Origin of the sequence: Mesorhizobium sp. AA23 (assembly GCF_001672435.1) — a bacterium.
In the GTDB taxonomy this organism is placed as follows: Bacteria; Pseudomonadota; Alphaproteobacteria; order Rhizobiales; family Rhizobiaceae; genus Mesorhizobium.
The window spans coordinates 219,913-330,666 of record NZ_LYTP01000012.1 but is presented as its reverse complement, the minus strand read 5'-3'; the positions used below and the strand labels follow the sequence as shown (position 1 = coordinate 330,666).

Below are 110,754 nucleotides of genomic sequence, written 5' to 3'. Positions count from 1 at the left end.
CCCGGCCAGACGCCGCGCGTGCTGATGAACTCGCCGCGCCTGGTGCTCGGTCCGCCGGTGCGCGACGGCAAGCCTTACGCCGTGATCGCTCACACCGCACAATCGGTCACCGCCTTCGTCGCCATCGACCGCGCGCTTCTCGCCGCCGGCGTCAGCGTGCCGCTTATCCATGCGCAGGACCTCGACCAGGGCTTTCTGCTGCTCGAACATCTCGGCTCGGAAGGATTTTTGGGCGGCGACGGCCAGCCGATCGCCGAGCGCTATAAGGCAGCGGCGGAGCTGCTCGCCATGATGCATGGCAAGGCCTGGCCTGACCGCATGGAGGCCGCGCCGGGCGTATACCACGACGTTCCGCCCTTTGACCGCGAGGCGATGCTGATCGAAGCGGACCTTCTGGTCGATTGGTATGTGCCGATGGTCACCGGCGAGCCGGCAAGCGATGCATTGCGGGCCGGCTATCATAACGCATGGATTGCGGTGCTCGACCGGCTCGAGGGCCAGGAATACAAGCTGATGCTGCGCGACTTCCATTCGCCCAACATCATCTGGCGGGCGGAGCGTTCCGGCCTCGATCGGCTCGGCATCGTCGACGTGCAGGACGCGCTGATTGGCCCGGCGGCTTACGACGTCGCCTCTTTGGCCATGGATGCGCGTGTCACCGTCTCGACCGAGATCGAGCGGCGGACGGTCGAAGCCTATGTCGCGGCGCGGCGTTCGGCCGGCGCCTTCGACGAAGCCGGCTTCGCCGAGGCCTATGCGATCATGGCGGCGCAGCGCAATTCGAAGATCCTCGGCATCTTCGTGCGGCTCGAAAAGCGCGACGGCAAGCCCTACTATCTGAAGCACCTGCCGCGCATTCGCGACTATCTGAGGCGGGCGCTGGCGCACCCGGCGCTTGCCGGCCTGAAGGAATTTTACATGGCCCACGGCCTGCTCGAGGAGCGCTCGCCATGAAGCCGAAGACCGCGATGGTGCTTGCGGCCGGTCTCGGCAAGCGCATGCGGCCGATCACCGACACGATGCCGAAGCCGCTGGTGAGAATCGCCGGCAAGACCTTGCTCGACTGGGGGTTGGACAGCCTGGAAGCCGCCGGCGTCGCCAGCGCCGTCGTCAACGTTCACTACCTGCCGGAGCAGATCATCGCCCATGTCGCTGGCCGCCAGGCGCCGAAGATCGTCATTTCCGACGAGCGCGCGGGCCTGCTGGACTCGGCCGGCGGCATCGTCAAGGCGCTGCCGCTCCTGGGGAGCGAGCCCTTCTACATCATCAATGCCGATACGTTCTGGATCGACAGCGGCGAGCCCAGCCTCGAGCGCCTTGCCCTTGCATGGGACGCCGCCAGAATGGATATTCTGCTAATGCTCACCGATCTCGACTCAGCGATCGGACACTGCGTCGGCACCGATTTCCTCGTGGCGCCGGACGGCGCGCTGCACCGGTCCAAAGGCGACCCTGCCGGCTTGATCTATGCCGGTGCCGCGATCATCGATCCGCGCATCTTCAAGGATGCGCCCGAAGGCCCGCATTCGATCAACGCCTATTTCGACAAGGCAATCGCCGCCGGCCGCCTGTTCGGCATGAAGATGAGAGGCCGCTGGATCACCGTCGGGACGCCGGACGCCATTCCGGCGGCCGAAGCGGCGGTCACCGGCGCGCCCGCGACCGCATCGGCCCAAAAATCGGGTCCGATTTTTGGAAAGCACGATGCGTAGACTCAAAGAGTTAGATCGTCGTTTGTGCGCCCAAACGGGCGCACAAAGATCTAATGCGGTATGAGCGGCTCGCGCCGCGTCTTTTCCATCCCGTCCGGAGCGCCGTTCCTGCCGACGCTGGCGGAGGCGTTGCTCGAAGGCCGCCTGATCCCAACCTTCCGCTTCGACGGCGAGCCGCTGGCGCTGGCTGACGCGATCATCTATGTGCCGACGCGGCGCGCGGCGCGCGCCCTGCGCGGCGCCTTCGTCGACATGCTCGGCAGACGCTCGGCCATCTTGCCGACGGTGCGGCCGCTCGGCGAGTTCGACGAGGACGAGGCCGCCTTTGACGCCGAGGCGGCACCGGCAATAGACCTCGCACCGCCGATCGCCGCGCAGGAAAGGCTGCTGTTGCTGGCGCCGCTGGTGCGTGCCTGGAAGGAAAGCCTGCCGGCGCACGTCAGGGCGCGCTTCAACGAGAAGTTCGTTGTGCCGACCTCGGCCGCCGACGCCATTTGGCTTTCGCGCGACCTTGCCCGGCTGATGGACGAGATCGAGACCGAGGGGACGGATTGGGCGAAGCTCGCCACGCTGGTCACCGGCAACCTTGCGGGCTGGTGGCAGGTGACGCTCGATTTCCTCGGCATCGTCACCGACAACTGGCCGGAGTTGCTCAAAGAGCGTGACCGCTCCAATCCGGCCGCGCACCGCAGCGCGCTGATCCGGCTGGAAGCGGCGCGGCTGAAGCGCAGTCCGCCGACCGGACCGGTGATCGCCGCCGGTTCGACCGGCTCCATTCCAGCCACGGCCGAGTTGCTTGCCGTGATCGCCGGCTTGCCGAACGGCGCCGTCGTGCTGCCCGGGCTCGACCGTGAGCTCGACGACGCGTCCTTCGCGGCGATAACCGAGCCCGGCGCGCGGCCGGCAACACTTGGTCACCCACAATACGGCCTCGCCAAGCTGATCGGCAGCATTGGCATTGAGCGCCGCGATGTCGAGGAGATCGGCGCTGCGTCAAGACCGCTTGCATTACGCGCCGCCCTTGTCGGCGAGGCGCTGCGGCCGGCCGAGACCACCGAGCTTTGGACGAAGTCGCGGCCGCGTTTCCCGGTCAGCGATGTCGAGCAGGCGCTGGCCGGCGTGACGCTGGTCGAGGCTGCCAATGAGCGCGACGAGGCGGCGACGATCGCCATTGCGCTAAAGCGCGCTGTGGAACTGCCGGGCAAGCGCGCGGCACTCGTCACCGGCGACCGCGCCCTGGCGCGACGCGTCTCGGCCGAGCTGCTGCGCTTCGGTGTCGTCGCTGACGATTCCGGCGGCACGCCGCTAGCCAACACGCCGGCCGCCAGCCTGCTCAGGCTGGCGCTAGGCTCAGCGTTCCGGCCAGGCGATCCGGTGGGTCTATTGTCGTTGCTCAAGCATCCGCTGCTTGGCCTCGGTCTCGAACGCCAGAGCGTGCGCAAGGCTGCCGAGCTGATCGAGCTGGTGGCGCTGCGTGGCGGCACCGGCCGGCCGGACGTCGCTTCCCTCGACGCGCTTTTCGAGACGCGGCTCGCGGGCCTTGGCGGCGACAGCCGTCAGCCCTTCTGGTTCCAGCGCCTCACGGTACGCGGTATCGAAGAGGCGCGGGCCATGCTCAATCGCCTCACCGATGCGCTGTCCCCGCTCACGGCGATGCGCGGCGAGAAGGATGCCGATATCGCGACATTGACGCGGGCGAGCGTCGTGGCGCTAGAAGGTCTCGGCCGCGCTGCCGATGGCAGCCTGACCGGCCTCTACGCCGGCGACGCCGGCGAGAAGCTCGCCGAGCTTCTGCGCGGGCTGGTTGCCGTGTCATCGCCGTTTATGATCGGTGCGGGCGAATGGCCCGACGTGATGGAGGCGCTGATCGCGCCGGAAACGGTCAAGCCGGCGCAAGGCACCGACCGCAACATCGCCATCTGGGGCGCGCTGGAAGCTCGCCTGCAAAGCGTCGACACGCTGATCATCGGCGGCCTCAATGAAGGGGTCTGGCCGCGCAAGCCCGAGAGCGACCGGTTCATGTCGCGGCTGATGAAGACCGGCATCGATCTCGAGCCGCCGGAGCGGCGCATCGGCCTGGCCGCGCATGATTTCCAGATTGCTATGGGTACTGAAACGGTGGTGCTGACGCGCTCGGCCCGATCCGGCGACGCGCCCGCGGTGCCGTCGCGCTGGCTGCAGCGCATCCTCACCTTCATCGGCAAGGACCAGGCGACGGCAGTTCGCCGGCGCGGCGACGCGCTGCTTGCCTGGGCGCGCGCGCTCGATGCCGGCGACAGGAAGGATTTCGCGTCCCGCCCACAGCCGAAACCGCCGCTGCACCTGCGGCCACAGCATTTCTCGGTCACCGAGATCGAGACGCTGCGCCGCGACCCCTATGCGATCTATGCCAGGCGGATTCTCGGCCTGATGCCGCTCGACCCGGTGATCCGCGACCCCGGCGCTGCCGAACGCGGCACGCTGTTCCACGAAATCCTGCATTTGTTCTCGCGAAGGATGGAGGATCCGAGGGCGCCGGGCGCGCTGGCAGCCCTCATCGAGGCCGGTCGCGCGTGCTTTGCCGACGCGGCACTTCCGCCCGATATCGAGGCGGTGTGGTGGCCGCGCTTCGAAAAGCTCGCGGAAAACATCATCGAATGGGAGCATACCCGCGCCGACGCCGTCGCCCGGCGCTATGCCGAGGAACGCGCCGAAAAGACCGTTATCGGCCGCACCGGCATCACGCTTTCGGGCTATGCCGACCGGGTCGACCTTCTCGCCGGCGGCATGGCCGACATCCTCGACTACAAGACCGGTTCCTCGCCTTCGAAGGCGCAGGCGCATACGCTTCTGTCGCCGCAGCTGGCACTCGAGGGCGCACTGCTTCGGCGGGGCGCCTTCAAGGAGCTCGGCATCTGCGAGCCCTCGCAGCTTGCCTTCGTGCGGCTGAAGCCGAACGGCGAGGTGTTCGAGGAATCGATCCTCGAATACAACCGCAAGCCGAAGACCGCCAACGAGCTTGCCGAGGAAGCGTGGGCGCGGCTGGAAAGGCTGCTGTTCCACTATGCTGACCCGACCACCGGCTATCTGTCACGCGCGCTGCCGTTCCGCGAAGGCGAGGCCGATGGCGACTACGACCATCTGGCGCGCGTGCTGGAATGGTCGGCCGGCGGCGCAAGCGAGGACGAGGCGGAAGGATGAGATATCCGATCCCCTCCGACACCGCCGCCAGCCAGGCGCGCGCTTCCGATCCGCAAAATTCCGCCTGGGTCTCGGCCAATGCCGGCTCGGGCAAGACCCATGTGCTGGCGCAACGCGTCATCCGGCTTCTGCTCAACGGCACCGATCCGTCGAAGATCCTGTGCCTGACCTACACGCGCGCCGCCGCCGCCAACATGTCGAACCGCGTGTTCTCGACGCTGTCGGAATGGACGGCGCTTCCCGACGCCGAGCTCGCGACACGCATAGCCGCGCTCGACGGGCGGTCGGCCGACCGCGATACGATGCGGCGCGCGCGCCGATTGTTTGCCGAGGCGCTGGAAACGCCGGGCGGCCTGAAAATTCAGACCATCCACGCCTTCTGCGAATCGGTGCTGCATCAGTTCCCGCTGGAAGCCAACATCCCGGCGCATTTCGAGATGCTCGACCCGCAGATGGAGGCCTCGCTTTTCGCGGATGCGCGACGCGACATGATCTCGGGTGCCGGCACCGGTGTCGAAGGCCTGGCGGAAGCCTTTGCCACGGTGCTGGAGCGCGGCGGCGAGTTCGGGCTCGACATGCTGCTCTCCGAGATCGTCGGCAAGCGCGACGAACTGCGCGCCTTTATCGAAAAGCTGGGCAAGGACCGGGACTTCCGGCTGCTGTTCGCCGAATTCGGCTTCAACCCCGGCCAGACGGCAGCCGGCATTGCCGCTTCGGTCTGGCCGCTGCCGGGCTTTGCGCCGAGCCAGTTCGCTGAATTCGGGCGCGCCGCCGAAGCCGCCGACGCGCGGCAGGTGCTGAACAACGTGCTGCCCTATGCGCAGACCGCTTTTGCCGAAGCCGATCCGATCAGGCGACTGCGACTGCTCGCCAAGGCATTTCTGCGCTCCGATGGCGACCCTTACGATCCACCGAAGATCTTCAAGAAAGCGCTGATCGACAGGCTGCCCGACCTGCCCGAGCGCTATCTCGCGGCGGCCAGGGCGATCCTCGATGTATCGGACCGGCTGGCGCTGTTCCGCATGCTCGAAGGTACGGCCGCCGCGCTCACCGTCGCCGGCTGGCTGATCGCCCGCTACGAGCAGCTGAAGCGAAGCCGCGGTTTCCTCGACTTCAACGATTTGATCACCCGCACGGTCAGCCTGCTGTCGCGGCCCGATGCCGGGCCGTGGGTGCAGTTCAAGCTCGACCAGGGCATCGACCATATCCTGCTCGACGAGGCGCAGGACACCAGTCCCGACCAGTGGGAAGTGGTGAAGAAGCTGACGGAAGAATTCTTCGCCGGGCTCGGCCAGCGCGAGACGGTGCGGCGCACGGTGTTCGCCGTCGGCGACGAGAAACAGTCGATCTACTCCTTCCAAGGCGCGGCGCCCGATTCCTTTGCCGAAAGCCGGCTTTTGTTTGCCGGGCGGGTGCGCGACGCGCAGGCTTCGTTTGCCGACCTGAAGCTCACCTGGTCCTTCCGCTCGAGCGACGACGTGCTCGCCGCCGTCGACCGCGTCTTCGCCGAGCCAGGCGTGCGACGCGGCATCAGCCACGATCCCGATCCGCTCAGCCACAAGGCGATCCGCACCGATGCGCCGGGCTATGTCGAGGTGTGGCCTTCGATCGGCGCCGAAATGGTCGAGGAGCCCGATGACTGGACCTTGCCGGTCAACCACGCCAGCGCGCCCGCCGTGCGCGTGGCCGAACATGTGGCAACGACGATCCAGAACTGGCTGCGCAACGGCGAGGCCATCGAAGGCAAAGGCCGCAAGCTGACCGCCGGCGACATCCTGGTGCTGGTGCGCAAGCGCGATCGCTTCGTGCACGCGCTGTCGCGCAGCCTCAAGAACCGGCAGATCCCGGTTGCCGGCGCGGACAGGCTGAGCCTTCCCGGCCATATCGCCGTGCAGGACCTGATCGCGCTCGGCCATTTTTTGATTCAGCCGGAGGACGACTTGTCCCTGGCCGCCGTGCTGCGCAGCCCGATCTTCGAGGTTTCCGAGGAGACGTTGCTCACGCTCGCCGGCGAGCGGCCAAAGGGCCAGTCGCTGATCGCCTCGCTCCGGCAGCATGCCGGCGGAGACGAGGTCTTGGCCGCCGTTGTTAGCCGGCTCGATGGCTGGGCGACTGAGGTGGCGTTCAAGCCGGTGTTTGAATTCTATGCCGCCGCGCTTTCGCGTGACGGCCTGCGCCGCAAGATGACGGCCCGGCTCGGGCCGGAAGCCGGCGACATCCTCGACGAGTTCCTGAGTTTCTGCCTGGCTGAGGAACGTACCGGCCTGCCGGGGCTGGAATCCTTCCTCTCGACGCTGGAAAACAGCGGGCCGGAGATCAAGCGCGAGATGGACCAGACCCGCAACGAGGTGCGCGTCATGACCGTGCACGCCGCCAAGGGCCTGGAGGCGCCGGTCGTCTTCCTGGTCGACGGCGGCTCGGCGCCGTTCAGCGACCAGCACCTGCCGCGGCTGATGGCCTTCGAAAGCTCGGGCGCTGATTGGAAGGGCAAGGGCTATCTCTGGCGCTCGGCGAGTGACGTCGTCAACGGCGTTTCGAAAGCGGCCTCGGCGCGGGCGCGCGCGCTTGCCGACGACGAATACCGGCGGCTGCTCTATGTCGGCATGACGCGCGCCGAGGACCGGCTGATCGTCTGCGGCTATCACGGCAAGCGCGCGCCGAGCACCGGCACCTGGCATTCGATTGTCAGCCGGGCACTGCTGGGTGCGCCGGAAAGCGCTGAGCGGCGGCATCCGGCGACACCCGACGTGGCGGTGCATCGCTTCCATATGACCAAGCTGCCGCCGATGGCGCTCAATCAGGCTGAGGAGACGATACTGTTCGATCATGCCGCGCCGCTGCCGGACGGCCTGTTCCGGCCGCTGCCACCCTATGAGGACTTGCCGCGGCCGCTCTCGCCTTCAGGCGCCTCGGCGCTGATCGACGAAGCGACGGAAAGCTTGCCCGACACGCGCTCGCCGGTGCTCGACGCGGAAACCGAACCCGGCTTTGCGGTGATGCGCGGGCTGGCACTGCACAAATTGCTGCAGATGCTGCCCGGCATCGCGGAGGACGAGAGCCGGAGCGCGGCCGAACGCTATCTGGCGCGCGCCGGCGCCGACTGGCCGGCCGAAGAGCGCGACACCGCGCTGGAAGCCGTGCTTTCCATCCTGTTCGACAGAAGCTTCGGGGCGCTGTTCTCTCCGTCCTCGCGGGCGGAAGTCGCCGTCATGGGCAGCCTGGAGGTGAAGGGCAAGCTGCGCTCCATCTCCGGCAAGATCGACCGGCTGGCCGTCACTGCGGAAACGGTCTCGATCGTCGACTACAAGACCAACCGGCCGGCGCCGGCCAGCCTGGCCGAAGTGCCGCCGGCCTATGTCCTGCAGCTTGCGCTCTACCGCGCGCTGCTTCAGCCGCTCTATCCGGGCCGCACGGTGACGGCCGCGCTGCTGTTCACCGAGGCGCCGCGCCTGATCGAGCTGCCGGCAGCGGCCATGGACGGTGCCGTTGCCCGACTCACGGGAGCGTGACACAAGAATTGCTTGAACATCGCCACCACAGCCACCACATTTGGTGCAACCCGAGTTTTCGAAAGGATTTCAGCATGGCCACCGTCAAGGTCGACAAGGGCAATTTCCAGGCCGATGTGCTCAATGCCAAGGAGCCGGTCGTGGTGGATTTCTGGGCCGAGTGGTGCGGTCCGTGCAAGATGATCGCCCCGGCTTTGGAAGACATCGCCAAGGAGCTCGGCTCGAAGGTGAAGGTCGCCAAGCTCAACATCGACGAGAATCCCGAGTTGGCCGCCCAGTACGGCGTGCGCTCGATCCCGACGCTGATGATCTTCAAGGGCGGCGAAGTGGCCGACATGAAGGTGGGTGCGGCGCCGAAGACGGCGCTGTCGCACTGGATCAATGGCAGCCTCGCCTGAGCCAATCCGAATATCAGAAAGATCGAGCCCGGCCATCGCGCCGGGCTTTTTCCTTGGCGCCATCGCTGACGGCGCTCTGGCCCTGACGCTTCGGGCAGCCATCTCCTTTCCTTAAGAAAAGGAGAGTCCCATGACCGGAACAGCCAAGGCCACAGTTCACGTCGACAATGAGCGCGTGATCGTCACCGAATACCGCTTCGCCCCGGGCGCCAACACCGGCTGGCACCGCCATGGCCACGACTATGTCATCGTGCCGCTGATGGACGGCAAGGTGAAGCTGGTGACCAAGGACGGCGAATCCTTCGCGGAGATGAAGCAAGGCGCGCCCTATTTCCGCCGGGAAGGCGTCGAGCACGATGTCATCAACGCCAATGACGGCGAATACGCCTTTATCGAGATCGAGCTGAAATAACCTTCGAGGCAGGCGCCGCTACCAATCGGCGACGCGATCGCCGCCGATGAATTGCGCGCTTTTGTCCGTGTATTCGACCAGCTCGATCTTCACGCCGTTGGGGTCTTTGATCCAGGCCTGCCAGGTGCCGTCGCAAGCAAGCTTCTTCGCCGTGACCTCGACCGCTTGCGACCGGATATGGGTGATCGCGGCGTCCATGTCTTCCACCTCCAGGCAGAAGTGGTTGATCTGGTTCGCCTCGTTGTAGCGGGCTTCGGCCTTCTCGAACACCTCGACATGGCTGCGGCCGCCGCAATCGAGATAGAAACCGAAGATCTTGCCGTCGCGCAGGAAGTTGAACCGCGTGTCCATGCCGAGCACATCCCGGTAGAAGCCGCGCGTCGCCTCAAGGTCATGCGCGAAGATGCAGACGTGGGCCAGCTGGTTCACCTTGATCACGATTGCTCCTCGCGACTGCCTCGGCGCTATCAGGTCGGCGGCGTGCCGTTCTCGTCCAGCACGGCGCCGGCGAAATATAGCGAGCCGCCGATGAGGATGCGCGGCGCCGGACCGTCCCAGCTGTCGCGCAACAGCATAAGCGCATCGGCGACGGAGTTGACCGGCTCGGCCGACAGGCCGGCCTCGGTGGCGCACAGCGCGAGCTCGTCATTGGGCACCCCGGCATCGCTCTTGCTCACCGGCACCGTGTAGACATGGCGGGCAAGCCCCTTGAAGGCGCTGAAATAGCCGGTCTGGTCCTTGGTGTTGATCATGCCGGCGATGAGGATCAGCGGGCGCGGGTTCTTTTCCTCCTGCTCGGCCAGCGCTTCGGCGATGACGACGCCGGCGCCCGGATTGTGGCCGCCGTCGAGCCAGATCTCGGCGCCCTTTGGGGCAAGCTCAACCAGCCTGCCCTGCGTCAGCTTTTGCATCCGGGCCGGCCACGTGGTGCTGGTCATCGCTTTTTCGGCAGCCCGATGGCTTATCTCGAAGCCGGCGGCCTTGACCGCGGCGATCGCCGCGGCGGCATTGGCGAACTGATGCCGACCGGGCAGGCGCGGCAGCGGCAGGTCCATCAGACCGTCCTCGTCCTGATAGACCATGCGGCCGTTCTCCTCGAAGGCCAGGAAATCCTGACCGTAGACAACGGTCGGGCAATCCAGCCGCTCGGCGGTCTCGATCAGCACCTCCAGCGCGGTCTCGCTTTCCTGCGCGCCGATCACCACCGGGCAGCCGCGCTTCATGATGCCGGCCTTTTCGGCCGCGATCAGCTCAACGCGGTCGCCGAGATAGGCTTCGTGATCCATCGACACCGGCATGATCACCGAGACGGCAGGCCGCGAAATGACATTGGTGGCATCGAAGCGGCCGCCGAGCCCGACCTCGATGATCGCCGCCTCGGCCGGATGCTCGGAAAACAGGATGAAGGTGACGGCGGTGAGGATCTCGAAAACGGTGATCTTCTGGCCTTGATTGGCCTTGGCGACGCGCGCGATGGCCTCGGCAAAGACATCGTCGTCGACCAGCTTGCCGCCGCCCTCGGCGGCCAGCCGGTAGCGCTCGTGCCAGTTTACCAGGTGCGGCGAGGTGTGGACATGGACGAGATGACCGGCCGCCTCCAGCAGCGCCCGCGAGAAGGCGGCGCAGGAGCCCTTGCCGTTGGTGCCGGCGATGTGGATGACCGGCGGCAGCCGGTCCTGCGGGTTGCCGAGACGCTCGAGCAGGCGGGCGATGCGGTCCAGCGAAAGGTCGAAACCTTTCGGATGAAGCGTCATCAGATGTTCGATTTCACGATCGGCGGCGAGCGTTGTCATGGCGGAATCCTAGAGCATTTGCGGCGAAAGAACAGGATCGCCTTCAATGCCTTTCGTTCGTGTGCAATTCCGGACGCAAAACCGCTACGCACTCTTGCTGGAATTGCTCTGGCGCATGAGCCCGAACCGGGATCGGTTTTGGAAAGGGATCATGCGCAAACAGCTACTGCGCAGCCCAGCTGGCGCAATCGCGGTGGGCGGCAAACGGTGTCGCGTCAGGCCTGCGGCCGGGCTTCGGCGTTGACGACCGCCGGCGGCAGGATCTCAGGCTCCAATGGCTTCTCGGCCACTGGGGTCTTGAGCAGCATCTTCAACAATCGTGCGATGGTCGGGCGCATCTCCAGACGCGAGACCACCATGTCGACCATGCCGTGTTCCATCAGATATTCGGCGCGCTGGAAGCCGTCGGGGAGCTTCTCGCGGATCGTCTGCTCGATGACGCGCGGGCCGGCGAAGCCGATCAGCGCGCCGGGCTCGGCGATGTGAATGTCGCCCAGCATGGCATAGGACGCGGTCACGCCGCCGGTGGTGGGGTTGGTCAGCACCACGATATAGGGCAGGCCGGCTTCCTTCAGCCGGTCGACGCCGACCGTGGTGCGCGGCAATTGCATCAGCGAGAGGATGCCCTCCTGCATGCGGGCGCCGCCCGAGGCGGCGAACAGGATCAGCGGCCGCCTGCGCTGCAAAGCGACCTCGAAGGCATGGACGATGGCCTCGCCCGCGGCCATGCCGAGCGAGCCGCCCATGAAGGCGAAGTCCTGCACGGTAACCACCACCGGCAGATCTTCGATGGTGCCGACTGCGTTAAGAATCGCGTCCTCGAGGCTTGTCTTGGCTTTCGCCTCTTTCAGCCGATCGGTGTAGCGCTTCTCATCGCGGAACTTCAGCGGATCCTGCACGACCTTGGGGTTTTCCAGCGTCTCGTATCTGCCGTCGTCGAAGAAGTATTTCAGCCGCTCCTTGGCCGAGATCTTCATATGGTGGCCGGAAGACGGGATGACGAACTGGTTGGATTCGAGGTCCTTGTGGAAGATCATCTCGCCGGTCTCGGGATCCTTGATCCAGAGATTTTCCGGCATGTCGGTGCGCCGGCCGAGCATCGAATTGATCTTCGGTCGAACGTAGTTGGTGATCCAGTTCATCGCTTCGGCTCCTGTCCCGACGAAGAGACGTCCAGCAATTCCAGGAAAAGTGTGCGGCGGTTTTCCGTCCGGAATTGCGTAAAAACAAATAGTCAGACTATTCGGCGGCAGCAAGGCGGGCCGAGCGGACGCCCTGGGCAAGCCCGCTGACCAGCGTGGCGACCGCTTCGGCCGGATCGGCGGTCTTCTCGCCCTTGGGCCCGAGCACATTGGCGACCGCGTTGACAATCGCCGTGCCGACGACGACGCCGTCGGCGGAGGCGCCGATGGTACGCGCCTGCTCGGCGGTCTTGACGCCGAAGCCGACGCAGACCGGCAGCGCGGTGTGACCCTTGATGCGTTTGACCGCCGCCGACACCTTGGCAGTGTCGGCCAAGGCCGAGCCGGTGATGCCCGTCATCGACACGTAGTAGACGAAGCCGGAGGTGTTCTCGAGCACCTTCGGCAGGCGCTTGTCGTCGGTGGTCGGCGTCGCCAGGCGGATGAAATTGATGCCCGCCTTCAGCGCCGGAACGCAGAGCTCCTCGTCCATTTCCGGCGGCAGGTCGACAACGATCAGGCCGTCGATGCCGCTCACCTTGGCGTCGGCCAGGAAGCGATCGACGCCGTAAATGTAGATCGGGTTGTAGTAGCCCATCAGCACGATCGGCGTTTCGTCGTCCCCGGCGCGGAATTCGGACGCCATCTTCAGCGTCTTGACCAGCGTCTGGCCGCCTTTCAGCGCCCTGAGACCCGCCGCCTGAATGGCCGGGCCGTCGGCCATCGGATCGGAGAACGGCATGCCGAGCTCGATGACATCGCTGCCGGCGCCGGGAAGCGCCTTCATGATAGCGAGCGAAGTGTCGTAATCCGGATCGCCGCCCATGAAATAGGTGACCAAAGCCGGACGGCCCTCGGATTTGAGCTTCGCCATGCGGCGGTCGATGCGGGTCGTCATTGTCAGATCTCCATGCCCAGCATCTTGGCCACCGTGTGCACGTCCTTGTCGCCGCGGCCGGACAGGTTGACGATGACGATCTGGTCCTTGTCCATTTTCGGCACGATCTTCATCGCATGCGCGATGGCGTGCGCCGATTCCAGCGCCGGGATGATGCCTTCGACGCGGGTCGTCAGTTGGAAGGCCTCCAGCGCCTCGTCGTCGAGGATCGGCTGATATTCGACGCGGCCCGAATCGCGCAGCCAAGCATGCTCGGGCCCGACGCCCGGATAATCGAGACCGGCCGAGATCGAATGGCCGTCGAGAATCTGGCCGTCCGCATTCTGCAAGAGATAGGTGCGATTGCCGTGCAGCACGCCCGGCGCGCCGGCATTCATCGAGGCGCAGTGCTCGACGCCGTCGAGGCCGCGACCGCCGGCCTCGATGCCGATGATGCGCACATCCTTGTCGTCGAGGAACGGGTGGAACAGGCCAATGGCGTTGGAGCCGCCGCCGACGGCGGCGATGATGACGTCGGGCAGCCGGCCTTCCTGCTCCAGCATCTGGGCGCGCGCTTCCGTGCCGATCACCGACTGGAAGTCGCGCACCAGCTCCGGATAGGGATGCGGGCCGGCGGCGGTGCCGATCAGGTAATAGGTGTCCTCGACATTGGTGACCCAGTCACGCAGCGCTTCGTTCATGGCGTCCTTCAGCGTGCCGTGGCCGGCGGTGACCGGGCGCACCTCGGCGCCGAGCAGTTTCATGCGAAAGACGTTCGGGCTCTGGCGGGCGACGTCGGTGGCACCCATGTAAACCACGCAAGGATAGCCGAAGCGCGCAGCGACCGTGGCGGAAGCGACGCCATGCTGGCCGGCACCGGTCTCGGCGATGATGCGCTTCTTGCCCATGCGCTTGGCGAGCAGGATCTGGCCGAGGCAATTGTTGATCTTGTGCGAGCCGGTGTGGTTCAGGTCCTCGCGCTTGAAATAGACCTTGGCGCCGCCCCCGAGGCCCTTCGCCGAGGAAACCTCCCGAAGATGCCTCGTCAGGCCTTCGGCGAAATAGAGCTTGGACGGTCTACCGGCATAATGGGTCGAAAGGTTCTCCAGCTCCGCCTTGAACTCCGGATCATTCTTGGCCTTGTTCCACTGCTCTTCGAGATCGAGGATCAGCGGCATCAGCGTCTCGGCGACGAAGCGGCCGCCGAAAATGCCGAACATGCCCTGCTCGTCGGGCCCGGTGCGGAAGGAATTGGGCATAGCCGGCCTGTTCATCGCCGATCTCCTGAGTCTTTGCTTCTGAGCACGTCCTTATCGGAAAACCGGTTCCCACTTTTCCGGGACATGCTCGGGTTTGAAAACTTCCTCAGGCGGCGCGGTCGTCGCGCGCGGCCCTGACGGCCCGGAAAAACTGCTCGATCAGCGCCGGATCCTTGACGCCCGGAGCACTCTCCACGCCGGAGGAGATGTCTATCCCGGGCGGATTGGCCAGTCTGAGGGCATCGCCGACATTGGCGGCGTTGAGCCCTCCGGAAAGCATGTAATCGAGGCCGGCGTCAAGGCCGGCAAGGATGCGCCAGTCGAAGGCGACGCCATTGCCGCCAGGCAATTGCGATCCCTTGGGCGGCTTGGCGTCGAACATCAAGCGGTCGGCAACGCCGACATAGGGCTTTATCCGCTCGAGATCCGCGGCTTCGCTGACCGACAGCACCTTCATCACCGGCAGGCCGTAGCGGGTCTTGAGCTCGGCCACCTGCACCGGCGTTTCGGAACCATGCAGTTGCAGCATATCCGGCTGCATCCTCGCGACAATATCGTCGAGAAAGTCATCATCCGCATCCACGGTGACGGCAACCGCCTTGGCCTTGCCGATGGCCGCCTGGCGCAGACGGCCAGCCTCGGCCGGATCGACGAAGCGCGGGCTTTTGGCAAAGAAGATGAAGCCGACATGGCTGGCCCCGCCGGCAAGCGCGGCGGCCATCGCGGTGTCGGTCTTCAATCCGCAGATCTTGATGTCGAGCGTCATGGCGCGGGATTGGCACGAAAAGCCGCAAGAGTCGAGAAAAAGCATGCCGTTGCCGGGCCGGCGGAAAGCGCTACCTTTTCGAATAGGGACACAGGCGGGAGCAGGAAGATCATGACCGACAAGACCGTCGCCGAACTCAGACAGAAGATCGCGCAGGCGCGCGAGGTGATCGCGCATCTGATGGACAAGTCCGCTTTCAACGGCGCCGAGGCGCACCGGGCGCTCGACTATTTCGGCAGCGACGCGTTCGACCGGAATTTTCTGCCGTGGCCGCATGCAAGTGAGGAAGGGCTGCGGCCGGAGGAACTCAACGCGGCGAATGACGATTGAGCGGCTGCGCTGGGCCGCCAGCTATACGGGTGCCAGGGCGACGCCTACTCAAACACGATCGCCTGCAGCGCGCCGCCGTTGCGCTTCAGCCAGTCCTTGCAGCGATCGGTGTCGGGGCAGAGCTTTTCGCACAGCTTCCAGAATTTCGGTCCGTGGTTCATCTCTTTCAGATGCGCGACCTCATGCGCCACCAGGTAATTGATGACCGGCGGCGGCGCCATCATGATGCGCCACGAGAAGGACAGATTGCCCTCCGAGGTGCATGACCCCCAGCGGCTGGAGGTATCCTTGTAGCGGATCGCCTTGGCGCGCTTGCCGATCGCCTCGGTGTGCTTGACCACCAGCTTCTCGATCTCGCGCTTGGCCTCGCGTTTCAGATAATCGGCGATGCGGCGCGGCAGGTGGACACGCTCGCCATGGATGATGAGCAGCGGGCCGCGCTCGTCGCGCGCGATGGTGACGGTGCCGCGTTTCGCCGGCTCATGGACGATGCGGTGCGGCACGCCGCGGATCGGGATCTTGATGCCGGGCCGCACCTGCGGACGCATCGGCACCTTGGCCAGGCGCTGCTCCAGCCAGTCCTGATGGCGTTCGAGGAACTTCTCCACCTCGCCGCGGCGCAAGCCGGGCGGCACGGTTATGCGCAGCCCCTGGCCGCCGGAATCGATACGCAGCGTCAATCGCCGGGCCCTCGCGCTCTCGACGATTTTGAGCGGCAGGGTGCGGCCGGCGACGCAATGCTCGCGCTCCACGACGGGCTTGGGTTCTGGCTTGGTCAGATTGCGAAAGAAGCCGAGGGTCATGGCCGGACGATACGCGATTCGAGAAAAACGACCAGTAGAGTGAGGCTACATGGAGAACAAACAAGAAACGGCGCCGCTCGCGCGACGCCGCATGTCGGCCGAGCCTTATGATTGAGGCTCAGTCGTCAAGGAGGTTCGACCCCTTGCCGCGCTTCGGCCCCGTCGCTCCGGTCGGACCACTCGTCGTGGTCGGCGCGGTCCGCTTGTTACGCTCGGTCATGAAGCGGTCGAACTCTTCCTGGTCCTTGGCACGGCGCAGCTCGCGGGCATACTCGTCGAATTCGTTCAGCATCTCGTCGAGCTTGCGGCGCTCCTCGGCGAGGCGCTCAAGTTCCTTCTCGCGCCAGTCGTCGAAAGCGACGTTGCCGGTGCGGGACGAGCCATGGCCCCAGCGGGCGGCCTTTTCCGAGCCGCGGCGGCAGCCGGCGAAGATGCCGTCGGTGGCGCGGTTGACATCGCGCTTGAAGCCTTCGAGCCGGTCGCCCCAGATGATGTAGGCGAGCATGGCGAAGCCGAGCGGCCAGAACACCATGAAGCCGATGACCATCAGCGCGATGGTCGCCGGCGTCCAGGCCGGACGGATCAATGCACTTGTGTTCATTTTCTCCCAATCCTTCCGTTGGAGACAGCCAAACCGGCTGCGTGGAATCGAAATGGGAAGGCGAAATCGGCGATTCAAGGCAAGTCCGGCCAAAACCGGCGAAAGGCCTGAAATGATTATCGCTTTTTGAATTTCTCGAGGAAAAGCACTGCCATTCCGGCGACCAGCCCCCAAAAAGCCGCGCCGACGCCGAACAAGGTGAGCCCCGAGGCCGTCACCGCAAAGGTGATCGTGGCCGGCATGCGCTCGCCCGCATCATGGAGCGCGATCGAGAGCGCGTTGGCTAAAGGCGCCATCAGCGCCAGGCCGGCGACCAGCACGATCAGGCTCTGCGGCAGGACGGCGAAGATCGCCACCAGCGAAGCGCCGAAGATGGCGAAGACCAGATAGGCGAGCGCATAGAACGGCCCCGTCTTCCAGCGCTCGGCGGGATCCGGATGGACATCCGGGCCGGTGCAGATCGCCGCGGAGATCGCCGCCAGATTGGTCGTCGAGGCGCCGAACGGCGCCGAGAGCAGCGAGAACAGCCCGGTGACGCCGATCAGCGGGCCAGGTTCCGGGTGGTAGCCGGCGGCTTTCAGCACCGCGAGACCGGAGAGGTTCTGGGAGGCCATGGTGACGAGGTAGAGCGGCAAGGCCAGGCCAATGATCGCCGAAACGGTGAACTGCGGAGCGATCAGCGTCAGTGTCGACAATTCCGGCGCCGGCAGGCCGCCGACGCGGCCGGTGAGGAAGGCGGCAAGGCCGCCGCCGATCAGCACGACAAGGACCGAAACCGCCGGGTTGAACAGCCGGATGACGAAGAAGGCGGCGATCAGCGGCAGGATCAGCCACGGATCGGCGGGAATGGCCTTGACCGCACTGATGGCGAAGCCGACCAGGATGCCGGCCAGCATGCCGGACGCCACCGAGGCCGGAATCTGCGCGATCAGCCGGGTCAGCGGCTTGAACAGGCCGGTGGCGATCAAGAGGATGCCGGTGACGATGAAAGCGCCGACGGCTTGCGCCATGGTGAAGCCGCTGGAGGCCGCGATCAGCGCCAGGCCCGGGGTCGACCAGGCGGTGATGACCGGCATTTTCGTGCGCCAGGACAGCCACAGGCATTCTAGGGCCATGGCCAGGCAGATCGCCGTCACCCCGCTCGCGGTCTCGATCTGAGTGGCGCCGATCGCCTTGGCGGCGGCAATGACGATGGCTAAAGTGCCGCCAAAGCCGACGATGGCCGCAACGAAGGCGGATATCGGGATTGAAATGCGCATGCTCATGAAACCCGCTGGACCAGGTCGCCGACGGCGCGGTTGAGCATGTCGAGATCCTCCGGGCGGGAGAGGCGATGATCGCCGTCGGGGATAAGCGACAGCGTGACGTCATCGGCCGGCAGCAGTGCGGCGAGCTTCAGCGCATGGCCGGAAGGCACGTCGGGATCGGCGAGACCCTGCAGGATATGCACCGGGCAATGAGTGTCGATCGGCCTGGTCATCACCCGGTTCGCGCGGCCGTCCTCGATCAGCGCGCGCGTGTAGATATAGGGCTCGGCGGAATAGTCGGACGGTTCCTCGAAAAATCCCTTTTTCGAAAGGTCGCGCTTCTGCGCCCTGGTCAGCACCGGCTCGATCAGCTCGACGGTAAAGTCGGGCGCCGGCGCAAGCAGCACCAGGCCGGCGATGCGGTCGTCGCCGGCCTTGCGCAATTCCTGCACCATGCGCAGCGCAATCCACGCCCCCATCGAGGAGCCGACCAGGATCTGCTTGCCCTTGCTGAAGCGGCGAAAGACAGCGAGGCTCTCGGCCAGCCATTTCGAGATCGTGCCCTCGGCGAATTCGCCGCCCGATTCGCCGTGGCCGGAATAGTCGTGGCGCAGATAGGCGCGGCCTTCGCGGCTCGCCCAGGCCGACAGCGCCTCGGCCTTGGTGCCCAGCATGTCGGACTTGTAGCCGCCCAGCCAGACGATGCCCGGCGCTGAGCCCGGCGCCTGCCTGACAGCGATCTGCGTTCCGTTCACGTCGATGAAAACTGGTGCGCTGGCGTCCATGACCTCGTCCTTCCGGCCGGTCTTTTGGCACATCCGGCGGTTCGCGGAAAAGTGCTCGCACCTTTTCTTTGCTTGGTGCAGGCAATGGCAAGCTTTGAGGTGATTTCCTGGCGAGGCTGTGCTATTGACTCCGGCCGCGCGCTCACCACATAGGCGCGTCCAAGCGATTGAACTCAAAGAAACCCTGAACGAAACGGCCGAGGAGACCACGACCATTCGCAGACCTTTCAAAGCAGCGGCCCCGACCAAGGACGGTCCGCGCTCCAATCGAGACATCCGGGTGCCCCGGGTCCAGCTCATCGACGCAGAAGGCCACAACCGTGGCGAAGTTTCCATCAACGACGCGCTGCTGCTGGCCGAAGAGGCCGGGCTGGATCTCGTCGAGATATCGCCCAACGCGCAGCCGCCCGTCGTCAAGATCCTCGATCTCGGCAAGCTGAAATACGCCAACCAGAAGAAGGCGGCCGAGGCGCGCAAGAACCAGAAGGTCATCGAGATCAAGGAGATCAAGATGCGCCCGAACATCGACAGCCATGACTACGAGACCAAGATGAAGGCCGTGCGGCGCTTCTTCGAGGACGGCGACAAGGTCAAGCTGACGCTGCGTTTCCGCGGCCGCGAAATGGCGCATATGGAACTCGGCATGCAGCTCCTGAACAAGGTGCGCGAGGAAGTCGCGCCGATCGCCAAGGTCGAGGCCGAGCCGAAGCTCGAAGGCCGACAGATGATGATGGTGCTGGCGCCCCGCTGACGGTGCGCCTCACGTTTCCTTTCCGTCCTGGAGCCATTCCGGCGCGATCGCCGCAAACTGTCGCGCCGATCACGGTTTCGCGAAGGAGAATTGACCGGCCGGCGCTGCTTGGTGCTCCAAAATCCGCCTGAATTGCCGCGCAGGGCGACCCGACGATCGGCGGGGCGCCTGTTTTTCTATCCGATCGCCGGCTTCTCGACGATCGAGCTCCTCGATCGCGAGCAAATCGACGATCGGATTTTCCCGATCGCGACCAAATCGACGATCGGATTTTCCCGATCGCGATCAAATCGACGATCGGATTTTCCCGATCGCGATCAAAACACGACGATCGGATTGGCCATGGTCGATGAAACAAAGATCCCGACCGACAACCAGATAGAAGGGTTGGGCGGCTACCAGTATATGCGCCGCATCGTGCTGGCGGTGCTCATCGTGGTGCTGTTTGCGGCACTCCTGTTCGGCCAGTCGACGTTCCCTCCCGAGACGCCCGTGCACGAGACGATCGAGATGTTCGGCGTGCTCCTGATCTTCCTGGGCATCGTCGGGCGCTTGTGGTCGACGCTCTACATCGGCGGCCGCAAATCCTCCGAAGTGGTCACCGGCGGGCCCTATTCGATCACCCGCAACCCGCTCTATCTGTTCTCGACCGTGGCGGCAGCCGGCGTTGGCGCGCAGATCGGCTCGTTTTCCGGCATCATCCTCTTCGCGGTCCTTTGCGCCGGCGCGTTCCACATCGTCATCCTGCGCGAGGAGCGCTATCTCAAGGAAGTCCTCGGCGCTCCCTACAAAGCCTATCTGGCGCGCGTGCCGCGCTTCTTTCCAAAGCTTTCGCTCTACCAGGAAGGCGACACCGGCAGCTTCAAGCCGCGCCTGCTGTTAAACACGCTGCTCGACGGGCTGGTATTCCTGGTGGCGCTGCCGGCCTTCGAACTGATCGACGGCGCGCAGCAGTCGGGGGTGCTGCCGGTGTGGTTCACGCTGCCCTGAACGGGACAGCGCGCCGCAGGGCGTGAGGTGTTGCGCACGAGCCCTGTTTGATCTATAGGACCGCCGTTCTGCGTATCGGGTCGGAAATCATCTCTGATTTACGGAAAGCACGATACGCAGAGCAAAAACAAAAACCGCCCGGCAGGGCATGCCGTGGCGGTTTCATTTGCTTTTCGGGCTCTGGTCGGCCCGAAGCGAGAAAAGAAGCGCGATGGTGCGCCACATTACGGAGTAGCAAAATGCCCAAGATGAAGACCAAATCGGCCGCCAAGAAGCGGTTCAAGATTACCGCCACCGGCAAGGTGCTGTCGGCTGCCGCCGGCAAGCGCCACGGCATGATCAAACGTTCCAACAAGTTCATTCGCGATGCCCGCGGCACGATGGTTCTGGCTGAACCGGACGGCAAGAAGGTCATCAAGAATTTTCTGCCGAACGGCCTTTAAGCATTCGGTCCGGAACAGCGTTTTAAGGAGATCATGACATGGCACGCGTAAAGAGAGGCGTCACCGCCCACGCCAAGCACAAGAAGGTCCTGAAAGCCGCCAAGGGCTTCTACGGCCGTCGCAAGAACACCATCCGCATCGCCAAGCAGGCGGTGGAAAAGTCGCTGCAGTACGCCTATCGCGACCGCAAGAACCGCAAGCGCTCGTTCCGCGCGCTGTGGATCCAGCGCATCAATGCAGCGGTGCACGAGCACGGCCTGACCTATGGCCGCTTCATCGACGGCCTCAACAAGGCCGGCATCGAGATCGACCGCAAGGTTCTTTCGGACATGGCCATCCACGAGCCGCAGGCTTTCGCAGCCCTTGTGGCCAAGGCCAAGGTGGCGCTCGAATATCTGAAGAACACCACGCCGAATGCTTTTGAGAGCGCTGTCGCCTAAGCCAGCGCTTCCCAAGCATTCGCTATTCTGATTTGGGGAACCCGCGCTGGCACGGCTGGCGCGGGTTTTTCTTATGCCTGATGCAACCAAATTGGTGACGCACCGGACCCCGGTGGTTGCCCGATCGAGAGAGTTTCGCCGTGAACGCCACCGCTGGAAATCTTGAAACCCTTGAAGCTTCTTTGATGGCCGACATCGCGGCCGCGGCCGACGAGCAGGCGATCGAGGCTGTGCGCGTCTCGGCGCTGGGCAAGAAGGGCTCGGTCTCCGAGATGCTGAAAACGCTCGGCGCGATGAGCGCCGAGGAGCGGCAGGTCAAGGGCCCGGCGATCAATGGGCTGAAGAACCGCGTCACCGAGGCGCTGACGGCGCGCAAGTCGGAGCTGAAGGACGTGGCGATCGCGGCGCGGCTCGCCGCCGAAACGGTCGACGTCACGCTGCCGGTGCGCCAGTCGCCGGCCGAGCGCGGCCGCATCCATCCGATCAGCCAGGTGATCGACGAGATCGCCGCGATCTTCGGCGACCTCGGTTTCGCGATCGCGGAAGGTCCGGACATCGAGACCGACTACTACAATTTCACCGCGCTCAATTTCCCCGAAGGCCACCCGGCGCGCGAGATGCACGACACCTTCTTTTTCCAGCCGGACGAGAACGGCGAACGCAAGCTTTTGCGCACGCACACCTCGCCCGTGCAGATCCGCACCATGGAGCAGCAGAAGCCGCCGATCCGCATCGTCATCCCCGGCAAGACCTACCGGCAGGATTCGGACGCCACGCACTCGCCGATGTTCCATCAGGTCGAGGGGCTGGTGATCGACAAGACCGCCAACATCGCCAACATGAAGTGGGTGCTGGAGGAATTCTGCAAGGCCTTCTTCGAAGTGCCGAGCGTCAAGATGCGCTTTCGGCCGTCCTTCTTTCCGTTCACCGAGCCCAGCCTCGAGGTCGACATCCAGTGCGACCGCTCGCGGCCGGGCGAAGTACGCTTCGGCGAAGGCTCCGACTGGATGGAGATCCTGGGCTGCGGCATGGTGCATCCCAACGTATTGCGTTACGGCGGGCTCGATCCCGACGAATACCAGGGCTTTGCCTGGGGCATGGGCATCGACCGCATCGCCATGCTGAAATACGGCATGCCGGACCTGCGCGCCTTCTTCGACGCCGACGTGCGCTGGCTCACGCATTACGGCTTCCGGCCGCTCGACATGCCGACGCTGTTCGGGGGCCTTTCCACATGACTGCTCCCCACACCGGGGGCTGCCGCTGCGGTGCCGTGCGGTTCGAGGCCTCGGCCGAGCCGCACCACATCAGCTATTGCCATTGCGGCGATTGCCGGCGCGCCAGCGGCGCGCCGGTGTCGGCCTTTATCGGCTTCGCGGCCGACCAGATCGCGCTCGAAGGCAAGTCGCTGAAGAGCTACCGGAACGGCCCGGTGGCGCGCTCGTTCTGCGGCATTTGCGGCTCGCCGATCGCCTATAGCGACGAGCGGCTCGCCGGCCATATTTACTTCACGCTCGGCGCCATGGACATGCCTGCCTATTTCAGGCCGACGCTGCATGCGCATGTGCGCGAGCAGCTGCCCTTCCTGCATATGCCCGATTCACTGCCGCGGCACCTCAAGACGAGCGTGGCTAGACCTGACGCGCAAAGCCCTTCCTACGGAACACAGTCATGAAATTCACCCTCTCCTGGCTCAAGGACCATCTCGAGACCGACGCTTCGCTTGCCGAAATCGTCGAGCGGCTGACGGCGATCGGCCTCGAAGTCGAACATGTCGACGACAAGGCGGGCCTAAAACCCTTTGTCATAGCCAAGGTGCTGACTGCCGTGCAGCATCCCGACGCCGACCGGCTGCGGGTGCTTACGGTCGATACCGGCGACGGCAAGCCGCCGGTGCAGGTGGTGTGCGGGGCGCCCAATGCCCGCGCCGGCCTTGTCGGCGCTTTTGCTGCGCCCGGCACCTATATTCCCGGCATCGACGTCACGCTTTCGGTCGGCAAGATCCGCGGCGTCGAGAGCCATGGCATGATGTGCTCCGAACGCGAGCTGCAGCTTTCGGACGAGCATACCGGCATCATCGACCTGCCCGAAGACGCACCGGTCGGCACCAGCTTCGCCGCCTACGCCCATCTCGACGATCCGGTGATCGAGATCAACCTGACGCCGAACCGCCCCGATGCGACCAGCGTCTACGGCATCGCCCGCGATCTCGCGGCGAGCGGCCTCGGCCGGCTGACCGGGGGCGCGATCATGCCGCATGCCGGCGACGGCATGTGCCCGGTCAAGGTCAAGATCGAGGCACCGGAACTCTGCCCCGGCTTCGCGCTGACTCTGGTGAAGGGCGTGAAGAACGGCCCGTCGCCGAAATGGCTGCAGCAGCGGCTGATCGCCATCGGGCTTCGGCCGATCAGCGCGCTGGTCGACATCACCAACTACGTCACCTTCGACCGCGGCCGGCCGCTGCATGTGTTCGACGCGAAGAAGGTCGCCGGCAACCTTGTGGTGCGCCGCGCCAGGGACGGTGAAAAGGTGCTGGCGCTCGACGGACGCGAATACTCGCTGACGCCCGAGATGTGCGTGATCGCCGACGACAACGGCATCGAATCGATTGCCGGCATCATGGGCGGCGAGCATTCGGGCTGCGACGAGAACACCACCGACGTGCTGATCGAATCGGCGCTCTGGGACCCGATCACGACGGCCCGCACCGGTCGCACGCTCGGCATCATCAGCGATGCGCGCTACCGCTTCGAGCGCGGCGTCGACCCTGAGTTCATGGTGCCCGGCGTCGAGCTCGCGACCAAGCTGGTGCTGGAATTGTGCGGCGGTACGCCGACCGAAATCGAGGTGGCGGGCTATGCCGGCCACAAGCCGAAGATCATTTCCTTCCCGCTGTCGGAAGTGAAGCGGCTGACCGGCATCGAGGTGCCGAGAGAAGAAGCGCTCACTATACTGACCCGTCTCGGCTTCGAGCCGCGCAGCTCAGGTGACGCCGTCGAGGTGAAGGTCCCCTCCTGGCGTCCGGATGTCGACGGCAAGGCCGATCTCGTCGAGGAAGTGATGCGCATCCACGGCGTCGACAACTTAGCGCCGCAGCCGCTCACCTCGTATGACGCGGTCAACGGCAGGATCCTGACCATGCTGCAGGTGCGCACCCGGGCCGCCAAGCGCGCGCTCGCCGTGCGCGGCATGATGGAGGCGGTCACCTGGTCGTTCATTCCGGCGAAACACGCCGAGCTGTTCGGCGGCGGCCAGAACCGGCTGAAGCTCGCCAACCCGATCGCCGCCGACATGTCCGACATGCGGCCGTCGCTGCTGCCCGGGCTGATCAGCGCCGCCCAGCGCAATGCCGATCGGGGCATCGGCGACGTGGCGCTGTTCGAGGTCTCCGGCACCTATGAAGGCGACTTGGCCGATCAGCAGCGGCGCGTCACCGCCGGCGTGCGGCGGGGCACCGCCAAGCTCGAAGGCTCGAGCCGCAGCTGGGCCGGCAATGCCGGGCCGGTCGGGGTGTTCGACGCCAAGGCCGATGCGATCGCGGCGCTCGAAGCCTGCGGCGCGCCGGTCGACAGGCTGCAGATCGAGCCCGGCGGCCCGGCCTGGTACCATCCCGGACGCTCAGGCACGATCAAGCTCGGGCCGAAGACCGTGCTCGGCACCTTCGGCGAGTTCCATCCAAAGACGCTCGAAGTGCTCGACGCCTCCGGGCCGCTCTGCGGCTTCGAGGTCTTTGTCGATGCCGTGCCGGAGCCGAAGGCCAAGCCGACGCGCACCAAGCCGAAGCTGGAGCTTTCACCCTTCCAGGCGGTGAAGCGCGATTTTGCTTTCGTCGTCGACCGGGCGGTCGAGGCCGGCACGCTGGTGCGGGCAGCTTTGGCCGCCGACAAGAAGCTCGTCACCGGCGTTTCGGTGTTCGACGTCTTCGAGGGCGCTGCGCTCGGCGCCGCCAAGAAGTCGATCGCCATCGAAGTCTCGATCCAGCCGGTCGAAAAGACGCTGACCGACGAGGATTTCGAGGCGCTGGCCAAGCGCATCGTCGAGAACGTCAACAAGCAGACGGGCGGCGTGCTCAGAACATGAGGCATTGCGGGGCGATGGCGAATCGCCCTCCAAAGGGCGATGCACCATCTCCGCTATTCCGGCCTGCCTTTCGAGGAGCAACGCGCGGCGTTCCTCGAAATCGTGGCGGCGGACCCGCTGCTGGCCAAAACGCTGGCGCGAGTGCGTGAACTGGCGTTGCCGGACTGGCTGGTGGTCTCCGGCGCGCTCTACAACAGCGTCTGGAACCATCTCACCGGCAAGCCGCCGGGCTACGGCATCAAGGATGTCGATCTGTTCTATTTCGACGGCACCGATCTCTCCTACGAAGCCGAGGATGCGGTGATCCGTCGGGCGGCGCACCATTTCGAAGGACTGACGCTGCCGGTGGAGGTGCGCAACCAGGCACGCGTGCATCTGTGGTATCCGGCCAAGTTCGGGCAGGCATGCCCGCGCTACACGAGCGCGAGTGAATCGGTCGGCTATTTCGCATCGAAGACGCATGCGGTCGGGTTGCGGTTCGACGCAGACGAGGCGTTGGAGCTGGTGGCGCCGTTCGGGCTCGACGACATTTTTTCGTTCCGCATCACCCCGAACCGGGCGCTGGACAATCAGCGGACACATGAGGCGAAGGGGAAGAGGGCGCGAGAGAACTGGCCGGAGATCAGCGTGGTGCCTTGGTAGGCGCCAATCCCGGTGCACAAAGGGACAAATAGCCCTATGTCGGCGGGACAGCACCGGACATCTCCCCCGCAAGGGGGGAGATCAGCAGTTTTGGCGCTACGCCCTTCCTTCAACATTGGTAACTGGCGAAAGCAGGGATGACAGCCAATCTCCCCCTTGTGGGGAGATGTCCGGCAGGACAGAGGGGGGCGCTGTCCCGCCAGCGTCTCAAAGCAAGCTGAAATGTCTAACCATTCACCAGCGCCAGCAGCTCTTCGGTGTAGCGCTTGCCGACGACCTTCTCGGGCGACAGCGCGTCGCCGATGGCCGCGACCTCGGCGGCGCTCAGCTTGATCCCGGCGGCTGCCGAGTTCTGCTCCAAATGGCGGACTTTGCGCGCGCCGGGGATCGGCACGATGAAATCGCCCTGGTGCAGCACCCAGGCGAGCGCCAGTTGCGCCGATGTCACGCCCTTCTCCGCCGCCATCTTCTCCAGCACAGCGATGACGGCGTTGTTGGCTTCCATCGCCTCGGCCTGGAAGCGCGGCAGGGTGAGGCGCCAGTCGCCGGCGCCGAGCGCGTCGGGCTTGGCGATGGTGCCGGTGAGCAGGCCGCGGCCGAGCGGGCTGTAGGGCACGAAGCCGATGCCGAGCTCGCGGCAGACCGCAAAGACCTCGTCCTCGGGGTCGCGGCTCCACAGCGAATACTCGCTCTGCACGGCGGCGATCGGGTGCACGGCATGCGCCCGGCGCAGCGTCGCGCCGCTCACTTCCGACAGGCCGAGCGCCCGCACCTTACCCTCGCGCACCAGTTCGGCCATGGCGCCGACCGTGTCCTCGATCGGCACGTTCGGGTCAACGCGATGCTGGTAGTAGAGGTCGATGACGTCGGTATCGAGCCGCTTCAGCGAGGCCTCCGCCACCGCCTTGACGTGCTCAGGGCGGCTGTCGACGCCGATCATGCGGTCGATGCCCGAACCGTGCTCGGATATCTTGAAGCCGAATTTGGTGGCGATGGTGACCTTCTCGCGTACCGGCTTCAGCGCCTTGCCGAGCAGGATCTCGTTCTCGTAAGGGCCATAGACTTCGGCGGTATCGAAGAAGGTGACGCCGATCTCGACGGCGCGGCGCAGCGTGGCGATCGCCTCGGCCTCCGGCTGTCCGCCATAGACAAAGCTCATGCCCATGCAGCCGAGGCCGACGGGGAAGACTTCGAGTTCAGTTCCTAATTTGCGGGTTTGCATGGCGCATCTCCTTGTTGCGATGGAGATGAAATAGCGCCTAGGCATCCGTTCGATAATCATGTCTCTTTCGCACAGCTCGCTCTATAAGATAGATCAATGAACCGGACGAACCTTTCCCAGCTGGCCGTTCTCGCCGCGGTCGCGCAATGCGCCAGCTTCCGCGGCGCGGCCCGCGAGCTCGGCATCGCGCCGTCGGCGGTCAGCCATGCGGTGGCGAGCCTGGAGGCGCGGCTCGGCGTGCGGCTTCTGGCGCGCAGCACGCGCAGTGTCGCCCCGACCGAGGAAGGCGCGCGGCTGTTGGAGCGCCTGCGGCCGGCACTGTCCGAGATCGACCTGGCGCTGGAAACGGCGGTCGAGACGCGCGACCGGCCGGCTGGCAATCTCAGGCTTAGCGTGCCGCGCACCGCCGCGCATCTGGTGCTGACGCCGCGGCTCGCTGCCTTCACGGCCGCCTATCCCGAGATCATGCTGGAGATCGTGATCGAGGACCGCTTCACGGATGTGGTGGAGGGTGGGTTCGACGCCGGCGTCAGGCTGGGCGAAAGCCTGCAGCGCGACATGATCGCGGCGCGCATCGGGCCGAACATCCGCGGCGCGTTGGTCGGCGCGCCCTCCTACTTCGCGACCATGCCCAAACCGCGTCATCCGCGCGATCTCGCCGATCACCGCTGCATCCGCTTCCGCTTCTCCAGCGGCATCCTCTACCGCTGGGAGTTCGAGAAGGACGGCGAGGAAATCGAGATCGCCGCGCCAGGGCCGCTGATCCTCGACGAGGACCATCTGATCGCCCAGGCCGCGATCGACGGCGCCGGGCTCGCCTTCGTCTTCGAGGACTATGTGAAGGCGCCGCTCGCCGATGGCCGGCTGATCCGCGTGCTGGAGGACTGGTGCCCCGCCTTCGACGGCTTCTTCGTCTACTACCCAAGCCGCCGCCAGATGCGGCCGGCGTTGCGGGCCTTCGTCGATTTCTTCAAGGTGAGCGGGTAAAACTCCATCCTCCCCCTTGCGGGGAGGGCTGGAAGAAAGGTGATTTCAGCGACGTTTTTCGACCATGCAATCGTCCATCACCAACACCGCCACCCGCTATGGCTGGGCGATGATCATCCTTCACTGGCTGATCGGCCTCATCTTCATCGGCCAGTTCGTGCTCGGCTTCGTGATGATGCGGATCGACAGCCAGCGGACATCCTTCGAGCTGATCCAGCTGCATAAGTCCTTCGGCTTCCTGCTGCTTGGGCTGGTCATCCTGCGCATCGCCTGGCGTGTCGGCAATGCGGCGCCAGCACTCCCGCCTTCGGTCGGAACATTGGAGCGCAAGGCAGCGCCGCTGGCGCATTTGGCGCTTTACGCCTTCCAGGTTGCCCTGCCGCTCTCCGGCTGGGCGCTGGTCTCGGTCTCGACGCTGGAAATCCCGACGATGCCCTTCAACCAGTTCGTCATGCCCGACCTGCCGCTCGCCGAATCCGACGCCGCGGAAAGCTTCTGGTCGGCCGCGCATTGGTATCTTGCCTATGCCGGCATCGCGCTGGTCGCGTTGCATATCCTTGCTGCGATGCGCCACCATTTCCTGCTGCGCGACAGCGTGCTCACGCGCATAATCACGCCTTCGTCTGCCCGGGAATAGAGCGGGCCGCCCGTTCGTTGGTGGCGGGAAGACAGCAATGCGCTGGTTCAGGATAGGAAGATGTCGATGCATGCGCGCATCCTCGGATTGGCGGCCTTTGCCGCTTGCCTTGCCGCGCCGGTTTGCGCCGCGGTGGCGCTCAGTGACGCCGCCGGCAGCTACACGATCAGCCCGGCGGGCTCCTCGATCCGCTTCACCATCGGCAAGGCCGGCGGTGGCGGCTTCGGCGGCGCCTTCGGCCGCTTCAAGGGCACGATCCGCATCGACAATGCCGATGTCGGGCGCTCGAAGGTCAACCTCACCATCTTTCCGGAAAGCGTCGGCACCGGCCAGGGCCGCATCGATGCTTTCCTGCGTTCCGACGCCGTCTTCGACAGCGCCAACAATCCGGAGATCCAATTCCGCTCGACAAACGTGACCCGCACCGGCGAGACCACCGCCGTGGTCACCGGCCGGCTGACGGCGCGCGGCAAGACGTTTTCGGAAAAGTTCACGGCCGAGCTCGATGGGCTGAAGTCAGGAACCATCAAGTTCCATGTCACCGGCAAGGTGCTCAGATCGCGCTACGGCATGGATGTCGGCACGCCGATCTATTCCAACGTCGTCGACTTCGACATGACCCTGACGGGGAGAAGGGGTTAGCTCTGGTCGCGCATCCTCGGGTTCGTCATCCTAGGGCGGAGCAAGGAGCGAAGCGACGCGCGCAGACCCTAGGATCCATGGCGTGACGCTAAGGCGTTGCAACGGTTACAGATCTCTGCATCCCTGCACTTTACGTCATAGGTCACGGAATGGATCCTCGGGTCAAGCCCGAGAATGACGAAGGCGCTTTGTGGCCCGCGTCTGCGATTGGCTTTTCTCCGGAATTGGGGCACACCTCCATCGACATAACCGACATGGAGAAGCATGATGTTCCGATGGGGTGTTCTGTCGACGGCCAAGATCGGCCGCGAGCAGCTTTTGCCGGCGATCGTAGATTCGGAGAATGGCGTGCTGTCGGCGATCGCCAGCCGCGACCTGTCGAAGGCCAAGGCACTGGGCGAGCGTTTCGGCGCGCCGCATGCCTTCGGCTCCTATGAGGAACTGCTCGCTTCCAAGGAGGTCGATGGCGTCTATATCCCGCTGCCGACCTCGCAGCATGTCGAATGGACGGCAAAGGCAATCGAGGCCGGAAAACATGTGCTGGTCGAGAAGCCTCTTGCGCTCGACGCCAAGGACATCCCGCAGCTGATCAAGCTGCGCGACGAGAAGAAGGTGCTGGTCTGCGAGGCCTTCATGGTCGTCTACCACCCGCAGTGGATCAAGGTGCGCGACCTGATCGCCAGCGGCGCGATCGGCCGGCTGCGCCACGTGCAGGGCGCGTTTTCCTATTACAATGTCGATCCCACCAACATGCGCAACCAGCTGGATCTTGGCGGCGGCGCGCTGCCCGACATCGGCGTCTATCCGACCGTGTCGACGCGCTTCTCGACCGGCAAGGAACCGGTCCGCGTGCAAGCCACCATCGAGCGCGACAAGACCTTCGGCACCGACATCTATTCCTCGATCCGCGCCGATTTCGGCGACTTCGAACTGTCCTTCTACCTGTCGACGCAGATGGCGGCGCGGCAGGTGATGGTGTTCCACGGCGAGAAGGGTTTCATCGAGGTCTTTGGCCCGTTCAATGCCGGGCTCTACGACCACCACCGCATCGAATTGCACAATCAGAACCACACGGAAGCGCAGGTGTTCCGCTTCCCGGGCACCCAGCAGTACCGGCTGGAATGCGAGGCCTTCGTACGCGCGGCCCAGGGCGGCAAGGACCGTGTCTTCACGCTGGAGGAATCGGTCCTCAACCAGAAGGTCATCGACGCCATCTTCCGCGCCGGCGACAAGGACGGCTGGGAGCCCGTCTGACAGGCCGTCGGAAGGCGCTGGGGGGAACGAAGATGGCTGACGACGCGGATGTCATCATTGTCGGCGCGGGGCTGGCAGGCCTCGTCGCCGCGGCAGAACTTGCCGATGCCGGCAAGAAAATCATCATCGTCGACCAGGAGCCCGAGCAATCGCTGGGCGGCCAGGCCTTCTGGTCGTTCGGCGGGCTTTTCCTGGTCGACTCGCCCGAGCAGCGGCGCATGCGCATCCGCGATTCCCACGACCTCGCGCTCGCAGACTGGATGGGCACCGCCGCCTTCGACCGCCCTGAGGATTTTTGGCCGCGCAAATGGGCTGAAGCCTATCTCGGCTTCGCCGCCGGCGAGAAGCGCTCCTGGCTGATCGAGCGCGGGTTGAAATTCTTCCCCGTCGTCGGCTGGGCCGAGCGCGGCGGCGGCTATGCCTGCGGCCACGGCAATTCGGTGCCGCGCTTCCACATCACCTGGGGCACCGGGCCCGGCGTGCTGGAGCCCTTCGTGCTGCGCGTGCGCGAGGCGCAGAAGCGTGGGCTCGTCGAGTTCAAGTTCCGCTACCGGGTCAATGAGATCACGCGGACCGGGAAGACGGTGACCGGGGTGCGCGGCGACGTGCTGGAGCCAAGCACGGTCGAGCGTGGACGCAAGAGCTCGCGCAACGTGGCCGGGGATTTCGAGCTCCACGCCCAGGTCATGATCGTCGCTTCCGGCGGCATCGGCGGCAACCACGAGCTGGTGCGTAACAACTGGCCGCAGCGTCTCGGCGCGACGCCGAAGCGCATGATCACCGGCGTGCCGGACCATGTCGACGGCCGCATGCTGGCAATCGCCGAAGCAGCGGGCGGGAGGGTCATCAACCACGACCGCATGTGGCACTATGTCGAGGGCATCAAGAATTGGGCGCCGGTCTGGACCGATCACGCCATACGTATTCTGCCGGGCCCCTCTTCGCTATGGCTCGACGCGCGCGGCAGACGGCTGCCGGTGCCGCTTTTCCCAGGGTTCGACACACTTGCCACGCTCAGCCATATCATGAGCACCGGCTTCGATTATTCCTGGTTCATCCTGACGAAGAAGATCATCCAGAAGGAGTTTGCGCTGTCGGGCTCGGAGCAGAATCCGGACCTCACGGGCAAGAGCTGGCGGCAGGTGCTCGGCCGCGCCACGTCGGGCATCCCCGGGCCGGTGAAAGCCTTCATGGAAAAGGGCGAGGATTTCATCGTCGAGGCCAACCTTTCGAAGCTGGTGGCGCGCATGAACGGGCTGGCCGGCGAGCCGCTGCTCGATGTGGCGCAGGTCGAACGCGAGATCCGCGCCCGCGACATGCAGCTCGACAACCCGTTCTCCAAGGATGCGCAGGTCACCGCGCTGCGCGGCGCGCGCGCCTATCTCGGCGACAGGCTGATCCGCACCGCAAGGCCGCACAAGATGCTCGATCCGGCGAACGGTCCGTTGATTGCGGTCCGCCTCAACATCCTCACCCGCAAGACGCTGGGCGGCCTGCAGACCGATCTCGACAGCCGCGTGCTCGACGCGGAGGGCGAGCCGGTGCCTGGTCTCTATGCGGTGGGCGAGGTCGCCGGCTTCGGCGGCGGCGGCGTGCACGGCTATGCGGCTCTCGAAGGCACCTTCCTCGGCGGCTGCATCTTTTCCGGACGCAGCGCCGGAAGGGCGGCGACGAAGGCGGTCGGCTGAGCGATCGAACGGTGTTGCCAAAAGCTCGTGAGCTCGGCCCACCTTGTATGCTGCGGCCTCATTCGGGGGTTTGATGTTGCTTGAAGTCGATGCCGGAAAGGGCGTTGACGATGCACGGAGACCTCATACCAAGCGGCCTCCGGCAAGTTTGGCCCCTTCCCCAAGCAAGATGGCCCTTACAACGGGTACCCACGCGCTTTAACGGATGCTAATATTCTCCGTTACTCGGGAAGGTCGCAATGTACAAGGTTTGTTTGTTGTGCGCGTGCCTTCTTTTGCTGGCCGGCTTGTCGACACCGGCCTCCTCTGAGACCCAGATCGGTCAACGCAGCCATAGATATGCGCTCGTAATCGGTAACTCGGCCTACCGTTTTGCGTCATCGCTTCCCAACGGGGTAAATGATGCGAATGCCATCTCCCGAGTTTTGCAAGAGACGGGCTTCGACGTCACCCTTGGATTGGATACCGACGCATCAACGTTCAGGGAACTCATCGGAAAATTCAGGCGAAACTTGCGGCCGGGTGACGTCTCGCTTTTTTACTTCGCCGGACACGGGCTCCAAGCGAACGGGGAGAACTACCTATTGCCGGTTGACGCCGCCCTTCAACGTCCGGCCGACTTGGCTCTGGAGGCTGAGCGCCTGCAAGACATCATCGCCGCCATGACGGCCGAGGAAAATATCGCAATCGTCCTTCTCGATGCCTGTCGGGACAATCCTTTCGTTAAGCAATTGAGTGGACCGGGTCAAAGTCGCGGCCTTGCCATAGGAAAGGGGCTGGGAGCCTTGGATGCTGGCAGGGGAGTCTTTATCGGCTTTGCAACACAACCCGGCAACGTGGCTCTCGATGGAGCCGTCAATCATAGTCCGTTTGCAGACTCTCTTGTGAAGCGGATAAAGACTCCTTCGATCGACATTGAAATTCTCATGCGTCGCGTCCGGTTGGACGTCATGAACGCGACTTCTGGGAAGCAGGTTCCCTGGAGCAACTCGTCCCTGGTGGAGCCGGGATTCTCATTCAACCCGGATGCCGCGTCTAGTCCGTCTTCGGCAGACGCCTATCAGCCAGACATCAACGCGGCGGCAGAGCTCGAATTCTGGAAATCAATCAAGGATACATCCGATGTCTCGATGTATCGTGCTTATCTAGCGGCATTTCCGAATGGTGCATTCGTCGAAATTGCAAGGAGCCGAATTGCCAAGTTCCAAGCACCTACGCTGCCACGCAAAAAGATCCTGCCAAAGAAAGTCAGTCGCAAGCCGCAAGTGTCGTTGCCTGTCGATGAACCTTCCAATCGTTCGACAAAAACGAGCGCACCAGCTAAACCAGAATCCGTGGGGCGATGCAGGGATGGCAACAAGGAGAGGTGTCGCCAGAGATGCCGTGAAGGCGCAAGGCGTGCCTGTCGCAAGCTGCAACAGCTAGGGGGTTAGTAACGCCGATGACTGCCTTGCGCGCGGTGGGACTTAGGCCGCGCCGCCGACTGCGGCTGGAGACGAGCAAGGGTGCATGAAAAAAAGCAGAACTCAAGAACGCTCCGGGCACCACTGCCGACCCGATCGGGATCGTGGATTAATACGCCACGTGAACGTCGCCGCGTGAGCGTAGGCAGCCAGCGACTGCTTCGGCCGGCGAGGCAAATGCGCGGGAGTTCAGTTTGATTAATTGGCGCGCCCGAAGAGATTCGAACTCCTGACCCCCAGATTCGTAGTCTGGTGCTCTATCCAGCTGAGCTACGGGCGCGCATCAGGCCGTGTGAGACACAAGCCCCGCGATCCGGTCGAGACGCCGGCCGCGATGTGGAGTGTTCCCTAACGACTGAATTTCGGAAAAGCAAGCCGGCCCGGCAAAAGTTTTGTCGCAGGCGTTTACAGGATCACATTCCGACCGGGGTCTTTGCTTCGCGGAACTCCGAAGCGGGAACGTCTTCCCTGGCCTGCCACGGTCAAGCCGGGCGGCGCAGGCCGTTGCGGGCCTGATCGAGCCGCACCGGCTGGTCGGGGATGGTGACGGCGAAGACCGTGCGGCCGCCGATCGATTCGACCAGCTCCACCGTGCCGCCATGGGCGCGGATCAGCTCATGGGCGATCGCCAGGCCAAGGCCGGTGCCGCCGCTGCGCGCCGAGCCGCGGAAGGCGGCGAACAGGTTTTCGCGCGCCTTGGGCGGGAGGCCGGGGCCGGTGTCGCTGACGGTGATGCGGCTGACGCTGCCCAAGCGCTCGGCCGAGACGGCGAGCCGGCGCACCACCGCGCTCTCCGTGTCCGCCGCCATTGCCTGCACCGAGTTGCGGCACAGATTGGTGAGCACGCGGAAGAGCTGGTCGGAATCGGCGTCGACTTCGAAGGTGAGCTCGACGGCATTGATGAATTCGATGCCCTCCTCGATGTCGAGCAGGCCGTGCACGTCGTCGACCAGCTGGCGCAGCCGCAAGCGGCGGCGCGACGGCGCCGGCTCCTGTGTGCGGCCATAGGCAAGCACGCCCTCCGAATAGGCGACGGCGCGGTCGAGCGCGCGCAGGAGCTTCGGCGCGAAGGACTGCACGGTCGGATCCTTCACCTGGCGCAACCGGTCCGACATGAGCTGCGCGGAAGCCAGGATGTTGCGCATGTCGTGGTTGATCTTGGACACGGCAAGCCCGAGATTGGCGAGGTGCTTCTGCTCGGCGAGCATTTTTTGCAGCCGATCCTGCATCTGCGACAACTCGCGCTCGGCGACGCCGATCTCGTCGGCACGCTCCGTCGGGCAAATTATGCGGCCGGGATCGTCCGGCGCCTCGGAGAAGGACAGGATCGAGCGCGTCATGGTGCGGATCGGGCCGATCATGATCAGATCGATCGCCGCATAGACGAGCATGGCGGTGAACAGCGAGATCAGCAGCGAGACGACGGCGACGTTGCGCGAATATCTGAGCATGGCGTTGCGCAGACTGTAGTCCGGCATGATCAGCTCGAATTCCTTGTCGCTGTCGCCGACTGGGCCGAAGACGCGCAGCATCCGGTTTCCGCCGGCGAACAACGTTTCCAGCGCGCCTGTCATGCCGTTGACCAGGCCGACATTGGCAATGTCGATATGCTCGTCGACCTTCGGCGGCATGTCGGCCACGACCAGCAGCCGCGAGACGCCGCCGTCGCGCACCGCGATCGCCTTGGCGCCGATCGCCATCAGCACGTCGTTCTGGGCGGTGTGCGACAGGGAGTTGGGCTCGCCCTGCAGCAACACGATCGACACGGCGGCGGAGGTGCTCAGCCGCTCCTTCAGCCAGTTCACCCGGTAGCTGGCGATCCAGGGCAGGAAGATCAGGATTTCGGCGAGCAGCACGAAGACGATGGTGAGAAGCAGAAGCTTGGTCGACAGACCGCGCGACAGCGGCACCCGGCGCGGCGAGCTTGCCGCCGCGGGGCGTGGCTTTTCATCCGTTGACAGGACTTCACTTGTCATGACGCGGTTTTTTCACGAAGGCTTGATCGAGCAAGATTATGCGATTTGCGGCTTTTTTGCCAATTTCGCCGCCGGCCAGTGAAAAAATGCCGTTGGGCGGGCTGGATTGACTTCCAAAATCCTTCTTCCTATAAGCCCGCTCACGCTCGGGCCTTCCGTCCCGGCGCGGTTTCGATCGCGCCTATAACCGGCCCGGCAAAGCTCCTGTTACAGAGTGACAGAATCAAGAAGGGCCGCACGCCGCGGTATTAAAACAAATGAAGCGTACCTACCAACCGTCCAAACTCGTCCGCAAGCGCCGGCACGGTTTCCGTGCCCGCATGGCCACCAAGGGTGGCCGCGGCGTCGTCGCAGCCCGCCGCAACCGCGGCCGCAAGCGGCTCAGCGCCTGAACGAAAGACGAGATCGTTGCCCGCAACCGGCAAGCCAAAGGGGAAAACTCCCGGGCGGCTTCTGAAACGCGCGGATTTCATGGCTGTGCGCGGCGGCGAGAAGCGCCGCGGGCGGCTTTTTCTCGTCGAGGTTCTCGACCGGGGCGACGATTGTGCGCCACGCGTCGGCTACACCGTGACCAAGAAGGTCGGCAACGCCGTGGTGCGCAACCGCGTCCGGCGGCGGCTGAGAGAAGCCGTGCGAACGCATGCCGCCGATGACATGGCGCCCGGCAGTGACTATGTCATCGTCGGGCGCGAAGACGTGCTTGCCATTCCGTTCGGCCAGTTGAAGGCCGAGCTTTCCCGCCGGCTGCGCGGAACACGATAGGCCAAGGGCTTTCGATGGAAAACAACCGCAATTTCTTCATCACCATCGCGCTGTCGGTGCTGATCCTGACGCTCTGGCAGGTGTTCTACATGAACCCCAAGATGGAGCAGCAACGCGAGCAGGCCCGCATCGAGCAGCAGCGCGTCGAGGCGCAGAAGAAGGAAGCGCAGGGGACCAATCCGGGCGCGGCCGGGACGCCGGCGCCGGCTCCGGGCGCCATCCCGACCGCACCTGGCGGCGAGACAGTCACTGTAGAGAGCCGTGACCAGGCTGTTGCCGCGACCAAGCGCATCAAGATCGACACGCCGAGCCTCGAGGGCTCGATCAATCTCACCGGCGCTCGCCTGGACGACCTCAAGCTCAAGCACTACACCGAGACGGTCGACAAGAATTCGCCCGAGATCCAACTCCTCAATCCGCAGGCGCTACCGACCGGCTATTTCGCCGAGATCGGGTTCGTCGGCACCGACAAGACCGGCGCGGTGCCGAGTTCCGACACGGTGTGGAGCGTTGAGGGCAATCCGACGCTGACCCCGTCGACGCCGGTGACGCTGACCTACACCAACGACAAGGGCCTGACCTTCAAGCGCACCATCTCGGTCGACAACGATTATATGTTCACCGTTTCGGACACCGTGCAGAATTCGGGAAGCGCTGCCGTCAGCCTGTTCAACTACGGTCGCGTCACGCGCTACGACAAGCCGGCGGTCGCCAGCACTTATGTGCTGCATGAAGGCCTGATCGGGGTTACTGGCACCGAGGGGCTGACGGAATACAAATACGCCGCCATCGAGAAGGACAAGGAAGTCAAGCCAGGCAAGTCGACCGACGGCTGGCTCGGCATCACCGACAAGTACTGGGCCGTCACCATGGTGCCGACCGAAAAGCAGCCCTTCCAGCCGCGCTACGGCTATTTCGAGGACGGGCGCCATCGCTACCAATCCGACTTCCTCACTGATCCGATCAACATCGAGGCCGGCCAGTCCGCAACCATCGAAACCGAAGTGTTCGCCGGCGCCAAGGAAGTCGCCAAGATCAACGCCTATGAGGCTGACCGCCATATTCGCCAGTTCAATCTGCTGATCGACTGGGGCTGGTTCTATTTCATCACCAAGCCGATGTTCTGGCTGATCGACACGCTGTACAAATTCTTCGGCAATTTCGGCCTAGCGATCCTGGCCACGACCGTCATCGTCAAGGCCATCTTCTTCCCGCTGGCCAACAAGTCCTACGCGTCGATGGCGAACATGAAGAAGGTGCAGCCGAAGATGCTGGAAATCCGCGAGAAATACGCGGACGACAAGATGAAGCAGCAGCAGGCGATGATGGAGCTCTACAAGACGGAAAAGATCAATCCGTTGGCCGGCTGCTGGCCGGTGGCGCTGCAGATCCCGGTCTTCTTCTCGCTCTACAAGGTGCTCTACATCACCATCGAGATGCGGCACGCGCCGTTCTTCGGCTGGATCCACGACCTCGCGGCGCCCGATCCGACCTCGGTGTTCAACCTGTTCGGCCTGCTGCCCTTCGCGCCGCCGGCCTTCCTCCCGCATATGGGCGCCTGGGCGGTCGTGATGGGCATCACCATGTTCCTGCAGATGCGCATGAACCCGACGCCGCCGGACCCGACGCAGGCCGCGGTGTTCACCTGGATGCCGGTCCTCTTCACCTTCATGATGGGTTCCTTCCCGGCCGGCCTCGTCATCTACTGGGCCTGGAACAACCTGCTCTCGATCCTGCAGCAGGGCGTGATCATGAAGCGCCAGGGCGCCAAGATCGAGTTGTGGGACAATCTGGCGGCGATGTTCCGCAAGAAACCATCGCCGGCGGAATAGATGGCACCCCGGCCCTAACACCAAAAACCCCGGCATGACCGGGGTTTTTTCGTTGGCGGCTTGCCCTATGGCGCTCCGGACAGAACTTCGCGCAGCCGTCTTTCGGAATTTGGCCTGCCCCCGCGAAACTGCGGCATGGCCTGCCTCGTAGCTTCCCCGGTCCTCCCCAAAAGCCGCGACGGCTTCCGGCGCAGCGACGCCGGTGTTGGGAAGGCCGTCCGGCAGGCCGGGGTCCCGCGGGGGGACCCCGGTTTTTCCTCCTAAAGCGCGACGCGCTTTAGGGACTTTGTTTTAATGCAGTGTCGTTTTCCCAAAACCGCTCCACGCTTTTGGGCGACATGCACCAGCTCACTCCATGACGGCGCTGTGGTCGACCTTGGCCGGTGTGCCAGGCTTGCGCAGCAGAAGCACAAGCGGGATGGCGGCGAGCGAGAGCAACATCATCAGCTCGAAGTCGTCGACATAGCTGATGATCGTTGCCTGCAGCGTGACCAGCCCGTCGAGCGCGGCGCGGCCGGCGGCGGTGTAAGGGCTCAGCGCCTGCGCGATCGCCGGATCGCCGAACGCCGGATTATAGGGCGTCACATAGTCGGCGATGTTGGCATGGTTGATCTGCTGGTTCTGCGTCAGAAGCGCGGTGACGACCGAGATGCCGACGCTGGAGCCGATGTTGCGCGACAGATTGTAGAGGCCCGTCCCTTCAGCGCGCCGTTCCGGCGCCAGCGTGGCGAAGGTGATGGTGGTGAGCGGCACGAACAGGAAGCCTAAGCCGGCGCCCTGGATGAAGCCGGTGCGGATGATCGTCCATTGCGAAACGTCCGGGGTCCAGCCGGTCATGTCGTACATCGCCCAGGCGGTGACCGCGAGCCCCGTGAACAGCAGCCAGCGCGTGTCGACCTTGCCGACCAGCCGGCCGACAAGGAACATGCAGGCCATGGTGCCTAGGCCGCGCGGCCCCATGACGATGCCGGCGGTCACCACGGGATAGCCCATCAGCGTTTGCAGGTAGGGCGTCATCAGCGCCAGCGAGGCGAGATAGGTGATGCCTATGATGAAGATGAACACCATGCCGACCGCGAAATTCCGATCGAGGAACAGCCGCGGGTTCACGAAGGTATCGCGGGCGGTGAAGGTGTGGACGATGAAGATATAGAAGGCCGACGCGCAGACCAGCGCCTCGACGATGATCTCGGACGAGGAGAACCAGTTGAGCTGCTCGCCGCGGTCGAGGAACATCTGCAGCGAAGCGATGGCGAGGCTGAGCATGCCGAAACCCAACCAGTCGAGCCGGGCCTTGAGGTCGAGCTTGGTCTCCTGCACGAACACCGAGACGCCGGCGAAAGCCAGTACGCCGATCGGCACGTTGATATAGAAGACCCAGCGCCAGGAAACATTCTCGGTCAACCAGCCGCCGATGACAGGCCCAAGCACCGGGCCGACCATCACCGAGACGCCGAACAGCGCCATGGCCGAACCGCGCTCCTCGACGCTGTAGATGTCCAGCAGGATACTCTGGGACAGCGGTACAAGGGCGGCGCCGAACAGGCCTTGAAGCAGCCGAAAGCCGACGATCTGCGGCAGCGACTGGGCAAAGCCGCACAGCACCGAGGCGACGACGAAGCCGGTGATGGCGACCAGCAGGATGCGCTTGCGGCCGAAGCGGTTGGCAAGATAGCCCGAAGGCGGCGTCATCACCGCCGCGGCGACGATATAGGAAGTGAGCACCCAGTTGATCTGGTCGGCGCTCGCCGACACGCTGCCCTGGATATAGGGCAGCGCCACATTGGCAATGGTGGTGTCCAGCGCCTGCATGATGACCGCCAGGATGACGCAGGCGGTGATGGCTCCGCGATTGGCGACCGCAGGCGTGCCCGTGGCGACGGTGCTCATGACTTTTGCTCAAACCGCTTGAAGAGGTCGGTCACGAAATCGGGCAGGCCGCGGGCATGGCCGGTGTCTATGCTGACAACCGCGCTCATGCCCCCGCGCAGCGGCGGCTTGCCTTGCGGGTCGTCGATCGTCACCCGCATCGGAATGCGCTGCACGACCTTGACCCAGTTGCCGCTGGTGTTCTGCGCCGGAAGCAGCGAGAAGCTCGAGGACGAGGCCGGGCTGATGCTGCCGACCTCGCCATGCCAGACCTCGCCCGGATAGCCATCGATGCTGATCGTCGCCTTTTGCCCCGGCCGGACATAAGTGAGCTCGGTTTCCTTCGGCTCGGCGGCGATCCAGATGTCGGTCGATGAGACCAGGCTGAAGGCCGGCTGCGAGGCGGGAAGGTACTTGCCGACCTGCAGCGCATCGACATTGGTAACGACGCCGTCGAACGGCGCCTCGACGACGGAATCGCCGAGATTGCGCTGGGCATCATCCAGCGCCGATTGGGCCTGCAGGTAGAAGGGGTTCTTCTCGACCGGCTGGTCGGCGTCGCCGCCGAGCTGGGCGAGCGTTGCCTGCGCCTGCGCCTTGGCGACGATGACTTTCTGCCGGGCGGCGATGAGATCGTGCTGGGCGCTGTCGAAAGTCGCCTTCGAGGCGGTTGAGGTCTTGAGCAGATCCTGCTGACGCTGGAAGGCCGACTCGTAATAGGGGATGTCGGCCTCGGCTTGGGCGATCTGCGCCAGCGACTGCTGGTAGCTCGCCTGCAAGGTCAGCACCTGGTTGCGCACCGTGCCGAGTTGCGCCTGAGCGCCGGCCAGCGCGGTCTCGAACGAGGCCGGCCGCAAGCGGAAGAGCACCTGGCCCTTCTTAACCGCCTCGTTGTCATGCACGTCGATCTCCTGCACGGTGCCGGAAACATCGGTGGAGACGCCGAGCGACTGCGCCTGGATATAGGCATTGTCGGTGGTCATGACCTGACCGCCGACGACGTAGTAATAGCCGCCGACCGCCAGCGCCACCGGAAGCAGCGCAAACAGGACAGACCGGGTTAAGCTGCGCCGCGGCTTGGCCCGGGCCGGCGAAGCTGTCGTGACGGCGGCCGGCTTCGGCTGGGCCGAGGGTGCTTCGAGCGCAGCAGGTTCCGGCGCGACAGGCGCTTCCAGCTCATCGTTTTCGATCGCCGGATTGGCGGCACGCCTTTGCTCGCGCTGGCTGTCCAGGCGAATGATCTGGTCGCTGCTTCTGTCGCCGGCATTGTCGCCGTCGGCGGGCTTGCGTGGTGAGGCTGGTTCAGACATGGACTTTCTCCCGGTCGACAGCCGGCTGGGCGCAGGCCTCGAGCAGATTGGATTTGATCAGACAAAGTGTTTGCAGCTGCTGCCGCGCGTCCGCGGAAAGGTGAATGCCTTCCTGTCGAGACAGATAAGCCCGCACCTGCCAATGCCCGCGGGTCAGGCCCGAGCGGCGCGAGCGCTGCTCGAAGCGCTTTCCGGGCAGGCGCGCGACGTCGTGCAGCACGAAGCTGCTGGTGAGCGAGGAAGGCATGGGAGAAACTTCGCAGTCGGCAGACAGGCTTTCGTGAGCATGCTTATTATCATCATGCACATAATCCTGCTGGACGCGGTGTGCAAGACCGGCTAAGCCGCCTGGAGCAAAACGTCGCGCCGACGTGGCGCAACTGAAGGCCGGCAGAGGCACGCACGAAAAATGAAGACGAACCGGCTCAGGATCGCGACCGTGACTGCCCTGCTGACATGCGCGTTTCCGGCCGCCGCCAAGGAAGCGGTGAGCTGCGGCGGCGCGGCAATGCTCGGCGGCGCGCAGCTCAACTGCAGCCACGTGCAACCCAAGGCTCCGCCGCAGTTCTGCACCTATAGCTGGGCCCTGCACACCTCGGCCGGCGACCAGAAAGTCGTCGACGGCAGTTTCACGCTGCCGCCCGGCGCCTCCAACGCCCAGGTCTATCAGGGCAGCGGTTTCGACAGCGCGCTTTCCAACCCGATCGTGATCTGTCGCGGCATCCGCTGAGCGCGGGTTGGTGCTGCAGCCGGATCACGGTAGTTTGATCGGGAGACAGCGTCGCCAGGGCGCCGCCTCGTGCCTGCCAACTACGGACTGACCGCGATGACCGGACCCAACCCCAACATCAAGCATCCCATTGCGATGCATCCGCGCGTCGGCTTCCTGAAGCCGCTGGTCAATGCGCCGAACATCGAGATCGGCGACTTCACCTATTACGACGACCCCGACGGCCCGGACAAATTCGCCGAGAGGTGCGTGCTGCACCACTATCCCTTCATCGGCGACAGGCTGATCATCGGCAAGTTCTGCGCCATCGCCGAGGGTGCCCGCTTCATCATGAACGGCGCCAATCACGCGATGTCCGGCTTCTCCACCTATCCGTTCAACATTTTTGGCCATGGCTGGGAGGAAGGTTTTGACCCCGAGACCTGGTCGAAAGAGATCCGCGGCGACACGGTCGTCGGCAATGACGTGTGGATCGGCATGGATGCGGTGATCATGCCGGGCATCGAGATCGGCCATGGCGCGATCGTCGCCGCGAAATCGGTTGTCACGCACGACGTGCCGCCCTATGCGATCGTCGCCGGCAATGCGGCCAAGGTGGTGAAGATGCGCTTCGATGAGTTCACGGTGCGACGGCTTTTGAAAGCGGCCTGGTGGAACTGGCCGGTCGACAAGGTCAGCCGCAACCTCAACGCCATTCGAGGCGCCGACATTTCCAAGCTGGAGGCCGCCGTTTGAACGCGCCGGACAAAACCACGAGCGAAACTGCCATAAGTCCGGAGCTGTTCACCCGCGCGTGGATCTTCATCCGCGGCGTGCCGTCGATGAAATTCCTGCCGCCGGAAGGGCCGCCGGAGATCGCGTTTGCCGGCCGCTCCAACGTCGGCAAGTCGTCGCTGATCAACGCGCTGGTCGGCCAGAAGGGGCTGGCGCGCACCTCCAACACGCCCGGACGGACGCAGGAGCTGAACTATTTCGTGCCGGACGGCTTCTCCGGCGAAGGCGCCGACCTGCCGCCGATGGCGCTGGTCGACATGCCGGGCTACGGCTACGCCAGCGCGCCGAAGGACAAGGTCGACGCCTGGACGAAGCTGATCTTCGAATATCTGCAGGGCCGCGTCACGCTGAAGCGCGTCTATGTGCTGATCGACTCCCGGCACGGCATCAAGGCCAAGGACGAGGAGGTGCTGTCGCTGCTCGACAAGGCGGCGGTGTCCTACCAGATCGTGCTGACCAAGACCGACAAGATCAAGGCGGCCGGCGTGCCGAAGCTGATCGAGGAGACGCTGGCCAAGATCAAGAAACGGCCGGCGGCGTTCCCGGCGGTGCTCGCGACTTCGTCGGAAAAGGCCTCAGGGCTCGACGATCTGCGCGCGGCGATCGCCTTGGTGGCGAACGGCGGCTGAAGCATTTTCGCCTTGGAGCAAGGCAGCCGCGCATGGTGCTGCCCCTCACCCAGCCTCCGCTTCGCCCCGGCTGACCTTTCCCCGAGGGGAGAGGAGATTGCCGGCGCTGGCGCTAGTCTTTTCTCCCTCAACGGGAGAAGTGTAGCCGCGAAGCGGCCCGGATGAGTGGGCTGGCGCCGTCTGTGCGTATTGCCCCTGCCCAGATCGAACAAGGAAGGGCAGGACCAGCCGTGATCGGCCGAGCTGACTGCGCCTCCCGACGCCCCGCTCAATCCGTCTCGTCGCGCTCCAGCGCATGGTCGCGCCGGCCGGCAAGGATCTCGCGCTTACCGACATGGTTGGGCGCGCCGACCAGGCCTTCCTTCTCCATGCGTTCGACCAGCGAGGCGGCGCGGTTATAGCCGATGCCGAGGCGGCGCTGGATGTAGGAGGTCGAGCATTTCTTGTCGCGCTTGACCACTTTGACCGCCTCCTCATAGAGGGCGTCGCCATCCTCGGCGTCGATCGAGCCCTTGTCGAAGACTGGACCCGTGTCGGCCGGATCTTCTTCCTCTTCCTCGCCGGCGGTGACCGTATCGAGATATTCCGGGCGGCCTTGCGCCTTCAAATGCGCTACGACGTGCTCGACCTCGCGATCGGAGACGAAGGGACCGTGCACGCGCACGATGCGCCCGCCGCCGGCCATGTGCAGCATGTCGCCCTGGCCGAGCAGTTGCTCGGCGCCCTGCTCGCCAAGGATGGTGCGGCTGTCGATCTTGGACGTCACCTGGAAGGAGATACGGGTGGGGAAATTGGCCTTGATGGTGCCGGTGATGACGTCGACCGACGGGCGCTGTGTGGCCATGATCAAATGGATGCCGGCGGCGCGCGCCATCTGCGCCAGCCGCTGGATGGCGCCTTCGATCTCCTTGCCGGCCACCATCATCAGGTCGGCCATCTCGTCGACGATGATGACGATGTAGGGCATCGGCGCGAGGTCGATCTCCTGCTCCTCGAACAGCGGCTCGCCCGTGCCCTTCTCGAAGCCGACCTGCACCTGCATGACCACGACCTCCCCCTTGTCGCGGGCGGCCGCGGCGCGCTGGTTGTAGCCGTCGATGTTGCGCACGCCGAGGCGCGCCATCTTGCGGTAACGCTCCTCCATCTCGCGCACCGCCCATTTGAGCGCGGTGACCGCTTTCTTGGAATCGGTGACGACCGGCGTGAGCAGATGCGGGATGCCGTCATAGACGGACAATTCGAGCATCTTGGGATCGACCATGATGAGGCGGCACTCCGCCGGCTTCATCCGGTAGAGCAGCGACAGGATCATGGTGTTGATGGCGACCGACTTGCCCGAGCCGGTGGTGCCGGCGACCAGCAGATGCGGCATCTTGGCGAGGTCGGCGATGACCGGCTCGCCGCCGATGGTCTTGCCCAGCCCCAGCGCCAACTTGCACGACGTGTTGCGGAAGCCGGTCGACTCGATCAGCTCGCGGAAATAGACCGTCTCGCGCGTTTCGTTGGGCAGCTCGATGCCGATGACGTTGCGGCCCGGCACCACGGCGACGCGCGCCGAGATGGCCGACATGGAGCGGGCGATGTCGTCGGCCAGGCCGATGACGCGGCTGGACTTCACGCCCGGCGCCGGCTCGAACTCGTAGAGCGTGACGACCGGACCCGGCCGGACATGGATGATTTCGCCCTTGACGCCGAAATCCTCCAGCACGCTTTCGAGCAGGTCCGCGTTCTGTTCCATCCGCTCCTGCGACATGTAGAAGCCCTGGCCTTCCGGCGGCATCTGCAGCAATTCCTCGGACGGAAGCTCGTAGCCGGCCGAAGCGGGCTGCGGCGCGACCTTGCCGGCGACGGGCAGGGGCGGCGCGGGTCTGGCGGCCTTGGCGCTCTTTGCGATGGGACGCGGCGCGACGGACTCAGGCGCGGGCGCGCGCGATTCGATTTCCCCAGGAGCGGACCGGAGAGCGGGCAGATCGACCGGCGCCGTCAGCGGGGCCAGACTTGCGGCCGGCCCGTGCGAGCGCCATTCGATGACGCGGTAGAACGAGGTCGCCTCGCCGATCGCGGCGGGGCGGAACGGGCTCGGTTGCGCCGCAGGACTCATCCGCGCGGGAGCCGCGGGCGTCTGCAAAGGATCGTTCAGCCGTGCCCGCGCCAGGCGCTCGGCGAGGAAGGGCAGGCTGAACTCGAAAAACGCATCGTCGGAAAGATAGGACCAACGAAATTTCGGCGGCTGCGGCTTTTGTGCCGGAGTGGCTACGGCCCGTGGCGGCGGCGCGGCGCTGGCCTGCTGCGGCTTGACGATGGCCTGCGGCGGCTTGGCCGGGGCGGTGGCGGCCGCGCCGGGGACTGCCCGGCCCGGATTGGTCGGCTGGGGCGCCAGCGGCGCCGGACGAATGGGAAGCCCGCGGGAAGCCACCGCCTTGGCCGGCGCTTCATCAACTGGCTCCGGTGCGGGCCGTTTGTCGGAATCCGGCGTGCGAGTGAAGCGCACATTGGGCGCGAGGAAGAAATATTGCTGCCAGGCCTGGCCGCCGAACTCGTCGCCGCCAGCCGAATCGGCGGCGTTCGATTCGCCGTCAGCGGCGGCTCGCAGCGTGACGACCTGCCCTGTTTGCCGCTGCGGCGGCACGGCAGCGCCATGGTGCCGCGCGTCTTCCGAGCTGCTGTCGTCGTTGTCGCCGTAAGCGGAAGCACCGGAAGGATTGGCACGGGTAAAACGCATGGATGTCACACTCGAGATTCGTCGAACAAACGTGTCCCGAGACATAGGAACCGATGGTTAACAAGCTCTTCCGGAAGGGTCCGGGAAAAGTGCCGGTCGACGGTTCGAGTTGGGCTGGAAGAAGGAGGTGACCGGTGGCATCGAAGTCGGCTGCCGCGGCGCCGTAGCGTCGTCAAAGCGCCTCGCGTTCCTTCGCAATCGCTGCGCGCCGCAGGTTCACGCCGAGAGCGACGCCTGCTCCTCGGCCGCGAGCTTCTCGGTGCCGTAGGCCTTCAGAAAGACGTTCACGCCGGAGCGAACGACATGCTCGATCTCGGCTTGGCTCGGCGCCTTGGTGCGGTAGGAAAAAATGCATTGGCGGAAGAGGCCGGCGAGGCAGAGCTCGGTGAACTGATAGGCGGCGAGATCGACATCGTCGATCTTCAGCAGGCCGCGTTCGACGGCTTCATTGAGGAAGATCATCACCTTGTCGTGGCCACGCTTGGGACCGCGCTCGTAAAAGCGAGCGCCAAGCTCGGGAATCCTGTCGGAAGCGCCGACCACCGTGCGCTGCGCCTGGATGACCTTGGCCGAGGTGATCTTGGCGGAGAGCACCATGCCGAACTTCACCAGCGTCTTGCGCAGGTCGTCGAAATGGTCGAGCACCTCATACATATTCTTGAAGATGGTGCCGCGCTCTTCCTCGATGAGAGCCTCGAACAGCTCTTCCTTGTTGGCGAAATAGACATAGATCGTGCCCTTGGAGACGCCGGCCTCGCGCGTGATGTCGTTCATCGACGCGGCTTCGAAGCCCTTGTCGATGAAGACGCGGCGCGCGCCTTCGATGATCTGGGCCCGTTTGATCGGATCCTGCCCGGCCGCGGGACGGCCTTTGCGCAGGTCGAGCAGATCGCTATCGGCTGTCGTTTCGACCATCGGAGTCAAACCTCACGAAATATTTCGAACCAACCGGTTCGATTTGCTCTTGATATGGGCCTCTTTCCGCGCTATGTCAATCACCAATTCGAACCGAACGGTTCAGTCTGACTGACTTGTCCCAGAGAGATTATCATGTCCTCGAACGCGCCCGCTACCGCTGAAGTCCGCAATTTCCCCAACGCCAAGGTCCAGCCGTCGACCGAAGCTCCGGAAGTGCCTGTAGTGCCCGCTCCTCCCGCGCCTGCCGAAGCGCCGGCCAAGAAGAAGCGCTCTGTCCGCTCGCTGCTGCTGCCGATCATCGGGCTGGGCCTCCTCGGCGCCGGCTCTTGGTACGGCTACGATTACTGGACCGACGGCCGGTTCATGATCTCCACCGACGACGCCTATGTCCAGGCCGACATGTCGTTCGTGTCGCCGAAAATCTCCGGCTATGTGGACAAGGTGCTGGTGAGCGAGAACCAGAGCGTCAAGGCCGGCGATCCGCTGTTCGTCATCGATGACGGCGACTACAAAATCGCGGTCGGCCAGGCGGAGGCGCAGATCGCCACGCTGGCGAAGACGCTCGACCGCATCGATGCGCAAACCAAGGCGGCGCAGGCCTCGCTGGCGCAAGCACAGGCGCAGAAGATCGCCGACCAGGCGGCGGCCGACAATGCGGCACGCGCACAGGCCCGCGCGGCGCAGCTGCTCAAGACGCATGTCGGCACGCAGGCACAACTCGACGACGCCCAGACGGCGCTCGACCAGGCGAAGGCAGCCCTCGCCGGCGCCGACGCGCAGATCACCGCCGCGCAGGCCAATATCGGCGTGCTCGAAGCCCAGCGTGCGGAATCCGCCAGCACGCTCGCCTCGCTGCAGCTCACCCGCGACAAGGCGCAGCGTGACCTTTCCTTCACCGTGCTCAAGGCGCCCTATGACGGCGTCGTCGGCAACCGCTCGGTCGAACAGGGCGACCTCGTCACGCCCGGCCAGAAGCTCGCCGTCGTCGTGCCGATGGATAAGCTCTACATCGTCGGCAACTTCAAGGAGACGCAGCTTGGCCGGCTGGTGCCTGGCGAGAAGGTCCGCATCACGGTCGATGCCATCGACGGCCAGACCTTCGAGGGCACGGTTTCGTCGCTGGCGCCGGCTTCGGGCGCGGTGTTCTCGCTGCTACCGCCGGAAAACGCCACCGGCAACTTCACCAAGGTGGTGCAGCGCGTGCCGGTCCGCATCGACGTGCCGGCCGACGTGCTGAAGACCGGCAAGTTGCGCGCCGGCCTGAGCGTCATCGTCGCCGCCGACAGCCGCACCGCGCCGGCCGCGACGACCAACTGAGCAGTTTGGGGGGCGGCCCGGTGGCCAATTGAGCGCCGAGCCGCCCAGCCTGTTTTGACGCAGTTCCGGGCGGAAAACGCCGCGCACTTTTGGAGCTGCCGCAGGGAGGCCATGAGATGGCAACCGCAACCATTACCGCAGGAGCAGCGCCGGCACGTCCGGCAGCCGCCGCCCCCGCCGACCACATGCCGGCGCGCCGCGTCATCGCCTTCCTGGCGATGGTGTTCGGCATGTTCATGGCGATCCTCGATATCCAGATCGTCTCGGCATCGCTGGCCGAGATCCAGGCCGGCCTCAGCGCCAGCTCCGACGAGATCCCGTGGGTTCAGACCGCCTATCTGATCGCGGAAGTGGTGATGATCCCGCTGTCGGGCTTCCTCAGCCGCATGCTGTCGACCCGCGTGCTGTTCACGACCGCGGCCGCCGGCTTCACAGCAGCAAGCGCGCTGGCCGCGACCGCCACCAACATCGACCAGATGATCGTCTACCGCGCCATCCAGGGCTTTATCGGCGGCGGCATGATTCCGAGCGTGTTCGCTGCCGCCTTCACCATCTTCCCGCCGTCGCGCCGCGCCGTCGTCTCGCCGATGATCGGCCTCGTGGCGACGCTGGCGCCGACCATCGGCCCGACGGTCGGCGGCTATATCAGCCATGCCATGTCCTGGCACTGGCTGTTCCTGATCAATGTCGTGCCGGGCATACTGGTGGCGACGGCTGCCTGGTCGCTGATCGATTTCGACAAGCCGAACCTCAAGCTGTTCTCCAAGTTCGACTGGTGGGGCCTGATCGGCATGGCCGCCTTCCTTGGCTGCATGGAATACGTGCTGGAGGAAGGCCCGAACCATGACTGGCTGCAGGAGCCGGCCGTCTTTGCCTGCGCCATCATCATGACCATAGGCGGTCTCATCTTCTTCTGGCGCGTGTTCACCGCCGAGGAGCCGATCGTCGATCTGCGGGCCTTCAACAATGTCAATTTCGCCTTCGGCTCGCTGTTCTCCTTCGTGGTCGGCATCGGCCTTTACGGGTTGACCTACCTCTATCCGGTGTTCCTCGGCCGCATCCGCGGTTACGATTCGATGATGATCGGCGAGGCGCTGTTCGTCAGCGGCCTGGCGATGTTCTTCACCGCGCCCGTTGCCGGCATCCTGTCGAACAAGATCGATCTCAGGCTGATGATGATGGTCGGCTTCATCGGCTTCGCCACCGGCACATGGTGGATGACGCATCTCACCGCCGACTGGGATTTTTATGAGCTCTTGATCCCGCAGATCCTGCGCGGCTGCTCGATGATGCTGTGCATGGTGCCGATCAACAACATCGCGCTCGGCACGCTGCCGCCGGAGCGGCTGAAGAATGCGTCGGGCCTGTTCAACCTGACCCGCAATCTCGGCGGTGCCGTCGGCCTGGCAGTCATCAACACGGTGCTGATCGACCGCAATGCCTTTCACTATGCAAGGCTTTCCGAGCATGTGCAGTGGGGCAGCGAGGCCGCGCAGACCAAGCTGCAGAACATGGCGTTGACCTTCCAGCAAAACGCCGGCCTCGACGCCACGACCGCCGCCATTTCAAAGCTGTCCGGCATGGTGCAGCAGCAGGCGGCGCTGTTGTCCTTCATGGACGTGTTCATGATGCTGACCGTGCTGTTCGCCTCGCTCGGATTTTTCGTGCTGTTCATCAACAAGCCGGCACAGCAAGGCGGCGGTGGCGGCGGAGGCCATTGAGGAGCCGGAACCCCCGCCTGGCGTCCTCAACGCGTGACCCCGGAAATCGTCGCCGATTTCCGGGGTCATTTCTTTGGACAGATCGCAGTCCGCTCAGGCCGCGGCGGGCTTGAAGGTCAGCGCCACGCCGTTGATGCAGTGGCGCAGGCCGGTGGGCGGCGGGCCGTCGTCGAAGACATGGCCAAGATGACCGCCGCAACGGCGGCAATGCACCTCGGTGCGCGTCATGCCGAGCGAACGGTCTTCGGTCTTGCCGATGGCATTGGGGATCTCCTGCCAGAAGCTCGGCCATCCGGTGCCGGAATCGAACTTCGTTTCCGACGGATAGACCGGCAGGTCGCATCCGGCGCAGGCGAAGATGCCCTTGCGGTGTTCGTTGAGCAGCGGGCTGGTGCCCGGATATTCGGTGCCCTCCCTGCGCAGCACGTCGAAGGCGGCATCCGAAAGGATGGCGCGCCATTCGGCGTCGGTCTTGGTGATCTCGAAGGTCTCGGCGGCCAGAGCCGGCTTCGCGCCGCCCATGTGCAACGCCGCTCCGGCTCCGATTGTGAGGGCAGTGGCGGCGGCACCGCTCCAGAGAAAGTCGCGACGGTTCATGGCCTTTCCTCCTGACGTGATCTTACAAACTAGGACGCCACCGGAAAAGCAAAAGCCGGTGACGGTTCGCGCGCCACCCCGCGTCGACCCAAGCCCTGGCGATGCGGAGCGGCGCTTGACGGCAGCACGGATCGTGGGAGGGAGACCGTGCGGCCGGCGCGGACATACGCCACTTCGCCGGCCGCACGCGCTTTGTTACATCTTCGGCAGAAGAACCTTGTCGATGACGTGGATGACGCCGTTCGACTGGCGCACGTCGGCGATTGTGACATGAGCGACGTTGCCGTTCTCGTCGGTCGCCGTGACCTTGCCCTTTTCGGACTTCAGCGTCAGGGCGCAGCCGCCGACGGTCTTGACCTCATGCGCACCGCCATCGGCCTTGGCCATCTTGGCGACGTCGGCGGCCAGCGCCTTGGCGGCAATGACATGGCAGGTGAGGATCTTGGTCAGCTTGTCCTTGTTCTCGGGCTTGAGCAGCGTCTCGACGGTGCCGGCCGGAAGTGCAGCGAAGGCCTCGTTGGTCGGGGCAAAGACGGTGAAAGGACCGCGGGTCTGCAGCGTGTCGACCAAGCCGGCGGCCTTGACGGCGGCGACCAGCGTGGTGTGGTCCTTCGAATTGACGGCATTCTCGATGATGTTCTTCTTGGCATACATCGGGGCGCCGCCGACCATCGGATTGGCGGCATAGGCAACGGCGCCAAGCGCCGAAAGGCCGATTGTAGAGGCAAGCAGAAGGGTGGCGAGTTTACGCATTGTATCAGTCTCCTCGGGTTGTTTTCCCCATCCTTGGGAACGCGAGGAGATACGACGCGTCAAAAACTTAGTTTCGCGAACTTCGAAGATTTTTTATTCGTTGGCCCGGATGCAAACGTACCGCGTCTAAGCGCATGAAAGCGCTGCTGCCGACACATGTCTGGTGGATAGACTTCGGCTAGTCTCCAATTCTTTTCCGAAATGTCGTCAGATGCCCTTCAGATCGCCGGCGGCGACGACGGGGCCGGTCGGCTGGCCGGTCGGCGAACCGCCGGCCGGCTCGAGACTGACGGCGAGCACGGCGCCTTGCGCCAGCTTCTCCTGCACGGCCGGCGTGACGGCCATGCGCGCGGTCTGGCCGGCCGGGATGACGCCCATCGAGACCGGCGCAGTCTTGCCCTCGATCATCCACAGCTCGAAATCCTTGCCGGCGCCGCGTTCGCCGGAAACATGCGAGAGGCCGACCTCCTGGCGCGCAGCGTCATAGACAGCGAGGTATTTGACGTTGCTGTTGTCGGCGGCGAGCGAGGCGACCAGCCTGGTTTCGGGCTGCGGCAACGGCGGATTGACGAGAGGCAGGGCGACAAAGACGGCCAAAGCGGCAAGCGCGGCCGCGGCAAGCCCGCGCCAGAAGGCGAGGCTCCCCAGCAGGCCGGTGCTGGGCGCGGCGGGGGTGGCCACTGATGAGGCAAACAGCCGCCGGTCGATCGCCGCCTTGACCGAAGCCGGCGCCTCGACCGCAGCGTAGGCGGCTGCCATCGGCGCGAAATGGGCTTCCCAGGCATCGACCAGGCGGGCAAAACCCGCCTCGGTATCGATGCGGCGGGAGGCGATCTGGCGTTCGTCGGCTGCCAGAACGCCGAGAACGTATTCGGCGGCGAGCAGGTCGTCGCCTCCGCGTTCCGGTCCGTTGTCTTCCGCCAGCGTCATCTTTCCAGGCATTCTCTCAGTTTGAGCAAGCTTCGCCGCAGCCAAGTCCGCATCGTGTTCAGCGGGACCTTGTGGCGCTCCGCCAGCTCGGCATAGCTTTCGCCGTTGAGATAGGCGCCCCGGACCGCCGCCGCCCGGTCTTTCTCCAATTCGTCGAGGCAATGGTAGATGCGGTCGGTCTCGCCGCCCGCGACAGCCATGGCCTCAGGCCCCGGCGCCGGATCGGCGACCTCGAGCGCTGCATCGATATTGGCGGAAGGACCGCGCCGGGCCCTGATGCGGTCGATCGCATGATTGCGCGCAATGGCCACCAGCCAGGAAATCGGGCTGAGATCGGAAACCGCGAAACGATCCGCCTTGGTCCAGATCTTGACGAAGACCTCCTGCAGCGCTTCTTCCGCCTCACTCTTGTCCCTCAATACACGAAGGCAGACGCCGAAAAGTTTCCCGCTGGTCTGCTTGTAGAGCAGATCGAACGCAGCCCGGTCCTTCATCGAAGTCCGGACGATCAGCTTGCTGATGTCCTGAGGCCCCATGCAGGCAAATTAGAAGATTGCGATCTATTTGCAACGGCGCCGACGGTGTTGTCCACCCAAGGCTGTCGCGGCGCCAGTACGTGAAGTCATCTTCCGCAATGCGAGATGAACAACGCAAATCCGGATTTCGATTTGCGGCTTCATGCGATAGCCTTCGCCAAAACAGGGGAGCGGCGATGTCGATCGAACGCGTGCTTTGGGAACAGGATGCGACCGGACTTGCCGAACTCATCCACAAGGGGGAAATCTCGCCGCAGGAGCTGGTCGACGCCGCGATTGCCCGCGCCGAGGCGACAAGACCCGACATCAACGCCATAGCCACGCCGCTCTATGACGCCGCCAGGGCGCGGGCGAAGGCGATCGACCGCAAGCAGCCGCTCGCCGGCGTACCCTTCGCGCTGAAGGATCTCGGCATCGGCATCAAGGGCGTGCCGATCCATGGCGGCAGCCGCATTCCGGCCTTCACGGCCGATTTCAACTCGGTGATGGTCGAGCGCTATCTGGCCGCGGGCCTGATCCCGATCGCTACCAGCACCTCGCCTGAGCATGGGCTGCGGCTGATGACCGAATCGGCCCGCTTCGGCATCACCCGCAACGCCTGGAACACCGGCCACACCACCGGCGGCTCGTCCGGCGGATCGGCGGCGCTCGTCGCGGCCGGCGTGGTGCCGGCGGCGCACGCTTCCGACGGCGGCGGCTCGATCCGGGTGCCTTCGGCCTGCAGCGGCTTGGTCGGGCTCAAGACCTCGCGCGGCCGGGTGCCGCTGACGCCGCTCACCAGCGAGAGCTGGTACGGCATGGTCGTCGACCATGCGGTCAGCCGCTCGGTGCGCGATACAGCCCTCCTGCTCGACCTGACGCACGGCGCCGATCCGCTGTCGCCTTATGCGGCGCGGGAGCCCAAGGGCGCCTTCACCGCCGCAGCGGCGCGCGATCCAGGCCGGCTCAGCCTCGCCGTCTACCGCAAATCGCCGCTCGGCCTGCCGATCTCGGCTGAGACGATGGAAGCGCTGGACACCGCGGTGGCGCTGGCGCGCGAGGGCGGGCACACGGTGGAAGAGATCGACCTGCCCTATATCGGCCGCGACTTCATCGCCGATTTCTGCAAGAGCGTCGCGTCGGCCGTCGCAGGCATGATGCGTGCCGAGGCGAAGCGCGTCGGCCGCCCGGTGTCCGGCGAGGTCGAACGTGCGACGCGCGTGCTTGGTCGCCTCGGCGAAATACTGTCCGCCGGCGAGGTCTATGACGCCGTGCAGCGGCTCAACGCCACCGCGCGGCAGATGATCGAAGACACGGCGCGCTTCGATGCCGTTCTGATGCCGGTCATTGCGCACCCGCCGCTCGCCTGCGGCGCGATGGACCCGAAAGGCGCCGACGAGCTCGTCGAGAACGTCCTCGACAAATTGCATCTTACCGGGCTGCTCAGGATCAAATCGTTTTTCGGCCAACTGATGGACAAGAGCCTGTGGTTCACTCCCTGGCCGGCGATCCACAATGTCAGCGGCCAGCCCTCGATCGCGCTGCCGGTGCATGTCACCGCAGGTGGCCTGCCGCTCGGCATCCAGGCCGCGGGACGGCCAGGCGACGAGGAGACGCTTTTGTCGCTCGCAGCGCAGATGGAGAAGATTTCGGGATGGCTGAAGCGCCGCGCACCGCTCAAGGTGCCCGGCTAGGTCTGTCGATATTCAGGTGATGCCGGCCTGCGAATGGCGGTCTTCTGCGCTTCCGTACTTGCGGACCAGAAAGTACGCTCCGTTCCGGTTCTCGAAATCCGCCATTCTCGACTCGGCCTGACCTGAATCTCGACAGACCTTGAAACCCGCCGATTTCGTCGTTGTGAGCGCAAAGCCGTTTGCGACCTGCGGCAATTCCCGCTAAGACGCCCGCCATCCTTGCCACCTAGGGAAAAGCACCGATGACGGACATCGCCGCCAACGCCGAAATGCAGGCCGCGCTGCTTTCCAGAGCGCTGCCTTATATGCAGCGCTACGAAAACAAGACGGTGGTGGTGAAGTATGGCGGCCATGCCATGGGCGACAACGAGCTCGGCAAGGCCTTTGCCCGCGACATCGCGCTGCTCAAACAGTCCGGCGTCAACCCGATCGTCGTTCACGGCGGCGGGCCGCAGATCGGCGCCATGCTCAACAAGATGGGCATCGAATCCAAGTTCGAGGGCGGCCTGCGCGTCACCGACCAGAAGACGGTCGAGATCGTCGAGATGGTGCTGGCCGGCTCGATCAACAAGGAAATCGTGGCGCTGATCAACGCCGAAGGCGAATGGGCGATCGGGCTCTGCGGCAAGGACGGCAACATGGTCTTCGCCGAAAAGGCGCGCAAGACCATGATCGATCCGGATTCCAACATCGAGCGGGTGCTGGATCTCGGTTTCGTCGGCGAGCCGGTCGAGGTCGACCGCACGCTGCTCGATCTGTTGGCCCGTTCCGAGATGATCCCGGTGCTGGCGCCGGTGGCGCCCGGCCGCGACGGCCATACCTACAACATCAACGCCGATACCTTTGCCGGCGCCATCGCCGGCGCCTGCCGCGCCTCGCGCCTGCTGTTCCTGACCGACGTGCCCGGCGTGCTCGACAAGAACAAGAAGCTGATCGACGAGCTGACGGTCGGCGAGGCCAAGGCGCTGATCAAGGACGGCACGATATCGGGCGGCATGATCCCGAAGGTCGAGACCTGCATCGAGGCGATCGAGCGCGGCGTCGAGGGCGTCGTCATCCTCAACGGCAAGACGCCGCATTCGGTGCTGCTCGAGCTGTTCACCGAGCACGGGGCTGGCACGCTGATCGTGCCGTAGGGTTTATTTAGCCGGCTAGCCTGCTGCTTTCGGCGACCCGCTTATCTTCCGCGACGGGCAGGGCCGGCTCTCGCGCCGGGCGCTGAAAGACCATCGATTCCTCGTCGGTGTCCTGCGGCGCGCCCCAGAATTCGGCAAGCGTCGGGCCCGTGGCCACGCGGCGGTCCCGCACCAGAAAACCCCAAACCTCACGGAACCAGACGCGGCGGCCCATATTGGTGTACCAACGCATCGAATGCCGCTGCTCTGGGTCCGGATGGAAAAGGACGCGCGCCAGCGCTTTCGGCCGTGACTGCACGGCAAGCTCGATCAGTTTGACGGCGAAGAACAGCATCCACGGCTTCAGCCGGGTCATATGCAGCACCTGGTGCTTGTAGTCCCAGAGCCGGACGTCCTTCTGGATCACCCTGCGATCCTTGGCGATGCGGAAGAACGGCGTCCAGCGATGCGGCGTCACATAGAGCGCCTGGATCTGGTCGGGATCATAGGCGATGAGCTGGCGAAAGCCGCGCCAGAGATCGCGAAAACCCTCATCCTCGAAGCCAACGACCCAGGTCGCCATGGACAATATGCCGTGCCGGCGAAGCAGCCGGATCGCCTCGCGGTCGGACTTGGTGCTGCCGCCCTTGCGGATCAGCGACAGTGTGGCCTCGTCGGTGTTCTCCATGCCGAGCAGCCAGCGGATGACGCCGGCCTTGCGATAAAGGTGCAGGATATCGGCATCGCGCACGATATCGTCGGCGCGCGTCGAGCCGACGATCAGCACCGGCACGTTCTCGGCGATCATCGCATCGAGAAAGGCGCGCCAAGCCTTCTTCGAGGAGGTGGGGTTCTCGTCGGCCAGATTGACCAGTTCGACGCCATACTCGCGGTGCAGCCAGGCGATCTCCCTGGCGAAGCTGACCGGGTCGCGATGTCGCCAGCGGGTCCAGAAGCCGCGCTGGCCGCAATAGTTGCACAGATGCGGACAGCCGCGCGAGAACTGCATGACCACGGCGCGCTTGCCGCCCCAATAGCTGTAGCGGCCATGGTCGATCAGCTCCCAGCCGACGCGGCAGGGGTCGAGATCGGCAATTGTCATCGCAGGTGGCGTCGCGAAGGGTCGGCCGCAATCGTCTCGATAGGCGATGCCGGCGACACCCGACACCGGCCGGCGCCTTTCCAGCGCCTCGACCAGCGCCAGCGCGGTCGCCTCACCCTCGCCGCGCACGATGAAGTCGAAGACGTCCGTTGCGGCGAGCACGTCGCGCCAGTGATAGGTCGGGAAGACGCCGCCATAGAGGATGACGACCCCTAGCGCGCGGGCCTTGATCATTTCCGCGATCCGCAGCGCGGTCGGATGCGCCGAAGTCGAGCCGGAATGGCCGATCAGGACGAAATCCGGATTATCGCTCAGGGCCTCATCGACGAGCGTGGAAAGCGGCATCGGCCCGAACTCCGCGTCGACCAGGCGCACCCGATGGCCGGCATCGAGCAGCGGACCGCCGATCGCCAGCAGACCCAAAGGCGGCAGGTGATCGTCGGGCACGCGGCTGCCGATGGCCGTATGCGGCGGGTTGACCAGCACGATGTTCATGGCGGACCTCCGTTGCGTCGGTCCGCCGGTCGTATTTGGCGATGTCGAAGCCGCCTGGGCGCGGTTCAGCAGTTTCGATGCAGCTTTCCCACAGATTTGATGGGCACACCCGAAACGTCGCGCAGAGCGGGAGACGGCGTCAGCCCAGTGCATAACAAAAGGTTAAGGACGTGCGCGTTGCGCAGCTCGATCGACCTCTGGTTTTCGGCGCTTCAAACCTTCGGCAAGGAGAGTATTAGCAGAAACTAATGCAGTTGACCCTAAACTTTTGTTAAAACTCTAAGCATTTATAATTGTCGGTGGGGGACCACAAGGAAATGCCCATATGGCGCTGAATCCCGATCTGAAAATCGATGAGGCGAGCCTCATCACATCGACGTTGATCAAGAAGCACAAGGCGGCGTCCGCGGAGGCGGTCGACGCCGCCGAGCTCAAGGCGCGGGCGGCCCAGCTCGCCCTGGTGCTGGACCTCGCTCATCAGGCTTTCGCGCGCCAGGAGCCCGCAGGGCAAATCGTCGAGCGCCTGGCGGGTCGACTGCATGAACTGCGCCGGGAGGTCGCTCCGGCTCTTTGGCAGGAACTGATCCCGCTCGCTCAGCAGCACCGCGTGGCGGCCTACCTGAAGCAGGATCCGTTCACGCGCTGGTCCTTCGAAAAGCCGCGCGGCTATTCGGGCGACGCGACGCTGCTGGACATCTACTACAAGCACCCGAGCGCCGACGAGATCGTGGCATCGTCGAGCGAACTCGGCCGCGAGATCTTTGCCTATACGAGCGAAGCGGCAAGCTCGGTGGCGGGGCGCGAGCGCCGCGAGATACTGGCCAAAACGGTCGACGAAACGGCTGCCCGGGTAGAAAACGCCGAGGTGCTGGCAATCGCCTGCGGCCATTTGCGGGAAGCCGAACTCTCAAAGGCGCTCGCCGAGAGAAGGTTAAAGCGCTGGATCGGTCTCGACCAGGATCCGGTGAGCGTCGGCACGGTCAACCGCGACCTCACCGGTACGGCAGTGGAAGCCGTGGACGGATCGGTGCGCGGTCTTTTGCGGCGCGCCTACCCGCTTGGCACATTCGATCTCGTCTATGCTTCCGGGCTGTATGACTACCTGCCGCTTCCGGTCGGCGCACGGCTGCTGCAGCGCGCGATGGAACTGGTCAAGCCGGACGGCGAATTCCTCTTCGCCAATTTCAGCGACGAGATCACGACCGACGGGTACATGGAAACGTTCATGGACTGGCCGCTCATCCTGCGATCGGCCGGCGACATGTGGGACATCATCAATGCCGCGGTGGATAAGAACCGCGTCGAAGCCGAGGTCTATTACGGATCGAATAGGAACATCGTCTACGGCAAGATCCGCAAACGCGTGGATTTCGCGGCGCCCGCCATGGAGCGGTAGCGGAGCCGCTTCACATCCGGATTTTCAAGTCGGGCCGTGCAGCGGCCCGGCTTTCTGATGCATCGCGCGGCGTCCTCGTTTCGCCGACATAGCGCCGCCTGTCCTCCTGCCGGACTGCTTAAGCTAAGCGACGAGGTCCTGCCTGGCCTGCATGATCTCTTCGATCGGGACGGGACGTCCGGTCAGGAAGCCCTGGATCGACTGAATGCCCATGTGCTGCAGCAAATTCTGCTGCTCTTTCGTCTCGACACCCTCGACAAGGACCGTATGGCCCAGATTGCGCAGCAGTCTGACCATGTCCTGCAACAGGCTCAGGCCTCGAACCGTCTGGCAATCGTGCAAGAAACTGCGATCGATCTTGACGACGTCGAACTTGAAACGACGGAGCCAGGCCAGACCCGCAAATCCGGTTCCGAAATCATCGAGCCAGATCTGAACACCCAGGTTTCGAAGCTGCTCGATACTTCTGGCGGCCTGTGCCTCCAGAGATATATCGCTGCCTTCAGTCACCTCGAGCGCCAGCCTCTGGGGCGCCATGCCATGCCGACCAAGGATCTCGGTGACGTGAAGCGGGAAATTCGGAGCCTTGAGCTGGACGACCGAGACGTTCACCGACACGACCGATCCCAATCCGTGTTCAACCATGTCACCGCAAGCCCGATCGATCACCCACATCCCGAGTTCCTCGATCCCGCCGGTCTGCTCGGCGACAGGTATGAACACGGACGGGCTGATCACGCTGCCGTCGAAGTCGCGCAGCCGCATCAACGACTCATGGCCAAGCACCTTGCCGGATATCGCATCGCAGATCGGCTGATAGACGACTGAGACCAGTCCCTCCGAAACGGCTTGCTTGAGCAGTTCCGAAAGATTCTGGCTGGCGCGCTTCTGATCGATGGCCTGCGCATCATAGATGGTGAAGGTCGCGCGACCGGAAAACTTGGAGGCGTAAAGCGCGCGATCGGCCTCCTGCAACAAGATCCGAAGCTCTATGCTTTGATCGGCGCGCGTCAACGAGGCGCCAGCGCTGATGGTGACGATGTTGAGTTTATCGTCCCGATCGGGATGGGAGATGTTCAAGTCCTCGACGGCCCGGCAGAATTGATGGGTCACCTCGCGCAGGTGATCCGGTCCGGCGACCTTGCAGAGCACGACGAATTCTTCGCCGCCGTACCGTCCTGCGATGGCGTGATGGGACGCCGCCGTCTCGTCGAAGGCTCGGGCAAGCTCGATCAGGCAGTCGTCGCCGGCCTGATGGCCGAGCCGGTCGTTGAACCGCTTGAAGTAGTCCACGTCCATGAGAATGACGCCTATTTCGTCATTGTCCCTGGCCCATTCCTTGCACAACTCCGCGAATTCCCGGGTGATCGCCCTGCGGTTCTTAAGCCCGGTAAGCGGGTCGGTGTCTGCGATCTCGATGAGCTTTTGACCGTTTTCGATGGCGACCTGCTCCTGGATTTGCGCCTGAAGGGCATGCAGGAAGGTCTGGTAGCGCTCCATGCTGAGACGCCATGACAGATAAAGCGACAAAACAAGGCAATTCACGAAATAGGTTGCAAGCACCAGACGGGTGCCAAGATCGGCTTGAAGCAAGCACAGCGTGGCGCCGAGGAATGCTATTGTCACGGTTGCGGACGACAGCGCCGAGAGCCATAGCCGGAAGTTGAAGAAAAGATTGGCACCGAGAATGAAAACCGTGCCGAAGATGATGAAATGGGACAGCGCCTCCTGATGCTTCGTTCCGAGGGCCGACAGCAGCCATCCGATCGCGCCCGCCACGATCGCCAGAGCAGCAACGTAGTGCAGAGTGGTGACGGCAAAATCGCGTCGAGCAACAAGTTCGACAAGCACCAGGAAGGTCAATCCCAACGTCAGGCGCGTCAGAATCACACGGTCGGCAATGTCCGGGAAAAGGAACCAGTCAAAGGCCCCGTAGCATATGTAGCTCAACACGGCCGCCGCTATGCCCCAGCGCACGACCTTGCGATTCTGATCCGCGTTCTTCTGCAGCAGCATCGCAAAAAGCGTCGGATCGGCGGATTTCCACGGCGGGCGTGAAATCGCTTCAGTGACCCTCTGAGCCACGTCCTCCGTCAGTTGCATGCAATGCTCCTTTGCGATCATCCTCCGCATGAACGGGTTCGAGCAAGCGAAGTCCGTCAAGTCCTTACGGAAGGACGAAGGCAAGCCTGGTTCATTAAAAGACACTAATGTTGCTAACCGCCGGTAAACGGATCATGCGATTGCACCGGCACAGCGACCCGCTAAGGATTCCATGCAACAATCGTGAGTTACCGAATAATGCATGGTCACACTTTCTCCAGATCGCAAGAGACGACGCACGAAACATTGCGTAAATTTCCGAGCGCGTCTTTTGTTAAGGTTCGTGTAACCTTAATTTCAGTTGATATCGGGGAAATCGGCCCGAAGTAGATTCGCTCCCACCACATTGTCGGGCCGTTCTTTGCGGAGAACCGTTTCGGGTACGATTACCGCCGCAGATGGCTGAGCGGCACGTGGCCTGGCCCCTTGATGTTCTGCAGCACAAGCTGGGTATGGACGTCGCGGACGCCGGGCAGCCGCATCAGTCGGTGCATGACGAAAGCATTGAGATCGTCCACCGACGGCACCATCACATGCAGCAGGAAATCGTGGTCGCCGGTCATCGTCCAGCAGGACGAGACCTCGTCCATGCGCTGCACGGCGGCGATGAAGCTTTCCGGCGAGCCGTCGCTGTGGCTCACCAGGCGGACCTGGATGAACACCTCGACCGTCAGCCCCAGCGCGCGTCGGCTGAGCACGGCGGCGAAGCCCTTGATGATGCCGGCGCCTTGAAGCGCCTCGAAGCGCCGAGCGCAGGGCGTGGTCGACAGGCCGATCTCCTGCGCGAGTTCCGACACGGCCTTGCGCCCGTCGCGCTGCAGGGTGTCCAGCATTCTTATTTCGAACTCATCCAACTGAGGCATTTTCCCTCCTAAACGTTTAAATTTGAGCGAAGTTTACCTCAAAATCCCTCGCTTGGCTACAAAGAAGGCTGATTTGCCTCACGAGCCGCGGCTACGATGACGCCACCATCCGGGAACCGACGATTTTTTTCAGGAGGAAGAAATGACGATCAGCGTTGCCGACTATGCCCGCGAGTGCGCGGCGCAAGGCCTTCGCGGCGACTATTCGGTGTGCCGCGCCGACTTCACAGTGGCTCAGGATTATGACTATTCCGCCGACGAGCAGGCAGTGTGGCGCACGCTCTGCGATCGCCAGACGAAGCTGACGCAGAGGCTGGCGCACCGTTCCTATCTCGACGGCGTCGCGACGCTCGGGCTGCTCGACAAGATTCCGGATTTCGACTCCATCAGCGAGAAATTGCGCAAGCTCACGGGCTGGGAAATCGTGGCGGTGCCCGGGCTGATCCCCGCCGGCCCCTTCTTCGACCATCTCGCGAACCGCCGTTTCCCGGTCACCAATTGGCTGCGGACCAGGCAGGAACTCGACTACATCGTCGAGCCGGACATGTTCCATGACTTCTTCGGGCATGTGCCGATCCTGACGCAGCCGGTGTTCGCCGATTTCATGCAGATGTATGGTGAGAAGGCCGAGGACATGATCGCGCTGGGCGGCGACGAGATGATCACCCGGCTCTACTGGTACAGCGCCGAATACGGCCTCATCCAGGAAGCCGGCCAGCCGGTAAAGGCTTTCGGCGCAGGACTGATGTCGTCTTTCACCGAGCTGCAATTCGCGGTCGAAAGCAAGGACGCCCATCATGTGCCGTTCGACCTGGAGACGGTGATGCGCACCGGCTACGAGATCGACAAGTTCCAGCGCGCCTACTTCGTGCTGCCGTCCTTCGACGCATTGCGCGATGCATTCGCCGGCGACGACCTCGCCGGGATCGTCTCGCGGTTCAAGGGTCAGCCGGCGCTCGACCCCGCCACGGTCTAGGCATTGAACCAAAATGCGCGAGCCCGAAATCGTTCGGTGCGGCGCGCTTCGGGGTCCGGCTTTCGCCCAGCCGGCCGTCAGAGCGGTTCGGTGGCTAAAAGGCGACTGAGCCGCTCTGGGTTTGCGGAAGCAAGCCGCCAGTGTCCGGTCCCTCGGGCATCAGCCGGCCGAAGCCGGCTCGGCCTTGAGCCTCGCCAACCGCTCGCTTTGCAGCTCCAGCGCGGCGTCGATGAAGCGCAGCACGGTCGCCAACTCGGCGTCGCTGAAAGCCGCCATCACTTTCTCGCCCTCGCGCGCGATGGCGCCATAGTAGCGCTCCGAAAGTTCTCTGGTCAGGTCGGTCGCCTCGATCACCACCTTGCGCCTGTCTTCCAGGCTGCGGGTTCGGGTAACGAGCCCACGCGCCTCAAGGCGGTCGATCAAGGCCGTCACCGCTGCCGGCGTCAGCCCCGTCGCCGCCGCCACGGCGCTGGCCGATTGCGGCCCCGCATAGAGCAAGCTCAGACAATGCCGCTCGGCCGCGATCAGCCCAAGCCGCTCCCCGACCGCCTCGTCATAGGCTTGCGTCGCGTCCTGCCAGCGCATGACGGCACGGCTGACGGCCGCCGTCATCTCAGCACGATTCATGCTTGACGAATTTAGTTCGATCATCTAACTATCAAGTCGTCTAACATTCAGATTATCGTATCAATATGCGATGCCACCCTTTGCGAAGCAAGGGCAAAGTCGCCGACAGGAGTGAACAATGAGCTTGATTCAACAGCGCCCCCCTCTCTCGCATGAGGAGGAGTACAGGTACGCCAAGCTGGCCATGGAATGGTATGGCTGGGGCTCGCCCATCGGCCTCGGCATCCTGCTGGTGGCACTTGCCGCCGCGGCCGTGCTGGTGCGGGTCGCCGTTTACGGACTGTAGATCCACCCCCAAAGGCGCGCCAGGGCGGCGCCGGTTGCCATTGCAGGCGCCGGCGCCGCCCGCCTGTCGGGAGTTCAGACTGTGATCACCTTCCTGAGGTGGACGCCCAGCCGGCAGGTACCATGCGGGTGCCGCCCATATCGTGATGGCCCGCCGTCTCCTCATTCGTCGGATAATCGCCGCCTTTGCCGATCCAGTTGGCGATGCGCACGCGGCCGAGATTCTTCCGCGCCATGGTCGTGCCGAAGAGCCGCAAGCCCTCAGGCGGCTTCCGAAAGATCGCGATCAAGAACGGACAGGTTGCGGCCGCGATGCTTGGCCTCGTAGAGCCTGCGGTCGGCGGCGCGCATCAGCTCCGACACGGTGGCGCTCTCGCCACAGGTGATGCCGCCGATCGAGACCGTCAAAGGCACGGTCCGCTCGTCGACAGGGCGAAAGCGGATCAGTTCGACCTCGCGGCGGATGCGCTCGGCCACGCGCCTTGCTTCCGGTTCGGTGGCGCCAACCAGGAAGGCGGCGAACTCCTCGCCGCCGATTCGGCCGAGCACATCGCCGCTGCGCACGCCGCGCTCGATGGCGCCGGCGATCAGAAGCAGCGCATCGTCGCCGGTCAGGTGACCGTAATTGTCGTTGATGGTCTTGAAGTGGTCGGCATCGATGATCAGCAGGGCGCCGCGATCGGCCTTGCGCCGGGAACCGTCGAGCGCGGCGAAGAAGGTCTCGCGGTTGAGCATGCCGGTCATGTCGTCGCGGCTTGCCTTCTCCGACAGGCGTCTGTGGGCCGCGGCGAGCTGAGCATGCGCGCGGGCAAGCTCGCGATGCGCATTTTTCAGCCGGTCGCTTTGCCAGAAGGTGCCGACGCTAGCGATCCAGGCGAGAATCAAAGGGCAAACCGTGGCCGTAAGCCAGACGGTGCGGCTGATCGGAAAGCCCATGGCCGGGACCACAACCAGCGTCAACAAGAGCGAGACAGCGACCGAAGCGAACGCGACGACTGCGGACTTCAAGATTATGCGACTCATCGCTGTCTCCCAACGGACTGCCTCTGTGCCAGCAAGCGCTGAAGGTGACCTTTCCGGGACGATTAAAATTTGAAGCGAGGCGCCATTTTCACGACGCAAGACGCGCGGAAGTTGTGGATAAACTCCGCGTCCGCATGCCATAAGGAGGCCATGACGACGACACCCGAGCCCGCCCGTTTTGCCCATGTCACGGATTGGGTATTCGACCTCGACAACACGCTCTATCCGCATCACTCGAACCTGTTCGCGCAGATCGACGTGAAGATGACTGCCTATGTCGGCGAGCTGCTGACGCTCTCGCGCGAGGAGGCGCGCAAGCTGCAGAAAGAGCTCTACCTGGAGTACGGCACGACGCTGAACGGGCTGATGGCGCGCCACGGCATCGACCCCGACGACTTCCTCGAGAAGGTGCACGACATCGACTATTCCTGGCTGGTGCCCGATCCGGTGCTCGGTGCCGCGATCCGCCAATTGCCGGGCCGCAAGTTCATTTTCACCAATGGGGACCGCAAGCATGCCGAGCGCGCCGCGCGCCAGCTCGGCGTATTGGATCATTTCGACGACATCTTCGACATCGTCGCGGCGGGTCTCAACCCCAAGCCGGCCCGCCAGACCTATGAGCGGTTCGCCGAGCTGCATTCCGTGACCGGCCACAACGCGGTGATGTTCGAGGACCTGGCGCGCAACCTCTCTGTGCCGAAATCGCTCGGCATGACGACGGTGCTGGTCGTGCCGCGCAATTTCGAGCCGACTTTCTCCGAGATCTGGGAGCGCGACCCGGCGAATGAGGACGACGTGGATTTCGTCACCGACGACCTCGCCGGCTTCCTGACGGCAATCGTCGAGGTCCCGGGCTGACCCAACTCCAGATTGCCGGCGCCGTCGTCAGAACTCGTTGGTCATTGCGGTAACGACGAGCGCGCACTCAGAGGCTGTAGAAGCGGCGAACGATGTCCCAGGCTTCGTCGGCGGTGTCGACGAAATCGATGATGTCCTGGTCGCCGGGCGAGATCGTGCCTTGCTCGGCAAGGAAGTCGAGGTCGATCGCCCGTTGCCAGAACGCCTTGCCGAACAGGATCACCGGCACGCGCTCCATGCGCCCGGTCTGGATCAGCGTCAGCGTCTCGAAGAATTCGTCCATCGTGCCGAAGCCGCCCGGAAACACGGCGACCGCCTTGGCGCGCATGACGAAATGCATCTTGCGGATTGCGAAATAGTGGAAGTTGAAGCAGAGCTCGGGCGTCACATAGGCGTTCGGCGCCTGCTCGTGCGGCAGCACGATGTTCAAGCCGATCGACGGCGCGCCAACATCGTCGGCGCCGCGATTGCCCGCCTCCATGACTCCCGGTCCGCCGCCGGTGACGACGACGAATTCGCGATAGTAGGACGTGGCCGACTGCTGCGAGCACAGCCGGGCGAACTTGCGCGCCTCTTCGTAATATTTGCTGTTCAGCTCGAGGTTCTTCTTCTGCGTCTCGTTCTTGGCGGCCCAGGCGGCGCCGCCCGGCTCGGGAAGCCGCGCCCCGCCGAACAGGATGACGGTCGAGCGGATGCCGCGCTCGGCAAGGATCATCTCCGGCTTCAAGAGCTCGAGCTGCAGGCGCACCGGACGCAATTCGCGCCGCGTCATGAAGTCGGGATCGTTCCAGGCCAGGCGATAGGTTTCGGCCCGCGTCTGCGGCGTGTCCGGCACGCTTTTCGACCGCTCGAGATCCTCGTCCGAATGGGGCAGCGGCGTCCAGCCCGCCTTTTCCATGGGTGTCATCGAATCCACCGTCCTAATTCCTTTACTTGCGCCGTCCCGTGACGCAGTCGCGATTGACCCCCATTAAGGCTTCACATAGGGTCCGCGCGATTTCAAAACAGGTTAAGGCGCAGGCCTTAACAGCTTTGTAATGGAGCAAATTCATGTCGAAGCCCGATCTGGCGAGCCTCGAAAAGACCATCGAAAAGGCCTTCGAGGAGCGCGATACGATTTCGACCGCGACCCGCGGCGAAACGCGCGACGCCATCCAGTCGGCGCTCGACTTGCTCGACCGCGGCGTGGTTCGGGTCGCCGAGCGGCAGGACGACGGCAAGTGGCTGGTCAACCAGTGGCTGAAGAAGGCGGTGCTGCTCTCCTTCCGGCTGAACCCGATGGAGATCATCAAGGGCGGCCCGGGCCACTCGGTATGGTGGGACAAGGTGCCGTCGAAGTTCGAGGGCTGGGGCGCGGTCGATTTCGAGAAGGCCGGCTTCCGCGCCGTGCCGTCCTCGGTCGTGCGCCGCTCGGCCTATGTTGCCCCGGGCGCGGTGCTGATGCCGTCCTTCGTCAATGTCGGCGCCTATGTCGATACAGGCACCATGGTCGACACCTGGGCCTCGGTCGGCTCTTGCGCCCAGATCGGCAAGAACGTGCATCTCTCCGGCGGCGTCGGCATTGGCGGCGTGCTGGAGCCGATGCAGGCCGGTCCGACCATCATCGAGGACAATTGCTTCATCGGCGCGCGCTCCGAGGTGGTCGAAGGCTGCATCGTGCGCGAAGGCTCGGTGCTCGGCATGGGCGTGTTCATCGGCCAGTCGACCAAGATCGTCGACCGCGCCACCGGCGAGGTCTTCTACGGTGAAGTGCCGGCAAATTCGGTGGTCGTCGCCGGCTCGCTGCCGGGCAAGCCGCTGCCAAATGGCGAGCCGGGCCCGAGCCTCTACTGCGCCGTCATCGTCAAGCGCGTCGACGCCAGGACCCGCTCCAAGACGTCGATCAACGAATTGCTGCGCGATTGATCTTTCCCGCGAACAGACGCACCCTCCGCCGGCGCGACATTCCGTCGCGCTGGTTCAACGGAGGGGCGTCATGGACTGGAAGTATCTGCTGACGAGTTTCGACGGCCGCATCAACCGGGCCAAGTTCTGGGCCGGCATCGGCATATTCATCGTCATCGCCATCATTGCGTTCATTCTCGACTCGATCCTCGGCACACGTTTCACCACCGCCGGCGGCGACCAGATCGGCATCCTCGGCATCCTGGTCGCGCTGGCATCGATCTATTTCGCGATTGCTCTCTATGCCAAACGCTGGCACGACCGTAACAAGTCGGGCTGGTGGACACTGATCGGCCTTATACCCATCATCGGCGGCATCTGGCTGCTCATCGAACTGGGCATGCTCGAAGGCACCAGGGGCGCCAATCAATACGGACCGGACCCGCTTGCCTGAAAAAGCAGACTTCATCTGGCTCTTCTTCAAAACCTCGGGCCGCGTCAGCCGCGCGGCTTATTTTCTCGGCGGATTGCTGGTTGCTATCGTCCAGGCCTTTCCGCTTTATCGCTTCACGCTGGTGCCGGAAGGTTCGGCCGAGAGCAACATGTGGTCGTTCGTCTTCTTCCTCACGTTCCTCGCCTCGTTGTGGTCGAACGTCGTGCTGGCAGTGAAGCGGCTGCACGACTTCGACAAGCCGGGCATCGCGGCGCTGGTGCTGTTCGTTCCCGTCGTGTCGATCGTTGCCTTCCTGGTGCTCTGCCTGTTTCCGGGACAGCCCGGATCCAATCGCTACGGCAGCCGCACGAATGCGCCGGCCGACCGCTAGCGCCGGATGATTTTTAGGTCGTTTCGACCTCAAATCTGATCCGGCTCTAAATCACAGAGATAACGCGTGATGTAATCGGTCGACGATGTCGCCATCCTTGGCGTCAACGAGACCGAGAATTTGAGCTCGAACCTGTCGCGCAAATATCACGCTGATCGAGGACCGCGGCTGACCTCGTCGGGCGTCAATCCGGGCGGACCGCGCCTGTCCGCTTCCGCCTGACGCACCAGCGCCATGATGCGCTTCGTCACAGGCGCCGGCACTCCGGTCTTTTGCGCGAGCCGCAGTATCGCTCCCTGCAATTCGTCGACCTCGGTCGGCCGACGACGATGGAGATCGTCCCACATCGAGGAGCGCGCCTTGGGGTCGATCGCCAGCAGCCGCCGGGCCAGGATTCCGAACAGCCAGTCCGGAAGCCGCAGCACTTTCGGCAGCAGCCATGGGGGCGGCCCAGCGATGCGCGCCGGCTCGATACGACAAGCTTTCATTGCGGCCAGCGCCTCGTCGATCTGGTCCGCCAGAATGACGCGCCAGCCGCGGTCCGCCAATTCGGTCGCCAGCGGCAGATCGGAGAGCGCGACCAGCGCATTGTTGAGGTTCATCAGCAGTTTGCTCCACTGCACCGCCCTCATGTCGGCATGGGTTTCGACCCCAAGTCCTTCGACATTGAGCAGTGCTGAAAGGCCGGGCTCAGTATTCTCGATGATGACCATGCCGTCGCTGGCGCGGCGGACGCTGAACGGCGTCTCGCCATCCGGCGATTGCACGACGTTGAACGCAACCATACCGGCAAGCACGCGATGCGCGGGAAGCGCTCCACGCAGTTTGTCCGGATTGTCGACGCCATTCTGCAGGCTGATCACAATGGCATCGGGGCGGGCATGAGCCGCAACAAGCGCCGCCATCTCCTCGGTCGCGCCGCTCTTTACGGTGACCAGAACGATATCCGCGTTGCGCAGCGCCAGCGCCGGATCGTCGCTGACCGCCAGCGTCTCAGGCCCGATGCGTCTGTCGCGGCCGTCAAGATCGCTGATCCGCAGCCCGTTGCGCAACGCCTCCACAATGCGGCCGCGGCCAAGGAAGACGACCTTACGCCCGGCGAGCGCTAGGCAGCCGCCGACATAGCAGCCGATGCTGCCGGCGCCGGCTATCGAGATCGTCTTTCCTTCTTTGGCCATGCGATCATCCCGTCCTGGCCCGCGCGACTATACGACACGACAACCATATTGTCGGCGGCTTGCTCGGCGAACATCTGCCACCGTGACAGGCCTGCCGCTTTCGACTATCGCTTTGCCCATGAAATTGCCGACCGACCCTGCCCAGAACCTTGCCGCCCTGATCCGCTGCCCTTCCGTGACGCCCGCCGAAGGCGGCGCGCTGCAGACCTTGGAAGACATGCTGAAGCCACTCGGCTTCGCCGTAGAGCGGCCGATATTCTCGGAATATGGCACGCCGAACATCGAAAATCTCTATGCGCGCCGCTCCGGCAACGGCCCACATCTGATGTTTGCCGGCCATACCGACGTGGTGCCGGTCGGCGACGAGGCGGCGTGGACGCATCCGCCCTTTGCCGCCGAGATCGCCAATGGCGAGATGTATGGCCGCGGCGCCGTCGACATGAAAGGCGGCATCGCCTGCTTCATCGCCGCGGTGGCGCGCCACATCGAGAACAATGGCGGCCCGAAAGGCTCGGTCTCGCTGCTGATCACCGGCGACGAGGAAGGGCCGGCCATCAACGGCACGGTGAAGCTGCTCGACTGGGCTGCCGCCAAGGGCGAGAAATGGGACGCCTCGATCGTCGGCGAGCCGACCAATCCGGATGCGCTTGGCGATATGATCAAGATCGGCCGGCGCGGCTCGGTCTCCGGCAGCGTCATCGTCAATGGCCGTCAGGGCCACGCCGCCTATCCGCAACTTGCCGACAACCCGGTGCGCGGGCTTATGAGCCTTGTCGACGCGCTGCTCCATCCGGTGTTCGACAGGGGAACAAAGGATTTCCAGCCGACCAATCTGGAAGTGACGTCGATCGACGTCGGCAACCCGGCGACCAATGTCATCCCGGCCAAGGCCACCGCCACGTTCAACATCCGCTTCAACGACACTTGGGATGCCGAGACCGTCCAGGCCGAGATCCACAACCGGCTCGACCAGGCGGCGGGCCGCAAGAAATATCGGCCGGGCAAGAAGACCGCCGTCGACTACGAGCTTGTCTGGCGCGACCGGCCGAGCCATGTCTTCCTTACCCGCGACGAAAAGCTGATCGAGACGCTGAGCGGTTCCGTGGCCGCGGTGGTCGGCAAGAGGCCTTCGCTCTCCACCTCCGGCGGCACTTCGGATGCGCGTTTCATCAAGGATTTTTGCCCGGTGGTCGAGTTCGGGCTGGTCGGCAAGACCATGCACATGGTCGACGAGCGCGTGGCGGTCGCCGATCTCGAGACGCTGACAGGGATATACGAGCGCTTTATCGAGGACTGGTTCGGACAAGGTCTGACGTGACCATGCTCTCAACGGACGAAACCTTTGCTTCGCTGGCCGGCGCCTGGCGGCTGATGCTCGGCAGGGCCGACGGCCTGCGCATGCTCGATCTGTCTGCGGACGGTTTTTGGAATTCCTTCTTCGCCATCGTCGTGGCGGCGCCGGCGCTGATCGTCGGCTGGGTCGGCATCGCCAATGAGATAGGCGATCCGAATGCGTTCGCCGGGCGGCTCGGCATGCTGCTCCGGCTGGCAACCGTCGACATCGGTTCCTGGGTGCTGCCGCTGGTGGCGCTTGCGCTGGTCGCGCCGCGCGCCGGCATCGGCGGCCGCTTCGTCCACTACGTCGTCGCCTCCAACTGGGCCTCCGCGATCATCGCCTGGCTGATGCTGCCGTCGGCGCTGCTGAGGCTGTTCCTGCCCTCGACCGACGAGGTCAGCGGCCTGGTCTCGCTGCTTCTGTTCGCGCTGTCGATGGTGCTGACCTGGCGCATGACCAACGCGACGATCGGCAAGGGCGCGGCTGCCGGCACCGCGGTGTTTGTCGGCATGTTCGTCGCCTCGCTGCTCGTCTTGTTCGGGCTGCAGGCGCTGCTCGGCATCGACATTCCGGACGGCGCGAGGGGCTAGGTCTCCGCGTCCTCTGCCGCGGCGGGTTTGTCAGCCGTCGCCGGATAATCCACCCCGACCAAGAACAGGCCGTCGGGCGGCGCTACCTGTCCGCAGGCTGCCCGGTTGCGCGCTTCGAGCGCTGCCTTGAGATCGGCGGCGCTCCAGGAGCCGTCGCCCACCCTGCGCAGTGAGCCGACCATCGAGCGCACCTGGTTGTGCAGGAAGGAGCGCGCCGAGGTTCGCACATCAATGAGATCTCCGGCGCGGGTGACATCGAGACGGTCAAGCGTGCGCACCGGGCTTTCGGCCTGGCACTGGGTGGAGCGGAAGGTGGTGAAATCGTGCCGCCCGAGCAGCACCTTCGCCGCCTCGTGCATGGCCTCGGCATCGAGCCGTTTCGGTACCCACCAGACCTTGCCCTTTTCAAGCGCCGACGGGGCGCGGCGGTTGAGGATGCGATAGAGATAATGGCGGCCGGTGGCCGAAAACCGCGCATCGAAATCGTTGGCGACGACGGCAGCCTTGAGGATGGCGATGCGCGCGCCGGCTGCCTGCAGATGGGCGTTGACGGCGTCGCGCACCTTGTCGCCCGCCCAGTCCCTGGCCAGATCCACATGGGCCACCTGGGCGGTCGCGTGCACGCCGGCATCGGTGCGGCCGGCGGCACGTATTCGCACCTCTTCGCCGCAGAACTTTTCGATCGCCTGCTCGATCGCCTGCTGCACCGAAAGCTGGTCCGCCTGATGCTGCCAGCCGGCGAATCGGCTGCCGTCATATTCGATATCGAGTCGAAAACGCGGCATGCCAGCTCTGCGTTCGCGCTCGCCTAGGCGGCCAGCGCGGTGAAGGCCGAAGCGTATAGCAGTCTGCCGGCCTCGGGCGCGTCGCCCCAGGCCAGCGCCTGCAGCGCCTCGCCCTGGTATTCGCTCTCGAATTTCTCGGCGCGGGCGTGGGTGTAGCCGAAGCGGCCGTAATAGGCCGGATCGCCGAGCACCACCGCCAAAGCCTCGCCGGCTTCCTTCAGGCGGACATGCGCCTCGCGGATCAGCGCGCCGCCGATGCCGGTGCCGTGGAAGGACGGCTCGACGGCCAGCGGCGCCAGCGCCACGGCCGCGAAGCGCTTGCCGCCGTTCTGCACAAAAAGCCTGGAAAACAGGATGTGGCCGACGACCTGGCCATCTTCTTCCGCAACCAGCTCGACGACGGCGTCGCCGCCGGTGACCAGCGCATCGACCAGGCCGGCCTCCGCCTGCTGGCCGAAGGCATGCTCTTCGACGAGGCGGATCGCCTCGCGATCCCGCGGCGTCGCCGCACGTATCGACATCATGCTCATTGGAGTTTCGTTCCTTTTTCGATCTTGGCCCCGCGCAAAAACTCCTGCGCGGCGGCGGGCCTTCCACCCGCCCGTTGAACTTCGACCAGCCGCACCGCGCCTGACCCGCAGGCGACCGTCAGCCGATCATCGAGAATACCTCCCGACTCGCCGACGCCGTTGGAAAGCGTCGAGCGAAGCAGTTTCAGCCGCTCCACGCGGCCACCAATTTCGACCTCGCACCACGCGCCCGGAAAGGGCGAGAGGCCGCGAATGTGATTGTGGACTTCGCCGGCAGGCCGCGTCCAGTCTACGCGTGTCTCCGATTTATCGATCTTTCGCGCATAGGTCACCCCTTCCGTCGCCTGCGGGGCAAATGTCAGACAATTTATCCCCAACTGTGCGAGCGCATCCACCATCAGCGAGGCGCCTCGAGCCATGAGGAGGTCATGCAATTCCCCGGCGGTCATATCGGGACCAATGGCGCATTTTTCAACCAATGCCACCGGGCCGGTGTCCAGCCCCTCTTCCATGCGCATCACCATCATGCCGGTTTCGACATCGCCGGCCATGATGGCGCGCTGTATGGGAGCAGCACCGCGCCAACGCGGCAAAAGTGAGGCATGGCCGTTGAGGCACCCGAGCCTGGTGGCCTCAAGAACGGGTTTCGGCAGAAGGAGGCCATAGGCGACGACCACGGCGACATCGGCCCGCAAACCGGCAAAGGCCTGCTGCTCGGTCTCTGCCTTGAGCGATGTCGGCGTGCGCACCTCGAGCCCGAGCCGTTCCGCCTCGCGCTGCACGGGCGAGGGCGTCAATTCCAACCCGCGCCGGCCGGCGGCGCGCGGCGGCTGCGTATAGACGGCGGCAATCTCGTGGCCGGCCTCGGCGATGGCGCTGAGCGTCGGCACGGAAAACTCCGGCGTGCCCATAAAGATGACGCGAAGGGGCATTTCTCCTGCCATGCTATGTTCAGGCGTCCGCTTCAAACGGGTTCACGAGCTTCAGGCCAAGCTCGTCGAAGTCGCGAACATTGCGTGTCGCAAGCGTAGCGTCATGGGCCAGACAGATAGCCGCAATCATGGCATCGGAAAGACTGACCGGACGACCGAGATTTTCCCGCATTGCCCGAAGCTTGCCGGTAAGGCGAGGTACCGAGCCAGCAAAGTCAACGATGCGACCCGAAAACTGCTTCGAGATCAGATGGTCGAGAGCACGAACGTGCCGATCAGAGCCGGTCTTATTCAGAAATCTCTCGGCGCCGAAAGATTGTTCCATGACGACCGGGCCGCACAGGTAAAGATTGAGCAGATCCTGTTTGCGAAACCATTCGACCACGTTCGGATCAGGTGTGATCCTGCTTGCTTCGGAAACGACGTTGGTGTCGAGAATAATCAATCGAAACCCTCGACCAAGGGGCCAAAGTCCTGTTTCCTCGCAGCTTCGATTTCAGCCATTGTCTCAGCAAACTCGTTGTCAATTGCGCTTTCGTTTGCGAATGCAGAGCGGATACTCTCCCATGCTGAGAAGTTTGGCTCTAGCCTTCTTTCCTTTTCCACACTCATGCCCTTCCACAAAAGATCGATGGCTTTGCCCGATAGGCTCTGGCCGACTTTTCGAGCGGCTTGCTCAATTTCGCGCTTTAGGGGTTCTGGTACATTTCTGATTAGCATATCGCTCAAGGCTAAACCTCCAAATTGATATCATGATATCATGGTTAAGCGATTTGCTCAATCATACCCAGCACGGGTTTGCGCGGCGCTGAAGACTCTTCGGGAACTAAGTTCGAATGCTTTCCTCATATGATTCGGGCCTCTTGCCCCTTCGGAGCCATTCATATGAAGACTCGTCAAAAGACATTTGGGGCGTGTCGTACGCCAGGTTCAAATCGCTCGATGAGGAATCTACGAAGGGCGAGTTGTCCAAACGACGTGAGCGGGCATTAGCTGTCTACCTCACGCCGCTTTTTGCAGTGGCATTAGTCGTGGTTTTGATATTCTCGCCAAAGTCTCGCGCGCTTGCGTTTGAGTTGGGTTCCAAAGCCATCGAAGTCGGGAAAGACTGGATCCTGCGTGGAATGCTCGAATGAGGTTCAGCCCGCCATCTTGCCCGGCGCCTTGTCCTTGGCGAGCTTCTTGAACTTCCTGACCACCATGTCGCGCTTCAGCTTCGAGATATGGTCGATGAACAGCACGCCGTTAAGATGGTCGATCTCGTGCTGCAGGCACGTCGCCATCAGGCCTTCGGCCTGCATCTCCTGCAGCTTGCCCTCGCGGTCGAGATATTTCACCCGCACCGCCGCGGGACGCTCGACCTCGGCATAGTAGTCAGGGATCGACAGGCAGCCTTCCTCATAGACCGAGCGCTCGTCGGAGCTTTCGAGGATTTCCGGATTGATGAAGACATGCGGCGCCGGCGGCTCGCCTTCCTTGGCGAGGTCGATGACCAGCAAACGCCGCGGCTCGCCGACCTGGATCGCCGCCAGCCCGATTCCCGGCGCGTCATACATGGTTTCCAGCATGTCGTCGGTGAGCTTGCGCAAGTCACCGTCGACGCGCTCGACCGGTTTGGAAACCTGGCGCAGGATTGGATCGGGAAGGATGATGAGCGGCTTGATCGACATGGCGTCTCACCTAAGACGTCGATGGAAAAGCGTCAACCGGGGCGGCTTTGACTTGTTCACGTTTTGATCTGTGCCAGCAGAGCGAATCGGTTATGCTGCCCAAATGAACGACATGACCTCGATCCTTTCGCAGCCCGTCGCGCGGCTCGGCGCCACCACAATCAGGCTCGGCGAGGCGCTTGGCTTCGGAGCGCTGCTGCTGCTGGCGCTGTTCCTGGCGCTCGTCATCGCGTTGTGGCGCGCGGGAAAGGCGCGCGCGGCAGCGGCGGCCGAAGCGGCCGACCATGCCCGCGACACCGAGGCCAGGATGGCGGACATTCTTCAGGCGCAGGCCGAGATGCAGGGTCGCATGGGCGCGATCGCCGAAGTGTTCGGCGCCAGGCAGGCCGAGCTCACCCAATCGCTCGGACAGCGGCTCGACGCCATGACCGGCCGCCTTGGCCAGACCATGGCCGAGCAGACCAAGTCGACGCATGAGAGCCTGGCCAAGCTGCAGGAGCGGCTGGCGGTGATCGACACGGCGCAGGGCAACATCCAGTCTTTAGCCGGACAGGTCGTGCAGTTGCAGGCGATCCTCTCCAACAAGCAGACTCGCGGCGCCTTCGGCCAGTCGCGCATGGAGGCAATCATTGCCGACGGCCTGCCGCACGGCGCCTACGAGTTCCAGGCGAGCCTTTCCAACGGCAGCCGGCCCGACTGCCTGGTGCGGATGCCGAACGGCGCGCCGATGCTCGCCATCGACGCCAAGTTTCCGCTGGAGGCCTGGAATGCCATTCGTGCCGCCGAAGCCGCCGACTTGCAGAAGGCGGCGGCGCAGGCGTTCCGGCGCGACATCGAGGTGCATATCCGCGATATCGCGGAAAAATACCTGATCCAGGGCGAGACGCAGGACACCGCCTTCATGTTCGTGCCCTCGGAATCGGTGTTCGCCGAGATTCACGAGAATTTCGAGGCCGTGGTGCAGAAGGCGCACCGCGCCCGCGTCGTCATCGTCTCGCCGTCCTTGCTGATGCTGTCGATCCAGGTCATCCAGGCGATCCTGAAGGACGCGCGCATGCGCGAGCAGGCGCATCTGATCCAGGGCGAGGTCATCCGCCTGATGGAGGACGTGGCGCGAGTCGACGAGCGCGTGCGCCGGCTGCAGACGCATTTCGGCCAGGCGGCCAGGGATATCGACGACATCCTCGTCTCGACGACGAAGGTCACCAAACGCGGGCAGAAGATCGAGGCGCTGGAGTTCGCCGAAGGCGAACCCGAACCGCCACGCGGTCCTGCCAAGGTGGAGGCGGGCCCACGCGTGGCCGATTCCAAGACGGGTCAGCTCAGGCTGCGCGTCGTCGAAGGCGACGACTGAGCTGCCGTAACTCCGTTACTGCTCCTCGATGGTCGTGATGCCTTCGATTTCCGGCAGCCAGTGCAACGCCGAGCGGTGCCAGACCTGCCTTCTCGGCACCAGTTGGTCGCGCTGGCGCGCCGTGCCCACCCTAATGCCGTAGATTTTCGGTCCATCGCCGACCGACGTCGCATAGAGATGCGATCCGCATTCGCCGCAAAACCCCTGCGCGCGCTTGGCGCCGCTGGATCCGGTCTTGATGTAGACCTTCGGCGTGCCCTTGGTAATCCGGTAATCCTCTTCTGGCGCGCCCACCGTCACGCGAAAGGCCGTTCCCGTCAGTTGCTGGCAATCGGTGCAATGGCAGATCGAGGTCTTTTCGGGATCGACCTCCGCTTCGTAGGTGATGGCGCCGCAATGACACCCGCCGTCGATTCTCATTCGGCTTGCTCCCAAAAGATTGCTTCTCTCAAATCTAGTCTTCTTCGGAGCCCCCGGCGATAGCCTTACGCCTGCGCTCCCATGTGCCAGTCGCCTGCGGCTTGACGAACAGCCTGGTGATTTCGGGCATGTCCTTTTTCAGTCGCGACTCCAGGCGTTCAACGCAGGTTTCGATCTCGGGCGCGGTGAGATGATCCTCGAATTCGATGCTTAGGCCTGCGACGATCTCCTCCGGGCCGATATGGACGCTCAGTATGCCGTTCGCCCGCTGCACGGCCGGATCCTGGTCTGCGATCGCCAGAACCTTGCGTTGCACCTCGGGCGAAGCAGGCTCGCCGATGAGCAGGCCCTTGCTCTCGCGCGCCAGGAAGATGGCGGTGGCGCCCAGGATGACGGCGATGCCGATCGAGCCGGCGCCGTCGAGCTCGGGGATCGCCAGAAGTTCAGACGTAAGGATGCCCGCGAAGGCGACGACGAGGCCGAGCAGCGCCGCGCTGTCCTCGAACAGCACGGTGTAGACGCTGGGGTCCTTGCTGCGGCGCACCGCCTGAAACCAGCCCTGCTTGCCCTTTTGCTGGCGGAACTCCTTCAGCGCCACCAGCCAGGAACTGCCTTCGAACAGAAAAGAAAGACCAAGCACGATGTAATTGACCTTGGCGTTGACGATCGGCTCGGGCGCCATGATGTGGATCACGCCCTCATAGAAGGAAACGCCGGCACCCAGCGCGAAAACCAGAAGCGCGACGATTAAGCTCCAGAAATAGAGTTCGCGCCCATGGCCGAGCGGATGCGTGCGGTCGGGCGGGCGCGCGGCACGGCGCATGCCGTAAAGCAGCAGCGCGCCATTGCCGGTGTCGACCAGCGAATGCACGCCCTCCGACAGCATGGCTGAAGAGCCTGTGAAGAATGCTGCGGCGAATTTGGTCAGGGCGATCGCAACATTGCCGGCGAGCGCGGCGTAGATCACTCTTTTCGAGCCGCTATGCCCTGCCATGCGCTTCCGATCCTCTTCCAAGTGGGAGCTCAGCGGCCGCCGCCCAAAGCTCCACCGACAATGCGCCAGCCGCTCCGAGGTTCAGATGCCCCTATGCATTTCTGTTGCCTGATCGATCCCGAGGTCGCGGGATGAAGGGAAAACGGTTGACATAGCGCAAGCCGGCTTTCGAAGCTGCAAGCGGCCTCTTGCGGTCGGGCGCTTCTCTTGTTTCACTTGTGCTGCCCACAAATCGGAGGAGCGAAGCATGGCGAAAGGTGCGATGAAGGCGGGCAAGGAACCCCGCAAGCCGAAAAAGGACGCCAAGAAACCGGCCGCGGCCCCGGCTCCGAAGGCGCCGCCGGTCAAGGCGATGCGCATCAAGGAGAAGTAGGCCGTCAGCGCGGCCGATCCGTCTCGATGCGGATTTGAACCGGCGGCATGCCGAATGCTGCCGGTGTTTTGTTGATCGGGGTACAGAACTCACTATATCGGTACCGCGAGGACGACCTCGCTTCCCCGAAATCCGGCCGGGACGACCCGCCACGTCAAACGTCGAGCATTCGATGCTCGATCGATGGAGCGTTCGCGATGTCCTGGATCTTCCTTTTCTTCGCCGGCCTGTTCGAGATCGGCTGGGCGATCGGCCTCAAATATACCGATGGTTTCTCGAAGCCGCTGCCGACCGTGCTCACGATCGTCTCGATGATCGTCAGCCTTGGCCTGCTCGGGCTTGCGTTGAAGACATTGCCCGTCGGCACGGCCTATGCGGTATGGACCGGCATCGGCACTGTCGGCACGGCCTTGCTCGGCATCTGGCTGCTCGGCGAGCCGGCGACCGCAGTGCGGCTTGCCTGCATCGGCCTGATCGTCTGCGGCCTCGTCGGGCTGAAGCTCGTCGGCTGATGCAGCACGAACGCGTTCAGGGCCCGCTCCTGGCGACCCTGATTCATTTTTCGAACGAACTCGAACCTAGCGGGCCGAGAAGCCAGGAGGCGTGCGACCGACGCGCGCCTTGCGGGCGGCGTAGCGCGCATCGCGCTTGGCCTTGCGTTCGGCCTCCTCGGCGAGCAGGCGGGCGATGCGTTCGGTTTCCTCGGCTTCGCGGATCTTGGCCTCGGCAGCCGCCGCCTCTTCGGCAGCAATACGGGCTGCTTCGGCCGCTGCCTCGCGTTCAGCCTTCTCGGCCGCTTCGCGCGCCAGCTTTTCCTGCTTCAACCGGGCCTTTTCGGCCTCGCGGATAGCACGGGCCTCAAGGATCGCCTTGCGTTCCGCCTGACGCGCCAGAACCGCTGGATCGTCCGCCGCCGGCTTTGACTTGAAGCGCTCCAGGAGCGCCTTCTTTGCCTCGTTCGCGGCGTTGCGCCGCTCGAATATGTCTTTTTCCCTGTAAATAGCCAAGTCCACTTCCCTGAAGTCAATTCGCGACGCTTACATACGCGCGAAAGCGGTGAGTTCAAGCGCCAAAACGGTATGCCAGCCATGAAAATCTGGGCTGTTGCCGTCGGGATACGTCGTCGCGGCGCGATGCACTGTTCACAAATCGCGCCTCTGGCGGCTCTGGGGGCCGGTCGCTACCTCTAGCGCCAACAATCAACGCCCAAGCGGCGCATCAGGATGCATGAAAATGGAACTTGGCCTCTACACTTTCGCGGATGTCAGCCCGGAGCCGGGCCCCGGCGCCATCGGCCCGCACGAACGGCTGCGCAACCTGATCGAGGAGGTCGAGCTGGCCGACCAGGTCGGTCTCGACGTGTTCGGCCTCGGCGAACACCATCGCCCCGACTATGCGGCCTCAGCGCCGGTCGTGGCGCTGGCCGCGGCCGCGGAGCGGACGAAGCGGATCAAGCTCACCAGCGCGGTCACGGTGCTTTCTTCCGACGATCCGGTGCGGGTCTTCCAGCAGTTCGCGACGCTCGACCTTCTGTCCGGGGGCCGCGCCGAGATCATGGCCGGGCGCGGCTCCTTCATCGAATCGTTTCCGCTGTTCGGTTACAATCTCGAGGACTATGACGAGCTCTTCGCCGAGAAGCTCGATCTCCTGCTTGCCATCCGCGAGCAGGTGAAGGTGACGTGGCAGGGCAAGCTGCGCGCGCCGATCAACGGCCGCGGCGTCTATCCCCGACCTTTCCGGGACAAGCTGCCGATCTGGATCGCCATTGGCGGGACGCCGCAGTCCGCCGCCCGTGCCGGCGCGCTCGGCCTGCCGCTGGCGCTTGCCATCATCGGCGGCGAGCCGGCCCGCTTCGCGCCGCTGTTCGAGATCTATCGCGAGGCGGCAAGGCGCGCCGGCAACGATCCCGCCTCGCTCGCGACCAGCTTGAACGTGCATGGCTTCGTCGGCGAGACGACCGAGAAGGCGGCCGACGATTTCTACGCACCGCAAGCCGAGGTGATGAACCGCATCGGCCGTGAGCGCGGCTGGGGGCCGACCTCGCGGGCGCATTTCGATCAGGCGCGCGGGCCGAACGGCGCGCTGTTCGTCGGCGATCCCGAACAGGTGGCGCAAAAGATCGTCGCCCAGCACAAGATCTTCGGCAACGACCGCTTCCTGTTGCAGATGGCGATCGGCACCATGCCGCATGCCAAGGTCATGAAGGCGATCGAGCTCTACGGCACCAAGGTGGCGCCGGTCGTGCGCAAGGAAACGGCGAAGGCCGCGCCGGCGCCCGTCGCCTGAGGACGCCTGCCCGGCAAGACGCGCCCTCACCGCCGGCTAAGGAACCTTGGCGGCGGCGCGTACGTTTTCCTCGGGGATCGCGAGGGAACGGATGAAGGTCGAAACGAGCGCTTCGGGTTCGAACGTTGCCGAAAGCCCGGACGAGCGCGCCAGCGCCCGCGCCGAATTGCGCCTGATTCGATTGCTGCTGATCGGCATCTTCGTGCTGATAACGATCGCCGCGCTTTACTTCGCCAGCGCCTTCTTCATGCCGGTGATCCTCGCCTTCCTGCTGGCGCTGACGCTGACCCCGATCGTGCGCTTCCTGCGCAAGCGCGGCATCCCAGAAGTCGCCTCCGCGACGCTGCTGGTGTTGCTGTCCCTCTTCGTCTTCGCCAGCGCCGGTTACCTGCTCAGCGGCCCGGTCATCGACCTCATCAACAACAGCTACTCGATCGGCGAGCAACTCACCGAGCGGCTGGCGCCGTTCAAGCGTCCGCTGGAGAGGGTCATGGATCTCTCGCGTCAACTGCAGGCCCTGACCGAGACATCGCAGGAACCGGGTGTGCAGAAGGTCGCGCTGGCGCCGTCCGGCATCCTGTCGACGGCGGCCAGCAACATTCTGGGAGCCGGCACGAGCATCACCCTCGTCTTCGTGCTGTCGCTGTTCCTGCTCGCCTCCGGCACCTTGTTCTACGAGAAGATCGTCCAGTCCTTCGCCCACCTCAGCGACAAGAAGCGCGCGCTGCGCATCGTCTATGACGTCGAGCACGAGATTTCCCATTACCTGCTTACCGTGGCGGCCATCAATGCCGGCCTCGGCACGGTGATCGGACTTGGCCTTTGGGGACTTGGGATGCCGAACCCGCAGGTCTGGGGCGCGGCCGCGGCGCTGCTCAACTTCCTGCCCTATGTCGGCGGGCTGATCACCTTGCTGCTGGTCACGATCATCGCGCTGATCAGCTTCGATACGATCCCCTACGCCCTGCTGGCACCCGCCTTCGTTTTGTTGTGCGACATCGTCGAGGGCCAGTTCGTGACCCCGACGGTGGTCGGCCGGCGGCTCGAGATAAACGCGGTGGCGATCTTCATCGCCATCGCCTTCTGGTCATGGCTCTGGGGTTTCGTCGGCGCGCTGATGGCGGTGCCGCTGCTGGTGGTCATCAAGGTGTTCTGCGACCATTTCGATGGCCTCAGCCATGTCGGCAATTTCCTCGCCGCGCAGCAGACCATGGCGATCGACGACGAGGCCGGCGATAACAACCACAAATCCGGCGCGTGAGGCCTGGCCCAATCTGCATGTCCGGCCGGCTGTTTGCGGCGCCCATGGCGAGTGCCTATATCGGTCCGGTCTAACCGGACCCGCCTGCATGAATGACTTCGGTCTCGCGCTGCGCAACAACCGCCTGTCTATCCACCATCTCGGCGGCCGCAGCGAGCAGCGGGAAATCGCCTCGGCGACCGAACTCGCCGACGTGCTGGACGGCCAGTTCGCCATCGTCATTCCCGACCGCGCCGAATTCGAGGCCCGGTTGCGGCAGAAGCAAATCGTGGAGACCTGACCAATGACGGCCCTTTCGGTTCTCGACCTGTCGCCGATCACGCAAGGCAGCGATGCCTCGCGGTCGCTGGCCAATTCGCTCGACCTTGCCTGCCATGCCGAGCGGCTTGGCTACAAGCGCTACTGGCTCGCCGAGCACCACAACATGCCGGGCATTGCCAGTGCCGCGACGTCGGTTGTCATCGCCCATATCGCCGGCGGCACCAAGACTATCCGCGTCGGCGCCGGCGGCATCATGCTGCCCAACCATGCGCCGCTGATGATTGCCGAGCAGTTCGGCACGCTGGCAGCACTTTTCCCCGGCCGCATCGATCTCGGCCTCGGTCGCGCGCCAGGCACCGATATGATGACGGCGCGGGCGCTTCGCCGCAACCTGGAGGCCAGCGACAACTTCCCCCAGGACGTGGTCGAGCTGATGGGCTATTTCCAGCCGGCCGAGGAAGGTCAGCGCATCCGCGCGGTGCCGGGCGAAGGCCAGGACGTGCCGGTCTGGATCCTTGGCTCCAGCCTCTATGGCGCGCAGCTCGCGGCGCTGCTTGGGCTGCCCTATGCTTTCGCCTCGCATTTCGCGCCGGCCGAACTCGACCACGCGCTGGAGGTCTATCGCACTCGCTTCCAGCCGTCGGCGCAGCTCGACAAGCCTTATGTGATGCTCGGCCTCAATGTCTTTGCGGCACCCACCGATGCCGAGGCGAAGCTTTTGTTCACCTCGCTGCAGCAGGCCTTCGTCAACCTGCGCAGCGGCCGGCCCGGCCAGCTGCCGCCGCCGGTCGAAAACTACGACCGCGACCTTGATCCCGTCGCCAGATCCATGCTGGCCCAGGCGCTGTCCTGTGCCGTCGTCGGCGCGCCGGAGACGGTCCGCCAGGGCATCGACGCCTTCGTGCGCCGCACCGGCGCCGACGAATTGATGGTGACGGCGCAGATGTTCGACCACACCGCGCGGGTGCGCTCCTTCGAGATCCTCGCGGACGTGCGCAGATCGATGTCGCAAGCCGCCTGACCGCTGGCCGCCTGTCGACCGGGGGGCGCAAGCGATCGCGGAAAACACATCTTTCTGAAGCTCCACGGAACTCCGTTCGCAGGCATTCACGCCCGGATCATGGCGACTGCGACGTTTTTGCCCGCGCCGGATTTACCTCGGTCCGGGCGTATCGGGCGGCAAATCGGCCGCAAAATTGGCGATTTAGCACCGTTCCCGGCAGGGGATCGGCTTGGTGGATGCGTTGCGCAGGATGCTTGCGCCTCGTGCCGCCTGTTCTTATATACGCGCCAACCGCCCGGCCTTGAAAACCCGGGGACCGTGGCGGAATTTCTTGTGAACAGGGGCTTTCGTCGGAACGCCTTATTCAGGGTCCTGAGAGCCTGCTTAGAGGAGAGACTAGAACAATGGCAAAAGTAATCGGTATCGACCTCGGAACCACCAACTCCTGCATCGCCATCATGGACGGCAAGGAGCCCAAGGTTATCGAGAATGCGGAAGGCGCGCGCACGACCCCTTCCATCGTCGCCATCAACAGCGATGGCGAACGCCTCGTCGGCCAGCCGGCCAAGCGCCAGGCGGTCACCAATCCTGAAAACACCATCTTCGCGGTCAAGCGCCTGATCGGCCGCCGCTATGACGATCCGGTGACGGAGAAGGACAAGAAGCTTGTCCCCTATAAGATCGTCAAGGGCGACAATGGCGATGCCTGGGTCGAGGCCGGCGGCAAGAAGCTTTCGCCCAGCCAGATCTCGGCCATGATCCTGCAGAAGATGAAGGAAACGGCTGAAGCCTATCTCGGCGAGAAGGTCGAGAAAGCGGTCATCACCGTTCCGGCCTATTTCAACGATGCCCAGCGCCAGGCGACCAAGGACGCCGGCAAGATCGCCGGCCTCGAAGTGCTGCGCATCATCAACGAGCCGACGGCTGCCGCACTTGCCTATGGTCTGGAGAAGAAGGACGGCAAGACCATTGCCGTCTATGACCTTGGCGGCGGCACGTTCGACATTTCGGTGCTCGAGATCGGCGACGGCGTCTTCGAGGTGAAGTCGACCAACGGCGACACCTTCCTCGGCGGCGAGGACTTCGACATGCGCCTGGTCGAGTACCTGGCGGCCGAGTTCAAGAAGGAGCAAGGCATCGACCTCAAGGCCGACAAGCTCGCCCTGCAGCGCCTGAAGGAAGCGGCCGAGAAGGCCAAGATCGAGCTGTCGTCGACGACGCAGACCGAGATCAACCTGCCCTTCATCACTGCCGACGCCAGCGGGCCGAAGCACCTGACGATGAAGCTCACCCGGGCGAAGTTCGAGAGCCTGGTCGAGGACCTCGTGCAGCGCACCATCGACCCCTGCAAGGCGGCGCTCAAGGATGCCGGCCTGAAGGCGGGCGAGATCGACGAAGTGGTGCTGGTCGGCGGCATGACTCGCATGCCCAAGATCCAGGAGATCGTGAAGCAGTTCTTCGGCAAGGAGCCGCACAAGGGCGTCAACCCGGATGAGGTGGTCGCGCTCGGCGCCGCCATCCAGGCCGGCGTGCTGCAGGGCGACGTGAAGGACGTGCTGTTGCTCGACGTGACGCCGCTGTCGCTCGGCATCGAGACGCTGGGCGGCGTTTTCACCAGGCTGATCGAACGCAACACCACGATCCCGACTAAGAAGAGCCAGGTGTTCTCGACGGCCGAGGATTCGCAGTCGGCGGTGACCATCCGCGTCTTCCAGGGCGAGCGCGAGATGGCGGCCGACAACAAGCTGCTCGGCCAGTTCGATCTGGTCGGCATTCCGCCGGCTCCGCGCGGCGTGCCGCAGATCGAGGTCACCTTCGACATCGACGCCAACGGCATCGTCAACGTCTCGGCCAAGGACAAGGGCACCGGCAAGGAGCACCAGATCCGCATCCAGGCTTCGGGTGGTCTGTCCGATGCCGACATCGAGAAGATGGTGAAGGACGCCGAGGTAAATGCCGAGGCCGACAAGAAGCGCCGCGCCCTCGTCGAGGCCCGCAACCAGGCCGAATCGCTGGTGCATTCGTCCGAGAAGTCGCTGAAGGACTATGGCGACAAGGTCTCGGAGGCCGACCGCACCGCGATCGCCGACGCGATTGCGGCGCTGAAGTCCGCAGCTGAAGGCGATGACGTGGCCGATATCGAGGCCAAGTCGCAGTCGCTCGCCGAAGCTTCGATGAAGCTTGGCCAGGCCATGTACGAGGCCTCGCAGAAGGAAGCGGCCGAAGCCGACGCCAAGGCGGACGCCGCCAAGGATTCGGACGTGGTCGACGCCGACTTCGAGGAAATCGACGAAGACGACGACAAGAAGAAGTCGGCCTGAGCCGGCTGACGGCCACATAATGCGAAAAGCCCGGCGCAAGGCCGGGCTTTTTTGCAACCTTCACCGAAAAAGTGCGGACCTGGCCCAAAAATTGACGGAAAAACACCGGTGAGCACGGCTCGGCTCTGGCATCCGGGCAACATCGCTCCTAAATCGAACAACGTGCCGGCGACGACGCGACAATGCTTGAAGACATTGAGCATCCGGACAGCGGGAAAAAATGAAAGCTGATTTCTACGAAACGCTGGGCGTGCAAAAAGGCGCCGACGACAAGGAGCTGAAGAGCGCTTTCCGCAAGCTCGCCATGCAGTTCCATCCCGACCGCAACCCCGGCGACCATGCCTGCGAGCACAAGTTCAAGGAAATCAACGAAGCCTACGAGACGCTGAAGGACCCGCAGAAGCGCGCGGCCTATGACCGTTTCGGCCACGCCGCCTTCGAGCAGGGCGGCATGAATGGCGCGGCGCACGGCTTCGGCGCCGGCGGCTTCGCCGACATCTTCGAAGACATTTTCGGCGATATGATGGGTGGCCGCCAGCGCCGCTCGTCGGGCGGCCGCGAGCGCGGGGCCGACCTGCGCTACAACATGGAAATCTCGCTGGAAGAGGCGTTTTTGGGCAAGACGGCGCAGATCCGCGTGCCGGCATCGATTTCCTGTTCGGAATGCTCCGGCAGCGGCGCCAAGCCCGGCACGCAGCCGGTCACCTGCGCGATGTGCCACGGCCATGGCAAGGTGCGGGCAACGCAAGGCTTCTTCTCGATCGAGCGCACCTGCCCGCAATGCCAGGGGCGCGGCCAGACGATCAAGGACCCCTGCCCGAAATGCGCCGGCCAGGGCCGCGTCACCGAGGAGCGTTCGCTGTCGGTCAACATCCCGGCCGGCATCGAGGACGGAACACGCATCCGGCTTGCCAATGAGGGCGAGGCCGGCCTGCGCGGCGGCCCCTCGGGCGACCTCTACATCTTCCTTGCCGTCAAGCCGCACGAATTCTTCCAGCGCGACGGCGCCGACCTCTACTGCAAGGTGCCGATCTCGATGACGACCGCCGCCCTCGGCGGCTCGTTCGAGGTCACCACGCTCGACGGCACGCAGACCAAGGTGAAAGTGCCGGAAGGCACCCAGAACGGCCGCCAGTTCCGGCTGAAGGGCAAGGGCATGCCGGTGCTGCGGCAGCCCAATGTCGGCGATCTCTACATCCAGACGGCGGTCGAGACGCCGCAGAACCTGTCGCGGCGCCAGCGCGAGCTCCTGGAAGAGTTCGAGCAGCTCTCCTCGAAGGACAATTCGCCCCAGTCGAGCGGCTTCTTCGCCCGCATGAAGGACTTTTTCGAATCCTTCGGCGAGCCCTGAGTGGGGTGCGACAGGGGTTGACGCGCTGCCTCAGCGTCATCAACATCTTATGCCAGATCTTGCCTTGCCTTGTTCCACCTAGCTGCTAAGTAGCGGGTCGGGGAGCGTTGAGGAGAGCTCGCATGGCACGTGGTCCCGGGTTGCGCAAAGCGCTGGCGGAAAAATTCGACGACGAGCTGAAGTTCTTCAAAGGCTGGATCGACAAGCCGAAAGCTGTCGGCTCGATCGTTCCCACCAGTTCCGTGACCGCCCGCAAGATGGCCTCGATCGTCAACCCGAAATCGGGCCTGCCGGTGCTGGAGGTCGGCCCCGGCACCGGCGTCATCACCCGCGCCATCCTCGCCCAGGGCGTGAAGCCGGAGAACCTCTACGCGATCGAATACTCGACCGACTTCGTGCGCCATCTGCGCCGGCTCTATCCGCGCGTCAAGGTCATCGAGGGCGACGCCTTCAACCTCGACGCAACACTCGGCGACAAGCGCGACTTGGTGTTCGATTCGGTCGTCTCCGGCGTGCCGCTGCTCAATTTCCCGGTCGCCCAGCGCATCGCCTACATCGAAAGCCTGCTCGACCGCATTCCCGTCGGCCGGCCGATCGTGCAGCTGACCTACGGCCCGCTGTCGCCGATCCCGCCCGGCCGCGGCGACTACACGGTCAAGCATTTCGATTTCATCATCCGCAACATTCCGCCTACGCAGCTGTGGATCTACCGACGCGAGGCATGTTGACCGAAAGCGCTTGGCCATCGAAAGCGCTTGGGGATTGATCGCTCTTCGGCCTATACGTCGTTCGACAGGTGGCCGATGGCAGTAATCCCAAGAATCCTCGTTTTCGCAGGCTCGATCCGCACCGGCGCTTTCAGCGGCCGGACGGCCGATGTCGCGCAAAAGGAACTCGCCATGCAGGGTGCGGAGGTGACCCGCATTTCGCTCGGCGACTATCCGCTGCCGATCATGGACGAGGATCTTGAGAAGGACAAAGGCATTCCCGAGAATGCCGTGAAGCTCGGCCATCAGATATCCGCCCATGACGGGCTGCTGATCGCGACGCCTGAATATAACGGCTCGATCCCGCCGCTCTTGAAGAATTCGATCGACTGGGTGAGCCGGCTCCGGCGCGACGGCAGCCGCTCGTTCAGGCCGCTTTACGGCAAGCCCGTCGCGCTCTGCTCCTCCTCCGAGGGCAAGTTTGCCGGCATACGCTGCATCAACCATCTGCGAGCGGTGCTGGTGCGCTGCCAGATGGAAGTGATCACGCCGGAATGCTCGGTTTCCGGCGCCGATGAAGCCTTCGCCGAGGACGGACAATTCCGCGACGCCAGACTGCACCAATCGATGGAGCGCCTATGCCGTACACTGATCGAAACCTCGCGCATGCTGTCCGTGAGGATCGAGGTCTGATGCATCCGGTCGAGACCATGCGCGACAGGCTGATCGTCGGCCTCGACGTGCCGACGCTGAAAGAAGCTGAACAGACGGTGCGCGAGCTCGAAGGCAGCGTCTCTTTCTATAAGATCGGCTATCAGCTCGCCTTTGCCGGCGGGCTCGATTTCGCGCGCGAGCTCGCCAGCGGCGGCACCAAGGTCTTCCTCGACATGAAGCTGCTCGATATCGACAACACGGTGGCCAAGGGGGTCGAGAATATCGCCAGGATGGGGGTCTCGATGCTGACACTGCATGCCTATCCCAAGGCTATGCAGGCGGCGGTGGAAGCAGCCAAAGGCAGCGATCTCTGCCTGCTCGCGGTGACCGTGCTGACCTCGATGGACGAGCAGGACATGATCGATGCCGGCTATGAACACGATCCGCACACGCTGGTGCTGAGGCGCGCCGAACAGGCGCTGCATGCCGGCATGGGCGGCATCGTCTGCTCGGCCGAGGAGGCCGAAGCCGTGCGCCGGATCGTCGGTCCCGACATGGCCGTGGTCACGCCGGGTATACGGCCGAGCGGCAGCGACCATGGCGACCAGAAGCGTGTGGTGACGCCGGCGCAGGCGATCCGCAACGGCTCCAGCCACCTTGTCGTCGGCCGGCCGATCGTCAAGGCGCCGGATCGGCGGGCGGCGGCCGAGGCTATCTTGGCCGAAATGTGCTCGGCATAGGGCCGATCCGGTTTGCGAACCGAAACAGGAGAAAATGATGCCAAAGGGATATTGGGTTGCCCGCGTCGATGTGCGCGACCCGGAAGGCTACAAGGACTATGTCGCCGCCGCCAAACCGGCTTTCGAGCGCTTCGGCGCGAAATTCCTGGCGCGCGGCGGCGAGCATGAGAAGGCCGAGGGGCCCGGCCGCGCGCGCAATGTGATCATCGAGTTCGATTCGCTTGCCGCCGCACATGACTGCTACCACTCGCCGGAATATCAGCGCGCCGTCGCCATTCGCCAGAAAGTGGCCGACGGCGAGATCGTGCTGGTCGAGGGCGTTTGATCGTCTGAATCGTTCTGCCTTGACATGATCAAGGAAGGCGGTGGCGCAGAATAGAGATTTGCAGCGATCCTTCGCCGGCGTCTCAAAGCCGCTCCGCAGCCGCAGGCCGGTGCAATCCCTAAGCTTATGCCCTCAGCCGGCTGGTCGCCGTCTCCGCCATCGCATCCGCCAGGCTCATGCTCCATTGCCTGCGGCAATAGTCGCGGAAATCGAAGCAGGGCAGGCCGGGACAGACTTCGAACTCGATGAGATGGACGGTGTCGTCGGCCTCGACCCTGAAATCGACCGAGAAGACGTCCTTCAGGCCAAGCCCGGCGATCAGCTCCTGCGCGATGGCGCGGATCGCGCGATCGGCCGCCGGCTGGCTGGCGGCGACCTGCTCGAGCTCCGGCTCGGCATAGGTGCCTGCGTCCCTGGCGGCTTGGCCGCTATCGCCGTAGAGCGCCATGGAGTCGGCCATGGTCTGGAAGTCGCCGCCGGACTCGACGAAGGCGATGCCGAGCGCCTCGACGCCGGTATCCGGCTTCAGACCGAGGAAGCTTGCCCGCACATTACGGCCGGCGACATAAGGCTGGACGACGACATCGTCGCGATAATGGTCAAAGACCCGCCGGCTGAGCTCCAGCGCATGACCAAGATCGCGACAGCGCGAATCCGGCCAGATGCCGATCTTGGCGCCGAGCCGGTTTGGTTTGACGAACCAGCCGGCGGACGAGGCCGACGGCTCGACCAGCCATTTCCCATTTCGGGCCAGCCCGGCCGGCGGCACCGGCAGGCCAAGCGCGCCGAGCACGGCGCCGGAGCGGAACTTGTCCTGGCAGAGCGCGAACAGCGAATCGTCGGCGCCGATCGTCTTCAGTCCGTTCAGCCTTGCCAGCGCAGGCGAAGCGCCGCCGCGGAAATAGGCGATGCCGTCGGTCAGCGTCCAGACCAGGGTTTTGGCGGGATCGGCGTTCGCCAAGACGGTCGCGGCGTCGTCCAGCTCGACGGCCATCAAGGTGAGGCCGCGCGTTTCGCAAGCGGCGGCGAGCTGGCCGAATTCGGGCGCGAGGTCGGTCGACTGCGCCAGATAGGACGATATCTCGGTTGCGCGTTCCGTCTGGTAGCCGTCGGCGACCAGCCGGTCGAAGCAAGCCCTCTCCGGCTCATGGACAAGGATCAGCGTCGGCCCGTTGCTCGGCATGGAAGCTCCCAGAAAAGTCTGGTGCTACCATCGCATGGCGGTTGCAATCGGCTTTCAGGAAACCGACCTGAGCGAGCGATAATGCGCAAGCCGCTCAGGCGATCAGCACGCGGGGCTCGAAGCAGCCCCGGACCGGAATGTCGAGCAGGAAGGTCATGCCGGCCTGAGGATCGAGCTTGCGCTGCTTGTCGTCCTTGCCTTTCCAGGCCGATGTCACCGCAAGGCGGTCGGCGTTCGGCCCGACAAAGGCGGGGCAGGAAGGCTGGGTTACCGGCATCGGGATTTCGCGCAGCAGCATGCCGTCCGGCGAATAGGCCTTCACCGCCTTGCCGCCCCAGACGGCGTTCCACAGCACCCCGTCGCGGTCGACGACCGAGCCGTCGACATAGCCTTTTTGCGAACGATGATCGACGAAGATGTTCGGCTCGCCCGTCGGCAGGCCGGTCGCCGGATCGCAAGCGACGCGCATCAGAAGCCCGGTCGCGGTATCGGTGTAGTAGGCGATCGTCCCGTCGTCGGAAAAGCAGATCGAGTTGGACACGGTAATGTCGGAGAACAGTCGGCGAAGCTCGCCCTTGAAGAACCAGTAGATCGCGCCGGCGCCCTTGCCCTCGTCCTTGCCCATCGTGCCGGTCCACAACGCGCCGCAGGGATGGACGCGGGAATCGTTGGAGCGGGTCAGCGGATTGTCAGCTTCGATCGGCGTGTGCAGCGTCAACTTGCCGGTCGCCACATCGCGGACCTGCAGGCCGATCTCGGTGGCGATCAGCTGGCGGGCATCGTCAATGACGGCGATGGCGCTGGCCATCACGCCGAGATCATGGATTTTCAGCGCGCCGGCGAGCGGCTTTTCCAGAAGCTTGCCATTGACGATGTCGAACCAGAACAGTGTCTCGGTGCCGGGATCGTAGCTCGGTCCCTCCCCCAACTGGCAAATGTGATCGCTGAAGACCGAAACGCTGTCCATCAAATCCCTCCGAAGGCTTCGTCCCAGGCCGCGACCGCGGCGCGGGCGCGCTCAGCCACTTCATCGACGCTGGCGCCCGGCTTATAAAGGCTCGACCCCAGGCCGAAGACGCTGACGCCGACGGCTTTGTAGCCGGCAAAATCCTTGTCCGAAACACCGCCGACGGCGCCGATCAGCGCCGTTGCCGGCAGCACGGCGCGGATCGCCGAAATGCCGCCGGCGCCGAGCACGCTTGCCGGGAAGAATTTAAGCGCCGAAGCACCGAGCCTGATCGCCTGGAAGGCCTCGGTGGGCGTGAACACGCCCGGCATCGTCACCATGCCATACTGCATGGCGCGGCCCATGACATCGGCATCGATGTTGGGGCTGACCAGCAGCCGGCCGCCGGCCTTGTGCAAGGCATCGACATCGGCCGCCGTCAGCACCGTGCCGGCGCCGACCAGCGCGGTTTCCGGAAGGACTTCGGCGATCCTGGTGATCGACGAAAACGGTTCCGGCGAATTGAGCGGCACCTCGATCGCCTCGATGCCAGCGTCGAAGACCGCCTGGCCTATTGAGATCGCCTCTGTCGGCTTGAGGCCACGCAAGATGGCGACCAGCCCGCGTTTCAGTCTCGGAAAGGGTGCTGTCTGCGTCACGCGTCGCCTCCGATCATGCGGTTCTCGCGCGCGGCTTCGACAAGGCCGGCGCGCACCGCTTCATCCGCATCGACGACCCGAAAAGCAAGACCGGCGAAGCCAAGAGCGGCGCCATAGAGCGAAGCCAGCGCGCCGGAAGCGATCAGCACGACGGGCGCTTCACTGATGCCGTAGCGCCGCTTCGCCGAAGCGATCTCGCCGCCGATCAACAGCCCGGACAGGCACGCCGCCGCCTCGTCGGATTTCAAATCTTGCAGCAGCCCGGCGGCGCGGATCGCAAACAGCTTTGAGGTAACGTCGCCGCCTTCGCCCAGCGCCCGCTCGCACCACTGACGGAAGAACGGACCATCCGCCGTGACCGGTGCCGGATGTTCGCCCAGCGAATGTTTCAGGATCGAATGCGCGGCCAATACCGAAAACAACTCGCCGGTCGGCCAGGTGCCGAAGCCGGCGACCGCGCCGTCCTCGGCCACGACCCATTTGGAATGGGTGCCCGGCATGCAGACGATGTGGCGCCCCGTTGGCGGCAGATTCGCGCCGGCAAGCTGCGTTTCCTCGCCGCGCATGACATCCGGCGCGTCGGCGAGGCGCTGTGCGAGGCCGGGCACGATACGGATGTCGCGGCGCTCGCCTTCGATGCGGGCGGCACCTGCCAAGATGGCGCCGATCGGGGCAGGCACGGTGACGTATGGCGCCTCGATCCAGCCCTGGCGGGAACCCGCCATGCCGCAGATGATGACGGGCAGGGACTTCGGCGCGCCCATGGCGGCGAGATGGCCTTCCAGCACCGTCGCAAAACCCTTTTCGCGCGCGGTGATCAGGCCGTCGTCGCCGCGCCGCTCGGCGAGCAGCTGACCCGCGCCGTCGAGCAGCCAGGCCCTGAGCCTGGTCGTGCCCCAGTCGAGGGCGGCGACCGCAGGCGCGCCGCTCACAGCACGCCTCCGTCGACAATCAGCATTTGCGCGGTCAGCATGCGCGAGGCGTCCGACGCCAGGAACAGCACCGTGCCCACAATGTCGTCGGGCCGCATGGGCTCCTTGATGCATTGCTTGGCGACATGGGCGGCAAGCGCCTCCTCGGTAACCCAAAGCTCGCGCTGACGTTCGGTGATCACCCAGCCGGGCGCAACCGCGTTGACGCGGATGCCGTCGGCGCCGAGCTTGCCGGCAAGGCCTTTGGTGAGACCGAGGATACCGGCCTTGGCGGCGGTGTAAGCCGGCAGATCGGGATGGTTGATGAGATAGGACGTGGAGCTGAAATTGATGATCGAGCCGCCGCCGGCGCGCTTCATGCCCGGCGCCACCGCCTGGGCCGTGAAGAAATGCGGCCGCAGGTTGATGGCCAGGTTGTTGTCCCAGAACTCGACCGTGACATCCTTCACCTCATGGCGATCGTCAAGCGCGGCGTTGTTGACCAGCGCCGTGACATCGCCATGCGCTTTCGCCGCCTTCGCTGCCGCGGCGCGCAGCGCCTCGACGTCGCGCAGATCGGTCTTGAGATAGAGCGGACGCCGGCCAAGCTCTCTTTCCAGACGGTCGGCCAGCGCCGTGCTGGGCTTGTCGGCGATGTCGATGAAGGCGACCTTGGCGCCTTGCCGCATAAAGCCCTCGGTCAGCGCCGCGCCGATGCCGGAACCGCCGCCGGTGATCAACACCGAGGCGCCGTCGAGGTCGGCGAAACGCGCCGATGGCATCATGATTTCTGTCTCTCTTTGGCCGGCGCGCATCCTAGCCATGCCGGCCTCGGGAGCAAGGGTGAAAAGGCGATTTCGGCGGCAATATGTCTGACAAAAAAATAGCAGCCGCGCTTCCGCGAGGCGCGGACGGATGGGCTTGGATCGCGGGTTGGCTCGATCAGATCGCCTTGGCGCGCAGTGCGCCGCGATAGGAATCGCGCAGATAGCCAAGCGTGGCGTCGGCATCGACGGGCTTGCCGAACAGATACCCCTGGCCACCCGCGCAGCCGAACTGGACCAGGCGGTCGGCCTGCGCTTCCTCCTCTATGCCTTCGGCCACAACGTCCATGCCGAGTCCTTCGCACATGGCGAGAATGGCACGGATGATGTGTTCCGAGGGGCGGTCTTCGAGGATCGAGGAAACGAAGGCGCGATCGATCTTCAGCTTGTCGAAATGGAATTCGCGCAGGCGCCCGAGCGAGGACTGGCCGGTGCCGAAATCGTCGAGCGAGACGCGGATGCCGACCCGGCGCAGATCCTCGACGATCTTCTCGGCCGAAGCCGGGTCGGTCATCAAGCCGGTTTCGGTGATCTCGATCTCCAGGCGGCGCGGATCGAAGCCGGTGCGGTCGAGGATCGCCAGGATATGCAGGCCGGTGTTCTGGTCGACAAGCTGCGAGGGCGACAGGTTGAAGGACAAAAACAGGTCCTTCGGCCAGTTGCGCGCCGCCTCGGTCGCCTTGCGCAGCACCAGCTGCGACAGCGGGCCGATGATGCCGCGCTCCTCGGCGATGGGAATGAACACGCTCGGCGGCACCATGCCGAGATCGCGATCGGTCCAGCGAGCCAGCGTCTCGAAGCCGATGGTGCGGCGACTGGTGAGGTCGACGATCGGCTGGAAATGCGGCTCGACCTCGCCGGCCGAGACGGCGCGGCGCAGCGCCTGCTCGATGCGGGTGACGCGCTTGGCGGCCTCCTCCATCTCGCGTGTGTAGACGACCACGCGGCCGCGGCCCGAGCGCTTGGCGTGGTAGAGCGCGGTCTCGGCCTTGTTGATCAGGATCTCTGTGGTCTCGTCGCCGGAATAAAACAGCGAGCAGCCGACCGAAGCCGACAATCTGGCGGTGCGCTCGCCGACATCATAGGGTGCCGACAGGATCTCGATCAGCATGCGCGACTTCTCGGCCGCCTGCTCCTCGCTGAACACCATCGGGTAGAGGAAGGCGAACTCGTCGGCGCCGATGCGACAGACGGTGGAATAGCCATCCATCGAGGCACGCAAGCGCATAGCCACCTGGATCAGGATGTCGTCGCCGGCCTTGTGGCCGAACAGGTCGTTGATCGGCTTGAAGCCATCGAGATCGAGGATGCCAACGGTGAAGGGCGCGGGATCGTCGGCGCGGTCGCTGATCAGGCGATCGACCTTGTCGTAAAAGCGACGATGGTTGCCAAGCCCGGTCAGCGGATCGGTGAAGGCCAGATCCGCGTTTTCCCTGCCTGGCTGCCCGGTGCCAAACGTCGTTTGCATCATGTTCCTGTTCTGACGGGGGAATTTGTAACCAGACTGGCAGCAAAGCGTTTAGGAAAGGTATCGGAAAATCGATTTTCTGAAGATCGCGAAAATGGGGGGCCTTGGCGCCATGCCTGGCGGTCCAGGGGTCTTTGGCGATGGAGGCTTAAACCGGGCATTAACAGCTTCAATAAATAGTAAAGCGGCCCGGAGACGCCGGCATTGGCGCGGCTGGTCGGCTGGGCCCGGGCACCGGAGACAGGCATGCCGCACGAGGTCCGCAACGAGCCGGCGATCGCCGTGCTCCTGCCCTGCTACAATGAGGAGCTGACGATCGGCGAGGTCGTGCGGCGCTTCCGCGAGACGCTGCCCTCCGCGACTATCTATGTCTACGACAACAATTCGAAGGACCTGACCGCGCTCAGGGCTCGGGCGGCCGGCGCGGTCGTCGTGCGCGAACCGCGTCAGGGCAAGGGCAATGTCGTGCGCCGCATGTTCGCCGACATCGACGCCGACATCTATGTGATGGCGGACGGCGACGGTACCTACGCGCCGGAAGATGCGCCGCAGCTGATCAACACACTCTTGACCGAGCGCTCGGACATGGTGGTGGGCACCCGGCGGGGCGTCACCGACGACGCCGGCCGCTCCGGCCACGCCTTCGGCAACCGCATCTTCAACCGACTCTACAAGGGCCTGTTCGGCACCGATTTCACCGATATCTTTTCCGGCTACCGGGTCTTTTCGCGGCGCTTCGTCAAGAGCTTCCCGGCGGTTTCCGGCGGCTTCGAGATCGAGACCGAGATGTCGGTCCATGCCTCGCAGCTCAAGCTGCCGGTGAACGAGATGGCGCTCGACTACGGCCGCCGCCCGGAAGGCTCATCGTCGAAGCTGTCGACGTTCAGAGACGGCGCCAGGATCCTGTGGATGTTCGCCATGCTGGTGAAGGAGACGCAGCCGCTGCGTTTCTTCGGCACGTTTGCCCTGTTCTTCCTGGCGGCCAGCATCGGGCTGATGATCCCGGTGCTGATCGAGTTCGCCGAGACAGGACTTGTTCCGCGCATGCCGACCTGGGTGCTGTCCGTTGGCCTGCTCCTCTTGTCCATGCTGGCGATGGTCACCGGGCTGATCCTCGATTCGGTGTCGCGCGGCCGGGCCGAACAGAAGCGCATCTTCTATCTTTCCATCCCTGCCGGCCGCATCGAGCGGCGCGCGGGCTTCAACGGCGAGGCCTCCCCGACGAGGGAGCCGGGCAAGCCCTCGCGAGCCGCCTGATGGTTCGGCTTGCCCGCTTCGTGCTTGCCGGCGGCATCGGCTTCGTTGCCGATGCGGCCGCGCTCTGGCTGCTGCTTTCCGTCACGCCGCTCGGGCCGCTGGCGGCACGCGTGCTGTCGATCGGCTTCGCGCTCACCGTCACCTGGCAGATCAACCGGCATTTGACCTTTGCGCCGTCGAGCCGAGGCATCGCGCAGGAGGGCGCGCGTTACGGCGGCGTCGGCGTCGCCACCAGCATCGTCAATTATCTCGTCTATTGTGCCCTTCTGTTCGCGCTGCCCTCCCTGCCGCCGCTGGCGGCGCTGACGGTCGCCTCGCTGGTCGCGATGGCGCTGTCCTTCGTCGGCTATTCCCGGCTGGTCTTCGACCGATAATCTCTGGCCGATTGGCAGATGCCGCCGATTTCCCTATATCGGCGACAGAGATTGCCGGAGACCCGAGATGCCGTTGAAAATCGCCGTCCAGATGGACCATGTCTCGACGGTGTCGATCGCCGGCGACACCACGTTCGCGCTGTCGTTGGAAGCGCAGCGGCGCGGGCACAAGCTTTTCCACTACACGCCCGACCGGCTGTCGATGCGGGACGGCAAGGTGTTCGCGCGCGCCGAGGAGATGCAGGTGCGCGACGAGAAGGGCAGCCATTATTCGCTGGGCGAGCCGGTGCGCACCGATCTCTCGGAGATGGACGTGGTGCTGCTGAGGCAGGACCCGCCCTTCGACATGAACTACATCACCACCACCCACATTCTGGAACGCATCCATCCGAAGACGCTGGTGGTCAATGACCCGGCCTGGGTGCGCAACAGCCCGGAAAAGATCTTCGTCACCGAATTCCCGGACCTGATGCCGGAGACGCTGATCACCAAGGATCCGCAGGAGGTGGCCGCCTTTCGCAAGGAGTTCGGCGACATCATCGTCAAGCCGCTCTACGGCAATGGCGGGGCGGGCATCTTCCATCTGCACGAGGCCGACCGCAACCTCGCCTCGCTGCTCGAAATGTTCGGCCAACTGTTCCGCGAGCCCTATATCGTGCAGCGCTACCTCAAGGACGTGCGCAAGGGCGACAAGCGCATCATCCTGATCGACGGCGAGCCGGTGGGCGCCATCAACCGTGTGCCGGCCGAGCACGATTCGCGCTCCAACATGCATGTCGGCGGCCGCGCCGAGAAGACCGAGCTGACGGAGCGCGAACGCGAGATCTGCGCCCGCATCGGGCCAGCGCTCAGGGAACGCGGCTTCATCCTCGTCGGCATCGATGTCATCGGCGACTACATGACCGAGATCAACGTCACCTCGCCGACCGGCGTGCGCGAGGTGCGGCGCTTCGGCGGCGCGGACATTGCTGCCCTGTTCTGGGACTGCGTGGAAGGGAAGCGGAAGTAGCGCCCCTCAGCTGCCCGGTGGGCGGGACCGTATGTTCCCGTAATGTTCTTGCTTAAGCCGCAAATCTGTGGTTGTCTAAACCAAACTCGCTCGCCGCCTGATCGCAGGACCGGCGAGCGAGCCGGTATCCGGGGGCTTGAGACAAGATGGTAGCGCGGGTTCGCACGGTGGCTTTCCAGGGCATCGAGGCCGTGCCGGTCGATGTCCAGGTGATGATCGCGCCGGGCAAGGTCGGCATGCAGATCGTCGGCCTGCCGGACAAGGCGGTGGCAGAGAGCCGGGAACGCGTGCAGGCCGCGCTTCATGCCTCCGGCCTGTCGATGCCGTCGAAGAAGGTGACGGTGAATCTCGCGCCGGCGGACCTGCCCAAGGAAGGCAGCCACTACGATCTGCCGATCGCGCTCGGATTGATGGCCGCGCTCGGCGCCATTCCGGGCGATATGCTGGCCGGCTATGTCGTGCTCGGCGAATTGTCGCTCGACGGCACCATCGCCGCTGTCGCCGGCGCGCTGCCGGCGGCGATCGGCGCCAACGCCGAAGGCAAAGGGCTGATCTGTCCGTTCGCCTGCGGGCCGGAGGCAGCCTGGGCCGGCAAGGATTTCGATATCCTGGCGCCGCGCAGCCTGATTGCCATCGCCAACCATTTTCGCGGCACCCAGGTGCTGTCGCGTCCCGAGGCCGGCATCCAGGTCGCCGCGCGCGATCTGCCGGACCTTGCCGACATCAAGGGCCAGGAAAGCGCCAAGCGGGCGCTGGAAGTGGCGGCGGCGGGCGGCCACAATCTCCTGATGGTCGGACCGCCGGGCTCGGGCAAGTCGATGCTGGCGCAAAGGCTGCCCTCGATCTTGCCGCCGCTGGCGCCGAAGGAGCTGCTCGAAGTCTCGATGATCGCGTCGGTAGCGGGCGAGCTCGGCGAAGGCAAGCTGACAGACCGACGGCCGTTCCGCGCGCCACATCATTCGGCGTCGATGGCGGCGATGGTGGGCGGAGGCTTGCGCGTGCGGCCGGGCGAAGTGTCGCTTGCGCATCACGGCGTGCTGTTCCTCGACGAGTTCCCGGAATTCACGCCGCAGACGTTGGACGCGCTGCGCCAGCCGCTGGAGACCGGCGACTGCGTGATCGCGCGCGCCAACCACCGCGTCACCTATCCGGCGCGCATCCAGCTGGTGGCGGCGATGAACCCGTGCCGCTGCGGCATGTCGGGCGAGCCCGGCTATCGCTGCCTGCGCGGCGAGCGCTGCCGCACCGAATACCAGGCGCGCATTTCCGGCCCGCTGCTCGACCGCATCGATCTCAGGATCGAAGTGCCGGCAGTCTCGGCAAGCGACCTGATCCGGCCGGACAAGGCCGAGGCCAGTGCCGCTGTGGCGCAGCGCGTGGCGCGCGCCCGGGCCATGCAGCGCGAGCGGCTGGAAAGGCTGGGTGCGGCGGCCACCACCAGCGCGCACTGCCCGCCTTCGGTCGTCGAGGCGATCGCCAGGCCCGACGCCGCCGGGCTGACGCTGCTCAAGGACGCCAGCGAAAAGCTCGCCTTCTCGGCGCGAGCCTATCACCGCGTGCTGAAGGTCGCGCGGACGCTCGCCGATCTCGACGCCAGCGAAACCGTCGGCCGCATCCATCTCGCCGAGGCGATCTCCTACCGCATGAGCGCGGAGCGCATGGCGCAGGCGGCGTAAGGTCCCTGGCGAGCTTCGCGGCGCTACCCCGCCCGGTCCTTCGCCTTCAGCTCCAGCCTGCGCGCATGCAGCACCGGCTCGGTGTAGCCGTTGGGCTGGACTGTCCCCTTGAACACCAGGTCGCAGGCGGCCTGGAAGGCGATCGACTTGTCGAAGTCGGGCGCCATCGGCCGGTAGAGCGGGTCGCCGACATTCTGGCGGTCGACGATCGCCGCCATGCGCTGCAGCGAATCCCGGACCTGGATCTCCGAGCACACCTTGTGGCGCAGCCAGTTGGCGATGTGCTGCGAGGAAATGCGCAGCGTGGCGCGGTCCTCCATCAGGCCGACATCGTTGATATCGGGCACTTTCGAGCAACCGACGCCCTGATCGATCCAGCGCACGACATAGCCGAGAATGCCTTGCGCGTTGTTGTCTAGCTCGCGCTGGATCTCGTCCGGGGTCCAGTTCGGCCGCACCGCCACGGGCACCGACAGGATGTCGTCGAGCCTGGCCTTCGGCCGGCTCCTCAGCGCCGCCTGCACGGCGTGCACATCAACTTTATGATAGTGCGTGGCGTGCAGCGTCGCCGCGGTCGGCGACGGCACCCAGGCGGTGTTGGCGCCGGCCTTGGGGTGCGCGATCTTTTGCTCGAGCATCGCCGCCATCAAATCCGGCATGGCCCACATGCCCTTGCCGATCTGGGCGTGGCCGGCGAGGCCGCATTCCAAGCCGGTGTCGACGTTCCACGCCTCATAGGCGGAAATCCAGGCGGCCTGCTTCATGTCGCCCTTGTGGATCATCGGGCCGGCTTCCATCGAGGTGTGGATCTCGTCGCCGGTGCGGTCGAGGAAGCCGGTGTTGATGAACACGACGCGCTCCCTTGCGGCGCGGATCGCTTCCTTGAGGTTGACGGTGGTCCGCCGCTCCTCGTCCATGATGCCCATCTTGATGGTGTTCTTGGCCATGCCGAGCAGGAGCTCGACGCGATCGAAGATTTCCACGGCGAAGCCGACTTCCTCCGGCCCGTGCATCTTGGGCTTCACCACATACATCGAGCCGGCACGGGAGTTGGCGCGGCGGCCGTTGTCGCCGACATCGTGCAGCGCGATCAGCGCGGTGATCGCCGCGTCCATGATGCCTTCCGGCACCTCGTTGCCGTCGCGGTCGAGGATCGCCGGATTGGTCATCAGGTGGCCGACATTCCTCACCAGCATCAGCGAGCGTCCGGGCAGCAGCAGCTGGCCGCCATTCGGCGCCGTGTAGCGGCGGTCCGGATTTAGCTTGCGGACAAAGCTCTTGCGGGCCTTGGTGATCTCTTCCGCCAGGTCGCCCTTCATCAGCCCGAGCCAGTTGCGATAGACGACGACCTTGTCCTCGGCATCGACGGCGGCGACCGAATCCTCGCAATCCTGAATGGTCGTCAAGGCGGCCTCGAGGACGACGTCGGCAATGCCGGCCGCATCGGTCTTGCCGATCTGACTGGCATGATCGACGACGATCTCGATATGCAGGCCGTTCTTTACCAAAAGCACGGCTTCCGGCGTGGCGGCGTCGCCGCGGTAGCCGGCGAACTGCTTCGGGTCGGCAAGCGTGGTGGCGCCGGCGCCTTCGCCGACCTTCAGCGCGCCGTTCGCCACCGAGAGCCCGTTGATGCCGGCCCATTTGCCGGTGGTGAGCGGCACGGACTGGTCGAGGAAGTCCCTGACCCAGGCGATCACCTTGGCGCCGCGCGTGGGATTGAACGCTTTGCCCCTTTCGGCGCCTCCCGTCTCGGGAATGGCGTCGGTGCCGTAGAGCGCGTCATAAAGCGAGCCCCAGCGCGCATTGGCGGCATTGAGCGCATAGCGCGCGTTCATCACCGGCACGACCAGCTGCGGCCCGGCGACGACCGCGATCTCCGGGTCGACGTTTTCGGTCGAGACGCTGAAGGCCGGACCTTCCGGCACCAGATAGCCGATCTCTTCGAGGAAAGTTTTGTACTGCTCCATGTCGACCGGCGCGCCGTTGGCGCGGTACCAGTCGTCCAGCCTCTCCTGCATGGCGTCGCGCTTGGCGAGCAGCGCGCGGTTCTTCGGCGCGAGGTCGTGGACGATCTCTGAAAAGCCGGTCCAGAACTTTTCCGGATCGATGCCGGTGCCGACTGCTGCCTCCTCGGCGACGAAGTCATGGAGCTCCCGGGCAATCTGCAACCCGGCGATCTCGATGCGGTCGGTCATCAGCACGTCTCCAGACATCAGGCTTTGCCGGGCCTTTGGCATGTTGGGGGGCGGGGGTCAATTCGGCTTAGGGTGAAGGTGCGGCGCGGTTTCCCTTCTCCCCTTGTGGGAGAAGGTGGATCGGGGCTCACACCGCAATCCTTGGGCGCCCTGAGGCCACCGCCACCACATGCGCCTCGATGAACATGCGCTGGTTCTCGACCGTCGAGACCTTGAATTCGGTGGAAACGTCGATTTCGGCGCTGTCGGTGCCGGCATTCTTCGCGCGTTCGGCGACGATCGCCCGCACGTCGGCTTCAGCCGCGGCGATCGCCTTCTCCTCCTCGGTGAAGTCGCGCACCGTCTGCCCCGAGGCGAGCCGGAAAAGCCCTTCCCTGGGCTGGCTGACGCGGGCTTCGGCTGAGACCCGCACCTGGCCGACGACGGCGCCGAGCGCGTTGGCGACGTCGGTGTCCTCCGGCACGATGCAGCCATTGCCGATCAGCGGCGGCAGGCCGGCGTAATGCAGCGGCGCCGAGGCGCCGAGGCCGATCACCGGCCGGTCGAGCGCGACGCTGAAGCGGGCGATGCCGGGATGCGCATCGACGGCGCGCTGCACCAGCGCGTGCGCGACGGTCGCGGCGCCGTCCAGCCCGTCCTCGGCGAAGGCGGTTTCGAGAATATATTCGGCCGACCAGCGGGTCAGCGTGACGAGCACGCGCTGGGCGAGCGCTTCCGGCGTCGCGGCGATCGCCTGGCCGCGGCCGTCGCGGCGGCGGGAAAACAGCTCGGCGCCGAGACGGGCGGCGGCGGGATCCCAGTTCGACTGCTTGCCGAGCACATGGGCGGCGTCGGACGGCGTGAAGCCGCAAATGTGCACCAGGCCGCGCGCCACCAGCCGGTTGAGCGTGGCGTTCTGGGCGTTGGAGCTGAGCAGCCGGTCGAGCGCCAGCGGGGTGGCGCCGATCGCCTCGTAGAGTTTCGCTTCCGGCGCGGTGAGGCCGGCGGCGAGGCGATCCGGCACGCCGGTGCGCACGGCAAAACGCCCGTCCATGCGGCCGGGATTGGGCGCGCGCAGCTGCCGCTCCAGCTCGGCGGTGACCGCCTCGCCATGCGCCAAGCCGGCCAGCGCCAGCGGCACCAGGCGGCGCGGCCCGAGCAGGATCTTGGGGTCGAGCGCGCCGTCCTCCAGCGCTACTTCGGAGTCGCCGCCGAGGCCGAAGGTGCGCATGGCGACGGCTTCGACCATGGTGCGGAAGCCGCCGACGGTGGCGCCTTCCGGATCGAGCCGCGGCCGGCCGCTATCGAGCACCGCAACGTCGGTGGTGGTGCCGCCGATGTCGGAGACCATGGCGTCGTTCAGCCCGGTCATGTGGCGGGCGCCGACCAGGCTGGCGGCCGGGCCGGAGAGGATGGTCTCGATCGGCCGCTGGCGGGCGAAGGCCGCCGACACCAGCGCGCCGTCGCCGCGCACCACCATCAAAGGTGCGGCGATGCTGCGCCGGCCAAGAAAGCCTTCGGTCGCCGCGACCAGCCGGTCGATCATCGAGATCAGCCGGGCGTTGAGCAAAGTGGTGAGCGCGCGGCGCGGACCGCCGAGCTTGGCCGAAAGCTCGTGGCTGGCGGTGACCGGCAGGCCGGTTTTTTCGCGGATCAGGTCGCGCGCGGCGAGCTCATGCGCCGGATTGCGGGTGGCGAAATAGGCGCAGACGGCGAAGCCCGACACCGAACCCCCAAGCTCCGGCAACGCCGCCTCGAGGCCGGAAAGATCGAGCTTGGCGGCATTGCCGTGCACGTCGTGGCCGCCGGGGCAGAACACCACCGGATCGCTGCCGAGAGCCGTCTTCAGCCCGTCGCGGGCAAGGTCGGCCTCGGAAAAGCCGATCATCACCAGCGCCACGCGCCCGCCCTGGCCCTCGACCAGCGCGTTGGTGGCAAGCGTGGTCGACATCGACACCAGCTTGATCGCGGCCGAGTCGGTAGCGGATTTTTCCAGCACCGCGTCGACCGCGCCGGAAATGCCGACGGCGAGGTCGTGGCGCGTGGTCAGCGCCTTGGCCTTGGCCAGCACCTTGCCCTTATCTGGGTTGTCCAGGGGCCCGCCCTCCTCCGACCACAGCACGGCATCGGTATAGGTGCCGCCGGTGTCGATGCCGAGGAAGAGCGGTTTTGGCTTGGCGGTCATTTGACGGTGGCAAGTCCGGGCAAGAGGTTTTGGTGCCTGCCCCTTAGCCGATACGGGCCGGCGGATAAAGGCGGGAGCGATGGGCCAAGGAAGGGGCAAGCTCCCTTCTCCCCCTGTGGGAGAAGGTGGATCGGCGCGCAGCGCCGAGACGGATGAGGGGTGCTCCAGCTTAGCAAATACGCCCATCGGCATCATCGCCAAGGCTGCAGATCTTCGTCCCGCACATAGGCAATGATGGTATCGCAGACAGCATCGAGGTCCTTCAGAACGTCGTCATTCCAGAACCTCAACACGCGAAATCCCTTCGCCTTCAATTCGGCGTCGCGCTCCTGGTCGTGGGGCGAGTCCGCATGCTGACTGCCATCGATTTCGATGATAAGCCGAGCCTCGGCGCAAACGAAGTCGGCGACGAATCTACCCACTGGCACCTGCCGGCGGAACTTGATCTTGTCGAGACGGCGGCCGCGCAGCTCCTGCCACAGACGACCCTCCGCCTCTGTCGACTCGCGGCGCATCCGACGAGCGAAATTGCGCTTGGCCGGGGTTACGGGTTGATGCGGCATGGCGGAAGACTCGGCCTCATTTCGTCCAATTCTCCAACATCGCACTCCGTCCAACACCCCTCATCCGTCTCGGCGCTGCGCGCCGAGCCACCTTCTCCCACAAGGGGAGAAGGGGTGCCCTACTCCGCCAGATCCACCGTCTCCGTCGAATGCTCGACGCAGATGAAGCAGCAGGTGTCGCAGGGCTGGTCGTTGTCGGGGCCGACGCCGGCGGTGACGGAATCGTTGCCGACCACCCAGGCGCCCCAGCAGATGTGCTCGCCGGGCTCGCAGGAGATCGGCACGGATTTGCGCGCCTGCGGGCGGATGAAGAAGACCTTGTCGCCGCCCGGCCAGACCTTTTCGCTGTCGCGGCTGAACAGTTCCAGCGCGACGCCGTCGGAGCGCTGGTTGCGGACAAAGACCGACATGTCGGCGGCGAAGGCCGGCGCGGTGAGGAGAAGAGCGGCGAGCAGAGCGCGAATCATGGCGAGGGTTCCCGAGGGGGAGTAGAGCACGGGAAGCACCGGTAATCTCCCCCCTTGCGGGCAGGGCTATCGCATATGAGTAAAGAGTTCATAGAAGAAGTCTTTGCTCCAGTTGGCCCTGCGCATCTTGCTGGCGATTGGTTTGTCGAGGGGATGGGCAGCCAAGATGTTTTGGGCGAGCCTGCGGATGACGGCCAGGTTTTGTGGCGCGTTGTCCTTTCGGGTGCGGGCGTCATCCTCGTGGAAGACAACATCAAGGCTCCAGTGCAACTGGTTCTCGATCGTCCAGTGGGCACGAACCGTCTCAGCCAATTTGTTGGGCGTCAGCACCTTGGAGAGGGCGATATAGCGGACCGATGTGGTCGTCTTGCCGTCGGCAGTGGTGCGCAGGGCCTCGATGCGGCCAATGGCCTTGAGGCCGGGGAAGGCGGGCGCGTCCTTGAGCCTGGCAAGCGGCAGCACGCTGGCGCGGCGCACTTCGGTGCGGCCATGGCCGCTGTCGCGCGTTTCGAAGCCGGCGATCTCGCCCGCCGCGGCGAAGCTTTTCTCGGCCGCGGCAAACAGACGACCCCGGTTGGCCTTCAGCCCAAGGGCATAATGCGCCTTCTGCGCCAGCAGCGCCTTGGCCGTCTCGGGGCGACAATGCAAGGCGTCGGCCGTCACCGTGCAGCCCTTGAGATCCAGGCTCTTCAGCAGCGCCAGCGTCGCTGCAACCTCGTCGGAGGCCGGCGCCCGCGTTGCCGCAATCGCCAGCCGCGTCTCGGCATCCCAGGCACTGACCATCAGCGGCGGCATGAAGGCGCGGCCCTTCTCATAACCGCGCCTCAGCGCCTTGCCGTCGACGGCCACCACGCCACGCGGTGGGCCGAGCCCAAGCTCACGCCGCAATGCCGCCATGAAGGCGCTCAGCGCATCCGACAACTCCTGCGGATCAACAAGCCGAAACACCCGGCTGAAGGTGTCGTGGCTCGGGCACCCATGCTTCAGCTCGATGAACTCTTTCAGCTCCTCCTCGCGCCCCTCTGCGAACTCCGCAATATCCACACAGCTTTTGGCCCCGCACAGCGTCGCCGCCAACGCCAGAAACAGAAGTTCAGCAAGATCATGCCGCGCGTTGATGTCGCGCGGATCGCGAACTGCTTGCAGGATCGACAAAACAAGCCGCACTCGGGCCTCCTCTGCTACGAGAAAGCCTCTCAAGAATCCTTCTTTTGCGGCTTGGCAATAGCCCATCAACTTATCTGCGATTCCCCTGCCCTCGAGGGGGGAGATGTCCGGTAGGACAGAGGGGGGTGGGAAGGAATGAGACTTTCGCGGTTTTCCGCCCGCCGCCGTCGCCGATCAATCGCAGCAAAGGAGCCTACTGCCCCATCTTGTAGTCGAGGAACCACTTCTTGTTCAGCGCATCGAGCGTGCCATCGGCCTTGAGCGCGGCGATCGCGGCGTTGACCGGCTTCACCAGGTCGGAGCCCTTGGGGAAGATGAAGCCGAAATCCTCACTGCCGAGCGGCCCGCCGATCAGCTTCAGCTTGCCCTCGGAGGCGTCGACATAGCCCTTGCCGGCGGTGCCGTCCGTCAGCACCACGTCGACATCGCCGGACTTCAGCGCCTGCACGCTGGCGCCGAAGGTCTCGAACAATTTTATGCGCGGGTTCTGCTCATTGCCGTCGAGCACGCTGTAGACGGCGGTGTAGAAGGGCGTCGTGCCGGCTTGCGCGCCGATCAGCCCGTCCTTGAAGGCGGCAAAGCTCTTGGCGTCGGTGAAGCGGCTCTCGTCGCCGCGCACCAGCATGAACTGTTCCGATCGCATGTAAGGGTCCGAGAAGTCGACCTTCGCCTTGCGCTCGTCCTTGATGGTGATGCCGGTCATGCCGATATTGTACTGGTTGTCGGAAACGGCCTGGATCATCGCGTCCCAGGAGGTGTTCTGGTACTCGACCTTGAAATGCAGCCGCTTGGCGATCTCATCCATCGCGTCATATTCCCAGCCGATCTGCTTGCCGGTCTTCTTGTCGATGAACTGCAGCGGCGGGTAAGCGTTTTCGGTCACCACCACGACCTTTCTGCCGCCGAGATCGGGCAGCGTGTCGGCGAGCGCCGCAGCGGGCGCGAGAAGGCAGGCCAATAGGCCGGCCAGCAGCAGTTTCGACTTGATCATGACGAACTCCCGAACGTGACTGGCGGCGCTACGCTCGCCCCAAGAGAAAAACCGGCGCCGACTTTAGCTTTCCGCAAGCGCCTTGCAAGCCGATCCGCTGCACCGATTAGCGCCAAAGCGGATTCCCATGCTCTGATCGGCACGCTTCCCGAACCCAGCCTGCGACGGACCATCCGCGCAATCCGTAACTGCTTCGCGCAACCCGGCGACCAGCCGGGTCAGCGTGCCATGCAGGGCTTTCAGCTCGGCGCGTTCCGGCGGCATGCTGCAGGCAAGCGCCGCTTGCACATCCAAACGAAAAAGGCGGCCGAAGCCGCCTTTCCAAAACAATCTGCGGAAGCGCCTTATTCGGCCGACGCAGACTCCGCAGCCTTCTTCTCGGCGGCGTCCTGCGCGGCTTTCTCAGCAGCCAGCGCCTCGGCGGCGGCGACCTTCTCGGCCTCGATGCGGGCGCGTTCGGCGTTCAGCGCATCACGCTCTTCATCGTTCAGCTTGCGGGCGCGCACGCCGGTGTTTTCCGAAATGCGGGCCGACTTGCCGCGACGGTCGCGCAGGTAATAGAGCTTGGCGCGGCGCACCTTGCCACGGCGCACGATCTCGACGCCTTCGACCATCGGCGAGTAGACCGGGAACACGCGCTCGACGCCTTCGCCGTAGGAAATCTTGCGGACGGTGAAATTCTCCTGGAAGCCGGAGCCGGAACGGGCGATGACGACGCCCTCATAGGCCTGGACGCGGGTGCGGCTGCCTTCGGTGACGCGCACCTGGACGCGCACGGTGTCGCCAGGCTGGAATTCGGGCAGCTTGCGCTTGGCTTCGATCTTGGCGGCCTGCTCGGCCTCGAGCTGACGGATGAGATCCATCTCAAATATCCACTTCTTGTTCTTCCGACAGCCAGAGCGTCCTCGACTTGCCTTGCAGTTCCAATGACCGCTCGGCTATGTCCTTTGCCCAGACATTCAAATCGGGGGCATCGGACAGGGACGGCTACACCGCCATTTGTTGACGGGTCCGGAAGATCGTTCTTCCGGTTCGGGCGGCGACATACAGCTATTTCGGCGCTTTGTCACGCCTTTGACGCCTAATTTTTGAAAACTATGGCCCCATCATATTGCCTCCGTGCCGGGTTGCGCGCGCCATGCAAGCTTTCTAAGTCGGAGAAAGCTATTTCCCAGGCCTCCCTCGATGACATTCTTCGATGCCGTCCTGCTCCTCTTCGCGGGCTTTGTCTCGGGCGCGGTGAACGCCGTCGCCGGCGGCGGCACTTTCGTCACCTTCGGTGCCATGACGCTGGTCGGCCTGCCGCCGATCGTTGCCAACGCAACGTCCTCGGTGACACAGTTTCCGGGCTACATCACCTCGACGCTCGCCTATCTCGACGACATCAGGCATTTCTGGCGCCAGGCGCTTGTGCTCTGCGTGATATCGGGCTTTGGCGCGCTGGCCGGTTCCCTCATTCTGCTGGCGCTCTCCAACACGTCCTTCCGAGCGCTTGTGCCCTGGCTGCTGATCGCCGCGACCGCCCTGTTCGCGGCCGGTCCGTGGCTGAAGCCGGCGGCCGGACCGGACCACGAGGCCTCGGTCGGCTCGCTCGCCGGGTCGCTGGCGCAGTTCCTGACTTCGGTCTATGGCGGCTTCTTCGGCGCCGGCATGGGCGTGATGATGCTTGCCACCCTCGGCCTGACGCAGGCCGGCGACTACCACAAGCTCAATGCGTTGAAGAACATGCTAGCGGTGGTCATCGCGGCAATCGCCATCCTGGTTTTCGTTTCGGGCGGCGTCGTCGCCTGGCCGCAGGCGATCGTCATGATCCCCGGCGGGGCGCTGGGCGGCTATGCCGGGGTGTGGATCGCCAGGCGCGTGCCGCAAGGTGTCGTGCGCGGCTTCGTCGTCGCCGTCGGCCTGTTTCTGGCCTTTTACTACTTTACCAAGGGCTGAGCACCGGCCAGCAGATCGGGCCGGCGCTCCCGCGTCAGCTTCTCAGCCTCGGCGCGACGCCACGCGGCGATCTTCCTGTGATTCCCGGAGGTCAGCACTTCGGGGATTTGCCTGCCCTCGAACTCCTGCGGCCGCGTGTAATGCGGATGCTCGAGCAGGCCGTTCTCAAAGCTTTCTTCCTCGCCCGAGACGGCGTTGCCCATCACCCCCGGCAGCAGCCGCACCACCGCATCGAGCAACACAAGTGCGGCCGGCTCGCCGCCCGACAGGATGAAATCGCCGATCGAGACTTCCTCCAGACCGCGCGCCTCGATCAGCCGCTGGTCGACGCCCTCGAAGCGGCCGCACAGGATGACGGCACCGGGTCCGGCGGCGAGCCCGCGCACCCTGGCCTGCGTCAGCGGCTTTCCACGCGGGCTCATCAGCAGCCTTGGACGTTCATCGCCCTGCGGCGAAACGTGGTCGATCGCCCTGGCCAGCACGTCGGCGCGCATCACCATGCCGGCGCCGCCGCCGGCCGGCGTATCGTCGACGGTGCGATGCCGGTCAGTGGCGAAATCGCGGATCTGGATCGCTTCCAGCGACCAGGTGCCGGCTTCCAGCGCCCGGCCGGCGAGCGAAAGCCCAAGCGCACCCGGAAACATCTCCGGATAGAGCGTCAGCACCGAGGCGGCAAAGCTCACCGGTTGCCCCCGGCGTCCTTCGGTCCGCGCGGCCGGCCCTTCGGGTCGAAACCGGGCCGCCCGGCGGCTTCGCTATCCTCGTCCTCGACCAGCCCCGCCGCCAGGGGATCGACCTGAACGAAGCCGTCGGCGATCGACACATGCGGCACCGCGGCTTGCGTGAACGGGATCAGCACGCCCTTGCGGCCCGCGAGCGTGACGTCGAGTATGTCGCCGCCGCCGAAATTATGCACGGCGACGACCCTGCCGATGACGCCGGTATCGTCCCTCACCTCAAGGCCGATGAGGTCGGCATGGTAGAACTCGTCCTCCTCGCCGTCGTCCGGCAGCACCGAACGGTCGACGAACAGCTCCGTGCCGGCAAGCGCCTCGGCCGTGTTGCGGTCGCTGACGCCCTTGAAGCGCACCACCACGACCGTGCCGGCCGGCCGGATGTCGAGGATCTGGAAGGCTCGGCCATCCTTGGCATGCAGCGGCCCGTAGTCGGCGAGCGCCAGCGGATCGCCGGTGAAA

Annotated in this window: 112 protein-coding genes and 1 tRNA gene (2 of these 113 cut by a window edge); 58 read left to right on the top strand and 55 right to left on the bottom strand. The window is 64.6% G+C overall.

The genetic code is table 11. The features are described 5' to 3' along the window. The 6 genes from tsaE to A9K66_RS12245 all read left to right on the top strand — a co-directional run. Window positions 1-954: the 3' portion of a tRNA (adenosine(37)-N6)-threonylcarbamoyltransferase complex ATPase subunit type 1 TsaE gene (gene tsaE, locus A9K66_RS12270; RefSeq protein WP_067323863.1), read on the top strand. Its footprint begins 558 nt before the window's first position; only the last 954 of its 1,512 coding nucleotides appear in the window; its start codon lies off the left edge, out of view; it ends in the stop codon at window positions 952-954. Then, the gene (locus A9K66_RS12265; protein WP_082953838.1) at window positions 951-1,712 is read left to right on the top strand and encodes a nucleotidyltransferase family protein; all 762 of its coding nucleotides are present in this window, start codon (window positions 951-953) and stop codon (window positions 1,710-1,712) included. The genes tsaE and A9K66_RS12265 overlap by 4 nt, the downstream gene beginning before the upstream one ends. A 60-nt stretch (window positions 1,713-1,772) precedes the next feature. Then, entirely contained in the window at window positions 1,773-4,892 is a 3,120-nt protein-coding gene (gene addB, locus A9K66_RS12260; RefSeq protein WP_067323861.1) for a double-strand break repair protein AddB, read from the top strand. Further along, the gene (gene addA / locus A9K66_RS12255) at window positions 4,889-8,401 is read left to right on the top strand and encodes a double-strand break repair helicase AddA (protein ID WP_067323859.1); all 3,513 of its coding nucleotides are present in this window, start codon (window positions 4,889-4,891) and stop codon (window positions 8,399-8,401) included. Before addB ends, addA begins: the two co-directional genes overlap by 4 nt. A gap of 74 nt (window positions 8,402-8,475) precedes the next feature. Beyond that, a complete protein-coding gene (gene trxA, locus A9K66_RS12250) occupies window positions 8,476-8,799 on the top strand; it encodes a thioredoxin (protein WP_041000044.1) in 324 nt (107 codons plus the stop codon). Between the two features lie 130 nt (window positions 8,800-8,929). Further along, the gene (locus A9K66_RS12245) at window positions 8,930-9,211 is read left to right on the top strand and encodes a cupin domain-containing protein (RefSeq protein WP_067002933.1); all 282 of its coding nucleotides are present in this window, start codon (window positions 8,930-8,932) and stop codon (window positions 9,209-9,211) included. A gap of 18 nt (window positions 9,212-9,229) precedes the next feature. Here the strand turns inward: A9K66_RS12245 and A9K66_RS12240 are convergent, their stop codons facing one another. The 6 genes from A9K66_RS12240 to A9K66_RS12215 all read right to left on the bottom strand — a co-directional run bounded on the left by A9K66_RS12240 (window position 9,230) and on the right by A9K66_RS12215 (window position 15,087). Continuing rightward, on the bottom strand, window positions 9,230-9,649 hold the full coding sequence (locus A9K66_RS12240; RefSeq protein WP_067323857.1) for a VOC family protein: 420 nt from the start codon (window positions 9,647-9,649) through the stop codon (window positions 9,230-9,232). A 29-nt stretch (window positions 9,650-9,678) separates the two neighbouring features. Continuing rightward, complete coding sequence (locus tag A9K66_RS12235; protein ID WP_067323855.1) at window positions 9,679-11,004, bottom strand: folylpolyglutamate synthase/dihydrofolate synthase family protein; 1,326 nt, start codon at window positions 11,002-11,004, stop codon at window positions 9,679-9,681. Window positions 11,005-11,219: 215 nt separating this feature from the next. After that, a complete protein-coding gene (gene accD, locus A9K66_RS12230; protein ID WP_067323853.1) occupies window positions 11,220-12,146 on the bottom strand; it encodes an acetyl-CoA carboxylase, carboxyltransferase subunit beta in 927 nt (308 codons plus the stop codon). 97 nt (window positions 12,147-12,243) lie between these two features. After that, complete coding sequence (gene trpA / locus A9K66_RS12225) at window positions 12,244-13,083, bottom strand: tryptophan synthase subunit alpha (protein WP_067323851.1); 840 nt, start codon at window positions 13,081-13,083, stop codon at window positions 12,244-12,246. A gap of 2 nt (window positions 13,084-13,085) precedes the next feature. After that, the gene (gene trpB / locus A9K66_RS12220; RefSeq protein ID WP_067323849.1) at window positions 13,086-14,336 is read right to left on the bottom strand and encodes a tryptophan synthase subunit beta; all 1,251 of its coding nucleotides are present in this window, start codon (window positions 14,334-14,336) and stop codon (window positions 13,086-13,088) included. Window positions 14,337-14,427: 91 nt separating this feature from the next. Continuing rightward, window positions 14,428-15,087 (bottom strand): phosphoribosylanthranilate isomerase, encoded by a 660-nt coding sequence (locus tag A9K66_RS12215; RefSeq protein WP_067324662.1) that lies wholly within the window; start codon window positions 15,085-15,087, stop codon window positions 14,428-14,430. Between the two features lie 111 nt (window positions 15,088-15,198). Here A9K66_RS12215 and A9K66_RS12210 point away from each other — a divergent pair, with 111 nt between their 5' ends. Further along, the gene (locus tag A9K66_RS12210) at window positions 15,199-15,417 is read left to right on the top strand and encodes a hypothetical protein (protein ID WP_067002948.1); all 219 of its coding nucleotides are present in this window, start codon (window positions 15,199-15,201) and stop codon (window positions 15,415-15,417) included. 44 nt (window positions 15,418-15,461) lie between these two features. Here the strand turns inward: A9K66_RS12210 and A9K66_RS12205 are convergent, their stop codons facing one another. From A9K66_RS12205 to A9K66_RS12190, 4 genes are all read right to left on the bottom strand, one after another. Beyond that, window positions 15,462-16,220, bottom strand: a complete 759-nt coding sequence (locus A9K66_RS12205; protein ID WP_067323847.1) for a M48 family metallopeptidase — start codon at window positions 16,218-16,220, stop codon at window positions 15,462-15,464. 118 nt (window positions 16,221-16,338) lie between these two features. After that, window positions 16,339-16,821 carry a DUF2852 domain-containing protein gene (locus A9K66_RS12200; RefSeq protein ID WP_067323845.1) on the bottom strand — a complete coding sequence of 161 codons (483 nt, stop codon included), beginning with the start codon at window positions 16,819-16,821 and terminating at the stop codon, window positions 16,339-16,341. A gap of 116 nt (window positions 16,822-16,937) precedes the next feature. Beyond that, complete coding sequence (locus tag A9K66_RS12195; protein ID WP_082953869.1) at window positions 16,938-18,080, bottom strand: benzoate/H(+) symporter BenE family transporter; 1,143 nt, start codon at window positions 18,078-18,080, stop codon at window positions 16,938-16,940. Window positions 18,081-18,082: 2 nt separating this feature from the next. Then, window positions 18,083-18,853, bottom strand: coding sequence for an alpha/beta hydrolase (locus A9K66_RS12190; RefSeq protein ID WP_067324660.1), 771 nt, complete (start codon window positions 18,851-18,853; stop codon window positions 18,083-18,085). Window positions 18,854-19,067: 214 nt separating this feature from the next. Between A9K66_RS12190 and infC the strand changes: the two genes are divergently transcribed. The 8 genes from infC (at window position 19,068) to A9K66_RS12150 (ending at window position 26,199) form a co-directional block, all read left to right on the top strand. Next, window positions 19,068-19,604, top strand: a complete 537-nt coding sequence (infC, locus tag A9K66_RS12185) for a translation initiation factor IF-3 (protein ID WP_067003282.1) — start codon at window positions 19,068-19,070, stop codon at window positions 19,602-19,604. Window positions 19,605-19,946: 342 nt separating this feature from the next. Next, window positions 19,947-20,594 carry an isoprenylcysteine carboxylmethyltransferase family protein gene (locus A9K66_RS12180; RefSeq protein WP_067324658.1) on the top strand — a complete coding sequence of 216 codons (648 nt, stop codon included), beginning with the start codon at window positions 19,947-19,949 and terminating at the stop codon, window positions 20,592-20,594. Window positions 20,595-20,833: 239 nt separating this feature from the next. Then, window positions 20,834-21,037: a 50S ribosomal protein L35 gene (gene rpmI, locus A9K66_RS12175; RefSeq protein WP_027166935.1), complete on the top strand. Its 204-nt coding sequence runs from the start codon at window positions 20,834-20,836 to the stop codon at window positions 21,035-21,037. A 38-nt stretch (window positions 21,038-21,075) separates the two neighbouring features. Further along, window positions 21,076-21,477, top strand: coding sequence for a 50S ribosomal protein L20 (rplT, locus tag A9K66_RS12170; protein ID WP_040968947.1), 402 nt, complete (start codon window positions 21,076-21,078; stop codon window positions 21,475-21,477). A 185-nt stretch (window positions 21,478-21,662) separates the two neighbouring features. Further along, window positions 21,663-22,715 carry a phenylalanine--tRNA ligase subunit alpha gene (gene pheS / locus A9K66_RS12165; protein WP_067323841.1) on the top strand — a complete coding sequence of 351 codons (1,053 nt, stop codon included), beginning with the start codon at window positions 21,663-21,665 and terminating at the stop codon, window positions 22,713-22,715. After that, window positions 22,712-23,152: a GFA family protein gene (locus A9K66_RS12160; RefSeq protein WP_067002960.1), complete on the top strand. Its 441-nt coding sequence runs from the start codon at window positions 22,712-22,714 to the stop codon at window positions 23,150-23,152. The genes pheS and A9K66_RS12160 overlap by 4 nt, the downstream gene beginning before the upstream one ends. Further along, window positions 23,149-25,557: a phenylalanine--tRNA ligase subunit beta gene (gene pheT / locus A9K66_RS12155; protein ID WP_067323840.1), complete on the top strand. Its 2,409-nt coding sequence runs from the start codon at window positions 23,149-23,151 to the stop codon at window positions 25,555-25,557. The genes A9K66_RS12160 and pheT overlap by 4 nt, the downstream gene beginning before the upstream one ends. 39 nt (window positions 25,558-25,596) lie before the next feature. Then, the gene (locus tag A9K66_RS12150; RefSeq protein ID WP_067323838.1) at window positions 25,597-26,199 is read left to right on the top strand and encodes a nucleotidyltransferase family protein; all 603 of its coding nucleotides are present in this window, start codon (window positions 25,597-25,599) and stop codon (window positions 26,197-26,199) included. A gap of 226 nt (window positions 26,200-26,425) precedes the next feature. Here the strand turns inward: A9K66_RS12150 and A9K66_RS12145 are convergent, their stop codons facing one another. Then, window positions 26,426-27,421 (bottom strand): aldo/keto reductase, encoded by a 996-nt coding sequence (locus A9K66_RS12145; protein WP_067323836.1) that lies wholly within the window; start codon window positions 27,419-27,421, stop codon window positions 26,426-26,428. A 96-nt stretch (window positions 27,422-27,517) separates the two neighbouring features. On the opposite strand from A9K66_RS12145, the gene A9K66_RS12140 reads away from it, so the two are divergent. From A9K66_RS12140 to A9K66_RS12115, 6 genes are all read left to right on the top strand, one after another. Then, a complete protein-coding gene (locus A9K66_RS12140) occupies window positions 27,518-28,408 on the top strand; it encodes a LysR family transcriptional regulator (protein ID WP_067323833.1) in 891 nt (296 codons plus the stop codon). 64 nt (window positions 28,409-28,472) lie between these two features. Next, window positions 28,473-29,045 (top strand): cytochrome b, encoded by a 573-nt coding sequence (locus A9K66_RS12135; protein ID WP_067323831.1) that lies wholly within the window; start codon window positions 28,473-28,475, stop codon window positions 29,043-29,045. Window positions 29,046-29,111: 66 nt separating this feature from the next. After that, window positions 29,112-29,687, top strand: coding sequence for a YceI family protein (locus tag A9K66_RS12130; RefSeq protein WP_067003284.1), 576 nt, complete (start codon window positions 29,112-29,114; stop codon window positions 29,685-29,687). Between the two features lie 267 nt (window positions 29,688-29,954). Then, window positions 29,955-30,941, top strand: coding sequence for a Gfo/Idh/MocA family oxidoreductase (locus A9K66_RS12125; protein ID WP_067324656.1), 987 nt, complete (start codon window positions 29,955-29,957; stop codon window positions 30,939-30,941). Window positions 30,942-30,973: 32 nt separating this feature from the next. After that, window positions 30,974-32,629, top strand: a complete 1,656-nt coding sequence (locus A9K66_RS12120) for an FAD-binding dehydrogenase (protein WP_067323830.1) — start codon at window positions 30,974-30,976, stop codon at window positions 32,627-32,629. A gap of 239 nt (window positions 32,630-32,868) precedes the next feature. Continuing rightward, entirely contained in the window at window positions 32,869-34,062 is a 1,194-nt protein-coding gene (locus A9K66_RS12115; protein ID WP_067323828.1) for a caspase domain-containing protein, read from the top strand. 233 nt (window positions 34,063-34,295) lie between these two features. Here A9K66_RS12115 and A9K66_RS12110 read toward each other — a convergent pair. Together A9K66_RS12110 and A9K66_RS12105 are read right to left on the bottom strand one after the other, a co-directional pair. Then, window positions 34,296-34,372: transfer RNA gene (locus tag A9K66_RS12110), tRNA-Arg, on the bottom strand. A 202-nt stretch (window positions 34,373-34,574) separates the two neighbouring features. Then, window positions 34,575-36,068: a HAMP domain-containing sensor histidine kinase gene (locus tag A9K66_RS12105; RefSeq protein ID WP_067002984.1), complete on the bottom strand. Its 1,494-nt coding sequence runs from the start codon at window positions 36,066-36,068 to the stop codon at window positions 34,575-34,577. A 257-nt stretch (window positions 36,069-36,325) separates the two neighbouring features. Between A9K66_RS12105 and rpmH the strand changes: the two genes are divergently transcribed. From rpmH to yidC, 3 genes are read left to right on the top strand one after another with little or no spacing between them, the layout of a single operon-like run. Next, the gene (rpmH, locus tag A9K66_RS12100) at window positions 36,326-36,460 is read left to right on the top strand and encodes a 50S ribosomal protein L34 (RefSeq protein WP_008833937.1); all 135 of its coding nucleotides are present in this window, start codon (window positions 36,326-36,328) and stop codon (window positions 36,458-36,460) included. Between the two features lie 16 nt (window positions 36,461-36,476). Then, a complete protein-coding gene (rnpA, locus tag A9K66_RS12095; RefSeq protein ID WP_067323826.1) occupies window positions 36,477-36,830 on the top strand; it encodes a ribonuclease P protein component in 354 nt (117 codons plus the stop codon). 14 nt (window positions 36,831-36,844) lie between these two features. Continuing rightward, window positions 36,845-38,662, top strand: a complete 1,818-nt coding sequence (gene yidC / locus A9K66_RS12090; RefSeq protein WP_067002989.1) for a membrane protein insertase YidC — start codon at window positions 36,845-36,847, stop codon at window positions 38,660-38,662. A 348-nt stretch (window positions 38,663-39,010) separates the two neighbouring features. Here the strand turns inward: yidC and A9K66_RS12085 are convergent, their stop codons facing one another. From A9K66_RS12085 to A9K66_RS29465, 3 genes are read right to left on the bottom strand one after another with little or no spacing between them, the layout of a single operon-like run. Further along, window positions 39,011-40,552: a DHA2 family efflux MFS transporter permease subunit gene (locus A9K66_RS12085; protein WP_067323824.1), complete on the bottom strand. Its 1,542-nt coding sequence runs from the start codon at window positions 40,550-40,552 to the stop codon at window positions 39,011-39,013. Then, entirely contained in the window at window positions 40,549-41,841 is a 1,293-nt protein-coding gene (locus tag A9K66_RS12080; RefSeq protein WP_082953836.1) for an HlyD family secretion protein, read from the bottom strand. The genes A9K66_RS12085 and A9K66_RS12080 overlap by 4 nt, the downstream gene beginning before the upstream one ends. Then, on the bottom strand, window positions 41,834-42,088 hold the full coding sequence (locus tag A9K66_RS29465; RefSeq protein WP_082953835.1) for a hypothetical protein: 255 nt from the start codon (window positions 42,086-42,088) through the stop codon (window positions 41,834-41,836). The genes A9K66_RS12080 and A9K66_RS29465 overlap by 8 nt, the downstream gene beginning before the upstream one ends. Window positions 42,089-42,280: 192 nt before the next feature. Here A9K66_RS29465 and A9K66_RS12070 point away from each other — a divergent pair, with 192 nt between their 5' ends. From A9K66_RS12070 to yihA, 3 genes are all read left to right on the top strand, one after another. Then, window positions 42,281-42,571 (top strand): hypothetical protein, encoded by a 291-nt coding sequence (locus A9K66_RS12070; RefSeq protein ID WP_245307493.1) that lies wholly within the window; start codon window positions 42,281-42,283, stop codon window positions 42,569-42,571. A gap of 96 nt (window positions 42,572-42,667) precedes the next feature. Continuing rightward, window positions 42,668-43,306 (top strand): CatB-related O-acetyltransferase, encoded by a 639-nt coding sequence (locus tag A9K66_RS12065; protein ID WP_067324652.1) that lies wholly within the window; start codon window positions 42,668-42,670, stop codon window positions 43,304-43,306. A 32-nt stretch (window positions 43,307-43,338) separates the two neighbouring features. Beyond that, window positions 43,339-43,974 carry a ribosome biogenesis GTP-binding protein YihA/YsxC gene (gene yihA / locus A9K66_RS12060; protein ID WP_127215316.1) on the top strand — a complete coding sequence of 212 codons (636 nt, stop codon included), beginning with the start codon at window positions 43,339-43,341 and terminating at the stop codon, window positions 43,972-43,974. Window positions 43,975-44,242: 268 nt separating this feature from the next. On the opposite strand, the gene A9K66_RS12055 is transcribed toward yihA, so the two are convergent. Then, window positions 44,243-46,696, bottom strand: coding sequence for a DNA translocase FtsK (locus A9K66_RS12055; RefSeq protein ID WP_067323816.1), 2,454 nt, complete (start codon window positions 46,694-46,696; stop codon window positions 44,243-44,245). 216 nt (window positions 46,697-46,912) lie between these two features. After that, window positions 46,913-47,611: a TetR/AcrR family transcriptional regulator gene (locus A9K66_RS12050; protein ID WP_067323814.1), complete on the bottom strand. Its 699-nt coding sequence runs from the start codon at window positions 47,609-47,611 to the stop codon at window positions 46,913-46,915. A 135-nt stretch (window positions 47,612-47,746) separates the two neighbouring features. Between A9K66_RS12050 and A9K66_RS12045 the strand changes: the two genes are divergently transcribed. Beyond that, on the top strand, window positions 47,747-48,931 hold the full coding sequence (locus tag A9K66_RS12045; protein WP_067323813.1) for an HlyD family secretion protein: 1,185 nt from the start codon (window positions 47,747-47,749) through the stop codon (window positions 48,929-48,931). A gap of 116 nt (window positions 48,932-49,047) precedes the next feature. Continuing rightward, a complete protein-coding gene (locus A9K66_RS12040; RefSeq protein ID WP_067324650.1) occupies window positions 49,048-50,652 on the top strand; it encodes a DHA2 family efflux MFS transporter permease subunit in 1,605 nt (534 codons plus the stop codon). A gap of 93 nt (window positions 50,653-50,745) precedes the next feature. On the opposite strand, the gene msrB is transcribed toward A9K66_RS12040, so the two are convergent. From msrB to A9K66_RS12020, 4 genes are all read right to left on the bottom strand, one after another. Beyond that, the gene (gene msrB, locus A9K66_RS12035; RefSeq protein ID WP_067323811.1) at window positions 50,746-51,249 is read right to left on the bottom strand and encodes a peptide-methionine (R)-S-oxide reductase MsrB; all 504 of its coding nucleotides are present in this window, start codon (window positions 51,247-51,249) and stop codon (window positions 50,746-50,748) included. Between the two features lie 195 nt (window positions 51,250-51,444). Continuing rightward, window positions 51,445-52,002, bottom strand: coding sequence for a fasciclin domain-containing protein (locus A9K66_RS12030; RefSeq protein ID WP_067323809.1), 558 nt, complete (start codon window positions 52,000-52,002; stop codon window positions 51,445-51,447). A 207-nt stretch (window positions 52,003-52,209) separates the two neighbouring features. Continuing rightward, window positions 52,210-52,932 carry an anti-sigma factor gene (locus tag A9K66_RS12025; RefSeq protein WP_179293654.1) on the bottom strand — a complete coding sequence of 241 codons (723 nt, stop codon included), beginning with the start codon at window positions 52,930-52,932 and terminating at the stop codon, window positions 52,210-52,212. Beyond that, window positions 52,929-53,468 carry a sigma-70 family RNA polymerase sigma factor gene (locus A9K66_RS12020; protein ID WP_067003014.1) on the bottom strand — a complete coding sequence of 180 codons (540 nt, stop codon included), beginning with the start codon at window positions 53,466-53,468 and terminating at the stop codon, window positions 52,929-52,931. The genes A9K66_RS12025 and A9K66_RS12020 overlap by 4 nt, the downstream gene beginning before the upstream one ends. A 176-nt stretch (window positions 53,469-53,644) precedes the next feature. On the opposite strand from A9K66_RS12020, the gene A9K66_RS12015 reads away from it, so the two are divergent. Both A9K66_RS12015 and argB read left to right on the top strand, forming a co-directional pair. Then, entirely contained in the window at window positions 53,645-55,141 is a 1,497-nt protein-coding gene (locus tag A9K66_RS12015; RefSeq protein ID WP_067323805.1) for an amidase, read from the top strand. Between the two features lie 242 nt (window positions 55,142-55,383). Continuing rightward, complete coding sequence (gene argB, locus A9K66_RS12010) at window positions 55,384-56,277, top strand: acetylglutamate kinase (protein WP_067003018.1); 894 nt, start codon at window positions 55,384-55,386, stop codon at window positions 56,275-56,277. A gap of 7 nt (window positions 56,278-56,284) precedes the next feature. On the opposite strand, the gene bchE is transcribed toward argB, so the two are convergent. Beyond that, on the bottom strand, window positions 56,285-57,853 hold the full coding sequence (bchE, locus tag A9K66_RS12005) for a magnesium-protoporphyrin IX monomethyl ester anaerobic oxidative cyclase (protein WP_067323803.1): 1,569 nt from the start codon (window positions 57,851-57,853) through the stop codon (window positions 56,285-56,287). 325 nt (window positions 57,854-58,178) lie between these two features. Between bchE and A9K66_RS12000 the strand changes: the two genes are divergently transcribed. Then, the gene (locus tag A9K66_RS12000) at window positions 58,179-59,249 is read left to right on the top strand and encodes a class I SAM-dependent methyltransferase (protein ID WP_067323801.1); all 1,071 of its coding nucleotides are present in this window, start codon (window positions 58,179-58,181) and stop codon (window positions 59,247-59,249) included. A 123-nt stretch (window positions 59,250-59,372) separates the two neighbouring features. On the opposite strand, the gene A9K66_RS11995 is transcribed toward A9K66_RS12000, so the two are convergent. Together A9K66_RS11995 and A9K66_RS11990 are read right to left on the bottom strand one after the other, a co-directional pair. Then, complete coding sequence (locus A9K66_RS11995; protein WP_067324649.1) at window positions 59,373-61,352, bottom strand: GGDEF and EAL domain-containing protein; 1,980 nt, start codon at window positions 61,350-61,352, stop codon at window positions 59,373-59,375. A gap of 386 nt (window positions 61,353-61,738) precedes the next feature. Continuing rightward, a complete protein-coding gene (locus A9K66_RS11990) occupies window positions 61,739-62,215 on the bottom strand; it encodes an Lrp/AsnC family transcriptional regulator (protein WP_067003023.1) in 477 nt (158 codons plus the stop codon). A gap of 142 nt (window positions 62,216-62,357) precedes the next feature. Here A9K66_RS11990 and phhA point away from each other — a divergent pair, with 142 nt between their 5' ends. Further along, a complete protein-coding gene (phhA, locus tag A9K66_RS11985) occupies window positions 62,358-63,191 on the top strand; it encodes a phenylalanine 4-monooxygenase (protein ID WP_067323799.1) in 834 nt (277 codons plus the stop codon). Between the two features lie 159 nt (window positions 63,192-63,350). On the opposite strand, the gene A9K66_RS11980 is transcribed toward phhA, so the two are convergent. Continuing rightward, window positions 63,351-63,842 (bottom strand): MarR family transcriptional regulator, encoded by a 492-nt coding sequence (locus tag A9K66_RS11980; protein WP_067323797.1) that lies wholly within the window; start codon window positions 63,840-63,842, stop codon window positions 63,351-63,353. 94 nt (window positions 63,843-63,936) lie between these two features. Here A9K66_RS11980 and A9K66_RS30750 point away from each other — a divergent pair, with 94 nt between their 5' ends. Next, the gene (locus A9K66_RS30750) at window positions 63,937-64,104 is read left to right on the top strand and encodes a hypothetical protein (RefSeq protein WP_164747443.1); all 168 of its coding nucleotides are present in this window, start codon (window positions 63,937-63,939) and stop codon (window positions 64,102-64,104) included. Between the two features lie 85 nt (window positions 64,105-64,189). On the opposite strand, the gene A9K66_RS29460 is transcribed toward A9K66_RS30750, so the two are convergent. Both A9K66_RS29460 and A9K66_RS11975 read right to left on the bottom strand, forming a co-directional pair. Further along, complete coding sequence (locus A9K66_RS29460; RefSeq protein WP_197507474.1) at window positions 64,190-64,339, bottom strand: hypothetical protein; 150 nt, start codon at window positions 64,337-64,339, stop codon at window positions 64,190-64,192. Between the two features lie 25 nt (window positions 64,340-64,364). Next, window positions 64,365-65,126, bottom strand: a complete 762-nt coding sequence (locus A9K66_RS11975) for a GGDEF domain-containing protein (RefSeq protein WP_067323795.1) — start codon at window positions 65,124-65,126, stop codon at window positions 64,365-64,367. 150 nt (window positions 65,127-65,276) lie between these two features. Between A9K66_RS11975 and A9K66_RS11970 the strand changes: the two genes are divergently transcribed. Beyond that, on the top strand, window positions 65,277-65,984 hold the full coding sequence (locus tag A9K66_RS11970) for a pyrimidine 5'-nucleotidase (RefSeq protein WP_067003034.1): 708 nt from the start codon (window positions 65,277-65,279) through the stop codon (window positions 65,982-65,984). A 67-nt stretch (window positions 65,985-66,051) separates the two neighbouring features. On the opposite strand, the gene A9K66_RS11965 is transcribed toward A9K66_RS11970, so the two are convergent. Next, entirely contained in the window at window positions 66,052-66,891 is an 840-nt protein-coding gene (locus A9K66_RS11965; RefSeq protein WP_082953833.1) for an LOG family protein, read from the bottom strand. Between the two features lie 143 nt (window positions 66,892-67,034). On the opposite strand from A9K66_RS11965, the gene dapD reads away from it, so the two are divergent. The 3 genes from dapD to A9K66_RS11950 all read left to right on the top strand — a co-directional run bounded on the left by dapD (window position 67,035) and on the right by A9K66_RS11950 (window position 68,692). After that, window positions 67,035-67,889: a 2,3,4,5-tetrahydropyridine-2,6-dicarboxylate N-succinyltransferase gene (gene dapD, locus A9K66_RS11960; RefSeq protein WP_067323788.1), complete on the top strand. Its 855-nt coding sequence runs from the start codon at window positions 67,035-67,037 to the stop codon at window positions 67,887-67,889. A 70-nt stretch (window positions 67,890-67,959) separates the two neighbouring features. Continuing rightward, window positions 67,960-68,322, top strand: a complete 363-nt coding sequence (locus tag A9K66_RS11955; RefSeq protein WP_067323786.1) for a DUF805 domain-containing protein — start codon at window positions 67,960-67,962, stop codon at window positions 68,320-68,322. Further along, complete coding sequence (locus A9K66_RS11950) at window positions 68,315-68,692, top strand: DUF805 domain-containing protein (protein WP_067323784.1); 378 nt, start codon at window positions 68,315-68,317, stop codon at window positions 68,690-68,692. The genes A9K66_RS11955 and A9K66_RS11950 overlap by 8 nt, the downstream gene beginning before the upstream one ends. Window positions 68,693-68,838: 146 nt before the next feature. Here the strand turns inward: A9K66_RS11950 and A9K66_RS11945 are convergent, their stop codons facing one another. Then, window positions 68,839-69,870, bottom strand: coding sequence for a 2-dehydropantoate 2-reductase (locus tag A9K66_RS11945; RefSeq protein ID WP_067323782.1), 1,032 nt, complete (start codon window positions 69,868-69,870; stop codon window positions 68,839-68,841). Window positions 69,871-69,988: 118 nt separating this feature from the next. Here A9K66_RS11945 and dapE point away from each other — a divergent pair, with 118 nt between their 5' ends. Continuing rightward, complete coding sequence (gene dapE, locus A9K66_RS11940) at window positions 69,989-71,188, top strand: succinyl-diaminopimelate desuccinylase (RefSeq protein WP_067323780.1); 1,200 nt, start codon at window positions 69,989-69,991, stop codon at window positions 71,186-71,188. A 2-nt stretch (window positions 71,189-71,190) separates the two neighbouring features. After that, the gene (locus tag A9K66_RS11935; protein WP_067323778.1) at window positions 71,191-71,796 is read left to right on the top strand and encodes a transporter; all 606 of its coding nucleotides are present in this window, start codon (window positions 71,191-71,193) and stop codon (window positions 71,794-71,796) included. Here the strand turns inward: A9K66_RS11935 and truA are convergent. The 6 genes from truA to def all read right to left on the bottom strand — a co-directional run bounded on the left by truA (window position 71,793) and on the right by def (window position 75,713). Then, window positions 71,793-72,581, bottom strand: a complete 789-nt coding sequence (gene truA / locus A9K66_RS11930; protein ID WP_067323777.1) for a tRNA pseudouridine(38-40) synthase TruA — start codon at window positions 72,579-72,581, stop codon at window positions 71,793-71,795. The genes A9K66_RS11935 and truA overlap by 4 nt on opposite strands. 23 nt (window positions 72,582-72,604) lie before the next feature. Beyond that, window positions 72,605-73,111: an N-acetyltransferase gene (locus A9K66_RS11925; protein WP_067323775.1), complete on the bottom strand. Its 507-nt coding sequence runs from the start codon at window positions 73,109-73,111 to the stop codon at window positions 72,605-72,607. After that, window positions 73,108-74,043, bottom strand: coding sequence for a methionyl-tRNA formyltransferase (gene fmt, locus A9K66_RS11920; RefSeq protein ID WP_067323773.1), 936 nt, complete (start codon window positions 74,041-74,043; stop codon window positions 73,108-73,110). The genes A9K66_RS11925 and fmt overlap by 4 nt, the downstream gene beginning before the upstream one ends. A gap of 19 nt (window positions 74,044-74,062) precedes the next feature. Then, on the bottom strand, window positions 74,063-74,488 hold the full coding sequence (locus A9K66_RS11915; RefSeq protein ID WP_067323771.1) for a type II toxin-antitoxin system VapC family toxin: 426 nt from the start codon (window positions 74,486-74,488) through the stop codon (window positions 74,063-74,065). Then, complete coding sequence (locus tag A9K66_RS11910; protein ID WP_082953832.1) at window positions 74,485-74,763, bottom strand: plasmid stabilization protein; 279 nt, start codon at window positions 74,761-74,763, stop codon at window positions 74,485-74,487. The genes A9K66_RS11915 and A9K66_RS11910 overlap by 4 nt, the downstream gene beginning before the upstream one ends. 419 nt (window positions 74,764-75,182) lie before the next feature. After that, window positions 75,183-75,713: a peptide deformylase gene (def, locus tag A9K66_RS11900; protein ID WP_067323765.1), complete on the bottom strand. Its 531-nt coding sequence runs from the start codon at window positions 75,711-75,713 to the stop codon at window positions 75,183-75,185. A 103-nt stretch (window positions 75,714-75,816) separates the two neighbouring features. Between def and A9K66_RS11895 the strand changes: the two genes are divergently transcribed. Beyond that, entirely contained in the window at window positions 75,817-77,067 is a 1,251-nt protein-coding gene (locus tag A9K66_RS11895) for a DNA recombination protein RmuC (protein ID WP_067323763.1), read from the top strand. Between the two features lie 15 nt (window positions 77,068-77,082). On the opposite strand, the gene A9K66_RS11890 is transcribed toward A9K66_RS11895, so the two are convergent. Together A9K66_RS11890 and A9K66_RS11885 are read right to left on the bottom strand one after the other, a co-directional pair. Then, window positions 77,083-77,487 (bottom strand): GFA family protein, encoded by a 405-nt coding sequence (locus tag A9K66_RS11890; RefSeq protein WP_067323761.1) that lies wholly within the window; start codon window positions 77,485-77,487, stop codon window positions 77,083-77,085. A gap of 34 nt (window positions 77,488-77,521) precedes the next feature. Then, entirely contained in the window at window positions 77,522-78,481 is a 960-nt protein-coding gene (locus tag A9K66_RS11885; RefSeq protein WP_067324644.1) for a cation diffusion facilitator family transporter, read from the bottom strand. Between the two features lie 247 nt (window positions 78,482-78,728). Here A9K66_RS11885 and A9K66_RS31485 point away from each other — a divergent pair, with 247 nt between their 5' ends. Together A9K66_RS31485 and sugE are read left to right on the top strand one after the other, a co-directional pair. Next, complete coding sequence (locus tag A9K66_RS31485) at window positions 78,729-78,854, top strand: hypothetical protein (RefSeq protein ID WP_082953831.1); 126 nt, start codon at window positions 78,729-78,731, stop codon at window positions 78,852-78,854. A gap of 197 nt (window positions 78,855-79,051) precedes the next feature. Further along, window positions 79,052-79,366, top strand: a complete 315-nt coding sequence (gene sugE, locus A9K66_RS11880) for a quaternary ammonium compound efflux SMR transporter SugE (protein ID WP_067323759.1) — start codon at window positions 79,052-79,054, stop codon at window positions 79,364-79,366. Between the two features lie 66 nt (window positions 79,367-79,432). On the opposite strand, the gene A9K66_RS11875 is transcribed toward sugE, so the two are convergent. Continuing rightward, window positions 79,433-79,861 carry a DUF6481 family protein gene (locus tag A9K66_RS11875; protein ID WP_067323757.1) on the bottom strand — a complete coding sequence of 143 codons (429 nt, stop codon included), beginning with the start codon at window positions 79,859-79,861 and terminating at the stop codon, window positions 79,433-79,435. Between the two features lie 226 nt (window positions 79,862-80,087). Between A9K66_RS11875 and A9K66_RS11870 the strand changes: the two genes are divergently transcribed. From A9K66_RS11870 to A9K66_RS11825, 10 genes are all read left to right on the top strand, one after another. Next, on the top strand, window positions 80,088-81,140 hold the full coding sequence (locus A9K66_RS11870; protein ID WP_067324642.1) for an LLM class flavin-dependent oxidoreductase: 1,053 nt from the start codon (window positions 80,088-80,090) through the stop codon (window positions 81,138-81,140). A gap of 91 nt (window positions 81,141-81,231) precedes the next feature. Then, window positions 81,232-82,401 (top strand): AI-2E family transporter, encoded by a 1,170-nt coding sequence (locus A9K66_RS11865; RefSeq protein WP_067323755.1) that lies wholly within the window; start codon window positions 81,232-81,234, stop codon window positions 82,399-82,401. An 88-nt stretch (window positions 82,402-82,489) separates the two neighbouring features. Beyond that, window positions 82,490-82,681, top strand: coding sequence for a hypothetical protein (locus A9K66_RS11860; RefSeq protein WP_067323753.1), 192 nt, complete (start codon window positions 82,490-82,492; stop codon window positions 82,679-82,681). Between the two features lie 3 nt (window positions 82,682-82,684). Then, entirely contained in the window at window positions 82,685-83,683 is a 999-nt protein-coding gene (locus A9K66_RS11855; RefSeq protein WP_067323751.1) for an LLM class flavin-dependent oxidoreductase, read from the top strand. A 386-nt stretch (window positions 83,684-84,069) separates the two neighbouring features. Then, a complete protein-coding gene (gene dnaK, locus A9K66_RS11850) occupies window positions 84,070-85,986 on the top strand; it encodes a molecular chaperone DnaK (RefSeq protein WP_067323749.1) in 1,917 nt (638 codons plus the stop codon). Between the two features lie 220 nt (window positions 85,987-86,206). Then, window positions 86,207-87,337, top strand: coding sequence for a molecular chaperone DnaJ (gene dnaJ, locus A9K66_RS11845; protein ID WP_067003083.1), 1,131 nt, complete (start codon window positions 86,207-86,209; stop codon window positions 87,335-87,337). A 122-nt stretch (window positions 87,338-87,459) separates the two neighbouring features. Next, entirely contained in the window at window positions 87,460-88,065 is a 606-nt protein-coding gene (gene pmtA / locus A9K66_RS11840) for a phospholipid N-methyltransferase PmtA (protein ID WP_067323747.1), read from the top strand. Between the two features lie 75 nt (window positions 88,066-88,140). Continuing rightward, complete coding sequence (locus tag A9K66_RS11835; protein WP_067323746.1) at window positions 88,141-88,737, top strand: NADPH-dependent FMN reductase; 597 nt, start codon at window positions 88,141-88,143, stop codon at window positions 88,735-88,737. Then, window positions 88,737-89,438 carry an orotidine-5'-phosphate decarboxylase gene (gene pyrF, locus A9K66_RS11830; RefSeq protein WP_067323744.1) on the top strand — a complete coding sequence of 234 codons (702 nt, stop codon included), beginning with the start codon at window positions 88,737-88,739 and terminating at the stop codon, window positions 89,436-89,438. The genes A9K66_RS11835 and pyrF overlap by 1 nt, the downstream gene beginning before the upstream one ends. Before the next feature lie 37 nt (window positions 89,439-89,475). Beyond that, window positions 89,476-89,763 (top strand): DUF1330 domain-containing protein, encoded by a 288-nt coding sequence (locus A9K66_RS11825; RefSeq protein WP_067324640.1) that lies wholly within the window; start codon window positions 89,476-89,478, stop codon window positions 89,761-89,763. A gap of 124 nt (window positions 89,764-89,887) precedes the next feature. On the opposite strand, the gene A9K66_RS11820 is transcribed toward A9K66_RS11825, so the two are convergent. The 6 genes from A9K66_RS11820 to A9K66_RS11795 form a co-directional block, all read right to left on the bottom strand. After that, the gene (locus A9K66_RS11820; protein WP_067323742.1) at window positions 89,888-90,946 is read right to left on the bottom strand and encodes a D-alanine:D-lactate ligase-like protein; all 1,059 of its coding nucleotides are present in this window, start codon (window positions 90,944-90,946) and stop codon (window positions 89,888-89,890) included. A gap of 94 nt (window positions 90,947-91,040) precedes the next feature. Beyond that, entirely contained in the window at window positions 91,041-91,913 is an 873-nt protein-coding gene (locus A9K66_RS11815) for an SMP-30/gluconolactonase/LRE family protein (RefSeq protein WP_067323740.1), read from the bottom strand. After that, window positions 91,913-92,551, bottom strand: a complete 639-nt coding sequence (locus A9K66_RS11810) for a 2-dehydro-3-deoxy-6-phosphogalactonate aldolase (RefSeq protein ID WP_067323738.1) — start codon at window positions 92,549-92,551, stop codon at window positions 91,913-91,915. Before A9K66_RS11810 ends, A9K66_RS11815 begins: the two co-directional genes overlap by 1 nt. Further along, the gene (locus A9K66_RS11805) at window positions 92,548-93,483 is read right to left on the bottom strand and encodes a 2-dehydro-3-deoxygalactonokinase (RefSeq protein WP_067323736.1); all 936 of its coding nucleotides are present in this window, start codon (window positions 93,481-93,483) and stop codon (window positions 92,548-92,550) included. The genes A9K66_RS11810 and A9K66_RS11805 overlap by 4 nt, the downstream gene beginning before the upstream one ends. Continuing rightward, window positions 93,480-94,247: an SDR family oxidoreductase gene (locus A9K66_RS11800; protein ID WP_067324638.1), complete on the bottom strand. Its 768-nt coding sequence runs from the start codon at window positions 94,245-94,247 to the stop codon at window positions 93,480-93,482. The genes A9K66_RS11805 and A9K66_RS11800 overlap by 4 nt, the downstream gene beginning before the upstream one ends. A 157-nt stretch (window positions 94,248-94,404) precedes the next feature. Beyond that, window positions 94,405-95,754: an EAL domain-containing protein gene (locus A9K66_RS11795; protein WP_067324636.1), complete on the bottom strand. Its 1,350-nt coding sequence runs from the start codon at window positions 95,752-95,754 to the stop codon at window positions 94,405-94,407. 246 nt (window positions 95,755-96,000) lie between these two features. Here A9K66_RS11795 and A9K66_RS11790 point away from each other — a divergent pair, with 246 nt between their 5' ends. The 4 genes from A9K66_RS11790 (at window position 96,001) to A9K66_RS11775 (ending at window position 100,070) form a co-directional block, all read left to right on the top strand. Beyond that, window positions 96,001-97,011: a glycosyltransferase gene (locus tag A9K66_RS11790; protein WP_067324634.1), complete on the top strand. Its 1,011-nt coding sequence runs from the start codon at window positions 96,001-96,003 to the stop codon at window positions 97,009-97,011. Beyond that, window positions 97,011-97,385, top strand: coding sequence for a GtrA family protein (locus A9K66_RS11785; protein WP_067323734.1), 375 nt, complete (start codon window positions 97,011-97,013; stop codon window positions 97,383-97,385). The genes A9K66_RS11790 and A9K66_RS11785 overlap by 1 nt, the downstream gene beginning before the upstream one ends. 67 nt (window positions 97,386-97,452) lie before the next feature. Beyond that, window positions 97,453-98,394 carry a glutathione synthase gene (gshB, locus tag A9K66_RS11780; RefSeq protein ID WP_067323732.1) on the top strand — a complete coding sequence of 314 codons (942 nt, stop codon included), beginning with the start codon at window positions 97,453-97,455 and terminating at the stop codon, window positions 98,392-98,394. A 146-nt stretch (window positions 98,395-98,540) separates the two neighbouring features. Continuing rightward, window positions 98,541-100,070, top strand: a complete 1,530-nt coding sequence (locus tag A9K66_RS11775; protein ID WP_067323730.1) for a YifB family Mg chelatase-like AAA ATPase — start codon at window positions 98,541-98,543, stop codon at window positions 100,068-100,070. Window positions 100,071-100,093: 23 nt separating this feature from the next. Here the strand turns inward: A9K66_RS11775 and A9K66_RS11770 are convergent, their stop codons facing one another. From A9K66_RS11770 to rplS, 8 genes are all read right to left on the bottom strand, one after another. Then, the gene (locus A9K66_RS11770; RefSeq protein ID WP_067324632.1) at window positions 100,094-102,268 is read right to left on the bottom strand and encodes a malate synthase G; all 2,175 of its coding nucleotides are present in this window, start codon (window positions 102,266-102,268) and stop codon (window positions 100,094-100,096) included. A gap of 127 nt (window positions 102,269-102,395) precedes the next feature. Beyond that, window positions 102,396-104,432, bottom strand: coding sequence for a hydantoinase/oxoprolinase family protein (locus A9K66_RS11765; protein ID WP_067323729.1), 2,037 nt, complete (start codon window positions 104,430-104,432; stop codon window positions 102,396-102,398). A 191-nt stretch (window positions 104,433-104,623) separates the two neighbouring features. Further along, window positions 104,624-104,995 carry a DUF559 domain-containing protein gene (locus tag A9K66_RS11760; RefSeq protein ID WP_067323727.1) on the bottom strand — a complete coding sequence of 124 codons (372 nt, stop codon included), beginning with the start codon at window positions 104,993-104,995 and terminating at the stop codon, window positions 104,624-104,626. 119 nt (window positions 104,996-105,114) lie between these two features. Continuing rightward, window positions 105,115-105,462 carry a hypothetical protein gene (locus A9K66_RS11755; protein ID WP_067323725.1) on the bottom strand — a complete coding sequence of 116 codons (348 nt, stop codon included), beginning with the start codon at window positions 105,460-105,462 and terminating at the stop codon, window positions 105,115-105,117. Between the two features lie 66 nt (window positions 105,463-105,528). After that, a complete protein-coding gene (locus A9K66_RS11750; protein WP_067323723.1) occupies window positions 105,529-106,629 on the bottom strand; it encodes an ISAs1 family transposase in 1,101 nt (366 codons plus the stop codon). 193 nt (window positions 106,630-106,822) lie between these two features. Further along, window positions 106,823-107,620 carry a transporter substrate-binding domain-containing protein gene (locus tag A9K66_RS11745; RefSeq protein WP_067323722.1) on the bottom strand — a complete coding sequence of 266 codons (798 nt, stop codon included), beginning with the start codon at window positions 107,618-107,620 and terminating at the stop codon, window positions 106,823-106,825. Between the two features lie 63 nt (window positions 107,621-107,683). Continuing rightward, complete coding sequence (locus A9K66_RS30745) at window positions 107,684-107,950, bottom strand: hypothetical protein (protein WP_067323720.1); 267 nt, start codon at window positions 107,948-107,950, stop codon at window positions 107,684-107,686. Window positions 107,951-107,964: 14 nt separating this feature from the next. Then, window positions 107,965-108,483, bottom strand: a complete 519-nt coding sequence (gene rplS / locus A9K66_RS11735) for a 50S ribosomal protein L19 (RefSeq protein WP_040974610.1) — start codon at window positions 108,481-108,483, stop codon at window positions 107,965-107,967. Between the two features lie 322 nt (window positions 108,484-108,805). On the opposite strand from rplS, the gene A9K66_RS11730 reads away from it, so the two are divergent. After that, on the top strand, window positions 108,806-109,558 hold the full coding sequence (locus tag A9K66_RS11730; RefSeq protein WP_067323718.1) for a sulfite exporter TauE/SafE family protein: 753 nt from the start codon (window positions 108,806-108,808) through the stop codon (window positions 109,556-109,558). On the opposite strand, the gene trmD is transcribed toward A9K66_RS11730, so the two are convergent. Together trmD and rimM are read right to left on the bottom strand one after the other, a co-directional pair. Further along, on the bottom strand, window positions 109,540-110,241 hold the full coding sequence (trmD, locus tag A9K66_RS11725) for a tRNA (guanosine(37)-N1)-methyltransferase TrmD (protein ID WP_067323716.1): 702 nt from the start codon (window positions 110,239-110,241) through the stop codon (window positions 109,540-109,542). The genes A9K66_RS11730 and trmD overlap by 19 nt on opposite strands. Continuing rightward, on the bottom strand, window positions 110,238-110,754 hold the 3' portion of the coding sequence (rimM, locus tag A9K66_RS11720; RefSeq protein WP_066991935.1) for a ribosome maturation factor RimM. It continues 80 nt past the right edge of the window; 517 of the gene's 597 nt are visible here — the last part of the coding sequence; its start codon lies beyond the right edge, outside the window; it ends in the stop codon at window positions 110,238-110,240. Before rimM ends, trmD begins: the two co-directional genes overlap by 4 nt.

Bases quoted from the DNA above. Each gene is read 5' to 3' on its own strand.
- A9K66_RS12265 (WP_082953838.1), top strand. From the start codon at position 951: ATGAAGCCGAAGACCGCGATGGTGCTTGCGGCCGGTCTCGGCAAGCGC.
- addB (WP_067323861.1), top strand. From the start codon at position 1,773: ATGAGCGGCTCGCGCCGCGTCTTTTCCATCCCGTCCGGAGCGCCGTTC.
- addA (WP_067323859.1), top strand. From the start codon at position 4,889: ATGAGATATCCGATCCCCTCCGACACCGCCGCCAGCCAGGCGCGCGCT.
- trxA (WP_041000044.1), top strand. From the start codon at position 8,476: ATGGCCACCGTCAAGGTCGACAAGGGCAATTTCCAGGCCGATGTGCTC.
- A9K66_RS12245 (WP_067002933.1), top strand. From the start codon at position 8,930: ATGACCGGAACAGCCAAGGCCACAGTTCACGTCGACAATGAGCGCGTG.
- A9K66_RS12235 (WP_067323855.1), bottom strand. From the start codon at position 11,004: ATGACAACGCTCGCCGCCGATCGTGAAATCGAACATCTGATGACGCTT.
- accD (WP_067323853.1), bottom strand. From the start codon at position 12,146: ATGAACTGGATCACCAACTACGTTCGACCGAAGATCAATTCGATGCTC.
- trpA (WP_067323851.1), bottom strand. From the start codon at position 13,083: ATGACGACCCGCATCGACCGCCGCATGGCGAAGCTCAAATCCGAGGGC.
- trpB (WP_067323849.1), bottom strand. From the start codon at position 14,336: ATGAACAGGCCGGCTATGCCCAATTCCTTCCGCACCGGGCCCGACGAG.
- A9K66_RS12215 (WP_067324662.1), bottom strand. From the start codon at position 15,087: ATGACGCTCGACATCAAGATCTGCGGATTGAAGACCGACACCGCGATG.
- A9K66_RS12210 (WP_067002948.1), top strand. From the start codon at position 15,199: ATGACCGACAAGACCGTCGCCGAACTCAGACAGAAGATCGCGCAGGCG.
- A9K66_RS12205 (WP_067323847.1), bottom strand. From the start codon at position 16,220: ATGACCCTCGGCTTCTTTCGCAATCTGACCAAGCCAGAACCCAAGCCC.
- A9K66_RS12200 (WP_067323845.1), bottom strand. From the start codon at position 16,821: ATGAACACAAGTGCATTGATCCGTCCGGCCTGGACGCCGGCGACCATC.
- A9K66_RS12195 (WP_082953869.1), bottom strand. From the start codon at position 18,080: ATGCGCATTTCAATCCCGATATCCGCCTTCGTTGCGGCCATCGTCGGC.
- A9K66_RS12190 (WP_067324660.1), bottom strand. From the start codon at position 18,853: ATGGACGCCAGCGCACCAGTTTTCATCGACGTGAACGGAACGCAGATC.
- A9K66_RS12180 (WP_067324658.1), top strand. From the start codon at position 19,947: ATGGTCGATGAAACAAAGATCCCGACCGACAACCAGATAGAAGGGTTG.
- rpmI (WP_027166935.1), top strand. From the start codon at position 20,834: ATGCCCAAGATGAAGACCAAATCGGCCGCCAAGAAGCGGTTCAAGATT.
- rplT (WP_040968947.1), top strand. From the start codon at position 21,076: ATGGCACGCGTAAAGAGAGGCGTCACCGCCCACGCCAAGCACAAGAAG.
- pheS (WP_067323841.1), top strand. From the start codon at position 21,663: ATGGCCGACATCGCGGCCGCGGCCGACGAGCAGGCGATCGAGGCTGTG.
- A9K66_RS12160 (WP_067002960.1), top strand. From the start codon at position 22,712: ATGACTGCTCCCCACACCGGGGGCTGCCGCTGCGGTGCCGTGCGGTTC.
- pheT (WP_067323840.1), top strand. From the start codon at position 23,149: ATGAAATTCACCCTCTCCTGGCTCAAGGACCATCTCGAGACCGACGCT.
- A9K66_RS12150 (WP_067323838.1), top strand. From the start codon at position 25,597: ATGCACCATCTCCGCTATTCCGGCCTGCCTTTCGAGGAGCAACGCGCG.
- A9K66_RS12145 (WP_067323836.1), bottom strand. From the start codon at position 27,421: ATGCAAACCCGCAAATTAGGAACTGAACTCGAAGTCTTCCCCGTCGGC.
- A9K66_RS12140 (WP_067323833.1), top strand. From the start codon at position 27,518: ATGAACCGGACGAACCTTTCCCAGCTGGCCGTTCTCGCCGCGGTCGCG.
- A9K66_RS12135 (WP_067323831.1), top strand. From the start codon at position 28,473: ATGCAATCGTCCATCACCAACACCGCCACCCGCTATGGCTGGGCGATG.
- A9K66_RS12130 (WP_067003284.1), top strand. From the start codon at position 29,112: ATGCATGCGCGCATCCTCGGATTGGCGGCCTTTGCCGCTTGCCTTGCC.
- A9K66_RS12125 (WP_067324656.1), top strand. From the start codon at position 29,955: ATGTTCCGATGGGGTGTTCTGTCGACGGCCAAGATCGGCCGCGAGCAG.
- A9K66_RS12120 (WP_067323830.1), top strand. From the start codon at position 30,974: ATGGCTGACGACGCGGATGTCATCATTGTCGGCGCGGGGCTGGCAGGC.
- A9K66_RS12115 (WP_067323828.1), top strand. From the start codon at position 32,869: ATGTACAAGGTTTGTTTGTTGTGCGCGTGCCTTCTTTTGCTGGCCGGC.
- A9K66_RS12105 (WP_067002984.1), bottom strand. From the start codon at position 36,068: ATGACAAGTGAAGTCCTGTCAACGGATGAAAAGCCACGCCCCGCGGCG.
- rpmH (WP_008833937.1), top strand. From the start codon at position 36,326: ATGAAGCGTACCTACCAACCGTCCAAACTCGTCCGCAAGCGCCGGCAC.
- yidC (WP_067002989.1), top strand. From the start codon at position 36,845: ATGGAAAACAACCGCAATTTCTTCATCACCATCGCGCTGTCGGTGCTG.
- A9K66_RS12085 (WP_067323824.1), bottom strand. From the start codon at position 40,552: ATGAGCACCGTCGCCACGGGCACGCCTGCGGTCGCCAATCGCGGAGCC.
- A9K66_RS12080 (WP_082953836.1), bottom strand. From the start codon at position 41,841: ATGTCTGAACCAGCCTCACCACGCAAGCCCGCCGACGGCGACAATGCC.
- A9K66_RS29465 (WP_082953835.1), bottom strand. From the start codon at position 42,088: ATGCCTTCCTCGCTCACCAGCAGCTTCGTGCTGCACGACGTCGCGCGC.
- A9K66_RS12065 (WP_067324652.1), top strand. From the start codon at position 42,668: ATGACCGGACCCAACCCCAACATCAAGCATCCCATTGCGATGCATCCG.
- A9K66_RS12055 (WP_067323816.1), bottom strand. From the start codon at position 46,696: ATGCGTTTTACCCGTGCCAATCCTTCCGGTGCTTCCGCTTACGGCGAC.
- A9K66_RS12050 (WP_067323814.1), bottom strand. From the start codon at position 47,611: ATGGTCGAAACGACAGCCGATAGCGATCTGCTCGACCTGCGCAAAGGC.
- A9K66_RS12045 (WP_067323813.1), top strand. From the start codon at position 47,747: ATGTCCTCGAACGCGCCCGCTACCGCTGAAGTCCGCAATTTCCCCAAC.
- A9K66_RS12040 (WP_067324650.1), top strand. From the start codon at position 49,048: ATGGCAACCGCAACCATTACCGCAGGAGCAGCGCCGGCACGTCCGGCA.
- msrB (WP_067323811.1), bottom strand. From the start codon at position 51,249: ATGAACCGTCGCGACTTTCTCTGGAGCGGTGCCGCCGCCACTGCCCTC.
- A9K66_RS12030 (WP_067323809.1), bottom strand. From the start codon at position 52,002: ATGCGTAAACTCGCCACCCTTCTGCTTGCCTCTACAATCGGCCTTTCG.
- A9K66_RS12025 (WP_179293654.1), bottom strand. From the start codon at position 52,932: ATGACGCTGGCGGAAGACAACGGACCGGAACGCGGAGGCGACGACCTG.
- A9K66_RS12020 (WP_067003014.1), bottom strand. From the start codon at position 53,468: ATGGGGCCTCAGGACATCAGCAAGCTGATCGTCCGGACTTCGATGAAG.
- A9K66_RS12015 (WP_067323805.1), top strand. From the start codon at position 53,645: ATGTCGATCGAACGCGTGCTTTGGGAACAGGATGCGACCGGACTTGCC.
- argB (WP_067003018.1), top strand. From the start codon at position 55,384: ATGACGGACATCGCCGCCAACGCCGAAATGCAGGCCGCGCTGCTTTCC.
- bchE (WP_067323803.1), bottom strand. From the start codon at position 57,853: ATGAACATCGTGCTGGTCAACCCGCCGCATACGGCCATCGGCAGCCGC.
- A9K66_RS12000 (WP_067323801.1), top strand. From the start codon at position 58,179: ATGGCGCTGAATCCCGATCTGAAAATCGATGAGGCGAGCCTCATCACA.
- A9K66_RS11995 (WP_067324649.1), bottom strand. From the start codon at position 61,352: ATGCAACTGACGGAGGACGTGGCTCAGAGGGTCACTGAAGCGATTTCA.
- A9K66_RS11990 (WP_067003023.1), bottom strand. From the start codon at position 62,215: ATGCCTCAGTTGGATGAGTTCGAAATAAGAATGCTGGACACCCTGCAG.
- phhA (WP_067323799.1), top strand. From the start codon at position 62,358: ATGACGATCAGCGTTGCCGACTATGCCCGCGAGTGCGCGGCGCAAGGC.
- A9K66_RS11980 (WP_067323797.1), bottom strand. From the start codon at position 63,842: ATGATCGAACTAAATTCGTCAAGCATGAATCGTGCTGAGATGACGGCG.
- A9K66_RS30750 (WP_164747443.1), top strand. From the start codon at position 63,937: ATGAGCTTGATTCAACAGCGCCCCCCTCTCTCGCATGAGGAGGAGTAC.
- A9K66_RS29460 (WP_197507474.1), bottom strand. From the start codon at position 64,339: ATGGCGCGGAAGAATCTCGGCCGCGTGCGCATCGCCAACTGGATCGGC.
- A9K66_RS11975 (WP_067323795.1), bottom strand. From the start codon at position 65,126: ATGAGTCGCATAATCTTGAAGTCCGCAGTCGTCGCGTTCGCTTCGGTC.
- A9K66_RS11970 (WP_067003034.1), top strand. From the start codon at position 65,277: ATGACGACGACACCCGAGCCCGCCCGTTTTGCCCATGTCACGGATTGG.
- A9K66_RS11965 (WP_082953833.1), bottom strand. From the start codon at position 66,891: ATGACACCCATGGAAAAGGCGGGCTGGACGCCGCTGCCCCATTCGGAC.
- dapD (WP_067323788.1), top strand. From the start codon at position 67,035: ATGTCGAAGCCCGATCTGGCGAGCCTCGAAAAGACCATCGAAAAGGCC.
- A9K66_RS11955 (WP_067323786.1), top strand. From the start codon at position 67,960: ATGGACTGGAAGTATCTGCTGACGAGTTTCGACGGCCGCATCAACCGG.
- A9K66_RS11945 (WP_067323782.1), bottom strand. From the start codon at position 69,870: ATGGCCAAAGAAGGAAAGACGATCTCGATAGCCGGCGCCGGCAGCATC.
- dapE (WP_067323780.1), top strand. From the start codon at position 69,989: ATGAAATTGCCGACCGACCCTGCCCAGAACCTTGCCGCCCTGATCCGC.
- A9K66_RS11935 (WP_067323778.1), top strand. From the start codon at position 71,191: ATGCTCTCAACGGACGAAACCTTTGCTTCGCTGGCCGGCGCCTGGCGG.
- truA (WP_067323777.1), bottom strand. From the start codon at position 72,581: ATGCCGCGTTTTCGACTCGATATCGAATATGACGGCAGCCGATTCGCC.
- A9K66_RS11925 (WP_067323775.1), bottom strand. From the start codon at position 73,111: ATGAGCATGATGTCGATACGTGCGGCGACGCCGCGGGATCGCGAGGCG.
- fmt (WP_067323773.1), bottom strand. From the start codon at position 74,043: ATGCCCCTTCGCGTCATCTTTATGGGCACGCCGGAGTTTTCCGTGCCG.
- A9K66_RS11910 (WP_082953832.1), bottom strand. From the start codon at position 74,763: ATGCTAATCAGAAATGTACCAGAACCCCTAAAGCGCGAAATTGAGCAA.
- def (WP_067323765.1), bottom strand. From the start codon at position 75,713: ATGTCGATCAAGCCGCTCATCATCCTTCCCGATCCAATCCTGCGCCAG.
- A9K66_RS11895 (WP_067323763.1), top strand. From the start codon at position 75,817: ATGAACGACATGACCTCGATCCTTTCGCAGCCCGTCGCGCGGCTCGGC.
- A9K66_RS11890 (WP_067323761.1), bottom strand. From the start codon at position 77,487: ATGAGAATCGACGGCGGGTGTCATTGCGGCGCCATCACCTACGAAGCG.
- A9K66_RS11885 (WP_067324644.1), bottom strand. From the start codon at position 78,481: ATGGCAGGGCATAGCGGCTCGAAAAGAGTGATCTACGCCGCGCTCGCC.
- A9K66_RS31485 (WP_082953831.1), top strand. From the start codon at position 78,729: ATGGCGAAAGGTGCGATGAAGGCGGGCAAGGAACCCCGCAAGCCGAAA.
- sugE (WP_067323759.1), top strand. From the start codon at position 79,052: ATGTCCTGGATCTTCCTTTTCTTCGCCGGCCTGTTCGAGATCGGCTGG.
- A9K66_RS11870 (WP_067324642.1), top strand. From the start codon at position 80,088: ATGGAACTTGGCCTCTACACTTTCGCGGATGTCAGCCCGGAGCCGGGC.
- A9K66_RS11865 (WP_067323755.1), top strand. From the start codon at position 81,232: ATGAAGGTCGAAACGAGCGCTTCGGGTTCGAACGTTGCCGAAAGCCCG.
- A9K66_RS11860 (WP_067323753.1), top strand. From the start codon at position 82,490: ATGAATGACTTCGGTCTCGCGCTGCGCAACAACCGCCTGTCTATCCAC.
- A9K66_RS11855 (WP_067323751.1), top strand. From the start codon at position 82,685: ATGACGGCCCTTTCGGTTCTCGACCTGTCGCCGATCACGCAAGGCAGC.
- dnaK (WP_067323749.1), top strand. From the start codon at position 84,070: ATGGCAAAAGTAATCGGTATCGACCTCGGAACCACCAACTCCTGCATC.
- dnaJ (WP_067003083.1), top strand. From the start codon at position 86,207: ATGAAAGCTGATTTCTACGAAACGCTGGGCGTGCAAAAAGGCGCCGAC.
- pmtA (WP_067323747.1), top strand. From the start codon at position 87,460: ATGGCACGTGGTCCCGGGTTGCGCAAAGCGCTGGCGGAAAAATTCGAC.
- A9K66_RS11835 (WP_067323746.1), top strand. From the start codon at position 88,141: ATGGCAGTAATCCCAAGAATCCTCGTTTTCGCAGGCTCGATCCGCACC.
- pyrF (WP_067323744.1), top strand. From the start codon at position 88,737: ATGCATCCGGTCGAGACCATGCGCGACAGGCTGATCGTCGGCCTCGAC.
- A9K66_RS11825 (WP_067324640.1), top strand. From the start codon at position 89,476: ATGCCAAAGGGATATTGGGTTGCCCGCGTCGATGTGCGCGACCCGGAA.
- A9K66_RS11820 (WP_067323742.1), bottom strand. From the start codon at position 90,946: ATGCCGAGCAACGGGCCGACGCTGATCCTTGTCCATGAGCCGGAGAGG.
- A9K66_RS11815 (WP_067323740.1), bottom strand. From the start codon at position 91,913: ATGGACAGCGTTTCGGTCTTCAGCGATCACATTTGCCAGTTGGGGGAG.
- A9K66_RS11800 (WP_067324638.1), bottom strand. From the start codon at position 94,247: ATGATGCCATCGGCGCGTTTCGCCGACCTCGACGGCGCCTCGGTGTTG.
- A9K66_RS11795 (WP_067324636.1), bottom strand. From the start codon at position 95,754: ATGCAAACGACGTTTGGCACCGGGCAGCCAGGCAGGGAAAACGCGGAT.
- A9K66_RS11790 (WP_067324634.1), top strand. From the start codon at position 96,001: ATGCCGCACGAGGTCCGCAACGAGCCGGCGATCGCCGTGCTCCTGCCC.
- A9K66_RS11785 (WP_067323734.1), top strand. From the start codon at position 97,011: ATGGTTCGGCTTGCCCGCTTCGTGCTTGCCGGCGGCATCGGCTTCGTT.
- gshB (WP_067323732.1), top strand. From the start codon at position 97,453: ATGCCGTTGAAAATCGCCGTCCAGATGGACCATGTCTCGACGGTGTCG.
- A9K66_RS11775 (WP_067323730.1), top strand. From the start codon at position 98,541: ATGGTAGCGCGGGTTCGCACGGTGGCTTTCCAGGGCATCGAGGCCGTG.
- A9K66_RS11770 (WP_067324632.1), bottom strand. From the start codon at position 102,268: ATGACCGACCGCATCGAGATCGCCGGGTTGCAGATTGCCCGGGAGCTC.
- A9K66_RS11765 (WP_067323729.1), bottom strand. From the start codon at position 104,432: ATGACCGCCAAGCCAAAACCGCTCTTCCTCGGCATCGACACCGGCGGC.
- A9K66_RS11760 (WP_067323727.1), bottom strand. From the start codon at position 104,995: ATGCCGCATCAACCCGTAACCCCGGCCAAGCGCAATTTCGCTCGTCGG.
- A9K66_RS11755 (WP_067323725.1), bottom strand. From the start codon at position 105,462: ATGATTCGCGCTCTGCTCGCCGCTCTTCTCCTCACCGCGCCGGCCTTC.
- A9K66_RS11745 (WP_067323722.1), bottom strand. From the start codon at position 107,620: ATGATCAAGTCGAAACTGCTGCTGGCCGGCCTATTGGCCTGCCTTCTC.
- rplS (WP_040974610.1), bottom strand. From the start codon at position 108,483: ATGGATCTCATCCGTCAGCTCGAGGCCGAGCAGGCCGCCAAGATCGAA.
- A9K66_RS11730 (WP_067323718.1), top strand. From the start codon at position 108,806: ATGACATTCTTCGATGCCGTCCTGCTCCTCTTCGCGGGCTTTGTCTCG.